Raw genomic sequence first — 115,343 nt, 5'->3', positions numbered from 1 at the left:
TATGATAAGGAAGAATATGAAAGAGCCTTAAACTGGGTGAAGGAGTATTGCCTAGAAGGTCCAGATAATAATGCGGAAGAGATGCAACGATCAAGGGAGCAAAAGAATAAAGACTGGGAAACTAGCGTGAAAATGACGTTAATTGCAAGAGATCTCATGGTTGGAAATCCGAAACTAGAGGAACTTGGTTATGGTGAAGAAGCGCTAGGGCATAACGCGATTTCCGCAGGTTTCCAAGGCCAGCGTCAATGGACGGATCATTTCCCGAATGGTGATTTTATGGAGACGATTTTAAATTCCTCATTTGATTGGAACGGAATTCGCCCGCCATACATTATGGCTACTGAAAATGATAGTTTAAATGGAGTTACGATGCTATTTGGCCATTTATTAACAAATACAGCTCAAGTTTTTGCAGATGTAAGAACGTATTGGAGCCCAGGGGCAGTAGAACGCGTGACAGGACATAAACCTGAAGGATTGGCGGCAAATGGATTTATTCATATGATTAACTCCGGTTCGGCTGCACTTGACGGGACAGGACAACAAACGAAAGATGGAAGGCCTGCTATAAAACCATTTTGGGAAATTACAGAGGAAGAAGCGCAAAAATGTTTGGCAGCTACTTCCTGGCGACCAGCTTCAACAGGATATTTCCGCGGGGGCGGGTTCTCGAGCGATTTCTTAACAAAAGGAAATATGCCTGTAACAGCAGCTCGCCTCAACCTTGTGAAAGGATTAGGACCTGTTTTACAAATTGCAGAAGGCTATACGGTTGAAATACCAGAAGAGGTTCACGACGTATTGGATGGGAGAACAGATCCAACTTGGCCAACAACTTGGTTTGTGCCAAATTTAACGGGAGAAGGTGCCTTTCAAAATGTTTACACAGTAATGAATAATTGGGGTGCTAATCACTGTGTAATAAGCTACGGCCACATTGGCAGTGATTTAATTACTCTTGCTTCCATGCTCCGAATTCCTGTGAATATGCATAACGTCAAAGAAGAGGACATCTTCAGACCGAGTGCATGGGGGATGTTCGGAACAAAAGATCCAGAAGCTGCAGATTACCGTGCCTGCCAAAACTTTGGTCCATTATATCAGTAAGTGAAAAATTCCCCCTGATCGTAGTACGTCGGGGGGTACTATAGAGCATATTTTTTCGCATTGGAATGAAAGTGTAACAATTGTAGTGTTTAAAAAAATCGTAAGTAATAGGAAACTCTTGAACATATGGATACACACTATTTTCGTATCCGAAATAATAGAACAATAAAAAAACAACGGGGGTAAAAAGATGGTTAACAGTTTATGGAATGAAACAAAGGCATCACAATTATCGCAAGGAGTAGACGAATTAGTATATCGTTCAAATTTAATTGGAACAGACCGTGCTGTATGTAATTGGGGAGGCGGAAACACATCGGTAAAGACATTTGAAAAAGATTTCCGCGGCCGCGATATAGAAGTGATGTGGGTTAAGGGAAGTGGATCCGATTTAGCAACGATGAAAGCACAAAATTTTACAGGTTTAAGAATGGAAGACATTCGCCTATTAATGGAGCGTGAAGAAATGTCAGATGAAGAAATGGTAGAGTATTTAGCTCATTGTATGATTGACAGTAAGCATCCACGTGCATCTATCGAAACATTATTACATGCTTTTTTACCTTTTAAACATGTGGATCATACACATCCAGATGCCATTATTAGTCTTTGCTGCGCACATAATGGAAGACAAATTGCGGAGGAGATTTACGGCAATCGTTTCGTTTGGGTTCCGTATGTGCGACCTGGATTTACGTTATCTAAAATGATTGCAGAAGGCGTGAAAAATAATCCAAATGCTGAACTCGTGTTAATGGAAAAACATGGGCTAGTCGTTTGGGGAGATACGGCGAAGGAAAGCTATGAAAGAACAATTGCAGTTATTAATGAGGCAGAACAATATATCAATGAACGAGTGAATGAAAATACTGTATTCGGAGGTGAAAAATACGAAACACTCTCAGTAGAAGAGCGTAGAAGCATTCTTGCAAAAGTAATGCCGATTATTCGCGGGGCAGTGAGTGATGAGAAGAAAATGTTATTATCTTATGATGATACAGATGAAGTACTTCAATTTGTAAACAGCCACGATGCACGAGAGCTTTCGCAAGTTGGAGCAGCTTGTCCGGATCATTTAGTTCATACAAAGCGCAGTCCTCTTTATATTGATTGGGATCCGCAAACAAAAAACGTAGACGGATTAATAGAGAGTATTAAATCTGGTGTTACAAACTTTAAAGATGAGTATAAAGCTTACTTTGAACGTAACAAATACGAAGGAGACAAAATGTTTGAATCTGCACCTCGCGTTATTTTAATTCCTGGTATCGGTATGGTGAATACCGGTAAAAATGTGGCAATGTCAAAAGTAAGTGGTGCGCTGTATCATAGGGCAATTTCGGTAATGAAAGGTGCTACAACGCTCGGACGTTTCGTTTCTTTAAATGAAAATGAATCTTACAATGTGGAGTACTGGCCGCTAGAGCTGTATAAATTATCGTTAGCACCGGCTGAAGCGGAATTTTCTCGCAAAGTTGTGTTTATTACAGGTGGTGCTGGCGGAATTGGAAGTGAAACGGGACGCTGCCTCGTTTCAGAAGGTGCGCATGTCGTGCTTGCTGACTTGAATTTTGAAGGGGCAGAAAAAGTTGCGGCTGAAATTAACGAGAAGTACGGCGAAGGTCGTGCTACTGCTGTGAAAATGGATGTAACAAAAGAAGAAGAAGTAAAGGCGGCATTTGAGCAGGCAGCTCTTACTTACGGAGGCGTTGATAGTATCGTGAATAATGCAGGACTTGCGACGTCTAGTCCATTTGATGAAACGACACTTCAAGAATGGAATTTAAATATGAACGTACTTGGAACAGGATACTTTTTAGTGGCACGTGAAGCGTTCAAGCAAATGAAACAGCAAGGAATTGGCGGGAATATGGTATTTGTCGGCTCGAAAAATTCTGTGTATGCCGGAAAAAATGCTTCGGCATACAGTTCTGTAAAAGCACTCGAAACGCATTTAGCGAGATGTATTGCAGCTGAAGGCGGTGAGTATGGCATACGTGTAAATTCAGTTCTTCCCGATGCGGTGTTGCAAGGGTCAGCTATTTGGGGTTCAAAGTGGCGCGAAGAACGTGCCGCAGCATATGGTATCGAACCTGATCAATTAGAGGAACATTACCGTAAACGTACAACATTATTAGTTAATATTTATTCGAGGGATATTGCTGAATCGATTGCTTTCTTTGCCTCCTCAAAGGCAGATAAAACAACGGGATGTATGATTACAGTTGATGGTGGTGTAACAGCAGCATTTACTAGATAACTATTACGTTTGTGAAAAGGTATTTCAAAAGAAGTATAAGAGGAAAATGTTTTTTGCCTCTTATACTTCCATATAAAAGAATAGCGAATTTCAAGGAGAGAATAAAAGAAGTCAATGTGCAGAAGGGGACATTTTACATTCGCTTTTCAAAAGGGGATGGAAATTTGAAACTGAGAAACGTATTAACAGGGGGATTGCTTTTTAGTACTTTATTATTTTCTTTAGGAAGCACTGGAGAGTTTAGTAAAGCAAAAGCAACAGCACCTATTACGATTGAAAATCCAAAACCAGAGGGAAAGAAACTATCACTTTGGTACAATGAGCCAGCAAAAGATTGGGAAAAACAAGCATTGCCAATCAGTAATGGCTATATGGGTGGAATGGTCTTTGGTGGAGTCCAACAAGAACGTATTCAGTTTAATGAAAAAACGCTTTGGACTGGCGGACCAAGCAGTACAAGTGAGTATACGTACGGGAATCGTGATGGGGCAGCGAGTCACTTAGGTAGCATTAGAGAAAAGTTATCAAAAGGTGATAAATCAGGAGCAGAAAGGGAATCTACGCAATTTCTCACAGGTCTCCAAAAAGGCTTTGGTTCCTATCAAAATTTCGGGGACATATACTTAGATTTTAATATGCCAGATGGGTCTTCATTTTCCAATTATCGCAGGGAATTAAATTTAAATGAGGGAATTTCTACGGTGTCCTATAACTATAAAGGTGTTCAATATAATAGGGAATATTTTGCAAGTTACCCTGATCGCGTTATGGTCATGCGTTTAACTGCTAGTGAATCGAAACAGCTTTCATTAGATGTTAGACCAACGAGTGCACAGGGAGGGCAAGTAACGTCCAAAGATAACAAAATCACGATAAAAGGACAAATAGCGAATAATGGAATGAAATATGAATCGGAATTTAAAGTACTGAATGAAGGTGGTACATTAACAGCAGAGAATGGGAAAATTAAAGTAGCAAATGCAGATAGTTTAACAATTATTATGACTGCAGCTACTGATTATGAAAATAAGTACCCGAGTTATAAGGGGGAAGATCCACATCAAAAGGTTGAAAAAATTATGTCCGCTATTTCTAACAAGAGTTATGAGGTTTTAAAATATACACATATAAAAGACTATTACTCTTTATTTAATCGTGTTTCTTTAAATTTAGGAGGAGAAAAACCATCCGTTCCAACAAATGAATTACTAGCATCTTACAGTAAAGAAAACAGTAAGTATTTAGAAGAACTATTCTTCCAATATGGAAGATATTTGCTTATTTCTTCTTCAAGACCAGGAACGCTTCCTGCAAATTTACAAGGAGTATGGAATAATTCGAACACACCACCGTGGGAAAGTGATTATCATTTTAATATTAATCTCCAAATGAATTATTGGCCTGCAGAAGTGACAAATCTGTCTGAAACAGCTGAGCCATTAATGGATTATGTTGATTCATTGAGAGAACCGGGAAGGGTTTCAGCAGAAAAACATTTTGGTGTTACAGGCGGCGGGTGGACCGTTAACACGATGAATAATCCATTTGGATTTACTGCGCCTGGATGGGGATTAGGCTGGGGATGGGCACCTAGTGCGAATGCCTTTATTGGTCAAAACCTTTGGGAGCATTACAAGTTTACGGATGATAAACAATACTTACAAGAAAAGATTTATCCGATACTGAAAGAAGCGGCAGAGTTTCATAGTAAGTTTTTAGTAGAAGATCAAAATAAGAAGTTAGTTGTTTCTCCGTGCTGGTCTCCAGAGCTTGGTGGCATTTCTAATGGATGTGCCTTTGACCAACAGTTAGTATATGAATTGTTCTCAAATGTCATCGAAGCTAGTAATCTTTTACAGATTGATAAAGGATTTCGAGACGAGTTAAAGGCGAAAAGGGATAAATTATTCCCGCCAATTCAAATTGGTAGATATGGTCAGGTGCAAGAGTGGAAGGATGATATAGATGACCCTGGCGAAACGCATAGGCATATATCCCAGTTAGTTGCGCTATATCCAGGAAGTATGATTAATCACAATACACCAGAATGGCTAGAGGCAGCTAAAGTTACTTTAAACCATCGTGGTGACGAGGGAACAGGCTGGAGTAAAGCGAATAAAATTAACCTATGGGCACGTTTGTTAGATGGTGACCATGCGTATAAAATTCTGCAAGGGCAACTTACTGGAAGTACGCTCAGCAACTTATTTGATACGCATCCGCCGTTTCAAATTGATGGGAATTTTGGCGCAACATCAGGAATTGCTGAAATGTTAATTCAAAGCCATACCGACTCCATTCAACTATTGCCTGCACTTCCGAAAGCTTGGAAAGACGGTTCTTATAAAGGATTAAGAGCACGCGGTGCATTTACGATTGATGCGGATTGGAAAAATGGCACGCCTACAGTTATTCAGGTGACTTCTGATCACGGAAACGATGTAAAGTTAAAAAGTCCAATGTTCAATACGCCGTTTACTGTGACAAAAGTTGGGACGAATACACCGGTGCCATTTACGAAGGATGGCGATACGATTTCATTTAAAACGGAAGCAGGTAAAAAGTATAAAATTGAGTCTATGCTTAGTTTCGATCTAGAATCTCCGAACGGTGTAACAGCAGGAAATACAGTTAAGGTAAAGGCAAACTTATCAAACTTTGGTACGTTGAAATCTTCAGCTGGAGAAGTGGTTGTAAAGGCTCCAGAGAGCTGGAATGTGAAGCCAATTAAAGTAGCTTTTGAAGGCGTTGAACCAGGGCAATCGAAAACAATTGAGGCAGATTTACCTGTCCCTATTGATGTAGTTGCTAATAAGTATTCCATTGAAGCGGAGGTAACTACAGATAGCGGGGCGATTCGTAAATCCAATCAAATAGAAGTAACGCCAGCAGTAAAGCTAATTTCGGCAAATGTTGACCCACATCCAATTAGTAGTGAAGGTGGTTCGACTACATTAAAGGTAAAGGTCCAAAATGAAATAAAGGAAAAAGTGACACCTGGAAAAATTGAATTGCAATTACCAGAAGGCTGGAATGCACATCCATTAGCGACAGACTTTCAATTATCGGCAGGAGGAGAGGAGACATATTCATTTGTTATAACTCCGCCATCCGAGTTTAAAGGAGTAAAAGAAGTTGGAGTTTCTGTAAAATTGGGGAATGCGGTGGTAACATCAACGAAAGTGCAAGTTGCTTCCGGCGGCATCTATCTTAGTGACATTTCATGGGTAAAAGCAACTGCTGGATGGGCAACGGTTCAAAAAGATAAAAGCACTGATAAAAACCCACTTTCATTACTTGGAACGACAGGACCGATTACGTACAAAAAAGGAATCGGAACGCATTCGAAGTCAGAAATTACGTACGACATATCAAATGCAACTTACAAACGATTTCATTCATACGTAGGAATCGACCAGGAGCCTGGTGGTAAAGGCGGTTCGGTCGTATTTAAAGTGCTGCTTGATGGGGCAGAAGTATTTAATAGCGGTACAATGTACTATAATACGCCAGCAAAATTTGTTGATGTTGATCTTACTGGCAAGAAAGAATTAAAATTAGTCGTTGATGATGCAGGTAACGGTAATGGAAATGATCATGCGGACTGGGCGGATGCTTGGTTGAGTTTTAAATAAGGATGATGTAATAATAGTTACTCTTTTTCGTCATACCGATTATATGTTCCCAACTATACCCTCACATGTTTATTTGGGATTTGATGATCTCGTAGGAAAAAGAGTAGTCTGAGCTTCAATGTATGAAACAATTTTTATAAATAAAGGAAAGAGTCAATCTTCTATTGCATAGGAGATTGACTCTTTTTATACATAGACTACATTGATTTACAAAAAACACTAAATTAAATAGAGAATATTCTGATGGAATGATAAAGTTAGAATAGATTGGTTTAGGAAAGGTGGTTTAACTTATGATTTCTGAATTAAGCAAGAATGATTTTTATAAATGTAGTAGTTTAATAAATGAACAAGGTCAGTTAGAAGTCAAAGCTGTAATTACGGGAGTGAATCCTGGTCGAATATTTGTAGATAACGAGACTTCTCCTAATTCGGGACTCATTTGGTTAGGTAATAATGATGGCTTCTTCTTTATTGGAGATGCTGAAAATGAAGAGTTTAATAAAGAAATGAATCGTTTTATTAATCATGTAATAGTACCTGAGGCGAGGAAAGCAGGACTAGATTGCTTTGAAGGAATCGGGAATCATTCGAAGTGGAATAAAACAATCGAAAGAATATTTCAGCACCGTAACTTAAAGAGTTGGAATCAAAGAGTGTATATGCTAAGAAAAGAGGATTATGAAAATCATCATGAGCCTAAATTTGAACAGGGATATACTGTGCTAAAAATGAGTAAAGCTCTCTATGAAAATAATAATAACACATTTAAGAACATTGATTTTTTACAATCAAAAATTTTAGAGTTTTGGTCTTCACCAGATTGTTTTTTCAATGAAGGAATCGGTTATTGCATTGTGTATGGTGATCTAATTGTGAGTGTTTGTTTTTCAGGATTTGTATTTGAAAATATACACTGTATAGATATTGAAACAATAGAAGAGCACCAGGGGAGAAAATTAGCTCAAACGATAGCTCATAGTTTTGTGAAAGATTGTTTGGAGAATGACATTACTCCATATTGGGACTGTATGGAATTGAACAAGTCTTCTATCGCAGTTGTGGAAAATGTAGGGTTTACAAATGTGTTTAATTACGTAGGATATTATTTTCCTTTTGAGTAAATTAAGTGTATTTTATAAACCTATCATCGAGGATTTTTACATGTAAGGAGAATAGGATGAAACACATAATAAAAGACGTATTAATAAATTATTTTAAAGAAATTCATACATTAGCAGTGGAAGAAGAATTAAATAAGAACAGTTGGCATACAGATTTACACTATAAAATCATCGTAAATGGAAAGCGATATTCCGCAAGATTTATAAATAGCAAGCGAACAATCAATCCAGCTTTTGGAGCGTTATCAAACGAACAACTGATAGAGCAAGTACGGTTTACGTATTATGTACGCGAACATGGAATTCCTTTTATGCAGATAAATAAGAATAGGGCAGGAGAGCCATTTACACTTGTCGCTTGGAATGAGGAACAATACCGATTTGTCTTGTCTAATTGGATTGAGGGAGAACATATTACACATTGTACAGAAGCTATCGCAAAAGCCTTTGGAAAGGAATCAAGAAAGATTCATGACATATCTTGCGCATTTCAAAGCTCGATTTTTCAAAAGAAATCACATTTGGATGGGTATGCCCAGTTTATTCATATGTTAGAAAGTAAGGCAAGCGCATGCAAAGAATTACGGGAGTATATAAAGCTAGCTACATATCATATAGAGTGTGCATATACGAGTGAATTAAAGTTTATCGTACAGACAGATTTAAATCCTTTGAATGTTTTATGGGACTCAAGTGAGCAGGTAAAAGGAATTGTAGATGTCGAATCGATTGGATATGTTGATCGTATTGAAGGACTAGCCTTTTTACTAAAGTGGTATTCTCGAACAGAAGGAATACATTCGCATGAAGTATGTTCAAGTGTTGCTAGTGCATTTTTAGAAGGGTATAAGGCTCATAATATTGTTACATCAAATGATTACAGCCCTTTCCGAACGGGAAAGCCCATCGCCTTTAGGCATGGGATGAAAGTGAGGTTGGATACGGAGTACCACTAAAAATCGCTAAGTTTGTGGTACTTTAAGTATCCAAAATATTGGTATCTTTTGTGGTGTAGTTTAAAAGTACAACTGATACAATGTGAATATGATACATGATTATAGAAGAACCAAAACAACTGTGTCATTAATTAACTACCATTTTGTGTTTTGCCCGCGATACAGAAGAAAGATTTTTCTTAACACAAAAGTAGAAGAACGTTTCAAAGAGTTGGTTCAAGAAATATGCGGAGAAATGGATGTTGCTATTGTCGCAATGGAATGCGGCAAAGACCATGTTTACTTGCTCTTAAATATACTACCAACACTTAGTCCTGCTGACACAATCGCAAAAATTAAAGGAGTGACATCGAAGCGTTTGAGAGGAGAGTTTCCTCATCTTCAACACTTGCCAAGTCTATGGACACGTTCCTATTTTGTTTCTACTGCTGGAAATGTATCGACTGAGACAATTAAACAGTATGTTGAAAATCAAAAGACGAGGGGGTGAAAATTGTGTCACAAACAATCACGGTCAAAGTTAAATTACTTCCAACAAAAGCACAAATTCAGTTATTGGAACAAAGTAGCTACGAGTATATCAAAGTCATTAATACACTTGTATCTGAAATGGTTGAAGCGAAGAAGAGCACTAAGAAAAGTACAAAAGATGTTGAAGCGAATCTTCCAAGCGCAGTGAAGAACCAAGCAATTAAAGACGCTAAAAGTGTGTTTTCTACAAAGGTGAAAAAAAGTAAATACAAAGTTATTCCGATTCTAAAGAGACCTGTTTGTGTATGGAACAATCAAAACTATTCGTTTGACTTCACGCACATTTCAGTTCCACTCATGGTAAATGGAAAATCAACTCGCTTAAAGATTCGTACTTTATTAACTGATAAATATAATCGCAATTTTAATTTGTTAACACACAAGTTAGGTACACTTCGTATCACGAAGAAATCTAATAAGTGGATTGCTCAAATATCTGTCACGATTCCTACAAATGAAAAAACAGGAACGAAGATTTTAGGGGTAGATTTAGGTCTTAAAGTCCCTGCGGTAGCCATCACAGACGATGATAAAGTTCGTTTCTTCGGCAATGGTAGACAAAACAAATATATGAAACGTAAGTTTCGTAGTGTTCGTAAGAAGTTAGGTGAAAATAAGAAATTAAATGCCATTCGACAACTTGATGATAAAGAACAAAGATGGATGCAAGACCAAGACCACAAAGTAAGTCGTGAAATCATTGACTTTGCAACCGATAATAACATTTCTGTTATTCGTTTAGAACAACTAACGAATATTAGACAGACGGCAAGAACAAGCCGTAAAAACGAGAAAAATCTACACACTTGGTCATTCTATCGTTTAGCACAATTCATTGAATACAAAGCGAATTTAGTTGGTATGAAGGTAGAATATGTGAACCCTGCTTATACAAGTCAAACATGTCCGAAATGTTCTGAAAAGAACAAAGCACCAGACAGAAAATACAAGTGCCGATGTGGATTTGAGAAACATCGTGATATTGTTGGGGCGATGAATATTCGCTACGCAACTGTGATTGATGGTAACAGTCAATCAGCCTAAGATGCTATACGCACTGTCTTAGGAGGGGCAATGAGATGCCCTCATCTTGAAGTCTGTTCAAAACAGAAATGGACTGCGAACGTTTAGTCATTCAAGAATCCCACCCGTCAATCCGTAAGGATTAGGGCTTGCGACTTTAGTCGTGGGAGTCTCAAAAAAGACTTTCTTCGTTATTATGGTTATCCGGTAGTTTAAATTGGAATTTTGTGAAGAAAACAATAAGTGTAATAAGTGATAAGAGGAAATTAGAAGAACATTTGGAAGTTTATAGAGTGAGGGGAAAAAGGTTGTCTTCATTAATAAGTAGAGAAGAAAGAGCCAACTCGTTTGAGTAGGCTCTTTAACGATAAGTAGGTTGAATATAACCTAATTTTATCCCTTTAGTGACAGCTTCTAAAGAAGATGAAACATTTAATTTATCAAATACGTGCTGAATATGATTGGAAATTGTACGTTCGCTAGCGTATAACATAGAAGCAATTTCTTTGCGCTTATAGCCATCACACAGTAATTGTAAAATTTGTTTTTCACTATGAGTCAATTCTTCAATTGTTTCTGTAGGGGTTGGAAAATGAGATGCGCCTTTATTAATATCGTGTAGTACTTTCACCAATACTTCAGGTAAAATATTTTTATTAATAAAACCACTTACACCTAGTTTTTGAGCTTCATACTGGTAAACAGGTAAATCATAACCGGTTAATATAACAATTTTTGTATCACATTTACTATCCAATATTATTTTTGCTATTTCTAAACCATCTTCACTACTTATATTGCTTAAATTAATATCTAATAAAATAATATCTGGTTTAAACTGGTTGATAATTGTAACGACATTTTCAACATTTTGTAATGAACGGAATTCATCTATTTCAGGATAATCTTCTAAGGCTATTTCCAAGCTTTTAGCAAACAAAGCATGATCATCTATTAATAAAATGTTTATAGGAATCGCCTCCTTTCATAGGAATGATAATAGTAATGCATAAACCAGAAGGGTTACTATTTGAAATGGTCATTTTACCATTTAATAAAAATAGCTGTTCTTTAATCGAATTCAATCCTTTATGACCATTCAAAATATCTGCTTCGGTAGTTGTTAAACCTTTGCCATTATCTTTCACAACAAGTTTTATTTCCCCATCTTCTTGTACTAAATGTAAATGTAACTTTGAACAATTTGAATGTTTGAATGCATTCGTTACTAGTTCTTTTAATATTCGATATACGACAAGGTGATAGGGTTCTACTAAAAACAAGTCGTCGTTACACGTAAAGGATATATTAACATGTTTCGTTTCATATTTTTTTTGAATCATTTTAAGTAAATTACGATAATTTTCTTTTAATGTAAGTGTTTTTAATAGAGTTGGATGATACTCCTGCATTTCAATGCGTATTGTATGACTTAAGTTATCCAGTGTCGCTACGATTATGTCATGAATTTCTTTTTTACTAGATTTGTTCATCATATTTTTAACAGCTAATATGTCTTGTAGTATTTCATCATGTAAATAATTAGAAAATCTACTTTTTAATTGTTCTTCTTTTACGATTTGTACTAAGTTATGAACATACGAACTGTCTGGCAAAGTTTTTAATTTTTTTGTATTCAAATTGGAGATAGTGTTTTTTGTGTCTTGAAATAATAATGTGAAATAAAGCTGAATGAACCAAATAATTGTATGTATAAAAATGAAATAAGTAATCATATTAAATTGAAATAGTACTCCAAGTGAACTCATAAAAATAAAAATGCATAAAAACATAAAAGCAATTGCACCTTTTTTTAAGGGGAAATATTGTTTCATAGATATATGATTTTTAAAGGCTATTGCATGAATACTAAATAGGGGGAACAGAATTATTATGTACCATCCTAAATTATTTACATATTCGGGACTTCTCCCAAATAACATAACATATACGATAAAGGGGAAGATAAGAATTGTAGTAGATGTAAGTAAATGCTTTTTTTCAGTTTTAAAAACAAATTTAATTCGTTTGTTATGTTTCAGGAATAGAAAAATAATCCAACTAACACTGATAAGCCATTGAAATGAAAATAGAACAGAAAATATTCTATCGTTTATTAAATATGCACCTAATGTTAGTAAATATGTAACTCGTAAAATCCAATCTTTTTCTTTTTTATAACTATAAATAGAATCTTGGAAAAAGAATAGGAGTATAAATTGCACGATTTTATATAGAATGAATACACTTAGTAGTGTACTGAATGTACGAAAAATCTGGTTGTCATTCAGTGTAAGTAAAAACTGCCAAGAAGTAAAAAGTAGTAAACTAGAAAATTGTGATAATAGAGTATTGTTTTTTAAGTTGATAAAACTAAGATATGATCCATAAATGGCCATGATCGTTATAAGCAGTAAAGGGAGTAATTTTGCTGTTCCTATAATATTGTCTATTGAAAATTCATTGCATAGAAAAATAATCATACAAAGTTGGTTAATTAAAATTAAAATTTGTTTTTGCTCATAGTACTTTTTCATAAAATCACTTACCTTTGTTAGATTGCATACAGATAAAGCTGATGTTTTTTTATTTATCATCAGCTTTATTTATAGTTTTTTACTTTTTATTGTTAAATATAATTTTATAACATGCTCTTTTTGTTAACAAATAATAAACGATATATACAACAGTAAAAATAAATATTGCAAAAAGAATCGGTAATATAAACGCACTACTTTTTCCTAATAGATCATCCATTAAAGCAGTCTTATAAGCCATTAATGCAAAGATACTATGTGCTAATCCTATTATGTAAGGAATGCTAAACAAGGTAAAAATTTCTTTACTTATTATTCTTTTTATCTTCTTTTTGTTATAGCCCATTCTATTTAAAATAATAAATTCATTTTTATTTGCCATCATACTTGAAAGGTTATGGAAATAGAGAATACTGCCTGTTGCAATAAAGAAGATGATAGTAACAAAACTAATGAGCAAGAATGTTGAGCTATTTTGCTGAATAATATAATCATTTTTCTGGTAACTACTTGTAAAATAACTATTATTTTTAAATAGTGGAGCTAAGTTTTCATAAACTGCTTTATTATTCCTCATATCTAATCCATTAAAACTCACTATCGTTTTTTCAGGTAATTCTAAAGCTTTTATTTCTTTATAAAGTTGATCCGAGATAATAAGTGTTGCGACACTATTTGCAAATCCAATTGAATTAAGTAATGTAGTGTCTTTTACTTTAATATCTATATTAGTTGTAGGCGTTAAATTTAAAGTATATATTTTCCCTTTATCTAGATTTTCTTTTTCAGGTCGATATTTTACTAGGATGCTTTCATTTTTAGCTAGATGATTAAATTCTACATTTTTATCTTGAATATGTATTAACTTTCTGTAATCTGACTCAGAGATAAGGTCAAATCCGTGTTCCTTTTTTATACTATATTCTTTCGGTAAATTATCAGAATTAGATTTCCCGTTAATAATGGTTGTTTCTGTATATCTTGTATTTTCTTTACCGACAGTATTTTGTACAGTTTGTAGTGCTTTATTGGCTACGTCCTTATCGTCTAAAGGAAACTCGATAGCTGAAGGTACGATCCGTTCTGTAGCGGCAACAGGATAGTAAAGAGTCAGTAGAGTAGAACTGAATATAGCTAAAGTTCCTGCGGTTAATAAGGTTAATAAAATGAAAGTTTTTGCTTTTGAACGAATTTTAAATATAAAGTTTGGGATGACGATAATATTGGATTCTTTATAAAACCATATTTTATTTTTCTTTAGCTTTTGAATCGCATATGGTAAAAATGAATGAATAAAGAAGATCGTCCCTAATATTACACTGAACATCGTTAAGAGAGCGATTGGAGAAAAGCCAATTGTTTTCCACAAAGATTTCGTGCCCCTTGTAATATCGATTGCTAAGAAATAGCCAATTAAAATGAAAAATAATCCTAGTAGTGAAAAAACTGTATTGATTTTTATCTTTTTATCTTCTTTTTGTTCCATACGTACTAAAGTTAGTAAGGAACTTTTTCGAAGAATAATCCAATTTGATAAAGATAAAACAAAAAGAACAGCAAAGATAAAAGCAAAGGTGAATAGTACTGCATCAAGGTTAATAAATGGTACTTTAGAAGTATCGATTTGTAATTTTAATATTTTGATTATAGCTCCTACAATTCCTTTATGAGCAATAGCACCAAAAATAATTCCTACAAATAGGGCAGCAAAGCAAATCATAATATTTTCAAAAGTTAACAGTTTTAGCATCGTTGATTTTCTATATCCTAAAAGGGAGTAAATGCCGAGTTCGTTCATTCTTTTTTTCATAAAAAATGTATTAGAGTATGACATATAGAATAGTACAAATGCCATAACAAAGATCGCCACCGTTTTTGACATCGTTTCTACTCTACCATCAGACGAAATCTTTTCCATGACAATGTCGTTCATGGAAAAAGAGATAAAGGAGAAAAATACCATCAGTACAAAAGCTACTGAAATAAAATAGAATGAATAGAAGGAGAAGTTATTTTTTAAATTCTTTTTTGCGATTGTAAATAATCCCACAGTTCAATCTTCCTTTCATATTTCTAGTTATATCGATTTTCATCAATTTTAGAGATTTCTTTTAATATTTCTTCGAAAAATTCTTTTCTATTTTGTTTATTTTTCTTTAAGTCTTTTATAATGTTTCCGTCTTTGAATATTAAAATTCTACTAGAAAAACTGGCTGCATAGGCATCATGAGTTACCATTAAAATGGTAGTTTGAAGTTCCTCATTTACCTCTTTTAATTTTTGAAGTAGTTCTGTTGCAGAATTTGAATCTAACGCGCCTGTAGGTTCATCTGCAAATAAAATACTAGGCTGCTTTGCAAGGGCTCTTGCAGCTGCAACCCTTTGTTTTTGTCCACCCGATAATTGACTAGGATACTTGCTTAATTGCTCAAATATCCCAAAACGCTTTGCTAAATTTTCTATTGTGGATTCAATTTCCTTTGGAGATTTTTTTAACAGAGTAAGTGGAACAGCAATATTTTCCTTTACGGTTAAACTATTAAGTAAAAAATACTCTTGAAAAATAAACCCTAAGTAATCCTTCCTAAAATCAGCAGATTTATTATTGTTAAGAGTTTGGATATTAATCCCGTTTATAAAAACATCGCCATCTGTAGGTGTGTCGATAGTGGATAAAATATTTAATAAAGTTGTTTTTCCGGATCCAGAGGCCCCCATAATGCCCACAAACTCACCCGCTAGAATATCAAAAGAAACTTTATTAAGTCCTGGTAATTGATTCTTGTTATAAATTTTTGTCACATTCCTTGCAGATACTAATGCATTCATTTTATTTACTCCTTTTCATCTATTTATATATGAAGTGTATCTTTTGATATAAAAAGAAGCATGAGTAAAAAGCGCAATCTTGTGCTCATATGCTGTTACTTTGTATTACGAAATTGTGTAAATGATAAAAAATATAGATACATCATGATAGGGAGTATGAATAAAAGAAACATCATCTTCCAAAATCCCATTACCTATAAAATGAGGGAAGTTCAACATAATGGACATAAACGGTGCTTATACATGTAAAGTAAGAGGTCATGAAAATGAATAAAGACTGCTAATTTTCGTGCGCTTTGATTATGTAGAAATAGGGGGAAGTGACATGAAAGGTAATACTCCTAAGAAAATTTTATTTATTCAATCAGGAATTCCTTTTTATTATCCAATGATCGAAGCAGCAATTTTGAATAGTTTACAAAAGATAAACAGCGATACAAGTATGGTGAGTCCAGAAAAAGCTATAAAAACCGCATTGAAAGTGAAACCAGATTTTATTTTGGTATTAAGCGGTTTAAGTGAAGAATTTAATCATATTATGCCATTCTTAAAAAAGGCAGGGTTTACTACTGGACTTTGGCTGACAGATGATCCTTATTATACGGATGTAACACAACATCTTGTGCCGTATTATGATTACATATTTACGCAAGATTTAAATTGTATCAAATTTTATAGAGGGTTAGGATGTAAGAATGTGTTTCATCTTCCGTTAGCAGCAAATCAAGATGTGTTTAAACCTTCTCAGAAAGAAGATACATATAAGTATGATCTTAGTTTTATAGGAACCGCATTTGAAAATAGAATTCACTTTGTTGATTCTATTTCAGAGTATTTAGCAGAAAAAAATATAAAAATTGTAGGTTTCGGTTGGGAGAATTTAAAGAGTTATGAAAGGTTAAAGGATAAAATACAAATCTTGCCACTTGCAAAGTATGAAGATGCTTTACATTTTTACGTATCTACTAAAATCAATATAAATTTGCATCGTTCACTAATTGATCAGGAATTGAATTGTAACTCTGCAAATATTCAAGCGTATTCCGTAAATAATAGGACGTTTGAAATTAATGCCGTAGGTTCTTTTCAATTAACTGATATACGTCCAGATGTAGCAAAACATTACATACCAGGTGTTGAAATAGAAACTTTTAATAGTGCATCGGAGTTTATACAAAAAGCAGAGTATTATTTGGAACATGTACAAGAAAGAAAACGTATAGCAAAAAATGGACTGGATAGAACTTTGAAACATCACACATATGATAAACGAATCATACAATTATTAAACTATATTAATTTGAGGGGCGTGAAGGTGTAATCTAGTCATTAACTTACATGAAATAGCATCGATTATACTTGAAGATAAGCATTTAATGCACTGGGATAGACCAGAAGAGATTGCTGAGGACGTTTTAAATTGGTTCATATAAAAAGGTCCGTTGTTCGCATTTGAGCAACGGATTTTCTTTTGAAAAACTGAATCTAAGAGAGATAAGCAAGAGCATTACAGTTCTATCACCAATTCATTTTTTGGTATAATAGATGCGTGGCAGAAAACAGATAGAAAGATACTGCTAGGAATTTATACTTAAATGTTGGGAGATTGAACAGAGTTATGGGGACAGAAAAAGAAATTAGTTCCGCTAAATTAATATGGAAGATGACGCGCCCGCATACGTTAACGGCGACATTTTCTCCTGTAATTTTAGGAACAGTGGCATCACTTTATGTTGCCGAAATTGATTGGCTTTTATTTATTGCGATGATGGTTGCATGTTTAGCATTGCAAATCGCGACGAACTTATTTAATGAGTACTATGATTTCAAACGTGGATTAGATACCGCTGATTCTGTTGGCATCGGTGGCGGAATTGTCCGTCACGGATTGAAACCAAAAAATGTGTTGACAGTTGCGCTTTTATTGTATGTAGTAGCAGCAATTATTGGAGTTTATATTTGTATGAATAGTAGCTGGTGGTTAGTCGTCATTGGTTTAATTGGGATGGCGGTTGGTTATTTATATACAGGTGGTCCATTACCAATTGCGTACACTCCATTTGGAGAATTAGTTTCTGGATTGTTAATGGGGACATGCTTTGTACTTATTGCTTTCTTTATTCAAACGAATACGATAACGACTGAAAGTGTATTAATTTCCATTCCAATTGGAATTTTAGTCGGTGCAATCAACATGTCAAATAACATCCGAGATATTGAAGAAGATATTAAAGGTGGAAGAAAGACATTAGTAATCCTCCTTGGGAGAGAAAAAGCAATAGTAACACTAGCTGTAGCCTTTTTCGTTGCTTATTTCTGGATTGCGGTAATTGTATTGATGGGTTATATAAGTCCTTGGGCATTAGTGATGTTCCTAGGTTTGAGAAAACCAATCTCTGCCATTCAAAGCTTCCAAAAAGGGGCAAAGGATCCCGGATATATGCGCATCGCCATGAAATCAACAGCGATGACAAATACGATTTTCGGCTTTTTATTATCAGCAGGATTATTAATAAGTTACTTGTTTTAAATAAAAACCCCCAGTTTCTCAATTTTAATTTAGAGAGATTGGGGGTTTTATTTTGACTTTGCTTCATGTTAAAAACAGTTTCATTTGAAATGAAAATACCAATACATTGCAACTTCATCATTTGTCATATCCAAACCTTTATAAATAAGAAAATCAAATCCACCAATTACAAATCCACATTTTTCATAAAATTTACATGCTGCGACATTATTATTTTGCGTTTCAAGCATAATACCTGGCATATTGCCTTCTTTTGCCCACTGCTTTGCTTGATCAACTAATCTTTTACCAACTCCGAGTGTACGATATTTTTTATCCACTGTTATATCTTCTATGTAAGCATAGTGATTCCAATTCTTTTTCAATACTATGAATCCGATGATTTGGTTATGTAACAGTGCTATGTAAATTACTTGATTCGGTTTATTTATATACTCATTGTACGCCAGTTCTTCATTATCACATTGATTTTGTAAATAACTTTTTTCATAACTTGGAACGTCTTCTACTGTATATTCTATGCGTCTATTTACTTTGGAAAGAGAAAGAATTAACCGAGCATTTACTATAAAACTATCATCAATCTCCGGGAAATTGCCTACATCATTTTTTTCTAACTTTCTAATTAAAAGGTTCATCGGAGTACCTCCCAATAATATTATTTCTTCTGATTTTTTATTTGATTCAAATGAATTGCGATTACAAAATTATAATAGAATTTCAATGGTAAGGCTATCTCTGTATTTTATCTTTATACTAGCATGCTAGTATGAAAATATTGTTTGAAATGAAGCGGATTATTTTCAATTAAACTTCCAGAAAAATCAACGTCTATAGTATCAACAGGTTACTAAAAAATGAGATGATTTCATTAAAGAGTATTTTAGTGAAAGAAGGATTAAAGAAATGATCCTAGTTTTTTCTAAAAGAGTGATTCCATTAAATCAATTCAGAGCATGTTCTGATTTATCTTTCTTCAGAGCATGCTTTTTGGGCTCGTTTCCATAAGTGTATTAGTACCAATTTAACAACTCATCAGTTACAAGTTACTTTTTGGATACCACATTTTAGAATAACTAACTTATAGAAAAAATTGAATAATTTTCATGTGTAAGGAGATTTTAAGAAGGATATAGAGGGGATATTTTCCTGTTGTTTTCTAGCCAAATGATTACTGACCCAAAAACCATGTGGTGGAAAGGTTTCTAAAGCTTTTCTGTCAAGAAATCACTAACACTAAAGTTCAAGTATAAAAACATAAACCATTCGATAAATGGGGTAGTATGATGAAAAAACTTAGTAGAAATCGTTTGAGAAAAGATATTCAGGAACTTGAGAGTGCAAGTATGCAGATCCAACATGATCAAGAGTGTGAACTCAAGCAGAGTGTATGTGCGAATGAAGAAGTTTTGAGACAAGTTTTTGAGAATTGTTCCGATATTGTATTTCGTCCACTTCTCATAAATAGTCAAACTGAAATTCTTTTTATTTATATAGATGGATTAGTTGACACTAAGATTGTGGAACAAGTTGTTTTCAAACCAATGATGTTTGAAGGTTTGCCTAGTGGAGTAAAGAGTGAGGATTCGGTAGGAGAAATTATACAAAAACAGCTTATTGCGGTTTCTCAAGTAAAGACGATTTCAAAAGTTCATGAGGTTATAGAAGCGATATTGAAAGCGAATATCGTCATTTTAACAGAAGGAGAGAGTCAAGCTCTAGTCGCTGATTTAAAAGGGTTTGAAAAACGAGGTATTGAAGAACCGGCTGCCGAGATTTCTGTTCGTGGCCCTCGGGACGGATTTACCGAAACGTTAAGGGTGAATACGAGCCTAATTCGCCGAAGGATTCGGAGTCAAAGACTAAAAATGGAACCTTATTCGATTGGGGAATTATCACAGACAGATGTGGTAATGGCCTATATTGAGGGCATTGCACCCGATTCGGTTTTGGATGAAGTTCGCCAAAGGGTAAAGCGAATTCAAATTGATGGGGTGTTGGAGTCAGCTTTTATTGAAGAGTTTATCGAGGATCAACCCTTTTCTCCCTTTCCGCAAATTCAAAATACCGAGCGACCAGACGCGGTTTGTGCAAGTTTATTAGAAGGGAAAGTCGCCATTTTAGTCGATAATACACCTTTCGTTTTAATCGTTCCTATGACATTTTGGACGGGTTTGCAAGCAGCGGAGGATTATTATGAGCGCTCCATCTATACGACTTTTGTTCGATGGATACGTTTAATATTAATTAATATTTCATTATTTCTTCCGTCTCTCTATGTTGCTATTACAACTTTTCATCCGAAATTAATTCCGACAAATTTGCTTATTAGTATTGCAGCTGCGCGAGAAGGTATTCCTTTTCCTGCTGTTATAGAAGCACTAATGATGGAATTTTTATTTGAAGGTTTGAGGGAAGCGGGCGTTCGGTTACCAAAACCCGTTGGATCAGCAGTTAGTATTGTGGGGGCACTTGTTATCGGGCAAGCTGCTGTGCAAGCAGGTATTATTTCCGCACCTTTAGTTATTGTTGTGGCGACAACCGGTATTGCGTCATTTGCGTTCCCGCGCTACAACTTAGGAACAGCTTACCGGATGTTACGCTTTCCTATGCTGTTATTGGCAGGAATGCTTGGGCTATACGGTATAGCAATAAGTACCCTTGCGATTTTGATTCATTTAACTAATATTCGTTCTTTTGGTATTCCGTATTTAAGTCCAGTTGCGCCTCAGACTCCGCGTGATTTAAAGGATGTTTTTCTCCGAACGCCTCGTTGGAATATGACACACCGCCCAATAATGGTATCTGGTGAAGAGAAAGTTCGTTTTCCAGATGGACAAAAGCCAGATGAGAAACGGGGAGGGGAAACAGAATGAGTCTGCACAAGGCGCTCTCTATGATACTGGTCGTTTCATTATGCTTCTTGACGGGATGTTGGGATCGTACGGAGCTAAATGATCTGGCAATTGAATTAGGGTGGGGACTTGATCAAGCGAAGAATAATAAGGTTGAAATTAGTGCGCAGTTTATTATCCCATCAAAAATGGGAATGGGACAGAGCGGAAGAAGTAATACAGGAAAATCGGTTTTTATAGAATCAGGAATTGGAAAGGATACACATGAAGCTGTACAAATGATGCAAACAAAAATGTCGAGAGAAATCTTTCGAGGGCACCAGCGTGTAATATTGATTGGAGAAAAAATGGCTAAAAATGGCCTCGCTTCAGTTTTAGATGCATATAGCCGCGATCCTGATATTCGATTACGAGCAGATGCGTTTGTAATAAAGGGGCATACTGCAAAAGAGTTTTTGAAAGCATCCATCCCCTTAGAATCTATCCCGGCACTTGGGGCACTGAAAGAGCATATGCAAATAGAGGCGTTAGGAGATATGTCTTTATTACATTTTCTTATTGCTAGTACGAGTGATGGAATCACTCCGATTTTACCCGTTATTAAACTAAATGTGTCTCATAAAAAAGGAAAAACTGAGGTCAAAGGGTTTCAAATTGTAGGCGGTGCTATATTTAACAACGATTTCAAATTGATAGGGTATTTAAACATGCAGGAATGGTTAACTACTCTTTGGATAGTGAATCGTTTAAGTAAACAGACGGTTACAGCAAGCGCCTCTAAAGGAAATGGTAGTGCAAGTTTATATATGACAAAAATCAATAGAAAAATTATACCTACTATACAAGGGAACACAATTAAGTGTGATATTGTTTTTTCTGGTGAAGGAACAATTCAGGAAAATAATACGAATTTAGATCTTACGCAGCCAAAAAATATCACTCTTTTAGAACATGTATTGGAAAAACAATCTGAAAAGCAAGCTCTCCAAACTATTAAAAAGGTTCAAAAACAATACGGAACCGATATCTTTGGATTTGGGGAAGCCATTCATCGAAAATATCCATCCGAATGGAAAGGGCTAAAAAAGAATTGGAGTAAACAATTTCGAAAAGTGCAAGTTTCTGTTCATACAAAGCTTACTATTCGGCGAGTAGGACTGACTGGACCACCGTTGCAGTTAAAGAAAAATGAAATGAAAAAATAAGGAGGAATATAGAGTGTGAGAAATTCAATGAAAATCTCTGGCAGGCAAATCTTTTGGATGATGTTCACATTTGAAGTGGGACAATCACTCCTTCTAGTTATTCCAGCGACGATTCGCACTGCCAAACAAGATGCGTGGATTTCGATCTTGATTGCAGGGGGGATAGGGGTTGTTCTTACTTTTTTGGCAACTACACTTGGTTCGCTCTATCCGAAACAAACGCTAATTGAATTTAGTCAAACCATTCTTGGTAAATGGCTAGGAAAGCTGCTGCTGATTCCTTACTTCTTTGGATGGTACATGATAATTTGGATAACCGTCCGTGAATTTGGTGAGTTCATTATTATCGCTTTGTTTCATAATACACCTTTGTGGGTTATTGTCTTGACTGCGATGTTATTGCTCATTTTTATTATTTACCAAGGCGGGGTGGAGGGGATTGGACGTTTAAGTGAAATTATAGGGCCAATTGTACTTTTAATGATAACGTTTGTAATCATTTTGAATATTGGCAATATGAATTGGGATTATATGCGGCCTATTTATCATGATTCTGGATGGCTTCCCATACTTAAAGGCTCCTATACTCCTGTAGCTGCATTTTTCGGGGAGGCTGTCATGATGATGATGTTCGTTTTCTTTATGGACAAACCAGAACAAGCGTCATCGCGGGCAATGTGGGGAGTAGGACTGGCCGTTTTCATGGTAACGATCGGAACATTAGCGGTCATTTTAACATTCGGTCCGAATCTATCTTCAAGTTTTTTGTATCCGGTTTACGATTTGAGTCGGTACATATCCGTCATGGAGTTCATTCAAAATGTAGATATTTTGATAGTGATTATTTGGTTTTTTAGTATTTTTGTTAAACTGGCGTTATACATGTTTATCGCTTGTTATGGAACAGCACAAATATTTCATTTAAAGGATTGGCGAAAAGTAGCTTTGGTTCTTGCTCCTATTTCGTTCATCATAGCTGTATCAGTTAAAAATATCCAAACATTTACTCATTATTACTACCTATTTTTTGTGATTCCAGTTGCATTTCCGGTTTACATGTTTGGAATTCCCTTTCTGTTATTGGTGGTTGGGAAAATTCGAAGGAAATATGCATAAACCTAATCTGGTAATGTGTTCGAATGAAGGTATGTATAGCTTTTTGACTAAAATAAAAAGAGAACGAGCCTACTCACCAGCGTAGGCTTTTTTATTTGTATATTACGTTATAATAGATATCTTATTTTCTCCGGAATGTCCTTTTTAGAAATGTATGCAACAGAGTCCTTATAGTAAGAGTAGCTTATTTGGGATAATCAAAAAAACGTATATTGCAATATAAAAACTTAGTTTAATCCTAAAGGATACCCTACAACGATTCCTACAAATTGTTCTCAATAATTGAAAATAAAATCAATCCAGATTATTATATTGTTATTGTAAATTTATTTTATTGAAGGAGGATACATAAATGAAAAACTCAAAAGGCTCTATTGAGTCAGAGATAAGTAAAGCAATTACGCACTGGGAAAAGGACTACCTAGGACGCGGGTCTATATCCGTTAAGACAGATATATTACGAGATATGATTATCGTAAATTTACAAGGTATTTTAACACCGGCTGAGTATACTGTTTGCGAAACGAAAGACGGTATGCTAACGATAAAGAAAAATCGTTCGGAGCTAGTTGAATCTGGAATTGACGATTTGAAAGAGATTATACTAGAATTAACTGGAGAAGAAGTAAAAAGTTTTCATACGGATATAAGTTCTCGTACTGGTGAACGAGTAATGATTTTTAAATTGTTTCATAATCTTGAGGAAAAGTTTTAAAATAAAAAACAACTTAGGGTTAGTGGAAGATACACTAAAAATGCAGTGAGGTAATTAAGAAATCTACAAGTTGTGTACTTTATTTTATCTTATTAACAAGGTAATGATTAGAAAACAAGAAAACTTGAAATTATTTATGTATAATGAATTTTGATTCGCAAAACGGATAAATAAATTGACAAACTGCTTAATATGGTTTATCTTATAATTGTTTTAAAAATTAATAGATGCTTATTTTAACTGTTTGCTATAATTAAGGCTTTAGCATTTTTTTAATATGTAATATTGACTAAATGAAAAAGTTTCTTAATGAAAAGATAGCGCATAACATAAATTGATATATTGATTGCATAATCTAGGAGATCAGAGATATACTGTTATTTTTCATAGGAGTAATACATATATTACTATCCTCTATAAAATGGGAGCTCTTCAAAAAACTTTATTGAAGTTAGTTGAAGGGAAACCGACAATCTCCATAATTCAATGATGATATAAAATCATTGAATTATGGAAGTTGTCGGTTTTTTTTATGGGAAAAACGATGTACGAAAAAGAGTGAATAAAAATTGAAATTAAAAAAACTATCGTAATGAAAAGGAATTTTTATAGGTTATTTTCGTTTGGAAGGGAGTATTTTACATGTTAATTTCGCTAAGTTCATCAACACTGTTAACATTATTTTTTATCGCGCTTAGTGCTTCTTGGCTAAGTGGATTATTGTTTTTACATGCAAGGATGCCTTTACGTTTTGTTCATATCCATATTGGTATCGCTGCTTTGCCTTCATTAGTTTCTTTACTTGCACTTGTTAATCACAATGGAGATAGAGTTGTGGGGCCTTGGCATTTAGATACTTTAGCTTGGTTCATGGCTTTCTTCGTTCTTGCAATTGGTTTAATCATTCAGCGTTTCTCTGTACGTTACTTAATGGGAGATCGCTCCTATCGAAAATACTTTGCACTTTTTACATTTACTACAGGGGTATCTTCAGTTGCATGGTTAAGTGATGATCTTCGCTTCATGATTATGTGTTGGGGAGCAACACTTATAGGATTGGTTTTACTCATCGGGCTAAATAAAGGGTGGAAGGTAGTTAGTGAAGCAACAAAAATCTCAGGCTATTTATTTACAATAAGTTGGATTGCCTTGCTAGCAGCTATCATCTGGCTGTTTCAAATAACTGGACAGTGGCAGTTAACATCAGTTGTAACGAATGAAAATGTAGCTCAATTTGGAACATTGGAGAAAACAGGAATTAACTTATTGATTATAGTAGCTGTGATGATTCCAGCAGCACAATGGCCTTTTCAAAGATGGTTAATTGAATCAGCTGTTGCTCCAACTCCTGTTTCTGCTATTATGCATGCGGGTTTAGTAAATGCTGGCGGTATCATGTTAACTAGATTTTCGCCACTTTTTCATGATGATATTGCACAAATCATTTTACTCATTTTCTCTAGTATTTCTGTCTTAATAGGTACAGGAATTAGTTTAGTCCAAGTTGATTATAAACGTCAGCTAGTAGGTTCAACGATTGCACAAATGGGATTTATGCTGATTCAATGCGCATTAGGGGCCTATTTAGCAGCTGTTATACATTTAATGTTACATGGTTTATTTAAAGCCACACTGTTTTTACAAGCTGGTTCTTCCGTACAACGTTTTGAGGGAGTGAAGCAATCTAATGAAAAGATGTCCAATTTATGGATGATAGTCGGACGTGTTTTCGGATTATTTATAGCAATTGCTTTCTGGTTTATGACTTCTGGAGAGGGGTATCAATTCGTTAGTGCGTTCATCTTAGGTTGGTCATTATACGTTTCATGGAAACAGCTTGTTGTTTTTGGAGAGGGAAGAATGGGAAGAATTGCTGGCTTAATCGTTTTGAGTGGATTTTCTCTCATTTACTTTACCGTTCATAACTCTCTTTATAAATGGTTGCATACTGACATGTATCAAAATGTTCAACCTTCAGCTCCAGCCGTTATTTTTGTTATAAGTCTCTTATTATTTGGTAGTGTTATTAGTACTCTCGTTACTCGTAATCAATCTTCTACAATATTTGCTGTAATGTATCTTTGGTTCGTTCGAGTAGGTGAAGCGAGACAAAAGTCAGTAGAAAGTCATCCAAGCTATCTGAAACATGATGTATCAAAGGGAGGTAATTCGTGATGAGCATACAGTCAATCGTAACGAAAGAAACTTTAAAAAAGAAAGATACAAACATTGAAATACAAGAAAAGAATATGAATGATTTAGTTGAATCTGCTAGCCGAGTGATTGCACCACTTTGGCCTATCTCAACCTTTGCAGCTCATCACCCTTGGATGGGACTTGAAAAACAATCATTTGAACAAGTTGCAGATTGGTTAAAAGAAGCTCGTAATGTAGATATATATCCTAGTGCCTCCATGATTCATTCGGCAAAGATGAAAGGGGAGATTGAGGAATCATTTTTACAAATAGGCTTGTCTCGTTGGCTTGATTCACAATCTTTTCATATTCCTCGAGAGACAGCAGAGCGTTTTTGCCAAGCAGCTTTAAAGTTAGAGAGATTACCTTCTAGTTTATTATCATCGCCAGAATTAAATAAATTAGCAGAAGAAATAAGTTATATAAATACAGGGAGTATGGAAGACTCTTCTATGCAACCAATCAGTTCACTTATAGAGAATCAAAAGGGTGACAACCTATCAGATGTTCTTAATTACCATATTATTAAATGGTGTAAATTATATCTTGATGACTCCGGATCAAGTTGGACGATGCCAAACCGAGAGAAAGGTTTGTATCGTGCGTGGCAACACCTTATTACATTTGATCCAGCGCTCAGTAAAACTGAACGTAAAGTTTTAAAAGATTGGCCACAGGATGCCCAGGGAGCTTTAACAAAAGCATTATCTGAATTAGGAATTTCTGAATCTAATAGGCAAGCTTACCTTGAAGGGCACTTACTTTCTTTGCCTGGATGGGCAGGAATGATACGATGGCGCTCGCAACAATCAATTAAGGAACAGGCACTTGTTATAGAATATTTAGCAGTTCGAATTTCTATGGAGCTAGCCATTGTAAAACCGTATTTACCTTTGAAAAATCAAAAGGTTGAGAAAAAAGTTTCGATCGTCCCACTGATAGCTTCTTGGATCTATTGGGGGGATATTTCAACCCGGGAATGGTCACAAATGTCTGCAACTGAACAAAGTGAATTATTAGCATTCGCTTATCGCTTTGATGAAAATACTCGCAAGAAACTTTGGCTGGAAGCTTGGGAACAGACGCATGCAGAGCAATTAAGGGAGAAGATCGCTTCTAAACAACGTGCAACGAATGATAAAAAGCGTGTATTAGCTCAATTAGCATTTTGTATTGATGTACGTTCAGAACCGTTTCGTCGCCACCTTGAAAAATTAGGTCCGTTTGAAACGTTTGGAATAGCTGGTTTCTTTGGGTTACCAATTGCGACTACTGAACTAGGCAGTAATAACAGCCATCCTTCTTTGCCAGTTATATTAAAACCGAAACATCAAATAAAAGAACTCGCGGATGAAAATGAATATAAATCTTATGAGCAACGTAAGAAGATAGACAGCTCAGTAAGTTATACGTTTAAGACGATGAAAAAAAATGTACTGACAAGTATGCTATTACCTGAGGTAAGTGGCCCTTTACTTGGTTTACAAATGATAACAAGGAGTTTTGTGCCAAGAAGAGTAGGTGGCTTCATTCGTAACCTTCGTAAAAATATGTTACAAAAACCTAATACAACATTCTCACTTAATCATGTCCATGATACAAAATGTGAGATACCTATCGGTTTTACGAAAGAAGAAAAAGTGAACTATGTGCGTCAAGCTTTAAAAATGGTGGGACTGACAGAAAAATTTGCTCCTTTAGTTGTAATGTGTGGACACAGTAGTCAAAGTACGAACAATCCTTATGCCGCAGCGCTTGAGTGTGGTGCTTGTGGCGGAGCAGCGGGAGGGTTTAATGCAAAAGTTTTCGCTACTTTATGTAACCTTCCAGAAGTAAGAGAGGCGTTGTCTGCTGAAGGCATTAAAATTCCTGAGGACACCATTTTTGCAGCAGCTGAACATAAAACAACCGTGGATGAATTGGAATGGATTTACGTCCCAAAACTTTCGGAAGCTGCGCAAGAAGCATTTGATTGTATTGAGTTGATTATGCCAAATGTGAGCCAAGAGGCAAATAGAGAGCGTTTAACGCAATTACCTAATTTTAAAACGAAAATAAAAAATCCGAGTAAAGAGGCACATCGATTTGCAGAAGATTGGAGTGAAATACGTCCGGAATGGGGATTAGCTCGTAATGCATCTTTTATTATCGGGCAGCGTGAATTGACTCAGGATTGTGACTTAGAAGGTAGGGCTTTCCTTCATAATTATGATTGGAAACAGGATGAAAATGGCGATATATTAGCTAGCATCATAGCGGGACCAGGAACAGTAGCGCAGTGGATAAATCTACAATATTACGCTTCAACTGTAGCTCCTCATTATTATGGTAGTGGAAACAAAACAACACAAACCGTTACGGCAGGTCTCGGTGTTATGCAAGGAAATGCAAGTGATTTGTTATCAGGCTTACCTTGGCAATCCGTTATGCAGTCAGATAGTGAAACGTATCACTCACCACTTCGTTTACTCATTGTAATTCAAGCGCCTACTAAATATATAGAACGTTTGCTAAATAATGATTTCACATTTCGAGAAAAAGTTCAAAATGGATGGGTCAGACTTGCAAGTGTTGATTCAGAGGGGCGCTGGAAAAACTGGTAGCAATCATGTAATGCATATCAACTATTGTTACTAGCTTAAAAGTTTCATAAATACAATCATGAAGAAGGAGTGCTATATATGAGTTCAAAGCATAAAAAGGTTTTATTGTTAACAGAGATGGAACAAGGAATAGAGCCTATTATCCAACAAGTAACTAACATTCAACGAGAAAATATGTTGACTATACACAGCTGTGATTCTGTAATTGTACATCCTTTTGGAGATATAATGAGGTCTATTATTATTGCTATTTATGAAGAAAATGTGGAAGAAATTTTTGTTGTCGGAATAGAGGATAAAAAAACAGATGTAGTTAATTTACAAATTCAACGTGATTCCATAAAAAATAACAAGGAACTAGATTATCTCTTTGAAAATTGCATGCCTGAATTTTCAAGTGGTAGCCTTGAGGAATGGCTAAGTGGAAAAGAAAATGTTAGTGAAAATATTGAGAAGAGTATAGATATGATTCGTCATCATCCGTTAGTGCCTTCTAATGTTAAAGTTCATGGCTTCATGATTGATAAAACAGGTGAAAAAGAAACGGTTGTTAAAGTTTCAGCTAATAAAGTAGTTGAACAAGTTAACTAATTTATGAAAGACAAATTAATTCTTATGTATAAATCGCTGTTGTATAATAAATTTTATTATGTTTTAAGAATCAGAAGAGGTAGCCATGCAAAATAAAATCATCGTTATGTTTCAAAAAGATTTTCGTTTATATGATAACCCAGCTCTATTTGAAGCTGCTCAGTCTGGTGAGGTTCTTCCGCTATATGTATATGATGAAACTTTTTCAATAGGAAGTGCGTCAAAGTGGTGGCTACACCATACTATAATAGATGTAAAGAGGCAACTTGAGGCATTGGGATCTACTTTAATAATCCGCAAAGGAAATATACTGGAAGAAATACTTTCTCTCATAAAACAGTTAGGTATAACGGCTGTATATTGGAATATTTGTTATGATCCGGAAAGATTACAATTTAATCAAAAAGTGAAAATGATGTTAGAAGATAAAGGTATTACCTGTAAGGAATTTAATTCGCATTTATTATTAGAACCGTGGATTATTAAAAAGAAAGATAACACTGAATATAAGGTTTTTACGCCTTTTTATAATGCATTTCAAAAGCAGGTAATATCTAAACCTATTAGTAAAGTGCAGAGTATAAAATGGGGAAGTTCTTTACCAGCAAGTTTATCTGTTTCAGAATTACACTTGTTGCCGACTATACCGTGGACATCTCATATGGAATCAATATGGGAGCCTACAGAAGAAGGGGCATACAAAACATTCAAGAAATTTTTCTCTAGCAAATTAGTCTCTTATAGTGAAGGAAGGGATTTTCCAAATCAAAATGCTCATTCGATGTTGGCACCGTATCTTTCATTTGGTCAAATATCAGTAAAGGTAATGTATCATTACTTAATAAATAAAAGTAACGAAAAACAATGTAGTCTTTTTGAACAACAAGTGAATAGCTTTATACGTCAATTCATTTGGCGAGAGTTTTCTTATTATTTGCTATATCATTATCCATTTACAGTATATAAACCTCTTAATAAGAACTTTGAACATTTTCCGTGGAATAATGAAGAGGAGTTATTAAGAGTATGGCAGAAGGGCGAAACTGGTTATCCGTTTATTGATGCAGGAATGCGGGAACTATGGCAAACAGGTTTTATGCATAACCGAGCGAGAATGGCTGTGGCTTCTTTTCTTGTAAAGCATTTGTTAATTCCGTGGCAAGAAGGGGCCAAATGGTTTATGGATACACTATTAGATGCTGATATTGCAAATAATACAATGGGGTGGCAATGGGTTGCTGGAAGTGGGGCAGATGCATCACCGTACTTTCGTATTTTTAACCCGATCACACAAGGTGAAAAGTTTGATAAAGATGGGGAGTATATAAGAAAATGGGTACCAGAATTAAGAGATATGCCTAATAAATATATACATAAACCGTGGGAAGCACCTGAGCATATTTTACAAAAAGCCAATATAAAGCTAGGAGATACATACCCTTTGCCAGTTGTTGATCATAAGGCAGCACGAGAGAGAGCCCTTTGTGCATATAAAAGTATGAAAGAATTTATATAAAATACACGAGTCAATATGAATTTGATATGTACAGGTTATAATGTCTATTTACGTATTAAAGTTGTATTCATTGAAAGAGCATACGAATCATATAGAGTTTCTAAAACCTTCTATTAAAAAGGAGAATGTTTATGAAAAAATCTAGTATTATAGTATTTTTACTAACATATGGTTTGTTTTATGTTTCTAGTGTTTTATTTCCTATTGATCGTACTTGGTATGATGCGTTAGAAAAGCCGTCTTGGACACCTCCTGGTATGACAATCGGAATGATATGGGCTGTATTATTTGGACTTATTGCATTATCAGTTACAATTATTTACAACAACTATGGATTCAAGCCAAAAACATTTTGGTTTTTATTCCTTTTAAATTATATATTCAATCAAGCGTTCAGCTATTTTCAATTTAGCCAAAAGAATTTGTTTTTAGCAACAGTAGATTGTTTACTAGTCGCTATTACTACGTTACTTCTCATTATGTTTTCTTCCAATTTATCTAAAGTATCGGCATGGTTGCTAATCCCGTATTTTTTATGGACTACATTTGCTACATATTTATCTTGGACCATTTATAGTATGAATTAAAGACGTAAATAAAAACTTGAGCATAATAAAAATGCTCGAGTTTTTATGTGTATGAATGGTAATCTGAAATATAGAATATATACATCTTAGGGAGGTCATCTTTGTGAAGAAATGGATAAAAATTATTCTGTACTCTTTACTAGGTATTTTACTTATAGGAAGTATTAGTTTTTTTGTTTGGTCTCAGTTTAGTTACAAACCGACGAAAGAGGCTTTGTCGTTAGTAGATGATAAAAAAGATGAAGATTATATAGCTTTTGGAGAGAAAGATGCGAAAATAGGTGTTATTTTTTATCAAGGAGCGAAAGTAGAAGCCGAGGCTTATAGTTATTTAGGAGAAGCTCTTGCGAAAGATGGACATTTTGTAGTAATGCCTAAATTACCATTAAACTTAGCGATACTTGGAATCAATGAGGTAGATAGTGTAATTGAAAAGTATCCGGAAGTTCAAAAATGGTATGTTGCGGGGCATTCAATGGGCGGAGCTATGATTTCTAAGTATGCCTTTCAGCATGAAGAAAAGGTAGACGGAATCATTTTCTTAGGTTCTTATCCTGCAGATGATTTTTCTACGAAATCGATTCCGATGTTATCAATTTATGGGGAAGTAGATGCGTTAGCAACTGTAGAAAAAATAGAGAACAATAAAAAGTTCATGTCAAAAAATACAACTATGCACATGATAAAAGGGGGCAATCATGCTCATTTTGGCATGTATGGCGAGCAAAAAGGTGATAATGCGAGTTTAATTACGCCAAAAGCACAACGAGATGAAACAGTGAAAGTAATGGAAGAATGGCTATTGAAACAATGATAACGAATTTAATAAATCTACCGAAAGAATTCTCTAAACGATAGGTGGGAGAGATAATAAAGAGCCAACTCGTACGAATTGGCTCTTTTATTTATTTGCCATCTCCAATTGTCCCCTTATTTTCTCCGGAATATCCTTTTCAGCGATAAGATCATAAGAATACACATACTTTCCTTTTACATGAATTTTCAAGTAAGTTTTTCTTATAAAATCATTAGGGGTGTTCGTTCCCACTTTATATTCTTTCTCATTGCTTAATTCATCGACACCTTTTAGTGAGTAAATAGCCCGGCCTTTATAATGATAATCTGGAATGCCATACCCCTGCGCAACCGCATATACATTTTTTTCTTCAGCAATCGGATTAAATCTGTCTAAATCCCCGCGTAATATGAAAGGTAGTAAGTATATAGGAAGACCTATTCCTATTATGCAAATTACAAATTTCTTCATGATCGTTTCTCCTCTTGTTAAATTACTTATTTTAAGTATAGGAAAAAATTCTTATGAATTTAGAAGTGAATTTCTTAAGTTTTTCTTAAATAGGTGTTTAAAGGAGGGATAACAGTGTATGGTTATTCTTTCATGCAAATCGTATTATTTTTTATCCCGCGAAAATGTTTTTTTCATTAGATAATTACTTTACCAAGAATCGGGATGTTTGCGGATACATTTATTTTTGGGATACATAATTATATTTAGAGAATACCCAGTTACAGTATTTGAACTTTTAATAAGAAGGGATGCGAAGGAATGAACTCACAGAGACAAGGCTATGCAGGCTGGTGGCAAGGCGGACACGGTGGTTGGCCGGGTGGACACGGTGGTTGGCAAGGTGGACACGGTGGTTGGCAAGGCGGGCATGGTGGTTGGCAAGGCGGGCACGGTGGTTGGCAAGGTGGACACGGTGGTTGGCAAGGTGGACACGGTGGTTGGCCGGGCGGACACGGTGGTTGGCAAGGCGGACACGGTGGTTGGCAAGGTGGACATGGTGGTTGGCAAGGCGGACATGGTGGTTGGCCGGGCGGACACGGTGGTTGGCAAGGCGGACATGGTGGCTGGCAAGGTGGACATGGATATTAAAAAGATACTATAAAATCATTTTTTTATGCAAAGTTTGTATATTTAGTATGATTGTATATTTTCATTTGTATAGTAAGGATGTAATGAAAACAGCAAAAAAATCCTGTGAAGTAAGGATTCTATACGTAAAATGAAAGCAGTGGAAATGTGAAAAGAACAAAAGACACCGCTTTTTATTATTCAAGGAGAACGAGACTATCAAGTTCAATCGAAAATCGAAATCCCTCTTTGGAAAGAACAACTAAAAGAACGAGGTAACGTTGATTATCGACTATATCCAAAGTTAAATCATTTCTTTACAGAGGATGATGGGGAAATAAGTAAACCAGATGAATATTATGTCATGCTAATATCCCCGAGTATGTTATAAATGATATTGCTGCTTGGGTGCAAGGAAGATTGCAATTAAATTAGCAACCATATGTTTTAATAAAGACTTTCTTTCTGCGATTAAAATAGAAACATTACTATTAGGTTATATTTTTTAAAAACACTCTTTGAAAAGGAGTGTTTTTTATTTTTCTAAATAGAATTTTTCTATAAAATAAGGGGCTTGCCTTCCAAACAAATCGTTATTTGTAACACTGCTATCAAAGGAAAGTGCTCGTGACATCTCGTTAATATTGAAAAACATTAATAACCTATTGTGTGAAGTTTTTTGAAAATTTAGGTTTAACATCTTTAAAATAGGTGTATTACATATTACATAACAACTAAATAAGAAAATAAAAAATCTAAAGGAGGAAAAATACGATGCATAAGAATGAAAGAAAACCGGTGGTTCATGAATATGATAATGAACAGGAAGTAGTTATGAAAGTAAAAGAGCTAGAATTGCAAGGGATTCACCAAGATGACATTTACGTCTTAACACATGAAAAACATCTAACAAAAAAGATTGCGGATGATACAAATATAAATACGATTGGAGTAAAAGAACAAGGATTGGGCACAAGTATTATCAACTTTTTCTCCAAAAAAGGGGACGAACTCCGGAATCAAATGGAGGAAATGGGGTTGTCGAAGGAGGAAGCTAACTTATATGAAGAAAAACTAGATCAAGGGAGAATTTTACTCCTAGTAACAGATGAAACACTAACGGCGAGTGATAGGCAACCGCAAAACTATCATTCTCTCTAATAGATTGCAATAGGTAAGGTAATTATTTTAGCTTGTAGCATGGAAGAAAATAAAAGTGGAGAAGGGTGAGAAAAAATGAAACATACAATATTTAAATACGCTATGATTGGGATTACGACTGGAGTTATAGTCTCCTTATTAAAAAAGGAAAATCGGAAAGCGATACAAACAAAAGGAAAAAGCGTAAAAGAAAAATTGCAAGAAGGAAACATAAAGGAAACATTGGAGAAGGTAACCGAAACAAGTAAACAATTCTCTGTAACTGCAGCTAATGTTGCAAAACAAACATTACCACAACTGCTTACAGCCACACCAGTTGTCATTTCTACCATTAAAGACTTAACAGAAAACGAAACGAACAAAAAGAAAACAGATGAAAAGGATAACGAAATAAATCAAAACAGTAAGGACATAGACGGAGAAAAAACGAAAAATGAAAAGAAATATATGAAAGAAGAGAGTGCTTAGATTTAATTCTAAAAAGAGAAAGTGAGGAAGAAAGTATGAAATCTCTGTATGCAATTGATGTAGGAATTGGTTTTACTAAGCGGGCATATCGACAGGATGTAGATTCTGAGGTGACGATTAAGAGTGAAGCTTCCACACTAGCCCCTGTACCTAATCATGATGAAAGTGAAGATTTAACAAAGGTAAGTTTTATAGATTTAGACTTTGCATACTACATGGGAAATGAAGCGCATCAATCTGACGCTTCATTGCTTCCTCCATTTGACGAAGAAATAGAAAATTATTATGAAAGCGAACGGTTTAAACAACAAATATTTGGTTGCATTGCAAAGGATTATAAAGAAAATGTCGTGTTACCTTTAGTTGTTACCGGGCTTCCTGTCACTTATTTTGGTAGTCAGCATGAGCAATTACAACGTGCACTAAAAAAAGAAACTTCTGTGCAAATTGATGGGAAATTTATTACTATTACGGTGGAAAATGCTTTAATTCTTCAGCAACCGGTCGCTTTACATGCCTATTTCTTAAAAGAGGGAATCATTCAGGAACAAGATCGTATCTTAATTATTGATGGTGGATTTCGTACATTAGAAATGACAGATATGAAACAGAATGTCATTTTAAATCATTATGAGACGGAACTAGGATGTAGCAAGCCTTTGAAAAATATTAAGAATATCGTGCAGAATCATGCGGGTGAAAGTAATCAATTGCATATTAACGATATGCCAAACATATTAGAAAAAGGATATGGAGGTCGAGAAGAAGATCCTCAGACAAGTCAGGTTCATACTTTGATTCAAAAAGAGTTGGATGCACACTTCCAAGACGTTATGCGTGTATTACAAGAACAATTTAAGTTAGACCAGTATGACACTATTATTTGGACAGGAGGAATAGTAGATCTCCACAAAAAACGAATTGAAAAAATACAAGGTGAAATTTCTTCTTTCCGTATGGTAGACGCTTCGAAAGAGGCTGCACTTCATGGATACTACATGATTGGAAGTCAAGTATTTGACGACATCACCAATCAATCTGTATATGAATCTAAATTATAATAACGACCGAAATGGAGTTCGTTGAATAGACGTGCCAAATTATGTAGCTTCTTTTCCATATATAAAAAATGCTTTATAAGAAAAGATAAAAAGTGCTTGTATAGAGGAAATGTTTAAATTTGAGAATAAAAATAGCTAATATATAGGGGGTCTTCCTTTTAATAGAATAAGACCTCCTATGCCATTTGTTTTGTAATTTAGTTGATCTAAAAACTTTTCCTCCAAGACATGAATACCTACATACAAATTTCATATTACGGATATGATTCGATCAAACATAAAACTGTTCAGAAAGGAAGAATAATATGGAATGCATAAAAATGCCGAAATGGAGTTGGTATCATGTGAAAACTAGTGAGCTTGAAAAACTTTCTTCTATAATTCCTCGTGATGTAACATCTTATTTCTCTCAATTTATAAAGAAAATAAGTTCTCCTTGTGAAAATGGATTATATGTTTATACGTTATCATCAAGTCAAACTTGTGTATATGGTTCGTTTTTATTTGATCAAGATAAAAAGGACGCCAAAATTCAAAAATTTCTTCATTATTTCGTAGCTCATGGAATACTCATAACGGTCCAGGAAAAAGAGGAAGAGGATTTCCAAAAATTAATATATAATTCCTCTTTTAGTGTGAAAAATTGTAATAGTTCCGCTGAAGGATTATGTGCTATCTTATCAATCTTTATATCTCACTACTTGCGAAAGGTTGACTATTTCGAAAACAATTTTAGGAATGTATTATGGGATTTTTATCATCATAATAACATAGCAGTTTTAGAAAGAATTTATCATATTCGTCATGAACTATTTATGAACACACATGTGTTTCGCTTAATACAAGAAGTGTTACAAGGCCTGAAAGAAGCTTGGTTAGAAAACTTAACAAACACTCTTTGTTATAAGCAAACAAACGTAAAATTAGAGCGTGGATTACAACTTGTTAAAGAGTACCAAGAAGAATTGGACACGATGATTCATTTACAAGAAGTTGTTTCTTCACATCGTGGGAATGAGATTATGAAAGCTCTTACTGTATTAACTGCTGTAAGTACGCCTTTGACGGCCTTAGGAGCATTGTGGGGGATGAATTTTAAATATATGCCTGAACTAGAATGGAAATATAGCTATTTAATTGCTCTCTTATTTATTATTTTCACAACAGGTGGTATGTATTTGTATATGAGAGTGAAAGGATGGACAGGTGACTTATTACGAGTAAAGAAAAAGAAATCCTTTTTTAAATCTAATTAATCTTGTTTATAAAATATATGATAGATATACGGTTAGTAATATTTATTAATTGGGGTAGTATCATTTCGATTTTACAATAGAGATATCGCTGCTTTTAGCAAAACAGACTTCAGAGGCGATTTAGCCAAGATTAATATACCTACCCTTGTTATTCATGGTGATTCAGATGCAACTGTACCATTTGAATATAGTGGGAAATTAACACATGAAGAACTCCTATTATTCTTAAAGGACTGATTAAAACTATATCATTGTTAATTGATACATGATAAATAATTTGCAATTCCATCATATTTTTTCTAATAAATGGAAATACCTAAAGGTGAATAATTTTGAGGAGGTTTTCAATTATGGAAGAAAACCAGGACATGAATTCTCTAGATGAACAAGACGTGAAACGTGAGACATTGACAACACGACAGGGGCACCCTGTGAAGGATAATCAAAATATCCGAACAATTGGGAATCGTGGTCCAGCAACACTTGAAAATTATCATTTCATCGAAAAAATTTCTCATTTTGATCGAGAAGAGGTTCCAGAACGTGTAGTACATGCGCGAGGAGCTGGAGCATTTGGGTATTTTGAAACGTATGGAAAAGTTGGAGATGAGCCGGTAGAAAAATATACTCGTGCGAAAGTGTTTTCGGGGGCTGGCAAAAAAACACCGTTAATGGTTCGTTTTTCTACAGTAGCTGGAGCTAAGGACTCACCAGAAACAGCAAGGGATCCACGAGGCTTTGCAGTGAAAATGTATACGGAAGATGGTAACTGGGATTTAGTAGGGAATAATTTAAAAATTTTCTTTATTCGTGATGCGATGAAGTTCCCAGATATGATTCATGCGTTTAAGGTTGATCCGGTTTCGAATGTGGCGAATCCTCAGAGAATGTTTGATTTTGTTTCTCGTACCCCGGAGGCAACGCATATGATTACATTTTTATTTTCTCCATGGGGTATTCCAGCAACATATCGCCATATGCAGGGATCTGGTGTAAACACTTATAAATGGGTAAATGAAAAAGGCGAAGCGGTATTGGTGAAATATCACTGGGAGCCGAAGCAGGGAATTCGAAATTTAACACAAGAAGATGCAAACAGTATTCAAGCAATGAATGTTAGTCATGCAACACAAGATTTATATGAAGCAATTGAGCGCAAAGATTATCCAGAGTGGGAGCTATTTGTACAAATTATGGAGGATGATTATCATCCAGAACTCGATTTTGATCCTCTTGATGATACGAAGCTTTGGCCAGAGGAGCAGTTCCCCTGGTTACCAGTAGGACGTATGGTTCTTGATCGTAATCCAGTTGATTACCATTCAGACATTGAACAAGCTGCTTTTGGTACAGGAGTACTTGTTGATGGCATGGACTTCTCAGACGATAAAATGCTACAAGGTCGTACTTTCTCTTATTCAGATACGCAACGTTACCGCGTTGGTGCAAACTATCTACAATTACCTGTTAATGCACCTAAAGCACCTGTTCGTACAAATCAACATCGTGGTCAAATGGATATGCGTAATCCGAAAGAGTCTGGAGAAAATCCGCATATTAACTATGAGCCATCTATGCTGGGTGGTTATAAAGATGCAAAACAAGAAAAGCACCATCCACACCAACCAACTTACAATGCGGCTGCTATGAGTGCACCAATCGATCGTCCTAATAATTATGGTCAAGCAGGTCACACGTATCGTAGTTTTGAGGAGTGGGAACGAAATGAGTTGGTTAAAAATCTATCTGAAGCACTTGCAGTATGTGACAAAAGAATTCAGAATGCGATGATTGAACACTTCACACAAGCTGATGAAGATTATGGCCGTCGTGTTAAAGAAGGTATTGAAAAGAAAATGAAAGAAGCTAAAACGGAAAACAAACTTCCAGGCCGCGAAGTAAGTAAATCAAAATATGGCCAAGGTTCATTAGCTGCAAACGAAGCAACAAAAGATGCAGTAAAGAAAAGCCATGAATCAGATCCTTATTAATTAGACGTAAGCACAATAGGCTTATACTTAGAGGTGCCGTTAAAACGGTTAGGCAGCCTTTCATACGATTACTAAGTAGTTTTGTTTAAAAATATGAGGGGTATTAAATATCATAAGATAGTTGAGAAACAAGTGAAAAATAAAGCTTTATAAAAGATGCTCTTGGATAAATCCAGGAGCATCTTTTTGAATGCGGCGTAGTGCACCACTGTAACCAATTTAAAGAATCGAAATCTTCTATAACGAAATTTTTGCTCATTTTTAAATGTTGATATTGAAATGTTAGGTTGATAAATCTCTATTAGTTTCGAGTTGAATATTTTTCTTAACGGCTAAAATTTATGGATTAGAGTTTTTTTGTCTCTTAGGTGGATTGCTATATTACTATCAAGATAATATTTTGAATAATCCTCAAAATAAAGAAATGTTTTTGTCAGAAAACGATAAAATCTTATTAATTTTTATAATTAGTAGAATTTTTATAGAAATAATCCTCTTAATATATTAAAATAACATCGTGTTATGTAAGATTTTAATTATTAGGGGAGAGAAATTTTATGTTGAAAAAAATCATTCCAGTTGCTTTAGCATTAAGTACAGTTACTTTTACTAGTGTATTCGCTGTGCCTTCAGCCCAAGCAAGTACAGAACCAAACCGCTACATAGATGTGCAAATGCTCGGGATTAACGATTTTCATGGGCAACTAGACACAGTAAAAAAAATTAACAATAAAGATGCAGGGGGAATCGAGTACTTAGGGGCTTATTTACGCGATCGTGAAAAACAAAATCCGAATACATTAAAAGTACATGCTGGCGATGTTGTTGGAGCAAGTACTCCTGTTTCAGCATTATTACAAGACGAACCTACCATTGAATTTCTAAATGATTTGAAATTCGATGTTGGAACAATAGGAAATCATGAATTTGATGAAGGTGTTGAAGAAATGAACCGCCTTATTTATGGTGGATACCATGAGAAAACAGGGAAATTTAAAGGAGCAAAATTCCCATATGTTGCCGCAAATTTCTATAATAAATCCACCGGTCGTTTATTTTTACCACCATTCACTATAAAAAAGGTACAAGGAGTTCCTGTTGGATTTATCGGAGTCGTAACAACGGATGTGCCTAATCTTGTTATGCCTACTATGCTAAAAAATGTAGAAATTACAGATGAAGTTGAAGCTATTAACAAATCCGTAAAGCAATTAAAAAAACTAGGTGTTAAATCTATCGTTGTTCTTGCACATAACGGGGGGACAACAGATGGGAACGGCGTAACAAATGGTGATATCGTCCGATTAGCAAATGAGACTGATCCAGAAGTCGATGTTATTTTTGGTGGGCATAGCCACACTTATGTAAATGGAACTGTTAATAATAAACTTGTCGTACAAGCAAATTCTTACGGTATGGCTTTTGCTGATGTTGATGTAAAGATTGATCGTAAAACACAAGATATTGTTGAGAAAAAAGCAGAAATTGTTACAACTTACCATGAAGGCATGGAGCCTGATAAAAAAATAAAGAAGAAGATGGAGAAATATCAAGCAAAAATCGCACCTCTTGTTAATGAAGTTGTAGGTAAGTCTATTGCTCCGCTAGATCGCAAACTAAATACGGCTGGTGAATCTACTCTTGGAAATTTAGTTGCTGATGCCCAGCGTGCAACAATGCAATCTCAAATTGCACTTATGAATCCTGGTGGTATTCGTAATGACTTAGATGCTGGTGATATTACATGGGGAGAGATATATGGTATTCAACCATTCGGAAATCAATTAATAAAAGTAAATTTAACGGGTCAAGATATTCGTGATATTTTAAATCAACAATGGCAAAAAGATATAACAAGAATGCTTCAAATTTCAGGGATCCAATACACTTGGGATGCAAACAAACCTAATGGAGAAAAAGTAACAAATATGCGCCTAACTAATGGAGAAGAAATTATTTCTTCTAAAACTTACAGCGTCGTTGCAAACGCATTTCTAGCTTCAGGTGGAGATGGATTTGTATCCTTTAAAAACGGTAAAGATGCTGAAACAGGACCAACTGATTTTGAAGCATTAGTAGATTACATAAAAAAATCAAAAGAACCAATTCAGTCTATTATTGATGGAAGAATTCAAAAAATAAATTAGGTTTTTATTAATCACAAAAACGAATAGATTACCTGTACTTTTTAGTGTACAGGTAATCTATTTTTTGTGGGTTTGAAATAACGTCTTACTGTGACCAATTAATAGTGACGGTAAATTTGGCCCCTATGGAACATTAAAATCAGATGATCCAAACAGTTAAAACTACATCTTTGTCCAAGATAAAAAAGGTCAATTTATCCCGCTTTAACGGGCAGTAAGACCCCCACCTCAAAATTCAGTGGAAGCAAAGAAGTTAGGTGGGGGATGAACAAAACCCCCACTGATTAAAGTTTCACTTTATATAAATTATGTTTTGACAATAAGGGGTTAATTGGTTTGTTTTAGTAGTCTTATACTTATGAGTTATTTGAAATTCTAGCGGTTTTGTATACATAGTTTATCCTGCCTTAATTGATAGTGAATAGATATGACGGATATTTTAACCAAAATTTTCATGAAAATACCTTTAAAAAGAACGTTAGTTCGTATATAATAAGAACAAACGTTCTTTTGTTAGGGGTGATAACCTTGTATGATTATTCTCTTTTACCGAATCGTATTATTTTATGTGTAGATCTTCGTAGCTTTTATGCAAGCGTATCATGTATTAAAAAAGGACTTGATCCACGATATACAAAATTGGCCGTCGTAGGAGATGTAAACCGGAGTGGATCAATCGTATTAGCAGCAACCCCGCCATTAAAAGCGTTAGGAATTAAGAAGATGGCACGGTTGTACGAAATACCGAAGCGGTCAGATATTATTATTGTGAATCCAATTATGCATACGTATATGAAATGTTCAACTTACATAACAGGATTAGCTTTAAAGTATGTTGCGCCGGAAGATTTTCATCAATATAGTATCGATGAGTTTTTCATGGATATGACTGCAAGTATTCATTTGTTTGCGAGTAATCCGCGCGAGTTTGCATTAAAGTTTAAGAGAGAAATATATGAACGTACGCGAATTGAAAGTACGATTGGTATTGGTCCGAATTTATTATTGAGTAAAGTAGCGATGGATGTGGAAGCGAAAAAGAATAAGGATGGAATAGCGCATTGGACATATGACGATATACCCGAGAAGTTATGGCGTATTAGACCGCTCAGTAAATTTTGGGGTATATCGTATAAAACGGAAATAAAATTAAATCGAAAAGGTATACATACGATTGGGGATTTAGCACAGTACCCATTGAAGTATTTAAAGCAATCCTTTGGTGTAATAGGAGAAGAATTACATTTACATAGTAATGGGATTGATTTTAGCAGAATAGCAGAGAAATATGTTCCAGCGACAACATCTATAGCAAAAAGCCAAATATTATTTCGTGATTATTCCATAGAAGAATTCATCGTTATTTTATTAGAGCATGTAGAAGAAGTTTGTTATAGGTTGAGACGAGAAAAGAAATACGCGCAAACGATTCATTTTTCAGTCGGATATAGTAAGGAATACGGAGGAGGAATAAAAAAAGCACATACGTTAAACAGAGCAACAAATTTAACGATGGATATTTATAATGTTTGTACTTATTTTTTATACGAGAGACATGCAGGAGAACCGATTCGATCAATAAGTGTTTCGCTAACTAATTTAATACATGAAGGAGAAGAACAAATTTCACTTTTTGATAACATTATACAAAGGGAAAAAGAAATGCGATTAACGAAGGTTATGGACGAAATTCGAACACGATTTGGTAAGAACAGTATTTTACGTGGGATTTCCTACACGAGCGTCGCAACAGCAAGATATAGAAATACATTATTAGGAGGACACAAATCGTGAGGAATGCAAATATACCAAAAGGAAGAGGGATGGTAAAGTGGCAACCGTTTGCCAGTATGCCAGAGCAGTTCACCTGTATTAAAGAAATGATACAGGAGCAAACAACAGTTCCGCGTCCAATCTTAACGCAAGATGAAAAAGAAAGGATTGAAAATAAGCTGTTAATTTCATATTTAGGTGAGGAAGAAGTTTTACTTACATATTATAAAAATGGCTACCTATATAAAAATTACATAACAGTAGCTGAAATAAATCCATTAAATAAGACGATTATTTGTACCGACGCTTTTCATAATCAAAGAATGTTTAAGTTTGGTGATGTAATGGAAGTGAATTAGAGTATCTTTCTATGCAGTAGGGTATTTTTAGCAGTCTACTGCATAGAAAAATCAAAGATCCAGCCACATATCAATTTTCAAGGTTTTAAAATGACTTTTATACAATCATCTTCACGATTATTGAAAATTTGATAACCGTAGCTCGCTTCTTCAAGGGGGATTTTGTGCGTAATAATCTCTTTTGGATCAAATTCTTTATTTGTTATTTTTTCAAATAGTTCCGGCATAAAATGAATGACAGGTGCTTGTCCCATTTTAAGGTTAATATTTCTAACCCAAAATGCCCCGAGTGGAAATGCATTATAATTGCCACCATAAACGCCGGTCATTTGAACTGTTCCATATTTTCTTACGGCTTTCGTAGCGATTTGAATAGGGCCGAGAGTTCCGCCTTGTAATTTTAATTTTTGTTCCAGAAATTCTAGGGGCGATTTTTTTCCATCCATCCCCACGCAATCAATGACTACATCGGCACCCCCATGTGTAATTTCCTTTAAATGTTCTCCCATATCTGGGAATTTTGTAAACTCAAATACCTCAACATTGTTAATCTTTTTTGCATAATTCATCCGATAATCTAAGTAATCCACTGCAATTACACGTTTAGCACCTTGCATCCAAGCAAATTTTTGTGTCATTAATCCAACAGGTCCACAACCAAGGACGATAACAGTATCACCTCGCTTAACGCCTGCGTTTATTACACTCCAATAGGCTGTTGGTAAAACATCTGATAAAAATAGTAGGGATTCATCTTCAAGTTCGCATGATTCCGGTATAACAAATGGAGTGAAATTTCCAAAAGGAACTTTTAAATATTCTGCTTGTCCACCTGGATGGTTACCAAATTTCTCTGTGTAACCAAAGTACCCGCCAGAATCGTAATGAGGGTTCGAGTTATCACATTGACTTTCCATTTCATGTTGGCAATAGAAACAATGTCCACAAGCAACGTTAAAGGGGATCACAACACGATCTCCTTTTTTTACTTTCGTAACATCTGGACCAACTTCTTCAACAATTCCCATTGGTTCATGACCAATAATGTACCCTGGAGGTAAAGGCATGTTGCCTTGATATAAATGTAAATCAGAACCGCAAATAGCGGTTGAAGTAATTTTTACAATAATATCATCTTTTTTCTCTAATTTTGCATCATCCACTTGTTTAACCTGTACTTGGTTTGGCCCTTGATAGGTTACGGCTTTCATCTCATATCTCCTTAGGAATCATTTTTTATAATTTATATGTATCTCTTGGCAAAACAGAAATCTTTAGTAAAGAGGAATCAATACATAGTGTTGTTATGACAGTATGTTATAGCAACTCTTCTTTCTTATGTCTTCTGCCCTATTTTAAGAAGAAACTCAATATTTATTCATAATCCAATTCCCACAAAAAGGATAACTATTATTTCATAATTCGTAGCATATTAAAAACATCGGAGGTGAAACGATATGACAAACAATAGCAGTGGAAGTCGTAATGAATTGTTAGTTCGAGGTGCTGAACAAGCTCTTGATCAAATGAAATATGAAATTGCACAAGAGTTTGGTGTACAACTTGGTGCAGATACAACAGCTCGTTCAAACGGATCTGTTGGTGGTGAAATTACAAAACGTTTAGTAGCAATGGCTGAACAACAACTTGGTGGTAGAGCTAACCGCTAAGGAAATTCGTATAAAATATAGCGAATATGTAAATCAATTTCTTTTGTATATGTATAAAAAACAAACCCTTATAGTAAATGAATTCTCACTCAAAGATTATTGATAATCTTCTTTCATAATCTTTGGGTATTTTATTTGTAAACTACTTTCCTAAACAATAAACACGCAGTGTTGGAAAGGTGTTTTCCATGCATAGTAGAAAAGCTTTTGCAGGAAAAAGCATACTTAAAAATTTGATTTCAATATTGAAATCAATATTTATTATGATATTTTCGAAAGGGAGGAATTTAAAAATGGGTATATTAAGTGGAAATCCTCAAAATGAGCCGTTACATTACGGAGAAGTATTCGACATTTGGAGTTATCTTCTTGCTGCACAGGGTGCGATTGCAAGTCATCAAGTGTTTATGAATCATACAGGTGATGAAGATTTGAAGAAGTTTTTAGAAGGCTTAATTGAAAATGATATGAATTCGGAAATAGAAGAATTAAAGGCGCTTTTAAAAGTTAATGGGGTTGCTTTACCGCCTGCTCCTCCAGAACGACCAGTTGCATCTATCGAAGACATTCCTCCTGGAGCACGTATTAATGATGCAGAAATTGCTGCTGCTGTTTCTACAGGATTAGCAGCTGGACTTGTCACATGTAGTCAAGTAATGGGAAAATGCCTTCGAGAAGATGTAGGTATGTTATTTGGACAATTTCATATGAAAAAAGCGCAGGCAGGTGTAACGTTGCTACGTTTAAGTAAGAAAAAAGGGTGGGTAGTTCCACCTCCGTTACATGTAAGAAATTCAGATCAAGCTTAATAAACAAAAATAAAAAAGTGGCGTTGGCCACTTTTTTATTTTTTAGATGTATCCTCAAGTTTGGATTTATTTATTGTGGAAGAATCTATATATTCATCTGACATTTCCATAGCATATTTATCATGATGAATATGATTGTGATTTCTTAATTCATTGTCGTTACGCAATACTAGCCTCTTCATATAAATGTGGAAGAAAATTTCTGTTCCACCAATAATTAAAGCTGCTATAAATGAAGAAAGTCCAATATTACGAGTAGCATCTAAATCAGTAAATAAGGATGTTAGTAACCAAATGCCAAAGAAGCTTAAGCCTAAATCTGCTATTGTAGCAATCATATTTCCGTACTTAGGTAAAATGAAGAGATCTCCGATTAAATAGGCAGCTCCTGTAAGGAAAAGAGAAATTAGTAATACTCTAGGAATTGAAATGCCTGTAAAGATACTAAGTATGATTAGTAATACTGCAGTTATCGCTGTATATTTAATTAATAAAGCAACAATATGTTTCATCATTTTCCTCCATTGTTTAAACGTATATGGAATAAAATATTTCATTAAAAATGGGTTATGCTTTTATATAGCGTAACCCGTTTTGATCATCCTTAAATGGTAAGAAGTACAAGCCGGGTAAGAAGCAGGCTTATACTATGGATAGTATTTGCGGAATATCGAGCTTTATTCACAAAGGGGCGTTCCACTCTTATAATCGAGATGTTGCCTAAGTACAGTATTTTTTTACTAAACTTAATAATTTTTTCCGTTTTAATTCTTTAATATAAAAGCCAAAGTTTCTTGTGCTTAATGTATCTTTTTATCTACATATTTTCCGTAATCAGGTACAGCAATTTTATCAAATTCTTGAACGAGTGTTTTAAGGCTTGTTGATAGCAATTCACCTGACATTGGTATTCCGTGTCCAGTAACAGTGACTAGAGGCTTTAATTTTTCTAATTTAATAATGGATTCTTTAGCAGCGTTCCAGTCTGTTGTTAAATAACGAGGCGGACCGCTTATTTCCTGTTCTTGAGTAATTACCTTATATAGATTTTCCTGTTTCACTGTAACAAAAGCGTCCCCTGCAATTAATGTTCGGTCTTTTTCTCGGAATAATGAAATATGACCTGGAGTGTGTCCTGGTGTATGCACCCATCTAAACTCTGGCATATGAGGAACAGTTCCATCTGCAGGTAGTACTTTTACGTTATTTCCTAAATCAATCGGTTCATTAGGGAACAGAGGTGACATTTTCGCTACCATACCACCTTCAACTGTTGGATCTGGTTCAGGATAGCTTTGTAGTCCAGTCAGGAAAGGTATTTCCAATTGATGGGCATAGACTGGAACATCCCAATACTTGATAAGTTCAATTATTCCCCCAACATGATCAAAATGCCCATGAGTTAAAATAATTGCTTTTGGGCGACTATTTGTACCAAATCGCTTCTCAGTGACAGAGATAATTTCATTTGCACATTTAGGCATTCCAGCATCAACTAAAACAAAATCATTGCTCTTGGGATGTCCAACAAAACAGATGTTGACGATTTGAATCGTGTAACAAAATAAATCAGGCAATACTTCAATGCCATGACCACTTTCAATTGAAGTTGCCGGAATAAACTTGTAATCACTTCCATAATTCATTTCATTGTCCAATTTTTCTCCCCCTTAACTTATTCCAATATGACATTATAGTTCCCTAATTTTGAAAATCCATTTTGGAGCATTTGAGAAAAGAATGAGTGGGGGATTACAAAAAACAATAACTTAGTCTTAGAATTAAGGGAGAGATATGTCAATTTATATAAAATGTAAACAAAGAATATTGATTTTAAAGTCGTAGTTTATATTATTTTTTTGAGTTTAAGTGTATATCTTTTAAGAGGACATACCAAGTTCTTTTATTTTGATAATTACTTGAAACTTGAACGGGAAAAACATGATCAAGCGCCCATTCTAATTTGTTTATTTCATTTTCAAGTCCTGTTGGATAGAGTAAAAGGATCTTAAAATTATTTTTAACAATATTTGATAAAACGGTTTGTAATTCAAGCGCTTCAGTCAAGCTTCCGCCCCATCTAACAAATAAAATGGATTGTGAATTATGCATTCTTTCGTAAAGGTTATCAATTCTTTGATCTAATTTTTGTTTAAAATCATGGTATGTGATGAACCAATCTTCATTCGGAATAACAGGGAAATCATGATAAGATGTTACGTTATATTTTGTATCTTTTATAATATGAGAAAAAACAGGTTGTATCACGCCATCATTAAACACAATATTTTGCTCCGGCATTGATTGCATGTTTTTTAAATCCATAAAGTCTACGAAATTATTTTTCAATAATGTGTTGATAGAAGAAAGATTCGGTGATACAAACCAATCTAGAGGACCTGAATATTTCCGCAGCTTATATTTTTTTAGATGAATAGCAGTATAACAATTTTCCCCTAAACTAATAACATCATCATACATTCCTTGAAGCTTTTTCATTTCCAATACAATCATCCCTTTTTAGAAAAATTAGAAGGTATATATAAATTCTAAAAAGCGTTATTATGACACAAAATATGCTTTTGAAAAATAGGAGAACGAGTTAATTATAAATAATATATGTATGTATAAAACCTCCTGTGAAAAGGCTCACAGGAGGTTAAACTAAGGCGTATTTCGAGTTATGTACCATTTGTTGAGGTAAGAATTGTGAGTGATAATTCATGGCGTTCCTATAATAAAGGGGGAAAACAGAAATACATTGAAGTTAGTTGTGAACAAATTGTCATTTAAAATTGAGAGGAAATAAGAAGCCCTAGTTGCTTCATTATGCAACTAGGGCATTATTTAATCTCTTCCTAACTTAATTATATCATGTAAATCAAATTCGAAATAGACTGTTTCTTCTCATTTACTCCTGCTACAATCAAGAACACATGCATAGTAAGGAGAGATGTTATATGAGTTCTTTCGTTCTCGATTTTCAGGAAATAGAAAAGGGGCAGCTTTCACTCGTCGGCGGAAAAGGGTTGAATTTAGGGGAGTTATCTAACATTCAAGGTATACAGGTGCCAGAAGGATTTTGTGTGACAACGGTAGGATATGAAAAAGCTATCGAGCAAAATGAAGAGCTTCAAACTTTGTTGCAGCAGCTGACCAAGTTGAAACTTGAAGACCGAGCTCAAATTGGTGAAATGAGTAAGGAAATTATAGAAGTCATTATGGCAGTACAAATCCCTACTGATGTAGTGGAAGCAGTAACTCAGTATCTCTCACGTTTTGGAAATGAACACGCGTATGCCGTGCGTTCTAGTGCTACGGCTGAAGATTTACCGTATGCCTCGTTTGCAGGTCAACAAGATACGTATTTAAATATTATCGGAAAAGAAGCGATTTTACAGCATGTAAGAAAGTGCTGGGCGTCTTTATTTACAGAACGAGCAGTCATGTACCGTATGCAAAATGGTTTTGAACATAATCAAGTTTCTATATGTGTTGTCGTTCAAAAAATGGTTTTCCCGCAGGCTTCGGGAATTTTATTTACGGCTGATCCGGTTACTTCTAACCGAAAGGTGCTATCAATTGATGCCAGTTTTGGACTTGGTGAGGCGTTAGTATCAGGACTGGTCTCTGCTGATAATTATAAAGTAAAAGAGGGGAAAATCGTCGATAAGGTGATTTCAACTAAAAAATTAGCTATTTATGCTGTAAAAGAGGGCGGAACAGAGACGAAACAGATTGATCCGGCTCAGCAAAAGATTCAAACATTGTCTGAACGACAAATATTACAACTAGAACAGATCGGAAGACAGATAGAAGCTTATTTTGGCTGTCCGCAAGATATTGAATGGTGTTTAGCCCGTAATACATTTTATATTGTTCAAAGCAGGCCGATAACGACTTTATATCCAATTCCGGAAGAAAATGATGGGGGAAATCATGTATATATATCAGTTGGTCACCAACAAATGATGACCGATGCGATGAAACCATTAGGGTTATCTTTTTTCCTGTTAACGACAAGTGCCCCAATGCGCAAAGCGGGAGGACGGCTGTTTGTTGATGCTACGCAACAATTAGCTTCACCTGCTAGCAGAGATTACTTAATAAATACGTTAGGAAAATCAGATCCGCTCATAAGAGATGCATTAACGACTGTAGTCGAGCGAGATAATTTTATTACATTGTTACCGGATGAAGAAACGGAAAAGAGTGCTAGTAAAAGTAAGCCACCAGTAAGTTCGCGACCAGAAATCGAAAATGATCCAGCAATCGTTACGGAATTAATAAAGAATAGTGAAGCATCACTTGAAGAGTTAAAAGAAACTATGCAACTGAAATCAGGAGTGGACGTACTTGATTTTATTTTGGAAGATATTCAGCAATTAAAGAAAGTATTGTTTAATCCGCAAAGTATAGCAGTTATTATGGCAGGTATGAATGCTTCAACATGGATCAATGAAAAAATGGAGCAATGGCTGGGCGAAAAGAATGCAGCGGACACCCTTTCTCAATCGGTGCAAAATAATATTACGTCGGAAATGGGTTTAGCATTAATGGAAGTTGCTGATGTGATTCGGCCGTACGAAGAAGTTATTGCGTATTTACAACATGTAGAAAATGATAGCTTTTTAGATGAACTCGTTCAGTTTAAAGGCGGAGAAAAAGCTCGAGAGGCAATAGATGCTTTTCTAAATAAATACGGAATGAGATGTAGCGGAGAAATCGACATTACGAAAACGCGCTGGAGTGAGAAGCCAACAACCATTATCCCGATGATTTTAAATAATATAAGAGATTTTGATTATGGTGCAAGTAAACGGAAATTTGAAGAAGGACTGCAAGAAGCTTTGAAAAAAGAAGAAGAGTTAGTAGATCGATTGCAGCAATTGCCGGATGGAAAACAAAAAGTAGAAGAAACGAAGCGAATGATTCGCAATATCCGTAATTTTATCGGCTATCGTGAATATCCGAAATACGGTATGATTAATCGTTATTTCATATATAAGCAGGCGTTACTAAAAGAAGCTGAGCAACTTGTGCAGAGCGGTGTCATTCATGAAGTTGATGATATATACTATTTAACTTTTGAAGAGCTTCACGAAGTTGTTCGCACGAAGAAACTAAATTATGAGCTTATTCATAAACAAAAAAATGATTATAAATTATATGAAAAACTAACGCCTCCTCGTATAATGACGTCTGATGGAGAAATCATTACAGGTAAATATAAACGAGAAAACCTCCCAGCTGACGCGATTGCAGGTCTGCCTGTTTCTTCTGGAGTAGTTGAGGGGAGAGCTCGCGTTATTTTAAACATGGAAGAAGCGAATTTAGAAGAGGGAGATATATTAGTTACAGCTTTTACTGACCCTGGCTGGACGCCATTATTTGTATCTATAAAAGGACTAGTCACTGAAGTCGGCGGACTTATGACTCACGGGGCGGTTATTGCACGGGAATATGGATTACCGGCAGTCGTTGGAGTAGAGAACGCTACGAAATTAATAAAAGATGGGCAACGAATACGAGTACATGGAACAGAAGGGTATATTGAAGTGTTGTAATGAAGTAAAAGATCATCCGCTATAAATAGTGGATGATCTTTTTATTTTGCAATAACTCACTTCTTTAAGCCAGCTGCATAAAAAGGTCCATGAACTGCGATTGTTGATAAAATACGAGCAATTTCCTCTGGTGTTTCTTTTTGGCCACTATTTAACCATTGCTGAATGACACCAATATGAGCAGATGCCATATAAGAAGCTAAATATTGGCTTGGAACAAGTAAATTTTCCTTATTAATGAGAGCACCATTCGTATCTTCAAATAATGTTTTCCACATAAAGTCTTTCAACTTTGTTTGAAAAGATAAATCTCCTTTTGGGCTTAATACAGCTTTCATAAAATCACTATTTTCATTTAGAAATTCAAGAATAGAAGTGATAAGTAGAAACGGCATTGTTGGAGAAGGATTCGATCCGAGATCCGCAATCACTTCTGGGAATCTCTTTTTTGCAATGCTAGAAAACTCATACATAATGTCTTCTTGGCATTTTGTCATTAAATCAAATTTATCTTGATAGTGCGTATAGAAAGTACCGCGATTAATGTTTGCTTTCGTTGTAATATCTTTCACTGTAATGGCGTCAAAACCTTTGTCCTCAATTAATTCCACCAATGCATTTCGTATGGCAGTTTTCGTACGAACAACACGTAAATCTAAATTACTATCGCGCAAAGCATGTCCCTCCTTAATTTTACTGAACACATTTAGAAAATGTGTCTTATAACCGACACATTCACGATTTTTGATTATTGTATAAGATTCAACTTGAACATATAATTCAAAATATAAATAAACAACACGTTGTTGGTTATTATAAATCAAATGTAAGGAGGAGAAAAGAAAATGTTTAAAAATAAACTTTTATTATTATCACCAGTTATTGCCCTACTTGTTGTTTTTATTTTTTCATTAACGTTATTTCCAACCGTTCAACCTCAGCCGAAAAACTTGCCAATCGCAATTGTAAATGAGGATCAAGGAGTAGAAATTCCGGATCAACCGAAGATGAATATGGGGCAAACAATTGTTGATAATATGAAAAAGACATCAAAATCAGAAGAAGAACCTGCGGTGAAGTGGATAGAAGTGAACAATAAAGAAGCAGTTCAAAAAGGCTTAAATAATCAAGAGTATTACGCAGCATTAGTCATTCCGAAAGACTTTAGCGCAAAACAATCATCATTACGAACAACACAGCCATCTTCGCCAGAGGTAGAAATATTTATAAATCAAGGAATGAATACAGCAGCATCAACTATGGCAGGGCAAATGTTAAATGGTGTAGTTGATAATATGAACAATACTGTTCGCGCGCAACTATTAGAAGGATATAAAGAAAAAGGAGTTACGTTAACAGCAGATCAAGTTTCAAATGTAGTCACACCGATTGCAAAGAAAGTAACGAATGTAAATGAAATTGGCAAAAACAGTGCGAACGGTAACTCGCCAATTTCTTTATTCCAACCGTTATGGATTGCAAGTTTAGCGAGCGCAGCAATTATCTTTATTGCGATAAGTAAAATGCCAGTAGGTACAAGAAAAGAAAACTTCATATTAAAACTAAAACAAATCATAACAGGGGCTGTCGCAGCATTTGTCATTGGGTTCGGTCTTACATGGATTGCGGATGGAATGGTAGGACTAAATATTTCAAATTTCACTGATACGGCACTGTTTTTAACTATTACGTCCTTTAGTTTCTTCTTAATGATATCGGCGGTACTTTCAATAGTCGGACTAAAGGGAATCAGTATATTTGCTCTCTTACTATTCTTTGGTGCACCGTTATTATCATTAGCGCCTGAAATGTTGTCTCCATTTTACCAAGACTGGGTGTATACATGGTTGCCGATGCGATTTATGATTGAAGGACTTAGAGAAATATTCTTCTTCGGAAAAGGGTTAAGCTGGAGTACACCTGTTATTGTGCTTATTTGGATTGGTGCGGTAAGTATCGTTATTATTTTAGCGACTGCTTTAAAACGTAGTGTAGTAAGGGGACATAAAACGGAATTACAGGCATAAAAGATAAAAACGTTTCACTATGAGTGAAGCGTTTTTTTGTGATGGATACAAGTTATCAAATAGATAAATTTAAAAGTGCAGTAATTAATTTTGGTATATAATGTATAAAATGAAAATTAATAAAGAGCGAAGTAAGCATAGGAAAGGGGAACGGAAATATGGAGAAATATACAATTCGAATCGCTAATGAAGAGGAAAGCGATAACATTATTACTCTATTAAAAGAAGTAGCACAATGGCTACAACATAAAGAAGTGGACCAGTGGCAGTACCTTTTAGGAGGAGAAGCTACGGCTGAAATATTAGAAGGTATAAGAGAGAAATATACATATGTGGTTACGAAAGAAGATGAAATTATCGGTACAGTTACAGTATCTCCTAAACAAAATGAATGGGATGAATATATTTTTGGTAAAGAGGAAGTTTCTAATTCATTATATATTCATAGATTTGCGGTGAATCGGAAGTATAAGGGGAACGGAATCGGAGAATGGATGTTACGGTGGATAGAAGAGAATGTACAACATGACAAAGAGTTGTTAAAACTAGATTGTGTAGGGCATAATCGCATATTGAATGATTTTTATAAGAAAAATGGTTTTGAATATGTTGGCAGTACAGATGGGCTTAGTAAGTTTCAAAAGAAAAGGAGAATGTGAATGCATCCAATTAACGTAAGTTTAGTTGAAAAGTTAATACAGGAACAGTTTCCTGAATGGGCACATTTAGAAGTGAAACCTGTAAAGCTTAGCGGGCATGATAACAGAACATTTCACCTAGGTGATAAGATGAGTGTAAGATTACCAAGTGATGCGGCATATGCACCGCAAGTAGAGAAAGAAAACAAGTGGTTACCTATATTAAGTAAGGAGCTTTCTTTACCGATTTCTACACCAATTGCCAAAGGAAATCCATCTGAAGTGTATCCATGGCCGTGGTCTATTAATAAGTGGATAGAGGGAGAAACAGTTACGAAACAAAATGTTCGTGACCTAAATGAATTTGCGGTGGACTTAGGTTCATTTTTAGTGGAATTGCAAGCCATTGATGCGAGTAACGGTCCAATAGCTGGAGCACATAATTTTTACCGAGGTGGGCTTATATCTGTATATGATGAAGAGGCGAGAGGTGCTATCGAAAATAATAAGGACGTTTTTGATGAAACAGTATTAAAGCATCTTTGGGCTTTAGCACTTCAGTCAACGTGGGAGCGTAAGCCAGTTTGGGTTCATGGAGATATTGCACCAGGGAACTTACTCGTTAAGGACGGAAAGTTTTGTGCCGTCATTGATTTTGGTATTTTAGGAGTAGGGGATCCGGCCTGTGATGCAGCGATGTCATGGACGTTTTTTGATAAAAGTAGTAGAAAGATATTTAAAGAAGTACTGCAAATAGACGAAGAAACGTGGAATAGAGCGAGAGGATGGGCGCTTTGGAAGGCGTTAATTATATATGATGCGAATAAGATTAGTAATAAGATAGTGGCAGAAGAATCATATCGTGTGATTCAAGTGATTGTGGATGATTATAAGGGATAGTAGAAAAGGCCTATTTCAAAATAGGCTTTTTCACATGATTAAATATTAGAAATGGAAAGAAGGAATACAACGTTATTATACAGAATATTTAGATAAATAGGAGGTGTCGAATTTTGAGTGAAATTGAATTAAAAAGGAATGTAATTAAGACTGGGAGTGAGAAGGGCATCATTCTTCGGTTTATACTCGCTAGTTTAGTAGGAGTGTTTATGTTTTTCGTGCCGGTTACGATAAACGGTGCATCGTCTATTATGATTGATCATATCGTGTCGTGGATTAGAGCTTCGGTTCCGGGCCTAGTACCTTATTACGCACTACTCGTTATGATAATGGGTGCGATTTATCCGTTTTATACGAAAAAGTGGAATGTATCTATCGTAGATATTTGTTTTTCTATTTTAAAAGTAGTTGGCGTCGTTTTCGGTGTATTATATTGTTTGAAAGTAGGGCCAGCTTGGTTCTTTGCACCAGATGTGGGGCCGTTTTTGTATGAAAAACTAGTAATATCGGTAAGTTTACTCGTTCCGATTGGTTCGGCGTTTTTAGCGTTACTAGTCGGATATGGATTGCTTGAATTTATCGGTACATTTTGCCGTCCGATTATGAGACCATTATGGAAAACACCTGGAAGATCAGCAATTGATGCGGTTGCGTCCTTTGTGGGGAGTTATTCATTGGCTTTATTAATTACAAATCGCGTGTATAAAGAAGGGAAATATACGACAAAAGAAGCAGCCATTATCGCTACAGGCTTTTCTACAGTATCCGCAACATTTATGATTATCATCGCAAAAACATTAGACATTATGCATTTATGGAATGTTTATTTTTGGACTACTCTCGTTGTAACATTCATCGTGACCGCTATCACCGTAAGAATCCCACCACTTAGTAGAAAGCCAGATACATACATAACGGAAGAAGGGTTCCCAGAGCCTGTTTATAAGGAGAAAATGCTAGAACGGGCTTGGGAAGATGCATTAGAAGTATCAAAAACTGCACCGAGCGTTATGAAAAATATCGCAGTGAACTTAAAAGATGGTTTTATCATGACGATGGGAATTTTACCATCTATTATGTCTGTAGGGTTAATTGGTATTGTCTTAGCGAAGTTCACACCAATATTTGATTGGGTCAGCTATATTTTTTATCCTTTTACATGGGCTTTACAATTGCCAGAAGCAGACTTAGCTGCTAAAGCGGCATCCGTCGGTATTGCGGAAATGTTTTTACCATCATTATTAGTAGTTAGTGCACCACTTGTGACAAAGTTTGTCATTGCGGTTGTTTCGGTATCATCTATATTGTTTTTCTCAGCATCCATCCCATGTATTTTATCGACAGATATTCCGTTAAAAGTATCAGAACTTATTATTCTGTACGTACAAAGAACGATATTAACGTTGCTTATCATTACGCCGATTGCTTATTTGTTACTTTAAAAAGGGGAAAAGTATAAAAAAGAATCCTTTTATAAAAGGATTCTTTTGTTTAGTGTTTTTATCAAGTAAATACTTTAAAATGTACACTGTTTTGATGTTTTATTTGTTTTTCGAATATGACGTAATACTTCTTAAGAAAATTCCTAATCCTGCAAAAAAGAATCCTAAGCATAATAAGCTGCCTGGCGTTCCCCAAGTAATTTGATCTAGCATTTTTATATCCTCCCATTTACCCATATGAATTAACTGTAAAACTTTCACTTTATTATTATATAGTATTTTTTTGGTGTAATCCAGAATTATCCATACTACCAAATTGAAAAAATAATCTTTTTGTAGAAATAATAGCGTTTTTGGTGTGCAAATCTTTCAATAATGCACACTAGACCTTTAGAAAAAGAAAAACCTTACATGAAATGAAACCAATATAAATGTAGCTTGATATAATGGGATGGACACGGTATTTGTTACAGGCTTTTACGGATTATTATGTAAGAAGGTATTAAAACTTGAATTTTAAGTGCATTTAAAAGTTAGTGTTAATGTTTTAATATCTATATAATTAAATATTTATTTCTGTGATATAGTAAGAAAAAGGGGGCTTACAAATGGAAATCATTCACGAAAGAGCAAAGCTACGGTTAATGGACGGTAATGATGTCGAAACTTTGTTTTCGATTGTAGAAGGAAATCGGGAAATTTGGGCGTATTTAATCTCTAAAATGGATAGTGTGCAAGATATGCAGCAATATGTTCAAAAAGCGATACAAGGTTATGGAAAAGGTACGCAAATACCTTTCGTTGTAGTGGATCAACAGACGAATAAGATTGTAGGAAGTACACGTCTATATAATATTTCGGTAGAAGATAAAACAGTCGAGTTAGGACAAACGTGGTATCATCCAAGTGTCCAGCGTACGAGTATCAATACAGAGTGTAAGTATATGCTTCTCCAGTATGCTTTTGAAAAACTTCATATGCTCAGGGTACAAATTAAGACGGATGCAAGAAATGAAAAAGCACAACGAGCAATTGAAAGGTTAGGCGCAGTAAAAGAGGGTGTGCTTAGAAATGAAAGAAAATTGCCGAATGGTTATGTGAGAGATGCAGTTGTGTACAGTATTATCTCGAGTGAATGGGCTGACGTGAAAGAACAATTGTTAGAAAAATTAGAGTTGTATAAAGAAAAGCTATAATTCGTGTTTTGAAAGGTATATTGTTTGTAATACATGAAAAATATACCTTTTTTCTTACAAAATGCTACTTTATTTTAATTCCTTTTGTTTCATCGTTCCCTTCTGAGAAAAAATTCGTTACAATGTAGTTGTATGGTAATAAACTTATGAATTTAAAACATGTAATGAAAACCGCAAATGAAAATGAATTGATAATCCTCAATTTTAAATGAAAACCCTTTTATACATAAATAACAAGTAAAGTTCCTTCTTTTAAATAAACTCAAACAAAACGATTTGATATAAATGTTTTTTTATAGAAGTATGGATGATGTACGGAGGCAATTACAAATGAAAGAAAATAAGAAGAGTAAGAAAAGGCGAATCTTTCAAGTATTTTTACTAATGATTTGTTCTGCTATTTTATATGTAAGTTATGCAGCTTACGATATTTGGAGTTATCGTTTTAAAGCAAATGATGACGTAAAAACGGATGCTGGTATTGTACTAGGAGCAGCTTCATGGAACGGAAAACCATCTCCTGTATTTAAAGAAAGAATTAATCATGCGATTTCTTTATATAAGAACGGAAATATTAAAAAGATTATTTTTACAGGTGGTACAAAGTTCGAGGCCGAACTTGAGGAAGCTCGTACTGCAAGAGTATATGCAATGAAACAAGGTGTAAAAGACGAAGATATTTTAATTGAAACAAAATCCCTTTTCACTGAAGAAAACTTAAAGAATGCGAAGGAAGTTGGAGTAGAGAACGGCATACGCACATACACGATTGTAAGTGATCCACTTCATATGAAACGCGCAATGAGAATCGCAAAACATATTAATATTGAAGCGTATGCTTCACCAACGCCGACATCAGCATATAAAACGTTAGATACAGAAATACCATTCTTCTTTAAAGAATTATTCTCGTATATTGGATATGTAACCTCGTTGCCATTAAAGGCATTGAAGGGAGACTAATAAGAAAAGAACCTATCTTTAAATAGGAACTTTTCTTATTAGTCAAAAACATTGTATTTTTATCGGAATAGTGAAACAATAGAGAGGTAGCTTCATATAATCATAATGACAAAATGAACGGTTTATGAATCGAACATAAAGGAGATTATAGTATGGCACTCTCATTTGTTGAAACAGAAAAACAATCTTTCATTATTGAACAAATAAATAAATTGATTCCGAAGTTCATGGAAAGGGAGCATCAACTAAGTGAATTAGGATCATTTCCGTATGAAAATATAAATGATTTGAAACATATCGGATATACGAAATTAACGTTACCGAAGGAATTTGGTGGTAGTGCGATTTCTTTATATGACTTCGTTCTATTTCAAGAGAAAATTGCGGAAGGCTGCGGGGCTACTGCATTATCGATTGGCTGGCATCTTGGCATTGTGAAAGAACTAGCGGAAAATCGCTCTTGGAATGATGAGATGTTTAAATGGTTTTGCGAAGAAGTGCGAAATGGGGCGCTCTTTAATAGGGCAGCAACAGAACCGAAAACAGGGAGCCCGACGCGTGGCGGTAAACCAGAAACAATAGCGGTTCAACAAGGCGAGAAGTGGGTTATAAATGGAAGGAAAACTTTTACAACGATGGCGCCAGTACTTGATTATTTTATTATTTCAGCAAGTATGGAGGGCAAAGAAGAAGTTGGTGAGTTTGTCATTCCAAGAAATACAATCGGTGTATCCATTGAAGAAACGTGGGATAGCGTTGCAATGCGAGGGACTGCTAGCCACGACCTTGTCTTACAAAATGTAGAGATAGAAAGTCGCTTTTTTACGGATGTAAAAGGCGGGAAAGTGAAACAAAAGGGTATTGGCTGGTTGCTACATATACCAGCATGCTATTTAGGAATTGCACAATCAGCAAGAAATTATGCAGTTCAGTTTGCGGGATCATACAAACCAAATAGTTTAAACCATTCTATTAGTTTATTACCGAATGTTAGAAGATTAGTTGGAGAATTAGAACTCGAGCTTATGCAAGCTCGCGTCTTTTTATATCAAATTGCGAAAAAATACGATGAGGCAGAAGATAAACTGTCACTGCAAGCAGAATTAGCGGCAGTGAAATACGCCGTAACAAATGCGGCGATATCGATAGTGGATAAATCAATGCGCATCGTAGGAGCAAAAAGTTTATCAGAAAAAAATCCGCTTCATCGTTACTATTTAAACGTTAGAGCAGGACTACACAATCCGCCGATGGATGATGCAACACTATCTATGTTGGCGGATGCTGCGTTTCGGTCGTAGTTTTTTTAGCTTGAACTTTATTATTTAAGTGCAATATAGTTGTTTTGAAAGCACGTGTTTGATTAGTAATCGAACACGTGCTTTTTATTCGTTGGATATACTAGTTTAAAAAGCACGCGTTTTAATATAAATGCTTATCATGATTTTGTAAGTGTTCCTTGTTGGAAAAACATTTGCCATCTTCCCTCTATTAGTTTCCAAATGGAGCTTCGCAAAGTATTCTGCATTCTAGTTTCATCTCTTACAAGATATGTCGCCAATACAGTATCCTTCGATAAAGGGTATATTTCAAAATTAGAAAGAGTCATTTCTCTCACACTAAGTCCGTCTCCACCAACAGAATCCTTCTTATACCAAACGTTTCCCGAACTTCCAAACTCAAAAAAGTCGTCTGCAAGTAATTTGTCCAGTTCTGCTGGATTTGTACGAGTTTTAGGTTCTGATAGTTTTTCTTCCAGTTCACATAAATGCTTTTTTAATTCAGAGTGCTTTTTCACGTGATCATCCCCATATATTAATTATCGTACAACAACTAAAAACTGCTCTTTTTAACTAACGAAAAGAATTTTGACTAGTTAGATAATTGGTTGCGTATTATTATAATGCCAGTTTGGAAGCTTTGTAAACATTTGTTATATTTAATCCCAAATTAAAGGTCTTTCCAAATCTACCATGCGTAAATATTGTAAAAATTGACCTGCATGGACCGCATCATGATAGGCAATTCGTAATAGCATATCGCCTAAATATCGTTGATAGCCAACATCGCTTCGATCAATAAGTCTTGCATCTAGCTCTGCTATGCTTATTGATTGAACATATTCTATGAAATCGGCAAAACATGATTGTGCTAATTCAATTTCTTTTTTAACACAAGTAATTGGCTCGTCATCATACGGGATATGTATGTCGTTTATTGAGCCGTTGTTTTTTAAAATCATATGATAGTAAAAAGTTGAGGTCCATACGTGACGAATCATTTCACCAAAGGACATAGCCTCGTGATCAGGCTTCCAATTAAGAAAATTATCGGGAAGAGAATTCCATAATTTTTCTGAGCGCCTTCTCGTTTCTTTCAAATTTAATATACTAAGATCAATTGCATTCATAATACATTCTCCTTTACTGTTAAATTTAAAATAATTGTATCAATTTAATAGTTAGGGTATCATCGAAATATGAATGTATATCCGAATATCTCATATATAGCTAAACTTATTGCTGAACCTACAAGAGCAATTATCTTAGAGTGTTTAATGAATAATCAGGCACTACCTGCTAGCGAATTAGCTTATATGGCAAAGGTGTCACATCCAACAATTAGTTCTCATCTTTCTAAATTAGTAGAGGGGAATCTACTTAAAGTTGAACAACATGGTAGACATCGTTACTATCGACTTGCTAATCAAGAGGTAGCAGAGGTTCTTGAAAAGTTAGGAACAATCGCACCAACAGTTCAAGTTCGGTCTTTAAAACAATCAGATCAACTAAAACAAATTCGTTATGCTCGAACTTGTTACGATCATCTTGCAGGTAGACTCGGTGTAGAGATAACCGAAAAATTATTAGATAAGGAATTTATCATTTTAGAGAAAGGAGAATACATTGTAACGGAACAAGGTAAGCGATGGTTTCTGAATTTTGGAATAAATATTGAAACGGCAAATATAAAGAGAAGAATATTTGCAAAACCTTGTCTTGATTGGAGTGAACGACGCTACCATATTTCTGGTTGGTTAGGATCTGCAATAGCAAAACTATTTTTTGAACAGGAATGGATTACAAAAACGGATAAGAATCGGGCTGTCCATCTTACAAGAAAAGGTATGAAGTTCTTGAAAGACGAATTAGGCATTGACATGGAAAATAAAGAAATGAAATAACCTGAGTCTATACAAATGTAGACTCAGGTTATTTCATTTCTTTTAAAAATCTTTAGTGATATTTGCGCACGACAAATTAACCTCACTTGCTTTACGGAAAGAGATTAGCTGAAAAAATAGTAGTTGAGACGATTCTATTAAATTAGTAATCATATTCATTGAAAATTATGCGTAAGAATATAGTAAATGAAGGGAGATATAAAATGAATAAAGTGAAACTGAAAGTATTTAATATAAAGTATGTAATGATATGTCTTTTATTCACAATTATATGTATTCTCACTTCATTCTTCATTTCTAGTAATTCAAACGTATTTAAATCTTATTATATTAATCAATTATTAGGAACGAATTCTACGAAAGGCCTTATGTATATGATAGGCAGTGAAAATCGTTATTTTGCCGAAGAATTTCATAAAGAAAAAGGACGAGCGTCTTTGGAATCTTTTTTACTTTCACTTTCTACAAATATTAATGTAAATGACCTCCGGAGCTTATTAACTCGAGAACTTCCAAATATGAATCAATTTTATTCAGAAATATTAATTGCCGGGGAAGGAACAGATTATACGAACATTCCTGAAGAATCCAGCATTCCTTTAGAGAATATTCAAGATAAAGGTACTGCTGTTAAACACCCAAAGAGTGAGAAAGAAAACAATTCAAATACACAAAATAACGGTGAAAATAAAGTTTTTATTTATCATACACATAGTTGGGAGTCGTTTATTCCTCTCATTCCAGGTGCTACTAAACCTGATGATGCCTCTAGTACAAATAATGAAGTGAATATTACGTTTGTTGGAAATTATTTAAAACAAAAGTTAGAAGAAAAAGGAATAGGCGTTTCACATGATACGACAAATATGAGGGATTTTCTACGAAATAAAAATTTAAACTGGGCCCAATCTTACAAAGGATCTCGTCAAATATTACAAGAAAAATTAGCACAAGATAAAAATATTATGTTTCCCATTGATCTTCATAGGGACGATGCACGAAAAAATATTACGAAGAAAACGATTAATGGAAAGGATTATGCACGACTCTATTTTATTTTAGGTCGAGAAAATCCTAACTATGAAAAAAATAAAAAAATAGTAACAGCAATCAATTCATATTTAGACGAGAAGTATTACGGTTTAAGCCGAGGCATTTTTATTAAAGATCGTAAAAGCGGGAATGGAGTATATAATCAAGATCTTTCTCCAAATGCATTACTTATTGAAATGGGAGGGGTAGATAATACTCCAGAAGAACTGTATGCTTCCGTAGACGCATTAGTAGAAGCATTTAGCCATTATTATAATGAAGTAACTAAGAAAAATAACTAAAATAAAAAAGGAGTGACACCTAGTCGGAAGTGCTAGGAGGTTACTCCTTTTTTGTAGAAAATAAAATTACCAATAGATGTTAGTAGTTAAAAAATCTTTCTTTTCATTCTTCTTTTTATCGTTTTATAGGAGAATGCTATGCTTCTTATTTCACCTACTGTATAATAAGAAAAAAGCACGAAAAGAGGTTATCTCATGCTAGAGGTTATTGCAACATGTTTAGAAGACGTGAAACGAATTGAACGAGCTGGCGGGAAGCGAATTGAATTAATTTCATCTTATACAGAAGGCGGTTTAACGCCGAGTTATGCATTTATAAAAAAAGCGGTAGAAGCAGTACATATACCAATTCACGTTATGATTCGTCCGCATGCGAAGTCTTTTACATATACGGAAGAAGAAATTGAAATGATGAAAGAAGATATTGTAGTTGCTCAGAATTTAGGAGTAGCTGGTGTTGTATTAGGTGTATTAAATGAAAGAAATGAAGTGGATGAAGAGAAACTAGCGAATTTATTATCTGTGGTAGATGGGATAAATGTCACATATCACCGTGCAATAGACGACACGGAAAATCCAGTAGAAGCGATGAGAACGTTAAAGAAGTTTCATAAAGTGACTCACGTCTTAACTTCAGGTGGACAAGGGAATATAGTTGATAATATTCCGGTGCTTACAGATATGCAAAAGGTAAGCGATGGTCAAATTCAGCTTGTAGTTGGAGCTGGTGTAACGAAAGAAAATATAAAGCAATTGCTAAATGAAACTGGAATTTCGCAAGCTCATGTCGGTACAGCGGTAAGAGAAGGGAAATCATGTTTTGCTGAAATTGATCCTAATTTCGTACAAGAATTAGTTCAAATCATACAATAAACAATTAAGAAAGAGGAGAAACGATGAAGGAAAATACGAAGAAAGAATTATTCTCATGGGCGAAAACGATAGGATTTACCCTTGTATTAATCGCAATTATTCGCGGTGTTTTATTTACACCGTCATTAGTACAAGGCGAATCGATGATGCCCACTTTAGAAAATAACGAACGAGTTCTCGTGAACAAGATTGGTTACAGTATAAGTGGATTAGAACGTTTTGATATTATCGTCTTTCATGGAAAAGAAGGATACGATTTAGTAAAACGAGTAATTGGTTTACCAGGTGATACAGTTGAGTATAAAAATGATGTTTTATATGTAAACGGAAAAGCGATGGAAGAACCATATTTAAAAGAGTTTAAAGAAAAAGCAGCAGGCCGTGTATTAACTCCAGACTTTACGTTAGAACAAATCACAGGAAAAACGAAAGTGCCAGAAGGCCAAGTATTTGTTTTAGGGGATAATCGTGAAGTTTCTAAAGACGGTCGTATGTTTGGGTTTATTTCAGAAGATGAAATTGTCGGAAAAGGACAAGCTGTTTTCTGGCCGTTGAAACAAGTAAGAGCGTTATAAAGAAAAAGTATGGGAGAAATATTCTTCCATACTTTTTTTATGCCTATTTATTTAAACGTTTGGTTCTGCTATAACTTGAGGTTTTGAAAGAGAACCATCATTATTTCTAAATTTTATTTTGTATTGACCTTACATAAAGGTTAAGTAGCTGAAAAATATATTGATAGAATTGAAAGAATATTTTATAATTTTAAATTATATGTTTGTTTCGAAAAACGGAATTTAAGTTCCGAAATTCGGAATAAGAGGGAGATAGAATGAGTATAAATAAAACGGCAGTTAAGACAATGGACATTTTAGAGTTGTTTTATGAGCATGAAGAGCTAAGTTTAACAGAGATGGTTCAGCTAACAAGTATGCCGAAAACATCTGTTTATCGTTTAATTGGCTCGTTAGAAGAAATGGAGTTTTTACAAAAAAACGAAAAGGGGAAATATCATCTAGGAGTTGTTTTTTTACGGTTCGGTCAACTTGTTTCACAAAGACTATCCGTAAGAAATATTGCGATTCCATATATGAAAGAGCTTAGAGATAGTTTAGGGCAGGCAGTTAATTTAATTATTCAAGATGGTAACGACGCGATTTATGTGGAAAAGATGGAAGGCGTTCAGCCTGTACGTGTGTATACGGCGGTTGGAAGAAGAGCGCCACTTTATGCTGGTGCATGTCCGAGAATTTTACTATCGTATTTTTCTGAGGAAAAGAAACGGAAATACATAGAGGAAACGAATTTAAAACAGTTTGCAGATGGAACAATCGTAGATAAGAAACAGTTGCTAGAAGTGTTACAAATGGCGAAAAAGGAAGGACACACCATTAGCTATTCTGAGTTAGAAAATCATACAGCGGCTATAGCAGCGCCCATTTTCGCAAATGATGGAACGGTTGTAGCAGGCATTAGTATTTCAGGATTAGCAATTGAGTACAGCGAAAGTAACATTCCATATTTTATCGCGAAGGTGAAAGAGACAGCGAATCGCATTTCGAAAGAACTCGGCTTTTTGGCATAGAAAGAGGGAGTAGGATGAAATTTTCTGCGTTAGGGGATCAAGCAATTATTGTTACATTTGGTGAAGAAATCGGGATGGATGTATACGAAAAAGTACAACGACTATTTCAAGCGTTGCAGCAACATCCGTTTGTAGGGATGGTTGAATGTGTTCCGTCATTTACTTCATTAGCCGTTTACTACAATTTGTATGAAGTATGGAAGGGAAATGATAGAAAGATAAGACCGTATGATTACGTATGCCAATACATAGCTAGAATGTTAGATACGTATAAGGAAGAGCTGAAACGAGATGTGAAACATATTTCTATACCCGTTTGTTACGGGGGAGAATATGGACCTGATTTAGAAGAGGTGGCACATTATCACGGTTTACAAGTAGAAGATGTCATTCGCATACATAGTGAAACAACGTATTTTGTATATATGTTAGGCTTTACACCAGGGTTCCCATATTTAGGAGGACTATCAAAAGAACTAGAAACACCTAGAAAAGAAATACCGCGGTTACAAATCTCTCCTGGTTCGGTAGGGATTGGCGGAAATCAAACAGGTATTTATCCGCTTGAAACACCGGGTGGATGGAATATTATTGGCCGAACACCAATCTCCTTATTTAATCCGGAAGAAGAAACACCAACCTTTATTCAAAGCGGCATGTATTTACGATTTATCCCAATAACGAAGGAAGAGTACGTATCACTTGAGGGGGCTAAAGAATGGATGTAGAGGTTTTGCATGCGGGAATGTTTACAACAGTCCAAGATTTAGGACGATCTCATTATCAACAATACGGTGTGCCAGTTGGCGGGGCGATGGATCAAAGTGCACTTCGGATGATCAATATGTTAGTTGGTAATGAAGAGAATGAAGCGGCACTCGAAATGACGATTATGGGACCGAAATTGTTAATAAAGAAAACGGCGTTACTCGCAATTGGCGGTGCGGATATGGAACCGTTACTGAATGGGGAGCGTATACCATTATGGCGTCCCATTTTAGCGGAAGAAGGTAGTATGCTTTGCTTTGGAAAAGTGAAAAGTGGTTGCAGAACGTATGTGACTTTTGCAGGTGGTATCCATATTGATCGTACGATGGGAAGCAAAAGTACTTACATACGTGCTGCGATTGGAGGTATAGAAGGAAGAATGTTGAAAAAGGGTGACTACTTCCAAATTGGTGTACAACCAGAAATGGCGAATCGTTTCGTTCAAGACTTACAAAAAGATGAGAGAATAAAAACGAAATGGGCAATTAGCAACAGCGTACTACCAAAGTATAAGAAACATCCTAAGCTTCGTGTCATAGTTGACTTTGAATATAATCAATTTACAGAAGAAAGTAGAAAGGCATTTTTTACGAAAGAGTATAAGGTATCTAATTATGCTGACCGTATGGGCTATAGGGTTGAGGGAGAAGTATTAAATAGGATGGAAGAAAAAGAGATTTTATCGAGTCCTGTTACATTTGGAACCATTCAAGTTCCTAATGGTGGACAGCCGATTATATTAATGGCAGATAGGCAAACGACAGGTGGCTATCCGAGAATGGGAAATATCATTTCAGTAGATTTACCTCTTCTTGCCCAGCTAAAGCCGGGGGACTATGTTTCTTTTGAGAAAATTTCGCTTGAAGAAGCGGAACAATTGTACATAGAACAAGAAGTAAATATGAATCTATTAAAGAAATTCATTGCTTTACGAAGCTGAAATTAGGAGGGAAACAGTGTGACTACAATTGATTTAAATTGTGATTTAGGAGAAAGTTTTGGCGCTTATAAAATGGGGAATGATGATGAAATTCTCCCGTTCGTTTCCTCAATAAACGTTGCTTGCGGTTTTCATGCAGGTGATCCGTCCGTTATGCGCCAAACAGTTGAAAAGGCAATGCAACATAACGTTGCGATAGGGGCACACCCCGGATTTCCAGATTTAATTGGATTTGGTAGAAGGAATATGAACGTTCCAGCAAGTGAAGTATACGATTATGTTCTATATCAAATTGGTGCATTAGACGGTTTTGTAAAAGCAGCTGGCGGGAAGATGCATCATGTGAAACCCCACGGTGCTCTATATAATATGGCGGCAACTAATCCGGAAATTGCAGATGCAATTGCAAAGGCAATATATCATATAAATCCAAGTCTATTACTTTACGGATTAGCAAATAGCGAGGCGTTTATACAGGCTGCAGAAAAATACAATATAACTCTCGTACAAGAAGCTTTCGCAGATCGTACGTATAAGCAAGATGGAACATTAACGAGTCGTACGGAAGAAAATGCGCTTATAAAAAATGAAGAAGAAGCGATAAAGCAAGTGCTTCAAATGGTGAAAGAAGGCTATGTAAATTCGGTGAACGGCCAGAAAGTAGCCGTTCAGGCGCAGACGATTTGTTTACACGGTGATGGAGAAAAAGCAGTACAATTTGCGAAAAGAATATACAGAACATTCGAACATAATGGTATTTCTATTTGTGCACCGAAATAAAAAAATGTGGGGAAGTGTTGGAATTGGTGAAATTAATCGGGATATTACTAGTTGCAGTGGGCTTTTTATTTAGATTAAATACACTTTTAGTCGTTATGGTTGCAGGTATTGTTACTGGTATGGTTTCAGGATTAAGCTTTTATGATGTCATTAGCATGTTCGGTAAATTTTTCATAGAAAATAGATATATGTCTATGCCTATCATACTAACTTTACCGGTAATCGGAATTTTAGAGCGTTACGGTTTGAAAGAAAGAGCAGAAGCACTTATAACGAAATCAAAAGGTGCAACAACTGGAAGAGTATTAATGTCATATTTTACGATAAGAGAATCATCAGCAGCACTAGGGCTTAATATTGGTGGTCATGCACAAACAGTAAGACCACTCGTTGCACCGATGGCAGAAGGGGCTGCGCAAGGTAAATACGGTAAGCTCCCTGAAAAATTAAGAGAAAAGATTAAAGCAAATGCAGCAGCTGCGGAAAATACAGCTTGGTTTTTCGGAGAAGACATTTTTATCGCAACGGGTGCTATTTTATTAATGAAAGGATTCTTTGATTCAGTAGGTATGCATGTCGGAGTATGGGATATGGCGCTTTGGGGTATTCCAACTGCAATATCTGCACTTATCGTAAGCTGGATTAGATTTAAAAGGTTTGATAAATATATAGCAAAAACGATGACATCAAAAGAAAAAGAAGAGAAGGAGGCGATATAAAATGAACATCATCACAATGGATACAATCTACTATGTATTAGGTATAATCGTTGCCTTTATCGCCGTTCGTATCGCATTCGATCGTGAACATCCAAATCGATTTGGTTCTAGTCTATTTTGGGCGTTATTTGCAGTTACATTTTTATTCGGAAATGTAATCCCTTCGTTTTACGTTGGCTGTATTGTACTCGCTATGGTTGTGTTAGCTTCACTAAATAAAGTAACAAAATCAGAGGAGAAAGAAGTTCCAGTACAAGAACGTGTGAAACATGCGGAGAAATTAAAAAATAAAATCTTTATGCCTGCACTATTAATTCCTATTTTTACAATTATCGGTACGTTAACGTTAGGGAAAATCAAATGGGGAAATGTCTCCCTTGTTGATCCAGATAAAGTAACGCTAGTAGCATTAGCATTAGGTGCATTACTTGCGTTCGTTGCTGCGATGCGTATTACAAAATCAAAAATAACAACGCCTGTGCAAGAAGGAAGTAGACTATTACAAGCTGTCGGCTGGGCTGTTATTTTACCACAAATGTTAGCGGCACTTGGCGGTATTTTCGCAAAATCTGGCGTTGGACAAGTCGTTTCAGATTTAGTTGGACAAGTATTACCGACAGAGTATCCGTTCGTTGCTGTTATGGCGTACTGTTTAGGAATGATGCTTTTCACAGTCGTAATGGGAAATGCTTTCGCAGCGTTTGCCGTTATTACTGGCGGAATTGGTTTACCTTTAATCGTTCAAATGCACGGCGGAAACCCAGCGATTATGGCAGCGCTTGGTATGTTTGCGGGATATTGCGGAACGCTACTTACGCCAATGGCAGCAAACTTTAATATCGTTCCGGCAATGCTTTTAGAACTAAAAGATAAAAATGCCGTTATTAAAGCGCAAGTACCAATCGCTCTTTCAATCTTCATCATAAATATGTTTATCATGTACGGCCTAGTATATCGTTTCTAATTAGGAGGAGAAAACTATGAAAATAGTATTATTAACAGGATTTGATCCGTTCGGCGGAGAAAGTATCAATCCAGCTTGGGAAGTTGCAAAAAGTTTGCATGAAAAAACAATCGGAGAATACAAGATTATTAGTAAACAAGTACCCACTGTATTTCATAAATCAATCAGTGTATTAAAAGAGTATATAGAAGAACTAGCACCGGAATTTATTATATGCATTGGACAAGCTGGGGGTAGACCAGATATTACGATAGAGCGTGTCGCAATTAATATTGATGATGCAAGAATTGCTGACAATGAAGGGAACCAACCGGTAGATGTACCGGTTGTAGAAGAAGGACCAGCTGCTTATTGGTCTACACTTCCGATGAAAGCAATTGTAAAAAAACTTCAAGAAGAAGGTATACCGGCTTCCGTTTCACAAACAGCAGGTACGTTCGTTTGTAATCATTTATTCTATGGTCTCATGCATGAACTAGAAAAACATGATACAAAAATGAAAGGCGGATTTATTCATATTCCGTTTTTACCAGAGCAAGCGAGTAATTATCCAGGGCAACCGAGTATGTCACTTTCTACTATTCGTAAAGGGATAGAGTTGGCAGTTGAGGTAACGACGACCGTTGAGGTGGATATTGTAGAGGTTGGTGGCACGACGCATTAAGTAGAATGAATTGTACGACACCTCCTGTAAACAGCTGGTATAATATAGTATAGGAAAATACATAGAGGTGATTGTTGTGCAACAATTTGAAGAAGTACGTTCAATTTTAGAAAAAGCGAAGAAAATGACAGTATTAACAGGCGCTGGTGCAAGTACGGAAAGTGGTATCCCAGATTTTCGTTCAGCAAATGGATTGTATGCTGATGCGAATGTGGAGATGTACTTATCAAGAGGGTACTATAACCGAAGTCCGAAAGAATTTTGGAAGCATTATAAAGAAATATTTCAAATTAATACGTTTCATCAATATAAGCCAAATCGTGGCCATCGCTTTTTAGCTGAATTAGAAGAAAAAGGAAAAGATATTACGGTTTTAACGCAAAATATTGACGGTTTACATCAATTAGGTGGTAGTAAACATGTCATTGATTTACACGGCACACTGCAAACTGCACATTGTCCGAAGTGTAAAACGGGATATGATTTGCAGTATATGATTGATCATGAAGTGCCGCGCTGTCAGAAGTGTAATTTCATTTTAAATCCAGACGTTGTTTTATACGGAGATACGTTGCCGCAATATCAAAATGCGGTCAAACGTTTATATGAAACAGATGTGCTTATCGTTATGGGGACGTCACTCAAAGTACAACCTGTTGCTTCATTCCCGCAAATCGCAAAGAGGGAAGTAGGAGCAACAACGATTTTAGTAAATGAAGAGTTAACAGGACAGGAATATAACTTTGATTATGTTTTTCAAAATAAGATTGGTGAATTTGTTGACGGATTGTCTTCAAGGAAATAAGTTATCGAAAAAACTGAGGTATCCGCCTCAGTTTTTTATTTGAGTAATCGTTATACTAAGCAGCGTGAAAACATGTCGATAATGTAGTAACAACATCTCTATAATTAATAAAAAAGTGTTTCGTAGGTAAAATAGCAGAGTAAGAAGTAGTATTATTTTTAACGAATACACAATCGTCATAAAGTAAGCTAATATGTAGCTGTTGTAAAGGTTTTATTTGGTGTTGTTTTATATATAAAACTAAGTCTTCGTAAAGTTGTCTACTAAAATCACTTACAGACCATTCTAATGAAAGCTGACCTGCTATGCTAGTCCACCATACTTTAAAACTACATATTAATTCTTTGAATAATTCTTTATTACATAAATGATTATCAAAAAGATTCTCATAAAAGATATGGTTTTCATCATAAAAAATTTGCGAATCATACTTGTCATTAGCCATTTGTTTGCGAAGTGAATGCCATAATTCTTTGAAATTTGCTTCAAAGTTAGTAGAAAAATTGAATTGTCTTGCTATGTAAGGAAATTTTAAATTTTCCTTTTTCTCTTTTTGGTTGAGATAAATATTTTGAATATAAATCATAAAGTTTAAACAATGGGGCGCATTAGTATGTATTGTAAATGAATCTGTCATTTTCGTTCTCTCCTTAAGTAATGTCTTTTATGAATTTATTTCTTTAGTATACAAATAAATGTAAACTAATGGTATAAAAATAAATTTGTACCATTTTTCTTTTAGAATAATATTCATGTTATTGTGCATTAAGGGAATGGTAATAAATAGGATGTAAAATAAAAAAACTGAAAATTAAATCTTTTATTTCTTTTATAATTAATATAAAATTCTATATATATCATATAAATAAATTTGATACATAATGGTTCCATGTAGAAATGTTAATAGAATGAAGCGAGGGAGCGAAATGAGACAGAAAAAGGAGCAGAAGAAACAATCGAAAAAGAAAAAGACTCATATTCCTTTTCGGTTAAATGTACTATTTTTTATCGTCTTTCTTTTATTTTCAGCTATTATAATTCAATTAGGTAAAGTACAAATCATTGATGGAGAAACGTATAGAAATGAAGTGAACAAAAAGGAAGATGTAACGGTAAGTACACCTGTTCCTAGAGGGAAAATGTTTGATCGACAAGGTCAGGTGATTGTAAATAATAAACCACTACGAACCGTTACATATACGAAAATGAAAGGAGTAGATTCGAAAGAAGTTTTACAAGTAGCAAGACAGTTAGCCCAGTTAATTGAAATGTCGCCAGAGGATATAGACAAGTTAACAGAAACAGATAAAAAGGATTTTTGGATGCAGTTAAATGAAAAGCGGGCAGCAGAAAAAGTAACGAAAGAAGATGAGAGTAAATTTAGGAAGCAGGAGATAGAAGGAAAAGAATTAGATAAAAAAGTGGAAGAGTTACGTAGGGAAAGAATTACACAAGAAGAATTAAGCGAACTTTCAAAAGAAGACCTAGAAGTACTAGCTATTAAAAGCAAAATGAATGCGGGATATAAAATGACGCCGCAAATCGTTAAAAAAGATGTAAGTCAAAATGAATATGCAGTCGTAAGTGAAAGATTGGCAAGCTTGCCCGGAGTAGATACGACAGTAGACTGGGAACGTGAATACCCAAATGATAAAATACTTCGTTCTATTCTTGGTAGCGTTTCTACTGAAAATGAAGGATTGCCAAGGGAACAATTAGATTATTATTTAGTGCGTGATTATAACCGAAATGACCGCATTGGTAAGAGTTACATCGAAAAGCAATATGAAGACGCATTACATGGAACGAAAGAGCAATCTAGAAGCATTACAGATAAAGCAGGAAATATAATCCGGACAGAAAAAGTGACCGAAGGAAAAAGTGGAAATAATTTAATGTTAACAGTAGATATGGAGTTACAGAAAAAAGTAGAGGAAAGTCTTGAAAAGAATTTACGAGCATTTCATTCTGCAGAGCCGATGATGGATCGTGCATTCGTTGTAATGATGAATCCGAAAAACGGTCAAATTTTATCGATGGCAGGAAAGAAAATTGTAAATAAAGATGGCGGGATGCAAATAGAGGACTATGCTTTAGGGACGATGACAAGTTCTTATGAGTTAGGGTCAACTGTGAAAGGGGCTACATTATTAGCCGGCTATCAAACTGACACAATTAAGCCGTATACACATTTCTTTGATGCACCTATGTATTTTAAAGGAAGCTCTAAGCCGAAGAAATCGTGGAAAGACTTTGGTGATATTGATGATTTAAGAGCTTTACAAGTTTCATCAAACGTATATATGTTTAATACAGCATTAAAGATGGCAGGTATAAATTATGTGCCAAACAATCCATTAGATATTAAACAAGAGACATTTAATAAAATGCGCTACTATTTTAGACAATTTGGTTTAGGTGTACCGACTGGTATTGACTTGCCGAATGAATCGATTGGTCAAATGGGTAGAACGGATAACGTACCTGGTTTTTTACTTGATTATGCGATTGGACAGTACGATACATATACGCCGCTTCAACTTGCTCAATATATTTCAACCATTGCAAACGGTGGTTACAGAATGAAACCGCAAATTGTGCAAGAAGTGAGAGAACAACCACATAGACCAGAGGATGTTGGAAAAGTTATTCGATCTATTGAACCAGTTATTTTAAATCGAGTGGATATGAACACTTCATACATTAATCATGTAAAAGAAGGATTTAGAAGGGTTTTTCAAGAGAATGACGGAACAGGTACTGCAACGTTTAAAGGATTACCGTATAAACCAGCTGGAAAAACAGGGACAGCTGAAACTGTGTATGGTGGAGAAAGTGAAATTGGAAGAGATGAAAACAATAATCGAAAAAAATGTTATAATTTAACTCTTGCCGGTTATGCGCCGTATGATGCTGATCCGGAAGTAGCTTTTTCAGTTGTTGTACCATGGGTAAATGATGACAAATCAGGAATTAATTCCGCGATTGGTAAAGAGATTTTGGATGCGTATTTTGAATTGAAAGCGAAAAGAGCAGGTGGAAATCCAGTCCCAGTAGAGCAGCCGAACAAGGCCCAGTAAAAATAATATCACTGCATTGAGACATATGGTGCAGTGATATATTTTTTGATTTAAAAAGCGTTTGAATAAGGTGGGAATGGATATGAAACAGGAGATTAAAAGAGGTTGGGGGAAATACATACTCTTCGTGTTTGTTTTGGTAATAGCCTATCATTCTTTTACTTTATGTAAAGTGGAAGGGAAATCAATGCAACCGACTTTATATGAAGAAGACTACGTATTTGTAAATAAAGCAGCCGTACACTTTTCTGATTTAGAGCATGGAGAAATTGTCATTATAAAGGAAGAGGATGAGTCAAAATATTATGTAAAACGAGTAATAGGGCTTCCTGGTGACGTAATTAACATAACGAATGGATCTGTATATGTGAATGATAAAAAACAAGAAGAACCGTATACAAATAAAGATTTATTCAATAATACGCAAGTGTTTTATAACTTTCAAAAGACAAAAATCCCACCAAATAAATTATTTGTAATGGGAGATAATCGTGAACTTAGTAGAGATAGTCGAAACGGTTTAGGATATATTGAAGAAGATAATATAATAGGCAAAGTGGAATTTGTATATTATCCTTTTTCAAAAATGAAGATCATAGAATAAGTGGGGGTTTCTCTATCCCCACTTATTAACGTTTCACTTTATCTTCTTTAAAAAACCTTTTGGGTTAAACGATATGAAAAACTTATGCTTAGATTCATCGATTATGAAATTGTTGTTTGTAGCTAAAAACTCTTCAACAGCTTCCATTGGGCCAGGTCCCCAATCAGGAGAAACAGGATTTCCATTAATAGATGTATCTTCTACTATAATATAACTGCCTTTAGTAACGATAGATTTATAAAGCAACAATTCTTTTGCTACATGCTCTTTACTATGATCTGAATCTAAAATAACTAAAATCACATCATCAGGTTTGCGCATACTTAATATTGTTTGCACAGCGGTTACTGAAACAGAAGAAGCTGTTAAATACGTAATACGATCATGGGATGGACGATTTGGTTGTGGAAATATATCAATAGTAAGAACATGACCTTTTCCAATTAAATCTAAAATGGAAGCTAAATACAGTGCGCTACCACCATAACAAGTGCCACATTCAATAATTAAATCGGGTTTTAATTCGTAAATCATTTCTTGATACAAAAAAAGATCAGAAGGAAGTTTGAGAATGGGGACTCCAAGCCAATGTGTATCATATAACCAGACTCGACTATCGTAAAATTGTTTTAAAAATTCGCTGCTTATGTTATCGATTTTGAACACTCCTTTCTGGAAACGAAAGTTGTACAATATATTATGTGAGATATGATTGTAAGGAGAATGTTTTTGAATAAAAATGAGCAAAATACCTCATTAAAAAAAACAGTTGTTTGTATAATAAGTATTTTTTTATGCAGCAAGTCTAATCAAAATGCTGTTTAAATTTTTAGATGAGGGGAAAAAGAAAGGAAAGAAACGTATGTATAAGTACACAATTTGTTTCATTAGAAAAGGAAATAAAATACTCTTATTGAATAGAAATAAAAAGCCAAATATGGGAATGTGGAATGGTGTTGGTGGAAAAATTGAAGATAATGAAACGCCATATGAAGGAATAATTAGAGAAACGCTTGAAGAAACAGGCATAGATCTTCCAAGTGTAACGTATAAAGGGAATGTCGTTTTTAAAAGTAAGGACGAGTCTCAGGGGCTTGAAGGAATGTATGTATTCCTTGCTGACCTGCCAGATGGAGTACATATGGACACGCCAGTAAGTACGACGGAAGGATTATTAGAATGGAAAGAAATTGATTGGATATTAAATAAGGATAATAGAGGTGTAGTTAGCAATTTACCAAAATACTTACCAATAGTATTAACAGAAGAAAATAAGTTAGAGCATATATTCACGTACGATAACGGGAATATTATTCATTACACAACTTCATTTTTGACAGATGATAATGCGAACACACGATATGTAAAAAAAAAACTCTTTCATACTCAAGTTAATAAAATATTTCAAAGAGCAATTAGCATTTGTATGTTGATTGCTTTCATTATATATGCGAGGTGATGATATGTTTCAGAATGGCCATAATCGCTATATGTACGATGTTCCTTTTGGTAGCTTGTTCTAAAAGTGATAAAGAACTTAAAAACATTCAACAAGCGGACTATTTAGTATCCTATTCAAATGCAATGAAAGATGGTGGTTACATATATGCATATGATAAGAAAGGAAATACGATTAGTAAAATGGAAGTAGATGGTCAAAGTATGATGAGCAATGCAAAAGATGAAAAGGGATACTACTTTTCATCAAATAGAAATAACAATCATTATGCAATTGATAAGACTGGTAAGGTGCAAGAAATCAGTAGACCGAAACAATTACAAGATGTAAACGCAGGGGCATATTTCATCCATGCAGAACAAGGTTATAAATTTTATGATGTGAACATTGGGCTGGTAGACGAAAAGAAAGGATATACAAGTGAACTCGTATATTGGAAAGAGAATGATAAAAGGCAAGAAAGTGTAGAACTAAAGGGAACGATTCAAGGTGCGCATATTATTGAGAATCATATATACGCATTTTCACAAACGCTAGACAAAGTATATATTTCAGAAATAGATTTGGTCACAAATAAAAAAACAAACGAATTTGAAATTCCTAATGAAAATGTGTATTTTGCACCAACTCCTCAAAAAGTAATTTTTCAAAAGTATAAAGATAAACTAATACTCGCATTAAGTGATAATGTAAATCAAAAGCTGCCTTCCAAATTAATGATGATAAACCCGAAAACTAAAGTAGTAGAAAAAGAAACGGTATTAAATGACAAGCAATTCATACCTGTTTTAGTGCAGGTGTATGATAATAAGGTGTACGTTTTAAATCATGATGAAAAAATAAAAGAGTTAGATGAGAATTTGAATATCATACGTACATATTCACTGCAGAGTGATACAAAAATCGCTAGAGAGGACAAAGGGATTTCGGATATACAAGTACATGGTAATAAGTTATACATCTTATACAAAGATATGAATCCAAAGAGTAAAACGAAACAATTGGTAGCTGAGATTGAAGGATATGATTTGTTAACAGGAGGAAGTATTGAAAAGACTACTTTACAATTAGAGAGGAAATGGGATGATATTACCTTTCTTGTATTAAAAGAGTAAAAAAATGATTTGAAGGGAGTGACTCAAATTATGACATTCAAAAACGAGGAAGAACTAAATAAAGCTTTCGAGGCGGCCAAAGCGAGTCTAGAAATAGAAGGCATGACTGTTACAAAGGAAATGGAAAAAATTATAAAAGAAAAGGTATCCGGAAAGATAACGCACGAGCAACTTATTACATTAGCTGATGTGATTGCAAGACGTGGACGTACTTAACAATCTAGAAACCACCACAAAATTTTTAAAAATAAACGGGGAAAAAGAGATGGTAGATCCATCTCTTTTTCATATGCTCCATGATTAACTGCGAATCGCCTTAATCAGAAAACGATGTTGCGTCACATCAAAATATCCTTTTTGTAAGATGACTTTATGTATACGATATAATTCCTCATAATACCTTTCGACAGTAAAATTAGGGATTTGCCACGGAATTGCTTTTAAATAATAGACAATAGCACCAATGTCGTAAAAGCGTTGGAAAGGAAACTCTTCTTTTGCTTCTAAAATAGTAAATCCATTTTCCTTTAACTCACTACATGCTGTTTCAAGAGACCAACTTGCAAATTCGTTATTTAGCGGTGCGTTAAACTGCTCATTTAGTTCCGCACAATCGAGACCACCAACTTGTTGTGTAAGAAATATTCCATTAGGAGAAAGTATTCTATTTACCTCAGAAGCAGAATAGGATTCATGTTGATTCATAATGAAATCAAATTGTTCATCTTGAAATGGTAAAGCAGTATCATCAATTACTGCCACAACTGTAACCCCTAAAGGTTCTAATTTCTTCCGAGCAATTGGCAAGTTTGGTGCATAACCCTCAGTCGCATAAATAGTTGGTGGGAACGATTGTAACATAGATAAAAACTCTCCGCCGCCAGTACCCATATCGAGCATTGCTTTAGCACGTTGCATAAGCTGATAAGCAGTGCTACCGTACGACCATGATAAAGGCTCGCTCTTCATTCGGCCCGTTTCTGAAATAAAAGAAAAATCCCAACCGCTAAAATGTGTATTTGCACTTTCTAATAAAGTTAAAAATAATAGATTACGTTTCATAATTATGTCCTCCTATTTTTCAATGAATGATATGATGAAAAAAGAAAAAGGAGGACCTCTTATGAAAGAGAAGCGGTTTTACGTTTCGTGCTCGAATAGATTCATATAAATTCGCTCCTTGTGAGAATGGTTATTTATATATTCGGGATAAGTAAGTGAAAGTCCTTTGAATTTGTGAGGGAAGGTTATGCTCTTCAATAATTGGGCCATTAAATGAAATAGTGCAATACGTATTGATTACATGAATTTTAACGTTTTTGAATTTTCTTGAATTATCCTCTTGAACCTCTAGTTACTTTAGGTTTTATAATGAATTTATATTTTTAATAGGGGGATTTACATGAATACGGATAAAAAGTTTTCTATTGGAGAATTCTCGAAAAAAACGGGCATACCAATTCCTACTTTGCATTACTATGATGAAATTGGATTGTTACAACCAGAAAAGAATCCTTCTTCAGGGCACCGCATTTATAAATATCAAGATATTATAACCTTACAAAAAATTATAAGTTTAAAATTTCTAGGCTATAGTCTAGATAAAGTCGCTAATTTGTTACATGAATCAAGCTTTAGCGTTGATCTGAATGAAAGCTTGTCTCTCCATTTGCAAGTGTTAGAAAGAGAACAAGAACAAATTGAGCAATCAATGCAAGTAATTAAAAGAGTAATGAAGTTAGTCGAAGAGGAAGAAGAGGTAGATAGTACTGTATTATTTAGTCTTATTTACGGTATGAATACTGAACATACACACAAAGAATGGACGGAACGCCATAAGTTAACGGATATCGTGGAAGAAATATCAAAGAAATCAGAAGAAGATAAAATTGCTTTGGATAAAACGTTTATTCACTTGTCTAAAAAGGTTAAGCAATTATATGGTAAACCAGTCGAGGATTCGAAAGTACAAGAGATGATTAAGGAATATATTGAAGAGTCTTTTTCATTTCTTAATGAGGATCTGATACAAAAGTTAGCTAATACTAGTGTGGAAGAACTGGATATGCAAGAACTTGAAAATATGATACCTTCGCCTTTCGCAGAAGATGAACAAAAATGGCTTAATGAAGCGATGGAATATTATATGAAGCAAGTAGAAATGGAATAGGGATAGATTTTATGAGCAATGGTAGGTGGTTTAGCTTTATCGAAATAATGCTATAGACCTTTCATTGAAGAAGTGGAATGTTGGAAAAATACGTTTGTTATTGCTGTATTTAAAAGAAAGAAATGCGTATGCTTTATTTTTGAAGCATACGCGTTTTTGTTTAAAATACTCAAAAACAAAAATCTTTTGGTAAAGTACCATTTTTAATCACCGTTCGTAACCCATGTTTTATAATCCAAGGATTAACTGGATGCTGTTTATCACGTAATTGCTGCAACCATTGAAAAACGAATTCTTTATCTTCTTTCGTAATATCGTTAATATGATTGGCTACAGATTTTTGAACATATTTAGAAGGGTCATTCATTAAAGGCTCAAGAAGCTGTAAATTGTACTGAAAGTCACCTTTCAGAGCTCCTATTTTTTTAGCCCAAGGAAGTCTAGGTCTCGTACCTTCAGAAACTAATCTTCTAATGTGACTGTTTTCATCATGAATCCACTTTTGTAATATGTTTAGTGTGTCTTCATGGTATGTTTGAAGAAAAGGCCGAATGGCATATTCAGCAGTATTCCTTTTCGTTATTTCATACATGGCGTTGAATGAGGTTTCAAAATCGTTAAGCCCATATTTTTCAACGTATTTTGCAATAGGCATGTACATATATCCGTTTGTAAATGTGCCTACTTCTGTTGTATTTTCTGGTCCTAATGTTTTCAGTAATATATGTATTGCTTCATTAAAATCTTTTTGTAAAGCATTGTGTAATTCATCTGCCATTACTTCAATACGCTGCTTTAACTCTAAATTTTCAACTTTACATGTTACGGAAGACACAAAGTTTCTTTTAGAGAAAGTAGGATCGTGTTTACAAATAGAATCAGCCATTTTTTCTGCCAATTCTTCGTTAAATAAAAATTTTAATGGAACATATTTACTCATTTTTTCACCTCGGTGGTCAGTTAAAAGCATTTTTATTTTTTAATCGACAATCCATAAACTAAAGTCTCACTCGGAGTCGTAATACTAAAACCTGTCGTTTTATAATCAAGCTTCACCGTATCACCAGTGTAGTCTTTCGTAAATGAATCCATTTGTACGATAAGGTCTGCATCTTCATATACAACATCATCTGCAACATATGTATCCCAAATTAAATCGACATCAACGAAAATACTACAAGAGTTTGTCATTGTCCCTCTAATGCGAATGATTTTTTTATCTTCACGTTCTAATCTATGTATAGCTGCTATTGCTTCATCAGTAATGCGAATGTTCATTGTATCCCAACCTTTATTTATATTTCCTTTATTATTGCAAAAACAGAAGAAATAGGGAAGCAAAGAGGTTTGCAATAAAAAACGAGCAAACAAATTTGTTTGCTCGTCTCCCTTTATTTCAGTTCACATTTATCAAGTGGAATGACTTTTGTTTTTTTCGTAAATTTGTATCCTAACCAAAGTACTAAGAAGAGTGGTAAACCGATGTAAGAAACGAGTACGCCGTTCCAATCGATTGATTCACCCATAAATGCGCCGTAGTTTTGACCTAAAATTACGATGACGCAAAGTGCAAATGCGAAGATTGGTCCGAATGGGAACCATTTTGCTCTATAAGGTAAGTCATTTAAATCTTTTCCTTGTGCGATATATGCTTTACGGAAACGGTAATGACTAATTGCGATTCCAACCCATGCGATAAAGCCAGACATTCCTGATGCATTTAATAACCAAATGTATACAACACCGTCACCGAATAAAGAAGCAATGAAAGCGATACTACCGACAATCGATGTTACGATTAATGCGTTAACAGGTACGCCGCGGCTATCTAATTTACCAAGAAACTTCGGTGCTTTCCCTTGGCGAGCTAAATCCCAAAGCATACGAGTTGATGCATACATACCAGAGTTACCAGCAGATAGTACTGCCGTTAAAATAACAGCGTTCATAACAGAAGCAGCGAAGGCAACGCCCGCTTTTTCAAAAATAAGTGTAAATGGACTTACTGTTACATCACTTGCGGCAAGACTTTCAGTTGTATAAGGAATTAATAAACCGATAACGAGAATCGCAAGGATATAGAATAAAAGGATACGCCAAAAGATCGAACGAATTGCTTTTGGAATATTACGCTCTGGATCAGATGTTTCACCAGCAGCTACACCTAATAATTCAGTACCTTGGAATGAGAAACCAGCTGCCATAAATACACCGATAATTGCCATGATGCCGCCATTAAATGGTGCATCTGCAACAGTGAAGTTTTTAAATCCAACCGTTTCGCCGCCCATAATTCCGAAAATCATCATAAACCCTACAATTAAAAAGATAATAATTGTAGCTACTTTAATAAGTGCGAACCAATATTCAGATTCACCAAACCCTTTAACAGATAAGTAGTTTAAAAGGAAAATAATAGCTAAACATAATCCGCTCCAAATAAGAGAAGGGGTATCAGGAAACCAAAATTTCATAATTAATGTTACTGCAGCTAGTTCAGCAGCAATCGTAATGGCCCAGTTATACCAATAGTTCCATCCAAGTGCAAAGCCAAGTGATGGATCAACAAATTTTGTTGCGTACGTGCTAAAAGATCCAGTAACAGGCATGTAAGCTGCGAGTTCAGCTAAGCTTGTCATTAAAAAGTAAACCATAATTCCAATTGCGGCGTATGCAATTAATGCACCGCCAGGTCCAGCTGAATGGATGACACCACCGCTGGCAAGAAATAGTCCGGTACCAATTGTACCGCCGAGAGAAATCATCGTAAGGTGCCTTGATTTTAGACCGCGTCTTAATTCACCTTTTCCTTTTGTAGCTTCTGTTTTAGAGGTAGCTTGATTCGTTGCGCTATTCATGTTCAACACTCCTTTTCTTGTAAGATAGGAAGGAGCGGGGGAGAAAAATACAAAAAACCGCCAAAGGAATTTGGCGGAACGTTTCACAAATAACCACCCCATCATACCCTTCCGTTAAGATAGCACCCCACGTTTACACGGTAATTTTGTAAACGTGACAGTTCTGTTCCTTTCGGAGACAGCCCCAGCTCATATTTCCAGAGAAGAAATATAAACTTCGGCAACTTTTCCTTTCAAACGGAGTCGGTGACTTTCTCTGTGTCTCGTCCGTTTTACTCTTAAAAGTCGCAACCTCTACCTCATCGGATTGATGAGGATTTGATATATTGCTAAGATTTTTAATATATGGCAATTGTAATGAGTTTCTGAATATATTGCAAGATATTTTGTAGGAAAAAATCAAAAAATATCGGTTATTGTATAGGAAACGCTTGCAAAACTCCACCCGAACCTACTATTATGTAACAATAAGCAAAGAAAAAATTGTTATACAAATGTTTCGCAAAAAATATTGAAAAACCCTTCAAAAATTAAAAGAAAATTCAGAAAATATAATTCGACATTCATAATCAGGTCATATTTTTTGATATAATTAGAGTAACGTGTAAGTAAAAAAGGGGAAATCAAAATGAAATTAGAAACAGAAAGGCTCTATATAGTGCCGTGTACAGAAGAGAGTATTCACGTTGCTAACGAGCAAGGATATAATAGTGGCCCACATATTGTAGGGCATGTAGAAAATGTAAAACAGGATAAGGATTTATTACCTTGGGGCGCGTGGTATGTCATTCGAAAAGAAGATGACATCGTTCTAGGTGATATAGGTTTTAAAGGGAAACCAAATGAGGAACATACAGTAGAAGTTGGTTACGGATTTATTGAGAAATACTGGAATAAAGGGTATGCGACAGAAGCTGTACAAGAACTAATAGATTGGGCTTTTCAGACAGGAGAGGTAGAAACGATTATTGCAGAGACGCTCCTTGATAATTATGGTTCGATTCGTGTGTTAGAGAAGTTACATATGAAAAGAGTAGATTCGACAGAAACAATGATGAATTGGAAAATAGAAAAAAACCGCTCGAAGTAAGTTGAGCGGTTTTTTAGTAATTAAGGTAGCATCTGTTTTTGATCATTCGGATATTGGGCTGTTGATGTGTTAGAACGATTGGAATGATTGCGAACAGCAATGAAAATAGAAATAATAACGACAAGACCAATTACCACGTAAGAAAGTGAAATAATAGTTGGATCCACTTTAAAAGTAGTAAGTAGTGTACGTATATTCGTAAAGATAATAAGACCACCAACTAATACGCCAAGTAAATGAGATGGTACGATGCGTACTAGCCATGCAGCAATTGGAGCTGCGACAATACCACCAAGCATTAACGCAAATACCCAAACCCAGCTTACTTGTTCCCAGCCAAGTGAGATGAAGAAGCCAATTGTTGCAGCGAGTGAAACAGGAAATTCACTCGTATCTACAGATCCAATAACTTTTCTCGCTTCATTTCCTCTTGCTAGAAGAACAGGTGTCGTAATCGGTCCCCAGCCACCGCCACCAGTTGAATCAACGAATCCAGCGAATAAGCCAAGTGGCACAAGTTGTTTAGCTGACATACGTTTATTTGAAGTAACAATCTGTTTTTGAATAATGAATCGCAATAAAATATAAACTCCTAAAGTAAATAAAAATAAGGAAATGTACGGTTTAATGACATCGCCAGGTAAATTACTTAAAAAACATGCGCCAACAAATGCACCAATTGCTCCTGGTAATGTAAGCCTGGAAACGGTGTATTTATCAACGTTCCCAAATTTGAGGTGAGATGCACCAGAAGCGGCGGTTGTAACAACTTCAGCTAAATGAACAGATGCGGAAGCTACAGCCGGTGCGATACCAAACATTAGTAAAAGTGAGGTAGACGTTACCCCGTACGCCATTCCAAGCGCTCCATCGATCAATTGAGCGAAAAATCCAATAATAGCAAAGACAATTAATTTCTGCATAAAAAATCCCCCTGTAATAGTAAATGAAAAAGGCACTTTTCCCGTGTGAGAAAAGTGCCTTTGGTTTTTCCAATCAGCAATATTGAAATTTGTTTCATTATAATACATATTAATCGTATAAATCAACTAGGTTTTAAAGTTTTTTGAATTGAATGAAAGAAAAATAAAATATACAATAAAAGGATGGAGAGAAAGGGGAGAAAGACATGTTACGATTTGATCATCTCGTTCACGCAGTTCATGGCACACCGGAGGAAGCGTCAAAACAAATGCAGGAACTTGGATTTCATACGGCACTAGGCGGAGAGCATACTACTTGGGGTACTTGGAATAGTTTAAGTTATTTTGATTTATCATACATAGAATTTTTAGCAGTTCAACATGAAGAAAAAGCGAAAGAAGCAGAAAATCCGTTAGTACAAGAAACGGTAGTGAAATTACAAGATGGTGAAGGGATGCTGCAAATCGCAATTCGAACAGATACCATTGAAGAATTAGCAGATAAGTTTAGTAAATACGGTTTACAAACAATAGGACCATTTGAAGGGAAACGTATGAGAAAAGATGGCCGCCTTTTAGAATGGAAAATGTTATTTGTAAAGCAAGAAGAGAATGGGCCGAAATTACCTTTCTTTATACAGTGGAATGAAACAGATGAAGAAAGAAGAAAAGATTTACGTAACATTGGAACAATCACGGAACATAAAAACAAAGTACAACAAATTGAAACAATCCATTACGCAGTAAAAAATGTTCGAGAAACAGCATGGAAATGGAAAGCAGTCATGGAGCTAACTGCAACTCCAGTCATGAAAAATGAAGAATGGAATGCGGAGTGTCAAAGTGTATCGTTTGGTGACATTCAAGTACAGTTTTGTGAACCGATTGGAGAAGGTCTAGTACAAGAATACATAAAGAATTATGGTGAATATCCATTTGCAGTAGAATTTAAAGGGGAAAATAAACGAGAGTATGAAGTGTTAGGTAGTTTGTACATATATTGATAGAGGTGAACGCTTTGGAAGAAATACTTAGAGAGATAGAGAGAAAACTAGAATGGCCTCGTATTGTAAAGTGTACAGCTATTTCAAAAGGTTTTTCACATGAAGAGAAATATAAAATAAAATTAGAAAATAGAGTAACATATTTTGTAAAAGTATGTGATGCTGTTTATTTTGAACGTAAACAAGAAGAATATACGTATATGAAACAATTAGAGTTATTACATATTCCAACGCCGAAGTTAATTCATTTCATAAAACTTGAGGAATTAAATAAATGTGTTCAAGTATTTGAATGGGTCCAAGGTGTAAATGGTGAAGAGGGCTTAAGTAAGCTATCGGCGGAAGAACAGTATCATGCAGGAAGAAAAGCAGGAGAAGTATTAAAGAGGATTCACTCGATAGAAAAAGAAAGTGCAAGTAATAAATGGAAAACATCTAGATGGAATAAATACGAAAGATACATAGAGGCATTAGCAAATTACGAAGTGAATTTTCTAGATTTGAAGCCAGTATTAACCTTTGTAGACAATCATAAAGACTTATTAAAAAATCGTCCAATCACATTTTTACACGATGACTTCCATCCAGCAAATAGTATGATTCATAATAAGGAATTTATCGTTATCGATTTTGGTGGATATGATTTTGGCGATCCTATACACGATTTTTATAACGTAGCGATTTTTACTACAAGAATAAGCAAACCATTTGCGGTTGGACAAGTCCATGGTTATTGCGGAGGGGAACCATCACTTCATTTTTGGAAACTGTACTCATTATATGCAGCAATGACATTCCCAGCTGATATCGTATGGACAAACCGAAGCACGCCGCATTTAGTAGATAATATGAAGGAAATATTGAACCAAATTTTAGAAGATCATAATCAATTTTCATCCTATATTCCAAAATGGTATCAATCAAGTGAATTTAATAAATAACGGAGGAATTTATATGGAAAAAATAGCAGTAATTTCAGATATACATGGTAATATTCCAGCTTTAGAATCTGTACTACAAGACATTAAATTGAGAGGAATCAAACGCATAATTTGTCTTGGAGATTTAGTAGGGAAAGGTCCTCATTCTAGCGAAGTAATTGAAATCATTCGTAAAGAATGTGAAGTAGTCGTAATGGGAAACTGGGATGATTTTATTACAAAGCCGACTGAATTTGAAGCATTAAAATGGCATCAAAAACAACTATCGGAAGAACAAAATGACTATTTAAGAAGCTTGCCATTTTCAATCGAGTTTTATATGAGTGGAAAACTCATTCGAATGTTTCACGCTTCACCGAGAAGTTTATATGAAAGAATACAACCACACGCTTCAAGAGAAGAGCGTATTAGTATGTTCGAAAACAGTGAGCTCACGGAGAATATAGAAGGAGAAAGAAAACCAGATGTCGTTTGCTACGGTGACGTTCACCAAGCATTCGTTCAAAATTTCAGAGGGAAAACGTTATGTAATGCTGGTAGTGTAGGAAATCCGCTTGAAATTACACAAGCTTCTTATTTAATATTCGAAGGGATTTACAATGAAAAAGAAGCAGCGAGCTTTTCCATACAACTCGTACGTGTACCGTACGATATTGAATTAGCTATCAGGCTGGCAGAAGAGCTCGATATGCCAGAAATTGAAGAATACAAACAAGAGTTACGGACTGCTGTATATCGAGGGTTTAAGGGGAAGTAAGCTAATCAAAATATATCAACGATTTTTCAAATATATCTATCGTAACTTAAAATATATCAACGATTTTTTCGATTTATCGACGATTCGACATAGGATATCGACTTACCGACAAATAGTGACATATAAAGTTAATTATAATTTTGTTATGTAAACTAAATGAAGGGGGAAATATCATGAACCGAAAACAACAAATTAAAGAAATTGTAGATCATATTTTAAAATTAAACTTAACTCACCCAACAAGAGTTGGAGTAAGCGGTATTACAGCATCAGGAAAAACAACATTTGCAAACGAAGTAGCGGAAGAAATAAAAAAACGAGGGTTACCAGTAACGCGCGCTAGCATTGACGATTTTCATAACCCAAAAGTGATTCGTTATACACAAGGTAAAGAATCTGCAAGAGGGTATTATGAAGACGCACACGATTATACAGCTTTCAAAGAAAGACTATTAAAACCTTTAGGACCTAATGGGAATTTACAGTATGAAACGATCTCTCATAATTTAAAAACGGATATTCCTGTACATAATGAGCCGTTAATGGCTCAAACCAATATGGTACTCATAGTAGATGGAACATTTCTATTAAAAAAAGACGTTGAGCATTTATTTGATTACAAAATTTTTGTAGATACAGATTTTGAGATTGCGAGAAAACGTGGTGCTAAGCGGGAAACTGAAGCTTTTGGAAGTTATGAAGAAGCAGAGAAGATGTTTTTGAGCAGGTATCATGCGGCCTGTAAGATGTATATGGATGAGCATAATCCGAAAGAGTGTGCGGATGTTGTATTTCGGAATAGTGATTTAGCAAATCCAGAACTTATATTTCAAGAGCGAATGTAATACACAATCAAAAGTATATGTATAGCCTTTTATTAATAGTTATAATTCTCGTATAATTATATTAGCTTTAGAAAGTGAAAAACGGGGGATAAGGCAATAAGAAACGCAAAAAGGGGAGAAAAATAGAATGAATGAAGTACTAGAATTAAAAGAAGAACTACTACAAATTAAAAATAATAATTATGCTGTACCAGAAGACGTAGATGCATATCCATATGCGCAGTGGATGCTAGATTATATCGGATCACCTGATGCTGAATTACGTGATGATTTAATTTATAGTACGCTTCACACATGGATTACAAATGATGTATTTAGACAAAAAGAATTACGGGGATTAATGCTACAAGCAATTAGTCCTGATTATTTATTTTATAAAATTGGTGAAAAGGGAACAGACTCTGTTTTTAAACGTGCATTCTCTGTATTAATTCCACCACTTATTTTATCTGTTCATGAAAGAGAACCGTTGCTATCTGAAGAACAACTGTACAGTGTAGCAGAACAAGTGCTGGAATATGTATATTTAGAAGAAGATGTAAGAGGTTATGTAGAAGGAAAAGGATGGGCACACTCTACTGCACATGCAGCGGATGCGCTCGATGCGTTAGCACGTACAATACAAAATCGTGAGTTTTCATATGCGATTCTTGCAGCTGTTCGTCAGAAAGTTCGCCTAAATGACTATGTTTACATACACTTTGAGGATGAGAGATTAGTAACGCCAATTATGTCGTTACGTAATCAAAATCTTTTAACAGAAGAAGAGTGGAGCAACTGGTTACATAGTATAGCAATTGTTGAAGACATTCCGCATCCTCAGTATGATATTTTAGTACAAAATATTAGAGCTTTCTTAAGAAGTTTATATTTTAGAGTTTTAGAGACAGAGGGTAGCACAGCCTTTACAGATGATATTTTGGAAACTTTGAAGGATTTGCGTAGGTATTAAAAATCCATTTTGCTAAAAGGAAATTACATAAAACCAGCACCTCCCAACCATACTAATAAAATGTGTTGGAGGTGAGTTTAATGGACAAAAAAGATTTTGAAAAAGTGTATAATGATTATTTATATCAAGGAGAAGAACAAGCTCAATTAGAAGTAGACCATGAAGTTAATACAGGAGCAGAACAAATTGTTGCCGTTCGTAAAAATGATGATGGGGATTTAATAGCGTTTAAAACAAGTAGCGGGAGAGAGTTAGATTATATGACTGCTCTTAGTGAAGCAAAATCAGGGAAGTTAGCTCATGTGGACGTATTTCATAAGTATGGCAGAGATATTATACGTAGCGAACCTGATGGAATAAAAGAAAATAACTTAGATAATTTACCTTCATTTTAAACGGGTAAGTCTTAAGAAGAGAATGTTCATTTGGATATTCTCTTCTTTTCTTTCTTTACAAATAGACGGTTCATTTCTACAGTGCAATCATACTTTTAAAGAGCACTCTAAATTTTTCTTTATCTTCTGCTGTAAATGGTTTTGGTCCCTTTGTACGCTTACCGCTTTTTCGAACCATTGCACTTAAATATCGTGTTTGTAACAATTGTTCAATGTTATCATTCGTATACTTATAGCCTTTATGGTGTAGTACGATACAGCCTTTTGCTAAAGCAAGCGAAGCAAGACCGTAATCTTGTGTTATGATTAAATCTTCTTTTTGGGCTAACTGCATAATTCGGTAATCCGCAGCATCTGCTCCAGAATCAACATAAATTGTTTCTACGCCTTTTGGCTGCTCTGCATTAGAATAATGAGAAAAGCTTGTAACGAGGGTAACAGGAATTTCTGCCTTTGTAGCTTCAAAAATAATTACATCTTTTACAGGACAAGCATCTGCATCAACATAGATTTTCATTGGTATCACTCCTATAACTAGGTTCGTGTTGATGATAATGGTAGATTTAGGTTTTGTCAAACGAGGATTTTGTATTTTAACTTACAAAAATTGTATGTATTTAAAAATATATGTTAATATACAATTGGTGTAATAATAATAATTTTCAGAAATGGGGAATGGAATGATTTATAAAGCAGATAACAATGTAAGGCAAAAGTTAGTTGAGATGTTTGATGATTTCGATAGCACGATTGTACTTTCCTATCTCCAAGGGCATATGGGAAATGCGTGGGTAGACAATCTCGAAAATCCAACTGTTGCTCAAATAACTGTAGGAATTTTTGTGTTTTATGCCGGGAATCCAAACGCAGAAGAGGCGGAAGAATTATTATATAATCTACCTGATTTTACTCTTGCCATTGTTGATTCGGATGAATGGAAAAAACGGATAGAGACTGTTCACAAAGGATCAATTGAGAAGTTTCAAAGGTTTAGATTTAATAAAAACCCCGGCGATTTAGATAAAGAATACATACGGGATATATTGTCTACATTACCTCAAAATTACGAAATGAAAAAAATTGATAAAGATATAGCAAAGTCATCTTCATTTCATGCACTCTCAGAAGATTTTACTAGTCAGTTTGATTCAATCGATGATTTTATTGATAGGGGCGTAGGGTACGCCATTTTAAATAAAGGACAAGTTGTTTCTGCTGCAACATCATTCAGTATATTTAATGATGGTATCGAGATTGAAATTGCGAGTCATCCTGAACATAGAAGAAAAGGTTTAGCTATGATTGTAGCATCTGCAATTATATTAGATTGTTTAGATAGAGGAAAATATCCTAGTTGGGATGGAGCAAATTCTGAATCTGTTGAACTAGCAAAAAAGCTAGGCTATACTTTGAAAGAATCTTATGATACATATTTTATTGAAATAAAAAAATGAACCAATACAAGTACATAAACTAAAGTGTTTTTTAGTTTATGTACTTAGTTAAAAATGAATTAAATTATATTGATGATATGCAAGGATACTACTTATTTTCCACAAACCAAAATAGCCTCCCGCAAACGAGAAATACCTTCCTCAATTTGATCAATATTCACTTTTCCATAAGATAAACGTATATAACCATCTTTCGCACCGAAAATACTACCGGGCATAAAAGCAATTTCTTGTTTTAAGCTTTGCATAATGAGTTGTTTTTCGTTGATCGGTTCTTTTAATTTTCCCCATATATAAATACCACCAGTCGGGTTTGAAAAAGAGATTTTATCATGAAGTTTCTCGTTTAGGGCTCGAACGATAACGTCTCTTTTTTCTGCTAGCTGTTTTCGTAACGGTACGATATGCGACTGAAATGGCACAGTTTCGAAAAACTGCTGCATAAGCCACTGCGGGAAAATGCTCATACCTAATTCCATTTGGTGCCTTGCGTCGGATAACCTTTCTACTACCGATTGCGGAGCGACGAGCCAGCCGACTCGTAAACCTGGTGCAATCATTTTTGATAAGGAATGTACATAGATGACAGTTCCATTTTCATCTATTGATTTCAAAGTAGGGCAAGGTTGTTTCTTTTCAAGCGTAAGTAAACTAGACGGATCATCTTCCACAATCGCAATACGTAAGTCTGCACAAAGGGATAGTAGTTTTTTTCTACGATTTGGATGCAGCATTGTGCCCGTAGGATTTTGGAAGTTTGGATTTAAAAAAATCATTTTAATACGATGCTTTCGATATAGCTCTTGCACATCATCTGGATTAATACCGTGTTCATCAACAGGTAATGGGAAAATACGAATACCCGCTGATTGGAATAAAGGTAAGGAATAACAGTGTGAAGGACTTTCGAAAGCAACAGCATCACCCGGATTTAATAAACATTGTACGATAAGGTGAAGTGCTTGCTGTGCACCAGATGTAATCATTATGGATTGCTCAGTCGCTTCAACTTTTAAATGTTCTTTCATATATTTTACTACCGCTTGTCTAAGCGGGAGATAGCCTTGCGGATGATCGTAACTTAATGAATGTGTTAACGGTTGTTCCCGTAAAATCGTTTGTAGTTGATCGTGAGGATAAAGATTACAACCGAGTTCTCCGTTTGCAAAATCAATAATGTTTTCATTTTGTTGTACTTCTGCCCGAATATGGCGAAGTAACGGCAAGTTTGGTAAGAACGTACCGCCTTCCACGAAATTTCTCCAGTTCGGCGTTAATGTTGGAGAAACACCCCACATATGTGTACTCACGCGTGTTCCTTTACCAGTCGTACTTTCTACAATTCCCATAGCACGTAGTTCATTATAAGCAGTCGTTACTGTACTACGGTTTACATTTAACTGTGTAGCTAATTTCCGTTCGGAAGGGAGGAAGCTACCTGGAGGAAGTTCTCCATATGTAATACGTTTTTCAATAAAGTCAACAACTTGCTGATAAATAGGGATTTTACTGTCACTATCTAGTTTCCATTCCATAAAAAAACGCCTCCGTATCTCTTATATACATCCAGTATAGCAAATTGGCTGGGTAAAAAAACAGCCAATTGGACGGTGTTATATCCAGCCAATTTTACTATGCTAAATATGGAAGGGGAGATTCGGATGAAACGATGGCAAATGGAATGGCTCCTAGTATCAGTAGCGTTAGTATGGGGAGCAAATTATACAATTGGAAAGTATGGCGTGGCATTTATGTCATCCATTCAATTTAATAGTTTACGATTTTTAGTAGCATCACCGGTATTATTACTTATTACATTTTTAATGGAACGCTCATTACGCATTGAAAGAAAAGATTGGCTACGATTAGTAGCAGTCGGTATCGTTGGTACGACAATGTATCAAACGATGTTTATGCTATCTGTGAAATATACTTCAGCAACGAACGCCTCATTATTAATTGCGATGTCACCTATATTTACAGGGATATTAGCAGTATTACACAAACAAGAACGTTTTTCGATGAAAGTACAAATTGGTTCAATAGTAGCGTTTATTGGTGCAGCATTCGTTTTATTAACAGGACATACAGGAGGAGCTACTTACGAGTATGCGTGGCTTGGAAATGTAATTGGATTAGTCGCAGCAATTGCTTGGGGATGGTATCCAATATTAGCACAACCTCTTATTACAAAATACTCCGCAATGAGAGTCACATCTTGGTCTACTTTAATTGGAATTGTACCTCTCGTTATATATTGTTTATTCAACGTAAACACATTAACGTGGCCAGTAGATATGCCAAGCTGGGGTTCACTAGCATATTCAATCGTCTTTGCGACCATCTTCGGACTAGCAATGTGGTATGTCGGTATTAGTAAAATCGGCTCAACGAAAGTAATGGTTTATATGTATCTTGTGCCATTATTTGCAGTGATCTTTGCAGCCGTAACAATCGGAGAACAAATCAATATGATGCAACTAGTTGGCGGACTTATAATCTTTATCGGCTTATATGTTGTAAAAAAAGGCGGAATCAAAAAGCCAGCTCTCAATTTGAAAAAAGTAAGTTAACAGTAAAAAGGATCTCTTTCATATAGAAGGAGAACCTTTTTTATTTCGTATTAAAAGCGCTTGTTCAACCGCCCATTTTTGATGATCGTGAATGAGAAGCTCTACAGCATGTAAAGGGGACATCCACCTTAGAACATGATCCTCCTCGCAGCTTTCAGTTTGTTTCTGCACCATGTTCGCAATATAAAAGAACCCATCGTTTAAATAATAAGTATCTTCTTTTTCCGCATAAAAATATCGCATTGCATTACCGATATATTGATCAATTCCAATTGCACAACCTAGTTCCTCTAGTAGTTCACGATGTAAGCATTCATCTTTTGTTTCGGTACCTTCCATACCACCGCCGGGTAAAAAATAACGGTCTCCTTTTTGGATAACAGCAATCTTTGAAGAGGTTGAGTTAAAAATAATTGCATAACAACTAGGTCGTAATACATATTGCTCAGTAGGCTTTTTATAGCCAAAAGTAAGTTTAGATATCATAAAACACGTCACCTCTCTATAAAATACATAAAAGGAATAATAAGGTAAGGTTAGAATTATATAAGTCAATCTTAATAGATTGGAGTGATAACAAAATGATAAATCGAAAGTGTACTCGCTGTAAAGAAATTACAGGTACATTGCACGGTGGTAAAAAAATTAAGGAAGAATTTCTATGTGAGGACTGTTTGCAAAAAGGAATTGCGAGTGGGGAAATCGAATTATCACAAGTGGAAGAAAAACAAACTTCATATCTTTCTATAAAAATATTAAAAATAATGAGTGTGATTTATTTAATAGGATCAATTTTAATGGCTTTTTCAACTGGTCCATTTATATATAATCTTGGGTTTGATGAAATATCTATTTCGGGATCGGAATTAGGTTTAATAAGTATTGTTATGTTAGGTTCTATATTTCAGTCAGTTCTTGTATTTTGCGGGATATGGGTATTTATCCTTTTAGTAGAAACAGTCATTAAAATTTATGAAAAAATGAAGTGAGTGAGAGGGAGAAACGTATGCGAGTAAGAAACATCCAAGGGGAAGATTATGTAAAGATTCATTCTGTTTTAAATGATTGGTGGGGCGGGAGAGACATGGCTGCTATGTTGCCAAAATTGTTTTTCGTTCACTTTCAAGAAACGAGTTTTATCATTGAAGAAGATGGCGAAACGTTAGGTTTCTTATGCGGATTCTTTTCGCAAACGCATAAAGAGGAAGCGTACGTTCATTTTATCGGGGTAAATCCGAAGTATAGAAGAAGAGGAATTGCATCGACATTGTATTCGTATTTCTTTGATGTCGCACGTGCAAATAATCGTAAAGTTGTAAAAGCAATTACGTCACCAGTTAATAAAAAATCGATACAGTTTCATCAAGAAATCGGTTTTCGAATTGAGGCTGGGGATGATGAGGTAGAGGGTGTATCGGTACATACAAATTATGATGGGAACGGCGGGAGTAGAGTTTTATTTTTGAAACATGTGTAAAAGTAGGCTAGCACAAAGTTAGCCTTTTTGTTGTGAGGAGATAACAAGTATGGAGAATAAACAAAGTAGAAATGAGTATGTAAGACGCATACATAAGGTTCAAGATTATATAGAATCCAACATCGATAGTTCACTATCTATTGAAGAGCTAGCCGATGTAGCAGGATTTTCAAAGTATCATTTTCATAGAATTTTTAAAGGGATAGTAGATGAACCATTATCTCGGTATGTAAACCGATTGAAACTGGAAAGGGCAACAAACCTTCTTACATACCGTTCGGATATGACGATTACTGACATCGCTTACCATTTTGGTTTCACAGATTCAGCAGTTTTCTCCCGTACATTTAAAAATTATTACGGAGTAAGTCCGTCTCAATATCGAAACCATAATAGCAAGAATTGCAAAGACGTAAGAAGAACTTCTCAATACAATGAATGTAAGAAGGTTCGAGGGAATGTTGAAATTGTAACAGTGGATGATATAAACGTCGCATACATAAGACATACAGGTACATATGAAGAGTTAACTATAGCTTTTCCAAAAATGATAGAGAAACTATTTCATTACGCAGTTGAGCAAAACTATCATGTATTTGAGGATACGAAAGTATTAACCATTTACCACGATAATCATGAATTTACAGAGGACTATCAGTTAAGGACTAGTTTATGTATAACAATTCCGGATGAATCCGCAGTAGAAACGAGCAACATTGGAATAATGGTAATACCTTCTGGAAAGTATGCGGTAAGTCATTTTGAAATACAACAAGATGAATATAAAAGAGCATGGGATTTTTTATACGGTGAATGGCTACCAAATAGCGGATATAAACCGAGAGATGCGTATCCTTTTGAAATGTATAAAAATGACCCAAGGCAGCACCCAGAAAATAAACATATAGTTGATATATATGTACCTATCGAACCTTTTTAATTATAGGTTAAAGGGGAAGGAATAATGAAAACTGCTGAAAAGTTAGATCAGATGATACAAGAAGAATATAAAAACATGAATGGTATGTTAGTAGTGCAGAAAGGTAATGTTATTTTTGAAAACTATTATAACGGGCATGGTCCAGATGATGCATTTCATGTAGCGTCAGTCACAAAAACGATAATCTCGGTCCTAATTGGGATATGTATAGATAAAGGCTATATAAAAAGCGTTGATCAAAAAGTAATAGAGTTTTTTCCTGAATATAAACGTAAGGAATCTGAAATAACAGTGCGACACTTACTTACAATGACAGCTCCATATCCTTTTGTAGACTGGCAGGAACCGTTAGAAGAATTATGTACACAACCAGACTGGGTACAGTATACACTTCATAGAATGGGGAACGGCGGAGAGATTGGAACTTTTAAATATTCATCTGCAGGAGCGCATGTACTATCAGCAATTATCACGAGTGCAACAGGAAAAAGTGTGCGTGAATTTGCGAATGAACAGCTATTTCAGCCACTCGACATGAGAGAAATTCCAAACTACAATATGAAAGCGTTTGGATTTGATGACTTATTCGGAAAAGATGTAAAAGGATGGGTTCATGATCCAAATGGTATTTCGACAGGCGGCTGGGGACTAACGTTAACAGTTAAAGATATGGCTAAGTTTGGACAGATGTATTTGAATGAAGGTATTCATAATGGAAAACAAATTCTATCAAAATCCTGGATAAAAGAATCGACAACAATGAACCAAAATCAATATGGTTACTTATGGTGGTTACGAGAAGAAGATGGAATCTTTTCATACTGTGCAATGGGTGATGGTGGGAATATGATTTGTTGTATTCCAGAGAAGGAATTGGTAGTGGTGATTGCGTCTGAAATTATACCGAATGCAGGGGATAGATGGGAATTGATTGTGAAATATATTCTTCCTTACATACAAAACAATTAAATTTAAGATATAAGGCGGTATGAGATTTCATACCGCCTTTATATATGGCATTTTACATGAAAGGGAGATGGGAAAATAACTTAATGTCATTAAGTTAACCGAAAAATAAATATAGTGTAAAAAATGTTAAGGTTTTGATTTATTTATTTTAATCTTTATTTTTCTATGTATAATGAATCCGCATACTAAAAACATTTTAAAGAAAGGGGCGAATTAAAAGTTAATGTGCATTTCTTGATGGCTTAAGGAAATAGAATAATATTTTAAGTTTTTTTGATAAGTACAGCGTTTATATGGAATTTGTCAAAAAGGGTATTTACCTTTTTGACGTTTGGAGGGTATATGAATCTAATATTAAAAGAAATAGCAGTGAACAGAAAAATATTCATTATGTTATTTATCGGATTTACTTTAACAATTCTGCCCATACTTATAGCGATGTCGATTCGAGATTATTACGATGAAAAATTTTATGAGTACAAAAATGGTTATTTTAAATATTACTATACTGTTCAGCTTACTAGCTTTGGGGAATTGGATTTCAAAGCAATTCAAGAGGTAACAGGAACTAGTTTTAAGAACTCAAGTGTTATTACAAATAATATGAGAATGGGAATCCCCGGCATAGGTGAAGTAACGATGGTTGGTCTTATAAATAAAAATTGGTCTCCGCCTTTAATAAAAGGTTCTCGTATGGAAGATGGGGAAGAAAATAGTGTAATTGCTGGAAAGAGAATTTATAAAGAATCTGAAACAATAAAACTGTTTAGTAGAGAGTATAGAGTTAAAGGCGTGAGCGCTGCGAATACTGGATACGCATATAATTCCAATGTTTTTGTCGGCTTAAGTGACATGCCTGATGAGATAAAACGACGTATGCAAAATGAAAATACATTTGAAATGATAGTAAGGTCTAACGAAAATCCTAAACAAGAAATAGATACATTTATTCGGTATATTAAGCAAAATAGAATTGATACGAATGTGAAAGTGATAAATGAAAAGGAGAATTATGAGAACGAAAAAAGCTCGAATAAAGCTATGAGAGCACAACTTACTCTTCCGTACAATCTACTTTTTATTGCTGTAATGAACTGTATAATTGCGAGTTATTTTTGGATTTACACGAAGAAGAAGAGTATTTCCTTAAGGAAAACGTTGGGAGCAAGCAATTTGAATTTATTTGTATTCATATTTAGCCAATTATTCATATGCGCAATCGTTGCAGCTATTTGTGCGATATGTATGCAATGGATTTTAAGTACAATGAATAAAAGCATAGTGCATGTAATGGGTTTTACTATTCATATAGATGTTTTTAAAGTTGTGATGAGTGTAGTAATTTCCTTGTTTATTTCGTTCATCACCGCTGTAATACCATTTTTCAAAATACTTAAAATTGAACCTGCTAAAGGGTTAAAGGAGTAAATAAGATGAGACTAAAAAGTGCTCTTATGGCCCTGAAAAATAGATTGCTCATTTCTATTTTTCTCTTAATACAATTCACGTTTGGATTAGCAGCAATAACCCTTTCCATTAATATGCTTTGTAATTTTCACTATCTTGAAAACAGTTCCAACTCGTTGCTAGATTTAGAAAGTACATATTTCATCACTTATGATGGGATGACTACTGATAGGTTGAAGGCAGATCAATTTAATAAAGGACAAGTCGAAGAAATTTATAAAAAAATGCAGCAAAATAAAGATGTGATTTCGTATGGTACATACGAAGAGAGCATAATCGAACTAGAATCCAGCAATCGACCGCTCCAAGAAAGTATGTTAGAAGAATTGAAAAACAAAACTTTTCGCGATAAAAATCCTACTATTCGTATAATTACAATAGATGAAGATTATTATAAATTACTGAATATACCCATAAAAACTGGAGCAGGCTTTTCGTATCGAGACTTCCACAAAAATAGTGAAGAGAAAACGAATGTTTTGGTAGGTCCTTACTTTAAGAAATATTTTCAAATAGGGGATACAATCAATAATCAATATATGATTATTGGATTTTTACCGGAAAATAAATTTATTATAGATGGTAACGGAGTGAGTATATACCAGAAATTAGACAAGGCTATGTTATCACCCATGCCAATTGATAGGTATGAAAACTATGAAATAATGTTTTCAAGATTACATCAAAGTACAATTATGAATTTAAAAAGAGACGCAGATATAAACAAACTACAAGAAATGATTCAACTGAAGGGAAGCGACGTTACGTTATACTTAAAAAATTTAGGAGAAGAAATAAATGAAGCCGTTACTAGTAGTATGGATACGGAAAATATCGATCTTATAGTAGGAAGTCTATTTATTTTATTTATAATAGCGGGAATGGTCGTAACGACAATTGTTTCCATCATAATGAGAAAGAGGGAATTTGGTATTAAGATGGTCCTTGGAGAAAGTAAGTTTGGGATGCTCATTCAAATTGTATTAGAAAACATATGTATTGCGATAGTTGGTATGTTTTTATCGATAGTTTACTTTTTATGGAGATACGAGAATCATCTACAAGTTTCGAAGGACTTTGATACGGCGTCCGTACGCGAAATAAATTTAAATATGCCTATTTTATTATTTGTATTCCTATTCTTACTAGTGATCATCATTATTTCAAATCTCATTGTCTTCTTATTTATTAGAAAGCTCGAACCGAAAACATTAATAGGAGGAATGGAATAATGAGTTTGATTGTGCTAAAAGATATTAAAAAGGTGTATAGTAACAAGAACCATAATACGTTCGCGTTAAACGGTATAAGCTTAACGATATATAAGGGCGAAATTATAGCGGTAATGGGGCGATCAGGCTCAGGGAAGAGTACATTACTAAATGTTATCGGGTTAATTGATATGCCAAATGCGGGTGAATATACGTTAAATGGAAAATCATTAACTGAAATTAGAGCAAATAAAGTTCATAAAACAAGAAATGAAATGATCGGATTTATTTTTCAATATTTTGCATTGTTAAAAGAACATACTGTACTGGATAATGTAGTGCTACCACTCACATATAGAAAGCTAAAGCAACGGGAAAGAGAAAATAAGGCGAAGTTCTATTTAGATAAAGTAGGATTAAAAGAACATATGTATAAAACACCCGACGAGCTATCAGGTGGACAACAGCAGCGCGTCGCAATTGCAAGAGCGTTAGTAGGTGAACCAGAATTAATTTTGGCGGATGAACCGACTGGAAATTTAGATAGAAAAACAGGAGAAGAAATTATGAATCTACTGTTACAACTGAATGAAGAAGGACGAACAATTATTATTGTAACGCATGATATGGAAGTAGCGAATAAGTGTAATAGAATTATTGAGTTAGTTGATGGGGAAGTTGTGCGGAGTTAGTAATTTAACAATTATATCTAATTTAAGAATCCGTATTGATTAATTTTTCAAGACGGATTCTTTTTATTTGTAGGATTAAAATAAAAAATCCCCCGTAACTTTTTATGATAGAAAATCGTTTAACAAAAGAAAGGATTTTTAATGATGAATGGGGGAGAACCATGAAAATTCTAATACTAGGTGGTACACGATTTTTAGGCAGAGCATTTGTAGAAGAGGCTTTGAACAGAGGGCATGAAGTTACATTATTTAACCGCGGAACAAACAAAGAACTCTTTCCTGAAGTGGAGCAGTTAATCGGTGACAGAAATGGTGGTGTATCAAGCTTAGAAAATCGAAAATGGGATGTTGTCGTGGATACGTGTGGGTTTTCTCCACATCACATTAGAAATGTTGGAGAAGTGCTTACAGATAATATTGAACACTATATATTCATCTCAAGCCTTTCCGTATATAAAGATTGGATTCCACATCATATAAAAGAAGACTATATATTACAACCTGAACCGACGGAAGAGCAAATAAAGGCTGTAGAGAATGGTGAAGTATCTCCTTATGAGTATTACGGTGCGCTGAAAGTATTATGTGAAAAAGAAGCAGAGGAGTATTGGCCTCGGCGTGTTTTACACGTAAGAGCAGGACTTCTTTCAGGAATGTTCGATTATACAGATCGACTTCCATACTGGATTCAGCGTGTAGCAAAAGGAGGTAAGGTGTTAGTTCCAGGAAGAAAAGACCGTCCAGTGCAGATAGTTGATATAAAAGACGTCGCAAATTGGGGACTAAACATGGCAGAAAACAAAAATGCAGGTATATTCAATGTAACAGGTCCAAATTATGATTTGACGATGGAAGAACTATTAAATACGTGTAAAAAGGTTACGCATAGTGATGCTGAATTCGTTTGGGTAGACGAATCGTTTATGAGTGAACATAATGTGCAGCCGTGGACAGAAATGCCTTTATGGATTCCGGAAACTTTTCCATTAGATGGTGAGACGAAGCCGTGGAAAGGCGGGTTTTCTATTAGTGTCGAGAATGCTGTGAAAGAAGGGCTTACTTTTAGAAGAATAGAAGAGACAGTTACAGACGTGTATGAGTGGATGAAGAGCACAGACGAATGGGAATTAAAAGCAGGTATTTCAGGCGAAAGGGAGAAGGAATTGTTAGAAAGATGGTATTAATAAATTTAGCGGAAAAATAACAATTTAAACCTAGTATTAAGAAAAAACGCCTTGTTACTAAAGAAACAAGGTGTTTTTCGTATGTGAATTTATAATTCAATTGGTTCTTCCTCGTACATTTCCCGCAGCTTAGAAAACATATTTTTCAGTCCTTCTTCGTCATCCTCATCCTAGTCTAACTTGATATCAACTTCCTCAAATTTTTCTTCTATTTCAAACTCTTTCTTTTTCACACTATCAGTTGTGCCAATTTTTCTGTAAACACAACGAAGTCTTTATCGTGTATTAGCTAGTAGCAAGACCGCCGCCTCAAAATCCGGCTAATACAAGGAAGGCCTGTATAAATAAGTTGTATTAATTACATTATTAGATTGTGTTTGTAACTATATTTTGGAAAATTTCTGTTGATTTGAAATGTACGATAGTATATATTGTATATAAAGTATATATACAATATTTTTAAAAAGAGGTATTTGCATGCAAATCACTATTACGAACACTTCAAAGGAACCTATTTATGAACAAATTAGTGCCCAAATAAAAAAGCTTATTTTACTAGGTGATTTAAAACAAGGAGATGCTCTTCCTTCAATGCGTCAGTTAGCAAAAGATTTACGAGTAAGTATTATTACAACGAAAAGAGCATATGAAGAACTGGAAAAAGACGGTTTTATTAATTCAATTGTCGGAAGAGGGTCCTTTGTAGCAGAACAAAACATTGAAACTATGAAAGAAGAAAAATTAAAAACAGTTGAAGAAAAGTTATGTGAAGCGATTCAAAATGCTAAGCAAATGGATGTTTCTTTAAATGAGCTAAAAGAAATGCTTACAATTTTATACGAGGAGGAAAACTCTTGGAAAACGTAATAGAACTTCAAAATGTCAGTAAATCTTTTAAAGGGTTTCAAATAAACAATTTTTCGATGGAAGTAAAAAAAGGATTTGTTACGGGTTTTATTGGAGGAAATGGATCAGGTAAATCTACAACAATTAAAATGATTATGAATCTAATAAACCCGGATAGTGGAAACGTCTCCTTATTTGGCATGAACTATTCGACTGATGCGAAACGAATTAAAGAAAGAATTGGCTTCGTTTATGACGATAATGTGTTTTATGATGAACTCACATTAAAGGAAATTACTAAAATTATTGCACCTGCTTATAAAAAATGGGATTTTAACCAATTTACATATTATAAAGAGCTGTTCGAATTACCATTAAACAAAAAAATGAAAACATTCTCCAAAGGAATGAAAATGAAAGCCTCTCTCGCAATTGCCCTTTCACATCATGCTGAACTAATTATTATGGATGAACCTACATCTGGACTTGATCCTGTATTCAGAAGAGAATTATTGGATGTTCTACAAAATATTATGCAGGATGGAGAGAAAACTATCTTTTTCTCATCACATATTACAACGGATTTAGACCGCATTGCCGATTATATTACATTTATTCAAAATGGGAAGCATATTTTCACAAAAGATATTTATGCCATTGCAGAGGATTATGTTTTAGTCAAAGGACCACTAGATTTGTTAAAGTTTGATACTGAGCGTGAATTTATTTCTGTACGTAAGGCAAATACAGGTTTCGAGGGATTGATTGAAAATGCACATTCTATCGAAAATTTATTTGATAAGGATGTGGTGATTGAAAAACCGAGTTTAGAGGATATTATGTATTTCATGAAAAAGGGGGATTCAAGATGCTTAATTTAATTAAAAAGGATTTGATTTTACAAAAAACTTTCTTGCCTGCTTATCTCTTATTTCTAGTTACCTATTTGTGGGCCGGCATGGATGTAGCATATGTCATAATCATTTGTAGTGCCGTTTTTGTAATTAACACATATCAATCTGATGATAAAGATAATGCTAATATTTTAGTAAACTCATTACCGTATACTAGGAAGGAAATTATAAGTTCAAAATACGTTGGAACTTTACTTTTTACAATAGTAATCATCCCATTTTGTTTAGTTGGAAAATATTTCATTTTAGACAGCATGGAATTTCAACTTTCCATAGAAAGTTACATACTAGGCTTCTTGGCAGTCATGCTGATAACAGCATTTTACATCCCATTTTTTGTTGCATTTAAAGTGAAAACACTTGTACCAGTTTTTATATTTTTATCTATTGGAGTTATATATTTAATGAAAAATACTCCATATTTGTTAAATAAATATGCTAATGGCGTACTGACCTTTTTAAAAGAGATTTCAGATTTGAAATTATTTCTTTTATTTGCTGTCATAGCAGTGGGGTGCTATGGGGTTTCATGGATATTATCTATTCGTATCTATCAGAACAAGGCTCTTTAATAGCAAGTTCTAAAAGGAGGATGGTTTAAATGAAATTAAAAAAAGAGCGTCCTAGTCGAATACGAAATTGGCTGAAAACTATTGGAGCATTTTTCGTTATGCAACTAATTTTTATCATCCTTGACATGAATTCGTGGATACCGAACTTCAAGGAAGGAGGAGTTGGGGATCGTCTCGTTAATTCAGAGTTCTTTACGGAATGGTTCGCTCCTTATAAAACAAAGCAATTTAATGTACTAACGGCAGTTATGGCTATTTTATTATTCCTAAATGTAGTAACAAGTGCAATAAAAGACGCTTTTTCTAGAAAAAGAATTAATTAGCACATAAGTTGACCTTGCGTCTTTTTAATAATGTCTTAACTATATTTAAAAACAACAGGAAAAAGATAAAAACTCCACTTATTGATGTTTCACTTTATCTTTTACAATGATTTCTTGAAAATTATTTGATTCTTCAATTTTGTATATTGATAGAGATAGATGCATTCGTCCCCCATACTGCTTCCAAAGTGTGCGCAGTAATTGTGACATATGTATTTATACTTGTGATGACAAATGATGTGTATAATTTTTGGAAAGTTCGAAAAATTATTGAACGAACTAGAAAAATTTAGTAATCTTATTTGTACGATACATACATAATAGTTTTATAGCGATTTTTAAATGAAGTATAGGGGACAATCGTTGTGGATCTTACGTTCAAAGTTGAGAAAACATGTTTTAACTACCGCGGCGGAGCAATTTGTAAACATGATAATAAAATACTTATTCTGCAAGGTGACAGTGAAGATTTTTGGTACGTACCAGGCGGTAGAGTGAAAATGCTAGAAAATAGAGAAGATGCATTAAAACGAGAGCTTGCGGAAGAGATAGGTGTTCCTATTAAAAGGAAAAGATTAATATGGTCAGTAGAAAATTTCTTTACACTTTCTGAGCGAAGGTTTCATGAGATTAGTTTTTATTATGAAGTAGAGCTACATGAATTACCTGCAAATGGAGCGGATCAATATATTTTGGAAGAAGAGGGTAGAACGTATTTGTTTAGATGGGTGCCAGTAGAAGAACTGCATACATATAACTTACAGCCTGCATTTATAAAAGAGAAAGTAAAGGATGTATCAGTTCACACAGAACATATCGTACTACAAAAGTAAATGTATTCGGAGGGAGAAACGATGAAGGGGACTAAAAAAGAGGTACATATAAATGACAAAGTAATTCGTTACACACATATCGAAAAAGGTTCTAGTAAGGTTTGCTTTATGTTCTCAGGTTCAGGATATAATTACGATAAGCCGTTATTTTATTACGCGACGATGCTTATGCTTGAACATAAAATTGATGTTGTACATATTCATTACTCTTACGATGAACAGGTAATGAATAAACCAATAGAAGAACTAACGAAAGTAATGATGGATGATATTAATCCCGTAATAAATGAAGTGTTGAAAAATGAACAATACAGCAAATCGATGTTTTTAGGGAAGTCACTCGGAACAATTCCGATTGCGAATGATTTAATGAAGAGAGAAGAATTCACGCAGTCAAAAATGATAGTGCTTACACCTTTACTAACTTTTGAATCTATTTTTGATTCTATTTTACATAGTAGTCACGAAGGGCTTTTAGTTATTGGGGATAAAGATCATCAATATAATGCAGATCAAGTTAAGCAGTTATATAAAACGAATTTAACGATTGATGTTATCAAAAATGCAAATCATTCTGTAAATGTTGGGGAATTTGAAACAGAGAATTCAATTGAAGCGATAGCGAAAATAATAGAAAAGCTTAAAGAAATTGTTAGGGAAAACTAACTTATCAATACATGCAAAAAGAGGTGCGAATTGCACCTCTTTTATTTTAATAAGCCTTCAACACATGAAGCAAATAATCTTTCCGGTTCAGCGGATTATAATCAACACGTTTTCGAGTAGGGAAGGGAGGTTTCAGTTTTGTGAAACCAGCTGGCTTCGTTGTAAATATGCCTTCTCCTTCAGTGAATGAATGAAGCATTCGCTGAAAATTCTCTGTTTTCGCAACAGGTAACGATCCTGTTAAATGGTATGAGTCATTATTGAATATCGGCTCGCTAAAAGTTGCTGGAATAGCAGCGAGCTTATACATTGCGGTACTAATTGCCTGCTCCGGTACAGTTAATTCAAACGCATTAACTGGTTCATATACATATGTTTCAGCTTTCTTTAAAGCATCCATTAAAACGAGTGGCGTTACGTTTCTAAAGTCACTCGCTGTTGTAACAGGACTAGCATAACCTGTATGCGTTAACGTGACAGAAATATCCGTAACTTCCCAACCGTATAAACCTTGTTTTAACGTTTGAAATACAGTATCTTCAATCGCTTTATGAAATGCTAAAGGTAGTGAGCCAAGTTCAACGCCTAATGTATATGTTATGCCAGAATTAAGTTCACCACGTTCGACTTTGAATCCAACTGTTGCGTAAAATGGATTCGTTTTTTCGCCCATTACTTCAACGGAAATCCCAATGCCAATTGGCTTCTCAATACATACAACTCGCGTATTTGAAAAAGTAACCTGCAAATTATATTTCTCAAAAAGAGTCGTTTCAATTACTTCTTTTTGTACTTGACCGAAAAGGCGAATGTATAGTTCATTATGAACATCATCTTTCCACACTTGAATGAGTGGATCTTCTTCACATAGTTCCATAAGAGCAGTGTATAAATCATGAATTCGTTCTTTAGGTACTGCATCGATGGCAGCTTCCATTTGTGGTTCGGCAAAGTGAATATCTTTTATATAATCAGTCCGTGCACCGATAATATCACCAATTTTAATATCACTTAGTCCCCACACTTTGCAAAATTCACCATTAGGAACGGTAGAAGTTTGAACGGCATCTCCATTATGAAATATGCACATTTTTTTAATCTTTTCCTTATGTGGTAGAGACTCATTTCGCTGAATATCCACATATTTTCTAATGTGTAAACTACCTGAAAAAAGTCTTACATAAGCAATCTTTTCTCCAGAAGGTTCACGTTCAATTTTAAAAACAACACCGGACAGTTCTTCATCTGGAGACGAATTATTAGCTGGAAGTAACGCTGGAATATTTTCAAGTAGTTCAGTTACTCCTGTACCCGTCAGTGCTGAACCGAAGAAGATCGGATACAGATTTGCTTGTTGTATTTGTTTTTCAAGTTCTTCTCTTAATAATGTGTCCGTTACGATTTCGTTATTTACATATGACTCAAGTAATGATTCATTATAAGGTGCTAATCGTTCTATACAATCGTCATATGATTTATATTCAATAATACGAGCTTCCTTTGTTCCTTCGTTTTGGACAGAATAGAAGGGGAATGCTTCATTTGAAAGAATCGTTTTTATATGCTTTACAACTTTTTCAGTATTTGCACCACTACGATCAATTTTATTAACAAATAAAATAGTCGGTATGTTGAGTTTCTGTAATGTCCGCATTAAAATCTTCGTTTGTGCTTGCACACCCTCAACGGCAGAAATAACTAAAATCGCACCGTCCAAAACGCGAAATGATCGCTCCACTTCAGCGATAAAATCAGCGTGTCCAGGTGTATCAATGACATTTACTTTTATATCATCAATAAAGAAAGACACGACAGATGCTTTAATCGTAATGCCGCGTTGTCTTTCTAATTCCATTGAGTCAGTTTGCGTGCTTCCACTATCAACTCGGCCAACTTCTTTAATCACATTCGTTTCATAAAGAATACGCTCAGTCAAACTCGTCTTGCCAGCGTCTACGTGCGCGACAATCCCTATATTTATTGTTGTCATATATAAATATCCTCATTTCATTTTCCATTTTCATTTCCTCATTTCTATTTGTGTATTGCCGCATTACAATCACTCTCCAGTCATTTAAAGTATTACTATTATAATGTAATTTACATTTTTTGTAACGCGACAAAGCGCCTTAATTTGGAAAAAATAAAAATGAAAACAAAAAGCTTGCATTCTAAATCGATATAGATTATATTAATTGACATATCAACTATTGATACATCAAACGTTTTTGTTTTGATTGTAAAGGAGGGGTAATTTGACAAGTTCATGCTCAAAAGAAGCGATTATTTTATATAAATTACACTTTCTAAATAAAGAAGTAAGTTCGAAATTTGAAGGGTGTACGGGTATGAGCCAGTCTCGATTAGAGCTTATACTTCAGTTATTTGAAGTAGGTGAAATTAGTCAAAAAGCACTTCAGCAAGAAGTGAACATTGATAACGCTGCGATAACGAGGCATTTAAAACAGCTAGAAGCAAACGGAATGATTGTAAGACGTAAAAATCCAGACGATAACAGAATTACGTTAGTTTCTCTTACTGAAGAGGGACGAAATAAAATTCAGGCGTTTCAAGAGGAAAAAGAACGTTTTGCAGCATCGGCATTTAAAGGATTAAGTGAAGAAGAACGCGATAATCTTTTAAATATGTTAATTCACATTCAAGAAAACATAAAAGAACTTTAAAAAAGGGAGAATACAACTATGACTAACTCAGTAAAAACAAATAATTTTAACGAAATTTTAACAGGACGTCGTTCAATTCGTAAATACGACTCATCAGTGAAAATTAGCAAAGAAGAAATGACAGAAATTCTTACAGAAGCAACACTTGCACCATCTTCAGTAAACATGCAGCCATGGAGATTCGTAGTGATTGAAAGTGACGAAGCGAAAGCAACACTTGCACCACTTGCGAAATTCAATCAATCTCAAGTAGAAACATCTTCAGCAATGATCGCTTTATTTGGTGATTTAAACAACTTTGATAACGCAGAAGAAATTTACGGAACAGCAGTAGAGCGTGGTTTCATGCCAGCAGAAGTAAAAGAAGACCAAATGAAAAAACTTTCAGCTTACTTCTCAATGGTTACACCAGAAGTAATGAAAGATACTGTACTTATTGACGGTGGTCTTGTAGCAATGCAATTTATGCTAGCAGCTCGTGCTCACGGCTATGATACTTGTCCAATTGGTGGTTTTGAAAAAGACCAAATTGCTGAAGCGTTCGGATTAGATAAAGAACGTTACGTACCAGTTATGTTAATTTCAATCGGAAAAGCAGCTGACAGTGGTTACCAATCAGTACGTCTTCCAATTGAAAAAGTTGCAGAGTGGAAATAATTTTATAAAAGAACTTCAATAAGTGAAAGATGAGAGGGGAAACACCATGATTATTATTCACGCAATATTTCAAGTAGATCCAGCGAAACAACAATCATTTTTAGAAGAAATTCAACCACTCATTCATAGTTCAAGAGAAGAAAGTGGAAATGTGTCTTATGATCTTTATAAAGATACAGAAAAAGAAAATGTGTATACGATGGTAGAAGTATGGAAAGATGAAGTAGCAGTTGCGAGTCATAATACGAGTGAACACTTCACATCTTTCGTTAGCAAAGCAAAACAGTTGTTAACTGCTCCTCTTGATATAAAAGCTTATAATGGAGAGTTAGTAAAATAATGAGAAAGATGACTTTAGCTTATAGTGCTAAGGTCATCTTTTTTATTTTGACAGGAATATATTTACTTTTATCGTAATGTGTTATAATTTGGAAAATAATAATTCTTAATTTTCAGAACAAAAGAAAATGGGGGGATAAATAGATGAACACATTAAAGAAAATCACTAATAATATTTCGAAAGTTATTATAGGAAAAGATGAATCCATAGAACTTGCAGCCATTGCTCTAATAGCAAAAGGACATATTTTATTAGAAGATGTACCGGGGACAGGAAAAACAACACTAGCGAAAAGTTTGGCTAAAAGCGTGGACGCAAAATTTCAAAGAATACAATTTACAGCGGATACTTTGCCCGGAGATGTTATTGGTCTTGAATATTTTAATGTGAAGGAATCGGATTTTAAAACGAGGTTAGGTCCTATTTTTGCAAATATAGTATTAGTGGATGAAATTAATCGTGCTGTACCGAGAACACAATCTTCGTTACTCGAAGTTATGGAAGAGCGTACTGTTACAATTGCGAAACAGACGCATTCATTACCAGAACCTTTTTTAGTAATTGCAACGCAAAATCCTCTTGAATCTGCGGGTACATTTCCTTTACCTGATGCTCAATTAGACCGATTTTTACTTACGATTCGCCAAGGTTATCCTACGAGAGAAGCTGAAAAGGAAATGATGAATCGGTTTCAAACGAATGATCCGTTAGAAACATTACACTCTATTATTTCAAGTGAAGAAATTATTATGATGCAAAAACGTGCAAGAGAAGTGTTAGTAGGAAATGATGTGCAAGATTATCTTCTTGAAATTATTGAGGCAACGCGTAAGCATGAGCTAATTGAAATTGGTGTAAGTCCGCGGGGGACGTTGGCATTTATGAGAGCGATTCAAGCAAGGGCTATATTAAATGAAAGAGATTACTGTACGCCAGATGATATTAAGACGCTTGCTGCATCCGTTTGTGCTCATCGTTTAACGTTAACGATTGAAGGGGAGATGAAAACGACGAAAGAACAAATCATGAGAGAAATTCTTCATACGATTAATGTACCAGTGGAGAATATACGATGAATCAACAGCTTGTGTATACACCATTAGCGGAGCCTTTCGTAATGGGAGTTATGTCAGTTGTAGCTGTTATTTTATGCGTATTTTCAAGCAATCTACTGTTTTTATCTCTCGTATTTTTGTATGTAATTTTAATAGGTGCTATGCATGTATACATACGTAAAGTATCTCGTGTTGAATGGGAATATAGCCAAGGGAATTCAAACGTTTTTATAGGTGAAACGAATATGTGCAAAATGAAAATTTCAAATAAGTCGATATTTCCTATTTTCAATATCGTATTTCGATTTAAATGTGAAAACAAGCTAACTTGGAATCATGATGAAATAAACAAAAATACGAATACAGGTTCAAATTATTATATGAATTTTAATTTAAAAGGAGGAGAGTCAGCTTCATTTCATTTACAAGCTGTAGCGTTAAAAAGAGGAATTGCGAAATGGGAAGAAGTTGAAATTGTTATTACGGATCCTTTTGGATTTATAACGAATCATATAACATATAAACAAGTCGATACGCCGTCCTATTTAGTTTTACCAGCTGTTCCAAAAATGCAAGTCCCTGAATTACAAGAATGGTCACGAGGATTTCGAAAAGCGATGTCTTCACCCTTATATGATGAAACGAAAGTAATGGGAGTGAAGTCTTATGAAAATGAAGATTTTCGTTCCATCCACTGGAGTGCAACAGCGAAAACAGGGACGATAACTGCGAAAAAGTATGAGCGAACGCAATCAGATAAATACGCGATTTATCTCAACTTGCAAAATAAAAGTGGCGTTTCATTGCGAAATGATATAGAAGAATTAATTGAATTAACAGCAGGCATATGTAAACAACTTCTTATGCAAAACTGTTCATTTGAATTATGGATTAATAGTGTAAAGGATAACGGTTTGCTACATGTAAAGAATGGTGATAATCGGAAACATTTGCAAAATGTATTAAAAATACTTGCCTCAATATCGGATCAAGATACGCCTGTATCTTCTTCTTATTTTTACACAGCAGGCTTTCGTCGTAAGGAACTGGATGCGGTTCCTTTAATTATTGGTACTTCACCAAAGAAATACAGTAGAACGAATAAATGGATTGTAATGAAAGAATAAGAAGGGGCTTATGTCATGGCGAATAAAAAGCGACATATGAAAGTGAAGTTATGGGGTGTAAGAACTTTAATCATACTTTTCTTTGCGATTAGTGCGATAACGTTATCACAAGGTGTTGTGTATGTACAAGACATAGTAAAAGGGCTTTTTTCTAGTAAGACGGAGATAATATCAGAAAGAAATTATGATTTTACTAGTGTAGACGCACAGTTTGATGAATCTGAAAGAATTATAGATGAAGAAACAGGAGTTGTAGATACAAGAACGAAAATAGATAGGGAAATTCCACTTTTTGTACGAAAAAATTCATGGACTGATGTGTTTTCTGTTCTTTCAAATTCATGGATTAGTGTCATTTTTTATGTAATTATTGCAGTGGTCATTTTATATGCTGTTTATAAATTAATGAGGAAAAAGGTAACGAAATCAGAAATAGAACAGGATAAACAATCGATAACAAAAGAAAATACGGATAGAACCGAAAAGAACAAGAAAGTGATGCATCAGTTTGAACAGCCATTACCTAAAGATACGATAAGAAAAACGTTAGTTGAATGGGAAAGAACATTACCATTTCATGAACAGAGAAGATCCTATGAAACGATGCAACAGTGGTTAAAAAGAATTAGTAGAACGAGAAATATTACTTCGTTATATGAGTCTGTTCGTTATGGTGAAAAGACGTATACGGAGTTAGATGTGGAAAAAATAATGAAGTGGGTAGAGGGAGATGGGAAGGTGGATATGTAAATATCCACCTTTACTTTTTTGTAGAGAAATTTGATTATCATGAATCATTTTCATATATAAAACTGCCTTCAAATAAGAAAAAGAAATTAACTGTAAATTAACTTTATTTACTTATACTTCATTACATGTTAACCTATACTTAATTTTTATAAATTATAATTAATTTTTAAGTTTTTTAAGGGTGTGAAAATGTAATGAAATCAGTATTAAAAAGCATACTTATTTCCTTTGTTTTTTCTGCAGTAGGTATGTGTTGGTTGCTGTTCTTATTATTCAAAGGGGACGGAGACTGGTTATTGTCTTGGATAGGCGTATTCATGGCATATTTATCTTTATTCACTTTAATAGATTTATATTGTAAACATACATACGATAAAAAAATAAATACATGGCTTATAAAAACAGCGGTGACTAGTTTTAGTTTTGCGGTATTAGGAATCTCATTTTGTATTATACACGAGCTATTAACACCATGGAGTCTCAGTTTAATGGTGTGGTATTGGTTGGTAATGTTAGTGTTATTTTTAACGACCATACTATCATTAGTCAGTCTCGTATTTGTTAATCGTAAAAATCATAATTTCACCGGTGGATATAGAATACTCATACTTCTAAATGTATTACTTACATTAGGACCAGTATTATGGCCACTATTACTTTCTATTATTGGAAATGGAATGAATGCTAGTGCGGGCTGGTAAAAAGGAATTTAGATTAGTTGTGTAAAGAATAGGATGACAAGTTGATATAGAATTTTAAATGTTTATGAGAACATGTTTACATAAAAAATGAAAACATGTTCTCTTTTTATTTGCATGCATAACTCTTCCTCAGTTAACTTTATTTAAATTTAAACGTAAGTATTTCGTAAGGAATGGATAAGAAAAAAGACAGTTTTATCATATAGGATGAAAGTATAGCTTGAATCAATACGATATGAATAGGGGAGAGAAATCCTTATGAAAAAACGTAATTCAATGAAGTTAGCGAGTTTGACAGTTTTATTAGCGGGTACTACTCTATTTACACCTGGTTTTACTGTGAAAGCAGAGTCTACTCAAAGTATTTCTAATTCGTCAAAAGTACATGATCAAAAGAATCGGAATGGCTGGAAACAAGTATTACAGGAAACAATCCAAATTGGAGCACCAGGGGTATTAGCTAAGACGTCTAATAAAGGGAAAATTAGTAGTTATACTGCTGGCGTAGCAGATTTAAGCACAAAGAAACCGGTGAAATCAGATTATCGCTTTCGAATTGGTAGTGTGACGAAAACTTTTACCGCCACGACGGTTCTTCAATTAGTTGGAGAAAATCGCGTACAACTTGACGATTCAATTGAGAAGTGGTTACCGGGTCTCGTTCAAGGAAATGGGTATGATGGCAATCAAATTACGATACGCCAACTTTTGAATCATACAAGTGGTATCGCTGAATACTTAAAGTCAAAAGATGCTGACATAATGAATTCGAAAAAAACGTATACAGCTGAAGAAATAGTGAAAATAGGTCTTTCTCTACCTCCAGATTTCTCGCCGGGCAAAGACTGGTTGTATTCAAACACAGGATATGTAATATTGGGAATGCTAATTGAAAAAATAACTGGTAATAGTTATGCGGAAGAAATTGAAAAGCGAATTATTGAACCTCTGGACTTGCCAAATACGTTTTTACCAGGAAATTCACCCGTCATTCCAGGAAAGAATCATGCTCGTGGATATGTGAAAATGGACGAAACAGGCGAGTTGAAAGACATTACGTATTATAATCCGAGTTTAGCTAATGCAGCTGGAGATATGATTTCTAATGCGGATGATTTAAACAAGTTCTTTTCATCTTTACTCGGTGGTAAGTTACTGAAGGAACACGAGTTAAAAGAAATGCTTACTACAGTTCCTATAGAAGGAAAAGGGGTTGGTGATGGATATGGCCTTGGAATCTATGAGACGAAACTTCCAAATGGTGTCTCAGTTTGGGGGCACGGAGGATCAATTCCTGGGTTTATGACTTTTGCTGGTGGAGTAATTGGAGGCAAGCATACATTTGCTGTCAATGCTAATTCTTTAGGTCCGGTTGAAATCCTTACACAGTTTAATAAAATGATGCAAGTTGAATTTAATAAATAATAGATGAAAAGAGTTCTACTATAGAGGTATATAAGGACTTGTATGTGATTTAATTGTTATTAAAATATACTCTTAAAAAATCCCGAATCATGAGCAATTTACTTCCCATGATGCGGGTTTTTTATGTGCTGTTACAAGAAAAGTAATGATGTATTTAAATTTTTTCATTTTACTATAAATCTATTATATTTATTTGATATTTCTTATTTATAGTGACTTTTACATTTTTAAAATATTGCAACATACAAAGGTAAGTAGTTCTAGATTTTGGGGTTAATAATAAGTGAATTCTGATTTTTGTTGAAAAATATTTAAATGTATTTCCGTAATTTACATAATAAGGTACTTTTATCGTATGAATTAATAACAAATAGAATTAAGTATACAAAAATAGATAATTATGATTTGTGTAAGAATGATTGACTATTATGAAAATAATGATTAATATAAG

111 protein-coding genes, 5 pseudogenes and 1 riboswitch (1 of these 117 only partly in view) are annotated in these 115,343 nt (G+C 34.8%); of the genes and pseudogenes, 90 read left to right on the top strand and 26 right to left on the bottom strand.

What is annotated here, in order from left to right; genetic code table 11:
• The 8 genes and pseudogenes from ACTFR9_RS08035 to ACTFR9_RS08000 form a co-directional block, all read left to right on the top strand.
• Nucleotides 1–1,110 carry the 3' portion of an L-fucose isomerase gene (locus ACTFR9_RS08035; protein ID WP_000859469.1) on the top strand. The gene continues 681 nt to the left of window position 1, outside the view, so 1,110 of the gene's 1,791 nt are visible here — the last part of the coding sequence; its start codon lies beyond the left edge, outside the window; it ends in the stop codon at nucleotides 1,108–1,110.
• 190 nt (nucleotides 1,111–1,300) lie between these two features.
• Nucleotides 1,301–3,370, top strand: a complete 2,070-nt coding sequence (locus tag ACTFR9_RS08030) for a bifunctional rhamnulose-1-phosphate aldolase/short-chain dehydrogenase (protein WP_000248237.1) — start codon at nucleotides 1,301–1,303, stop codon at nucleotides 3,368–3,370.
• A 164-nt stretch (nucleotides 3,371–3,534) separates the two neighbouring features.
• Nucleotides 3,535–7,005, top strand: coding sequence for a glycosyl hydrolase family 95 catalytic domain-containing protein (locus ACTFR9_RS08025; RefSeq protein WP_440048962.1), 3,471 nt, complete (start codon nucleotides 3,535–3,537; stop codon nucleotides 7,003–7,005).
• A 293-nt stretch (nucleotides 7,006–7,298) separates the two neighbouring features.
• Complete coding sequence (locus tag ACTFR9_RS08020) at nucleotides 7,299–8,129, top strand: GNAT family N-acetyltransferase (protein WP_000622594.1); 831 nt, start codon at nucleotides 7,299–7,301, stop codon at nucleotides 8,127–8,129.
• A gap of 56 nt (nucleotides 8,130–8,185) precedes the next feature.
• Nucleotides 8,186–9,010 (top strand): annotated as a pseudogene (locus ACTFR9_RS08015) (phosphotransferase); the annotation flags it as partial.
• 163 nt (nucleotides 9,011–9,173) lie between these two features.
• Nucleotides 9,174–9,575, top strand: coding sequence for an IS200/IS605 family transposase (gene tnpA / locus ACTFR9_RS08010; RefSeq protein WP_050541424.1), 402 nt, complete (start codon nucleotides 9,174–9,176; stop codon nucleotides 9,573–9,575).
• A 5-nt stretch (nucleotides 9,576–9,580) separates the two neighbouring features.
• Nucleotides 9,581–10,660, top strand: coding sequence for an RNA-guided endonuclease TnpB family protein (locus ACTFR9_RS08005; protein WP_000084134.1), 1,080 nt, complete (start codon nucleotides 9,581–9,583; stop codon nucleotides 10,658–10,660).
• A gap of 155 nt (nucleotides 10,661–10,815) precedes the next feature.
• Nucleotides 10,816–10,995 (top strand): annotated as a pseudogene (locus ACTFR9_RS08000) (aminoglycoside phosphotransferase family protein); the annotation flags it as partial.
• A gap of 5 nt (nucleotides 10,996–11,000) precedes the next feature.
• Here ACTFR9_RS08000 and ACTFR9_RS07995 read toward each other — a convergent pair.
• The 4 genes from ACTFR9_RS07995 to ACTFR9_RS07980 form a co-directional block, all read right to left on the bottom strand.
• Nucleotides 11,001–11,609 carry a response regulator transcription factor gene (locus tag ACTFR9_RS07995; protein ID WP_139120474.1) on the bottom strand — a complete coding sequence of 203 codons (609 nt, stop codon included), beginning with the start codon at nucleotides 11,607–11,609 and terminating at the stop codon, nucleotides 11,001–11,003.
• Nucleotides 11,587–13,176, bottom strand: coding sequence for an ATP-binding protein (locus ACTFR9_RS07990; RefSeq protein ID WP_000761135.1), 1,590 nt, complete (start codon nucleotides 13,174–13,176; stop codon nucleotides 11,587–11,589). The genes ACTFR9_RS07995 and ACTFR9_RS07990 overlap by 23 nt, the downstream gene beginning before the upstream one ends.
• A gap of 79 nt (nucleotides 13,177–13,255) precedes the next feature.
• Nucleotides 13,256–15,226: an FtsX-like permease family protein gene (locus tag ACTFR9_RS07985; protein WP_000522533.1), complete on the bottom strand. Its 1,971-nt coding sequence runs from the start codon at nucleotides 15,224–15,226 to the stop codon at nucleotides 13,256–13,258.
• Between the two features lie 23 nt (nucleotides 15,227–15,249).
• Entirely contained in the window at nucleotides 15,250–16,005 is a 756-nt protein-coding gene (locus ACTFR9_RS07980) for an ABC transporter ATP-binding protein (protein WP_000993163.1), read from the bottom strand.
• A gap of 325 nt (nucleotides 16,006–16,330) precedes the next feature.
• On the opposite strand from ACTFR9_RS07980, the gene ACTFR9_RS07975 reads away from it, so the two are divergent.
• Both ACTFR9_RS07975 and menA read left to right on the top strand, forming a co-directional pair.
• Nucleotides 16,331–17,326, top strand: coding sequence for a CgeB family protein (locus ACTFR9_RS07975; RefSeq protein WP_000678142.1), 996 nt, complete (start codon nucleotides 16,331–16,333; stop codon nucleotides 17,324–17,326).
• A 297-nt stretch (nucleotides 17,327–17,623) separates the two neighbouring features.
• A complete protein-coding gene (gene menA / locus ACTFR9_RS07970; protein WP_000536360.1) occupies nucleotides 17,624–18,535 on the top strand; it encodes a 1,4-dihydroxy-2-naphthoate polyprenyltransferase in 912 nt (303 codons plus the stop codon).
• An 80-nt stretch (nucleotides 18,536–18,615) separates the two neighbouring features.
• Here the strand turns inward: menA and satA are convergent, their stop codons facing one another.
• Nucleotides 18,616–19,173 carry a streptothricin N-acetyltransferase SatA gene (gene satA / locus ACTFR9_RS07965; RefSeq protein WP_001050473.1) on the bottom strand — a complete coding sequence of 186 codons (558 nt, stop codon included), beginning with the start codon at nucleotides 19,171–19,173 and terminating at the stop codon, nucleotides 18,616–18,618.
• Between the two features lie 645 nt (nucleotides 19,174–19,818).
• On the opposite strand from satA, the gene ACTFR9_RS07960 reads away from it, so the two are divergent.
• From ACTFR9_RS07960 to ACTFR9_RS07915, 10 genes are all read left to right on the top strand, one after another.
• Nucleotides 19,819–21,411 (top strand): spore germination protein, encoded by a 1,593-nt coding sequence (locus ACTFR9_RS07960; protein WP_001997781.1) that lies wholly within the window; start codon nucleotides 19,819–19,821, stop codon nucleotides 21,409–21,411.
• Nucleotides 21,408–22,595 carry a Ger(x)C family spore germination protein gene (locus ACTFR9_RS07955; protein WP_000052124.1) on the top strand — a complete coding sequence of 396 codons (1,188 nt, stop codon included), beginning with the start codon at nucleotides 21,408–21,410 and terminating at the stop codon, nucleotides 22,593–22,595. The genes ACTFR9_RS07960 and ACTFR9_RS07955 overlap by 4 nt, the downstream gene beginning before the upstream one ends.
• 27 nt (nucleotides 22,596–22,622) lie before the next feature.
• Nucleotides 22,623–23,711 (top strand): GerAB/ArcD/ProY family transporter, encoded by a 1,089-nt coding sequence (locus tag ACTFR9_RS07950; RefSeq protein ID WP_001997784.1) that lies wholly within the window; start codon nucleotides 22,623–22,625, stop codon nucleotides 23,709–23,711.
• 352 nt (nucleotides 23,712–24,063) lie between these two features.
• A complete protein-coding gene (locus ACTFR9_RS07945) occupies nucleotides 24,064–24,426 on the top strand; it encodes a DUF2294 domain-containing protein (protein WP_000798157.1) in 363 nt (120 codons plus the stop codon).
• A gap of 642 nt (nucleotides 24,427–25,068) precedes the next feature.
• Nucleotides 25,069–26,601 carry an NADH dehydrogenase subunit 5 gene (locus ACTFR9_RS07940; protein WP_000908895.1) on the top strand — a complete coding sequence of 511 codons (1,533 nt, stop codon included), beginning with the start codon at nucleotides 25,069–25,071 and terminating at the stop codon, nucleotides 26,599–26,601.
• Nucleotides 26,601–29,225 carry a DUF2309 domain-containing protein gene (locus tag ACTFR9_RS07935; RefSeq protein ID WP_000027418.1) on the top strand — a complete coding sequence of 875 codons (2,625 nt, stop codon included), beginning with the start codon at nucleotides 26,601–26,603 and terminating at the stop codon, nucleotides 29,223–29,225. The genes ACTFR9_RS07940 and ACTFR9_RS07935 overlap by 1 nt, the downstream gene beginning before the upstream one ends.
• Nucleotides 29,226–29,303: 78 nt before the next feature.
• On the top strand, nucleotides 29,304–29,816 hold the full coding sequence (locus tag ACTFR9_RS07930) for a hypothetical protein (RefSeq protein WP_000095514.1): 513 nt from the start codon (nucleotides 29,304–29,306) through the stop codon (nucleotides 29,814–29,816).
• Nucleotides 29,817–29,901: 85 nt separating this feature from the next.
• Nucleotides 29,902–31,332: a cryptochrome/photolyase family protein gene (locus ACTFR9_RS07925; protein ID WP_001179942.1), complete on the top strand. Its 1,431-nt coding sequence runs from the start codon at nucleotides 29,902–29,904 to the stop codon at nucleotides 31,330–31,332.
• A 131-nt stretch (nucleotides 31,333–31,463) separates the two neighbouring features.
• Nucleotides 31,464–31,919, top strand: coding sequence for a TspO/MBR family protein (locus ACTFR9_RS07920; RefSeq protein WP_000749750.1), 456 nt, complete (start codon nucleotides 31,464–31,466; stop codon nucleotides 31,917–31,919).
• 103 nt (nucleotides 31,920–32,022) lie between these two features.
• A complete protein-coding gene (locus tag ACTFR9_RS07915) occupies nucleotides 32,023–32,733 on the top strand; it encodes an alpha/beta hydrolase (RefSeq protein WP_000758802.1) in 711 nt (236 codons plus the stop codon).
• 87 nt (nucleotides 32,734–32,820) lie between these two features.
• On the opposite strand, the gene ACTFR9_RS07910 is transcribed toward ACTFR9_RS07915, so the two are convergent.
• Nucleotides 32,821–33,186: a YxeA family protein gene (locus tag ACTFR9_RS07910; RefSeq protein ID WP_000714884.1), complete on the bottom strand. Its 366-nt coding sequence runs from the start codon at nucleotides 33,184–33,186 to the stop codon at nucleotides 32,821–32,823.
• Nucleotides 33,187–33,486: 300 nt separating this feature from the next.
• Between ACTFR9_RS07910 and ACTFR9_RS07905 the strand changes: the two genes are divergently transcribed.
• Nucleotides 33,487–33,816, top strand: a complete 330-nt coding sequence (locus tag ACTFR9_RS07905; RefSeq protein ID WP_001088220.1) for a hypothetical protein — start codon at nucleotides 33,487–33,489, stop codon at nucleotides 33,814–33,816.
• A 115-nt stretch (nucleotides 33,817–33,931) separates the two neighbouring features.
• Nucleotides 33,932–34,230, top strand: a pseudogene (locus ACTFR9_RS07900) (alpha/beta hydrolase); the annotation flags it as partial.
• Nucleotides 34,231–34,330: 100 nt separating this feature from the next.
• On the opposite strand, the gene ACTFR9_RS07895 reads toward ACTFR9_RS07900, so the two are convergent.
• A complete protein-coding gene (locus ACTFR9_RS07895; RefSeq protein ID WP_073535848.1) occupies nucleotides 34,331–34,450 on the bottom strand; it encodes an acyl dehydratase in 120 nt (39 codons plus the stop codon).
• 119 nt (nucleotides 34,451–34,569) lie between these two features.
• Between ACTFR9_RS07895 and ACTFR9_RS07890 the strand changes: the two genes are divergently transcribed.
• The 9 genes and pseudogenes from ACTFR9_RS07890 (at nucleotide 34,570) to ACTFR9_RS07850 (ending at nucleotide 44,011) form a co-directional block, all read left to right on the top strand.
• Entirely contained in the window at nucleotides 34,570–34,956 is a 387-nt protein-coding gene (locus ACTFR9_RS07890) for a general stress protein (protein WP_000549423.1), read from the top strand.
• 75 nt (nucleotides 34,957–35,031) lie between these two features.
• Entirely contained in the window at nucleotides 35,032–35,424 is a 393-nt protein-coding gene (locus ACTFR9_RS07885; protein WP_000683204.1) for a hypothetical protein, read from the top strand.
• A 35-nt stretch (nucleotides 35,425–35,459) separates the two neighbouring features.
• Nucleotides 35,460–36,485 (top strand): ParM/StbA family protein, encoded by a 1,026-nt coding sequence (locus tag ACTFR9_RS07880; RefSeq protein ID WP_000839467.1) that lies wholly within the window; start codon nucleotides 35,460–35,462, stop codon nucleotides 36,483–36,485.
• Between the two features lie 305 nt (nucleotides 36,486–36,790).
• Nucleotides 36,791–37,741, top strand: coding sequence for a magnesium transporter CorA family protein (locus tag ACTFR9_RS07875; protein WP_229136678.1), 951 nt, complete (start codon nucleotides 36,791–36,793; stop codon nucleotides 37,739–37,741).
• 63 nt (nucleotides 37,742–37,804) lie between these two features.
• Nucleotides 37,805–37,978, top strand: a pseudogene (locus ACTFR9_RS07870) (alpha/beta fold hydrolase); the annotation flags it as partial.
• Between the two features lie 113 nt (nucleotides 37,979–38,091).
• Nucleotides 38,092–39,732, top strand: coding sequence for a catalase (locus tag ACTFR9_RS07865; RefSeq protein ID WP_000392241.1), 1,641 nt, complete (start codon nucleotides 38,092–38,094; stop codon nucleotides 39,730–39,732).
• Nucleotides 39,733–40,289: 557 nt separating this feature from the next.
• The gene (locus ACTFR9_RS07860; RefSeq protein WP_061184489.1) at nucleotides 40,290–41,879 is read left to right on the top strand and encodes a bifunctional metallophosphatase/5'-nucleotidase; all 1,590 of its coding nucleotides are present in this window, start codon (nucleotides 40,290–40,292) and stop codon (nucleotides 41,877–41,879) included.
• 528 nt (nucleotides 41,880–42,407) lie between these two features.
• Nucleotides 42,408–43,673 carry a Y-family DNA polymerase gene (locus ACTFR9_RS07855; RefSeq protein WP_000272631.1) on the top strand — a complete coding sequence of 422 codons (1,266 nt, stop codon included), beginning with the start codon at nucleotides 42,408–42,410 and terminating at the stop codon, nucleotides 43,671–43,673.
• Nucleotides 43,670–44,011, top strand: coding sequence for a YolD-like family protein (locus tag ACTFR9_RS07850; protein ID WP_001243172.1), 342 nt, complete (start codon nucleotides 43,670–43,672; stop codon nucleotides 44,009–44,011). Before ACTFR9_RS07855 ends, ACTFR9_RS07850 begins: the two co-directional genes overlap by 4 nt.
• 77 nt (nucleotides 44,012–44,088) lie before the next feature.
• Here ACTFR9_RS07850 and ACTFR9_RS07845 read toward each other — a convergent pair whose 3' ends face one another.
• Nucleotides 44,089–45,222 (bottom strand): zinc-dependent alcohol dehydrogenase, encoded by a 1,134-nt coding sequence (locus ACTFR9_RS07845; protein ID WP_000649071.1) that lies wholly within the window; start codon nucleotides 45,220–45,222, stop codon nucleotides 44,089–44,091.
• 246 nt (nucleotides 45,223–45,468) lie between these two features.
• Between ACTFR9_RS07845 and sasP the strand changes: the two genes are divergently transcribed.
• Both sasP and ACTFR9_RS07835 read left to right on the top strand, forming a co-directional pair.
• A complete protein-coding gene (sasP, locus tag ACTFR9_RS07840) occupies nucleotides 45,469–45,681 on the top strand; it encodes a small acid-soluble spore protein, SasP family (protein WP_000184021.1) in 213 nt (70 codons plus the stop codon).
• A gap of 293 nt (nucleotides 45,682–45,974) precedes the next feature.
• A complete protein-coding gene (locus ACTFR9_RS07835) occupies nucleotides 45,975–46,490 on the top strand; it encodes a DUF3231 family protein (RefSeq protein ID WP_000512120.1) in 516 nt (171 codons plus the stop codon).
• Between the two features lie 35 nt (nucleotides 46,491–46,525).
• Here the strand turns inward: ACTFR9_RS07835 and ACTFR9_RS07830 are convergent, their stop codons facing one another.
• The 3 genes from ACTFR9_RS07830 to ACTFR9_RS07820 form a co-directional block, all read right to left on the bottom strand.
• Nucleotides 46,526–47,002, bottom strand: coding sequence for a YndM family protein (locus ACTFR9_RS07830; protein WP_000680662.1), 477 nt, complete (start codon nucleotides 47,000–47,002; stop codon nucleotides 46,526–46,528).
• Between the two features lie 288 nt (nucleotides 47,003–47,290).
• Nucleotides 47,291–48,148: an MBL fold metallo-hydrolase gene (locus ACTFR9_RS07825; RefSeq protein WP_000368270.1), complete on the bottom strand. Its 858-nt coding sequence runs from the start codon at nucleotides 48,146–48,148 to the stop codon at nucleotides 47,291–47,293.
• 193 nt (nucleotides 48,149–48,341) lie between these two features.
• Entirely contained in the window at nucleotides 48,342–49,004 is a 663-nt protein-coding gene (locus ACTFR9_RS07820; protein ID WP_001997746.1) for a DUF1796 family putative cysteine peptidase, read from the bottom strand.
• A 446-nt stretch (nucleotides 49,005–49,450) separates the two neighbouring features.
• On the opposite strand from ACTFR9_RS07820, the gene ppsA reads away from it, so the two are divergent.
• On the top strand, nucleotides 49,451–52,057 hold the full coding sequence (gene ppsA, locus ACTFR9_RS07815) for a phosphoenolpyruvate synthase (RefSeq protein ID WP_000094166.1): 2,607 nt from the start codon (nucleotides 49,451–49,453) through the stop codon (nucleotides 52,055–52,057).
• A 56-nt stretch (nucleotides 52,058–52,113) separates the two neighbouring features.
• Here ppsA and ACTFR9_RS07810 read toward each other — a convergent pair whose 3' ends face one another.
• A complete protein-coding gene (locus ACTFR9_RS07810; protein ID WP_001205689.1) occupies nucleotides 52,114–52,731 on the bottom strand; it encodes a TetR/AcrR family transcriptional regulator in 618 nt (205 codons plus the stop codon).
• Nucleotides 52,732–52,902: 171 nt separating this feature from the next.
• On the opposite strand from ACTFR9_RS07810, the gene ACTFR9_RS07805 reads away from it, so the two are divergent.
• From ACTFR9_RS07805 to ACTFR9_RS07775, 7 genes are all read left to right on the top strand, one after another.
• Entirely contained in the window at nucleotides 52,903–54,084 is a 1,182-nt protein-coding gene (locus ACTFR9_RS07805; protein WP_000475861.1) for a YhgE/Pip domain-containing protein, read from the top strand.
• A 158-nt stretch (nucleotides 54,085–54,242) separates the two neighbouring features.
• Complete coding sequence (locus tag ACTFR9_RS07800) at nucleotides 54,243–54,743, top strand: GNAT family N-acetyltransferase (protein ID WP_000417620.1); 501 nt, start codon at nucleotides 54,243–54,245, stop codon at nucleotides 54,741–54,743.
• On the top strand, nucleotides 54,744–55,622 hold the full coding sequence (locus ACTFR9_RS07795; protein ID WP_000553377.1) for an aminoglycoside phosphotransferase family protein: 879 nt from the start codon (nucleotides 54,744–54,746) through the stop codon (nucleotides 55,620–55,622).
• 113 nt (nucleotides 55,623–55,735) lie between these two features.
• A complete protein-coding gene (locus ACTFR9_RS07790) occupies nucleotides 55,736–57,064 on the top strand; it encodes a YjiH family protein (RefSeq protein WP_001289385.1) in 1,329 nt (442 codons plus the stop codon).
• A gap of 608 nt (nucleotides 57,065–57,672) precedes the next feature.
• A complete protein-coding gene (locus ACTFR9_RS07785; RefSeq protein WP_000402573.1) occupies nucleotides 57,673–58,260 on the top strand; it encodes a GNAT family N-acetyltransferase in 588 nt (195 codons plus the stop codon).
• A gap of 330 nt (nucleotides 58,261–58,590) precedes the next feature.
• Nucleotides 58,591–59,223 (top strand): YdcF family protein, encoded by a 633-nt coding sequence (locus ACTFR9_RS07780; RefSeq protein WP_000662214.1) that lies wholly within the window; start codon nucleotides 58,591–58,593, stop codon nucleotides 59,221–59,223.
• A 152-nt stretch (nucleotides 59,224–59,375) separates the two neighbouring features.
• Nucleotides 59,376–60,524: an acyl-CoA dehydrogenase family protein gene (locus ACTFR9_RS07775; protein WP_001218397.1), complete on the top strand. Its 1,149-nt coding sequence runs from the start codon at nucleotides 59,376–59,378 to the stop codon at nucleotides 60,522–60,524.
• 137 nt (nucleotides 60,525–60,661) lie between these two features.
• On the opposite strand, the gene ACTFR9_RS07770 is transcribed toward ACTFR9_RS07775, so the two are convergent.
• Both ACTFR9_RS07770 and ACTFR9_RS07765 read right to left on the bottom strand, forming a co-directional pair.
• Entirely contained in the window at nucleotides 60,662–61,021 is a 360-nt protein-coding gene (locus tag ACTFR9_RS07770) for a nuclear transport factor 2 family protein (protein WP_000716632.1), read from the bottom strand.
• A 141-nt stretch (nucleotides 61,022–61,162) separates the two neighbouring features.
• Nucleotides 61,163–61,633, bottom strand: coding sequence for a DinB family protein (locus ACTFR9_RS07765; RefSeq protein WP_000991268.1), 471 nt, complete (start codon nucleotides 61,631–61,633; stop codon nucleotides 61,163–61,165).
• A gap of 69 nt (nucleotides 61,634–61,702) precedes the next feature.
• On the opposite strand from ACTFR9_RS07765, the gene ACTFR9_RS07760 reads away from it, so the two are divergent.
• The 12 genes from ACTFR9_RS07760 (at nucleotide 61,703) to ACTFR9_RS07705 (ending at nucleotide 71,839) form a co-directional block, all read left to right on the top strand.
• On the top strand, nucleotides 61,703–62,407 hold the full coding sequence (locus tag ACTFR9_RS07760) for an ArsR/SmtB family transcription factor (RefSeq protein ID WP_001103828.1): 705 nt from the start codon (nucleotides 61,703–61,705) through the stop codon (nucleotides 62,405–62,407).
• A 203-nt stretch (nucleotides 62,408–62,610) separates the two neighbouring features.
• Nucleotides 62,611–63,741 (top strand): stage II sporulation protein P, encoded by a 1,131-nt coding sequence (gene spoIIP / locus ACTFR9_RS07755; RefSeq protein ID WP_001045277.1) that lies wholly within the window; start codon nucleotides 62,611–62,613, stop codon nucleotides 63,739–63,741.
• Between the two features lie 195 nt (nucleotides 63,742–63,936).
• Nucleotides 63,937–64,614, top strand: coding sequence for a copper homeostasis protein CutC (locus ACTFR9_RS07750; RefSeq protein WP_000895083.1), 678 nt, complete (start codon nucleotides 63,937–63,939; stop codon nucleotides 64,612–64,614).
• Between the two features lie 23 nt (nucleotides 64,615–64,637).
• Complete coding sequence (gene lepB / locus ACTFR9_RS07745; protein ID WP_000662493.1) at nucleotides 64,638–65,189, top strand: signal peptidase I; 552 nt, start codon at nucleotides 64,638–64,640, stop codon at nucleotides 65,187–65,189.
• A 257-nt stretch (nucleotides 65,190–65,446) separates the two neighbouring features.
• Nucleotides 65,447–66,199, top strand: a complete 753-nt coding sequence (locus ACTFR9_RS07740; RefSeq protein WP_000026379.1) for an IclR family transcriptional regulator — start codon at nucleotides 65,447–65,449, stop codon at nucleotides 66,197–66,199.
• Nucleotides 66,200–66,213: 14 nt separating this feature from the next.
• Nucleotides 66,214–66,927, top strand: coding sequence for a 5-oxoprolinase subunit PxpB (gene pxpB / locus ACTFR9_RS07735; RefSeq protein WP_000672252.1), 714 nt, complete (start codon nucleotides 66,214–66,216; stop codon nucleotides 66,925–66,927).
• Entirely contained in the window at nucleotides 66,918–67,907 is a 990-nt protein-coding gene (locus ACTFR9_RS07730) for a biotin-dependent carboxyltransferase family protein (protein ID WP_000382215.1), read from the top strand. The genes pxpB and ACTFR9_RS07730 overlap by 10 nt, the downstream gene beginning before the upstream one ends.
• Nucleotides 67,908–67,925: 18 nt before the next feature.
• The gene (gene pxpA / locus ACTFR9_RS07725) at nucleotides 67,926–68,687 is read left to right on the top strand and encodes a 5-oxoprolinase subunit PxpA (protein WP_000207334.1); all 762 of its coding nucleotides are present in this window, start codon (nucleotides 67,926–67,928) and stop codon (nucleotides 68,685–68,687) included.
• Between the two features lie 23 nt (nucleotides 68,688–68,710).
• The gene (locus ACTFR9_RS07720) at nucleotides 68,711–69,406 is read left to right on the top strand and encodes a DUF969 domain-containing protein (protein ID WP_000239801.1); all 696 of its coding nucleotides are present in this window, start codon (nucleotides 68,711–68,713) and stop codon (nucleotides 69,404–69,406) included.
• 1 nt (nucleotide 69,407) lies between these two features.
• Complete coding sequence (locus tag ACTFR9_RS07715) at nucleotides 69,408–70,370, top strand: DUF979 domain-containing protein (RefSeq protein WP_001021658.1); 963 nt, start codon at nucleotides 69,408–69,410, stop codon at nucleotides 70,368–70,370.
• A gap of 16 nt (nucleotides 70,371–70,386) precedes the next feature.
• Entirely contained in the window at nucleotides 70,387–71,034 is a 648-nt protein-coding gene (gene pcp, locus ACTFR9_RS07710; protein ID WP_000706748.1) for a pyroglutamyl-peptidase I, read from the top strand.
• 76 nt (nucleotides 71,035–71,110) lie between these two features.
• Nucleotides 71,111–71,839: an NAD-dependent protein deacylase gene (locus ACTFR9_RS07705; protein ID WP_001183813.1), complete on the top strand. Its 729-nt coding sequence runs from the start codon at nucleotides 71,111–71,113 to the stop codon at nucleotides 71,837–71,839.
• 55 nt (nucleotides 71,840–71,894) lie between these two features.
• Here ACTFR9_RS07705 and ACTFR9_RS07700 read toward each other — a convergent pair whose 3' ends face one another.
• Nucleotides 71,895–72,476 (bottom strand): hypothetical protein, encoded by a 582-nt coding sequence (locus ACTFR9_RS07700; protein WP_000132272.1) that lies wholly within the window; start codon nucleotides 72,474–72,476, stop codon nucleotides 71,895–71,897.
• A gap of 289 nt (nucleotides 72,477–72,765) precedes the next feature.
• On the opposite strand from ACTFR9_RS07700, the gene ACTFR9_RS07695 reads away from it, so the two are divergent.
• Both ACTFR9_RS07695 and lepB (ACTFR9_RS07690) read left to right on the top strand, forming a co-directional pair.
• Nucleotides 72,766–74,919 (top strand): peptidoglycan D,D-transpeptidase FtsI family protein, encoded by a 2,154-nt coding sequence (locus ACTFR9_RS07695; RefSeq protein WP_001249210.1) that lies wholly within the window; start codon nucleotides 72,766–72,768, stop codon nucleotides 74,917–74,919.
• An 82-nt stretch (nucleotides 74,920–75,001) separates the two neighbouring features.
• Entirely contained in the window at nucleotides 75,002–75,523 is a 522-nt protein-coding gene (gene lepB / locus ACTFR9_RS07690; RefSeq protein ID WP_000806877.1) for a signal peptidase I, read from the top strand.
• A gap of 33 nt (nucleotides 75,524–75,556) precedes the next feature.
• On the opposite strand, the gene ACTFR9_RS07685 is transcribed toward lepB (ACTFR9_RS07690), so the two are convergent.
• Nucleotides 75,557–76,189, bottom strand: a complete 633-nt coding sequence (locus tag ACTFR9_RS07685) for a cephalosporin hydroxylase family protein (RefSeq protein ID WP_003161750.1) — start codon at nucleotides 76,187–76,189, stop codon at nucleotides 75,557–75,559.
• Nucleotides 76,190–76,385: 196 nt separating this feature from the next.
• Between ACTFR9_RS07685 and ACTFR9_RS07680 the strand changes: the two genes are divergently transcribed.
• Genes ACTFR9_RS07680 through ACTFR9_RS07670 form a run of 3 tightly spaced genes read left to right on the top strand, consistent with a single transcriptional unit; the run spans nucleotide 76,386 to nucleotide 78,313 of the window.
• On the top strand, nucleotides 76,386–76,982 hold the full coding sequence (locus ACTFR9_RS07680; RefSeq protein ID WP_370648074.1) for an NUDIX hydrolase: 597 nt from the start codon (nucleotides 76,386–76,388) through the stop codon (nucleotides 76,980–76,982).
• Nucleotides 76,983–77,020: 38 nt separating this feature from the next.
• Nucleotides 77,021–78,097, top strand: a complete 1,077-nt coding sequence (locus ACTFR9_RS07675; protein WP_001997760.1) for a hypothetical protein — start codon at nucleotides 77,021–77,023, stop codon at nucleotides 78,095–78,097.
• A 30-nt stretch (nucleotides 78,098–78,127) separates the two neighbouring features.
• A complete protein-coding gene (locus ACTFR9_RS07670) occupies nucleotides 78,128–78,313 on the top strand; it encodes an antitoxin VbhA family protein (protein ID WP_000143190.1) in 186 nt (61 codons plus the stop codon).
• A gap of 84 nt (nucleotides 78,314–78,397) precedes the next feature.
• Here ACTFR9_RS07670 and ACTFR9_RS07665 read toward each other — a convergent pair whose 3' ends face one another.
• Nucleotides 78,398–79,159 carry a class I SAM-dependent methyltransferase gene (locus ACTFR9_RS07665; protein ID WP_000828025.1) on the bottom strand — a complete coding sequence of 254 codons (762 nt, stop codon included), beginning with the start codon at nucleotides 79,157–79,159 and terminating at the stop codon, nucleotides 78,398–78,400.
• Nucleotides 79,160–79,499: 340 nt separating this feature from the next.
• Between ACTFR9_RS07665 and ACTFR9_RS07660 the strand changes: the two genes are divergently transcribed.
• Nucleotides 79,500–80,267 (top strand): MerR family transcriptional regulator, encoded by a 768-nt coding sequence (locus tag ACTFR9_RS07660; protein ID WP_001090706.1) that lies wholly within the window; start codon nucleotides 79,500–79,502, stop codon nucleotides 80,265–80,267.
• 169 nt (nucleotides 80,268–80,436) lie between these two features.
• Here the strand turns inward: ACTFR9_RS07660 and ACTFR9_RS07655 are convergent, their stop codons facing one another.
• The 3 genes from ACTFR9_RS07655 to ACTFR9_RS07645 form a co-directional block, all read right to left on the bottom strand.
• On the bottom strand, nucleotides 80,437–81,207 hold the full coding sequence (locus ACTFR9_RS07655) for a DNA alkylation repair protein (protein WP_000049974.1): 771 nt from the start codon (nucleotides 81,205–81,207) through the stop codon (nucleotides 80,437–80,439).
• A gap of 32 nt (nucleotides 81,208–81,239) precedes the next feature.
• The gene (locus tag ACTFR9_RS07650; protein WP_001026161.1) at nucleotides 81,240–81,545 is read right to left on the bottom strand and encodes an iron-sulfur cluster biosynthesis family protein; all 306 of its coding nucleotides are present in this window, start codon (nucleotides 81,543–81,545) and stop codon (nucleotides 81,240–81,242) included.
• A 113-nt stretch (nucleotides 81,546–81,658) separates the two neighbouring features.
• Nucleotides 81,659–83,125: an amino acid permease gene (locus ACTFR9_RS07645; RefSeq protein WP_001083374.1), complete on the bottom strand. Its 1,467-nt coding sequence runs from the start codon at nucleotides 83,123–83,125 to the stop codon at nucleotides 81,659–81,661.
• A gap of 112 nt (nucleotides 83,126–83,237) precedes the next feature.
• A riboswitch (Lysine riboswitch) is annotated at nucleotides 83,238–83,430 on the bottom strand.
• Between the two features lie 323 nt (nucleotides 83,431–83,753).
• Between ACTFR9_RS07645 and ACTFR9_RS07640 the strand changes: the two genes are divergently transcribed.
• Nucleotides 83,754–84,215, top strand: coding sequence for a GNAT family N-acetyltransferase (locus ACTFR9_RS07640; RefSeq protein ID WP_000764614.1), 462 nt, complete (start codon nucleotides 83,754–83,756; stop codon nucleotides 84,213–84,215).
• A 20-nt stretch (nucleotides 84,216–84,235) separates the two neighbouring features.
• Here the strand turns inward: ACTFR9_RS07640 and ACTFR9_RS07635 are convergent, their stop codons facing one another.
• Nucleotides 84,236–85,138 carry a sulfite exporter TauE/SafE family protein gene (locus tag ACTFR9_RS07635; protein WP_001170753.1) on the bottom strand — a complete coding sequence of 301 codons (903 nt, stop codon included), beginning with the start codon at nucleotides 85,136–85,138 and terminating at the stop codon, nucleotides 84,236–84,238.
• Between the two features lie 206 nt (nucleotides 85,139–85,344).
• On the opposite strand from ACTFR9_RS07635, the gene ACTFR9_RS07630 reads away from it, so the two are divergent.
• The 6 genes from ACTFR9_RS07630 to ACTFR9_RS07605 all read left to right on the top strand — a co-directional run bounded on the left by ACTFR9_RS07630 (nucleotide 85,345) and on the right by ACTFR9_RS07605 (nucleotide 90,032).
• On the top strand, nucleotides 85,345–86,142 hold the full coding sequence (locus ACTFR9_RS07630; protein ID WP_000943359.1) for a VOC family protein: 798 nt from the start codon (nucleotides 85,345–85,347) through the stop codon (nucleotides 86,140–86,142).
• Between the two features lie 14 nt (nucleotides 86,143–86,156).
• Entirely contained in the window at nucleotides 86,157–87,083 is a 927-nt protein-coding gene (locus ACTFR9_RS07625) for an aminoglycoside phosphotransferase family protein (protein WP_000391254.1), read from the top strand.
• A 13-nt stretch (nucleotides 87,084–87,096) separates the two neighbouring features.
• Nucleotides 87,097–87,840: a metallophosphoesterase family protein gene (locus ACTFR9_RS07620; RefSeq protein ID WP_000410979.1), complete on the top strand. Its 744-nt coding sequence runs from the start codon at nucleotides 87,097–87,099 to the stop codon at nucleotides 87,838–87,840.
• A gap of 173 nt (nucleotides 87,841–88,013) precedes the next feature.
• A complete protein-coding gene (locus tag ACTFR9_RS07615) occupies nucleotides 88,014–88,685 on the top strand; it encodes a uridine kinase (RefSeq protein ID WP_001080541.1) in 672 nt (223 codons plus the stop codon).
• Nucleotides 88,686–88,812: 127 nt separating this feature from the next.
• On the top strand, nucleotides 88,813–89,637 hold the full coding sequence (locus ACTFR9_RS07610) for a DUF2785 domain-containing protein (RefSeq protein ID WP_001006678.1): 825 nt from the start codon (nucleotides 88,813–88,815) through the stop codon (nucleotides 89,635–89,637).
• A gap of 80 nt (nucleotides 89,638–89,717) precedes the next feature.
• Nucleotides 89,718–90,032 carry a DUF3892 domain-containing protein gene (locus ACTFR9_RS07605; protein ID WP_000358185.1) on the top strand — a complete coding sequence of 105 codons (315 nt, stop codon included), beginning with the start codon at nucleotides 89,718–89,720 and terminating at the stop codon, nucleotides 90,030–90,032.
• A gap of 76 nt (nucleotides 90,033–90,108) precedes the next feature.
• On the opposite strand, the gene ACTFR9_RS07600 is transcribed toward ACTFR9_RS07605, so the two are convergent.
• Nucleotides 90,109–90,549, bottom strand: coding sequence for a YaiI/YqxD family protein (locus ACTFR9_RS07600; RefSeq protein WP_000708752.1), 441 nt, complete (start codon nucleotides 90,547–90,549; stop codon nucleotides 90,109–90,111).
• Between the two features lie 163 nt (nucleotides 90,550–90,712).
• On the opposite strand from ACTFR9_RS07600, the gene ACTFR9_RS07595 reads away from it, so the two are divergent.
• Nucleotides 90,713–91,486: a GNAT family N-acetyltransferase gene (locus ACTFR9_RS07595; RefSeq protein ID WP_000639431.1), complete on the top strand. Its 774-nt coding sequence runs from the start codon at nucleotides 90,713–90,715 to the stop codon at nucleotides 91,484–91,486.
• 92 nt (nucleotides 91,487–91,578) lie between these two features.
• Here ACTFR9_RS07595 and pdxR read toward each other — a convergent pair whose 3' ends face one another.
• Nucleotides 91,579–93,021 carry a MocR-like pyridoxine biosynthesis transcription factor PdxR gene (gene pdxR, locus ACTFR9_RS07590; RefSeq protein WP_000454927.1) on the bottom strand — a complete coding sequence of 481 codons (1,443 nt, stop codon included), beginning with the start codon at nucleotides 93,019–93,021 and terminating at the stop codon, nucleotides 91,579–91,581.
• Nucleotides 93,022–93,147: 126 nt separating this feature from the next.
• Here pdxR and ACTFR9_RS07585 point away from each other — a divergent pair, with 126 nt between their 5' ends.
• A complete protein-coding gene (locus tag ACTFR9_RS07585) occupies nucleotides 93,148–94,059 on the top strand; it encodes a DMT family transporter (RefSeq protein WP_000832949.1) in 912 nt (303 codons plus the stop codon).
• An 18-nt stretch (nucleotides 94,060–94,077) separates the two neighbouring features.
• Here the strand turns inward: ACTFR9_RS07585 and ACTFR9_RS07580 are convergent, their stop codons facing one another.
• Nucleotides 94,078–94,545 (bottom strand): NUDIX hydrolase, encoded by a 468-nt coding sequence (locus tag ACTFR9_RS07580; RefSeq protein WP_000624030.1) that lies wholly within the window; start codon nucleotides 94,543–94,545, stop codon nucleotides 94,078–94,080.
• Between the two features lie 95 nt (nucleotides 94,546–94,640).
• Between ACTFR9_RS07580 and ACTFR9_RS07575 the strand changes: the two genes are divergently transcribed.
• The 8 genes from ACTFR9_RS07575 to ACTFR9_RS07540 all read left to right on the top strand — a co-directional run bounded on the left by ACTFR9_RS07575 (nucleotide 94,641) and on the right by ACTFR9_RS07540 (nucleotide 101,999).
• Nucleotides 94,641–95,048, top strand: a complete 408-nt coding sequence (locus ACTFR9_RS07575; RefSeq protein WP_000610502.1) for a DUF3980 domain-containing protein — start codon at nucleotides 94,641–94,643, stop codon at nucleotides 95,046–95,048.
• A 17-nt stretch (nucleotides 95,049–95,065) separates the two neighbouring features.
• The gene (locus tag ACTFR9_RS07570) at nucleotides 95,066–95,536 is read left to right on the top strand and encodes a GNAT family N-acetyltransferase (protein ID WP_001266048.1); all 471 of its coding nucleotides are present in this window, start codon (nucleotides 95,066–95,068) and stop codon (nucleotides 95,534–95,536) included.
• A 49-nt stretch (nucleotides 95,537–95,585) separates the two neighbouring features.
• Nucleotides 95,586–96,476 (top strand): AraC family transcriptional regulator, encoded by an 891-nt coding sequence (locus tag ACTFR9_RS07565; RefSeq protein ID WP_000428680.1) that lies wholly within the window; start codon nucleotides 95,586–95,588, stop codon nucleotides 96,474–96,476.
• A gap of 24 nt (nucleotides 96,477–96,500) precedes the next feature.
• Entirely contained in the window at nucleotides 96,501–97,445 is a 945-nt protein-coding gene (locus ACTFR9_RS07560; RefSeq protein ID WP_000844681.1) for a serine hydrolase domain-containing protein, read from the top strand.
• Nucleotides 97,446–97,787: 342 nt separating this feature from the next.
• Nucleotides 97,788–98,873, top strand: a complete 1,086-nt coding sequence (locus ACTFR9_RS07555) for an ABC transporter permease (RefSeq protein ID WP_001048979.1) — start codon at nucleotides 97,788–97,790, stop codon at nucleotides 98,871–98,873.
• A gap of 5 nt (nucleotides 98,874–98,878) precedes the next feature.
• Nucleotides 98,879–100,144, top strand: a complete 1,266-nt coding sequence (locus ACTFR9_RS07550) for an ABC transporter permease (protein ID WP_001237488.1) — start codon at nucleotides 98,879–98,881, stop codon at nucleotides 100,142–100,144.
• Nucleotides 100,144–100,815 (top strand): ABC transporter ATP-binding protein, encoded by a 672-nt coding sequence (locus tag ACTFR9_RS07545; RefSeq protein ID WP_000053194.1) that lies wholly within the window; start codon nucleotides 100,144–100,146, stop codon nucleotides 100,813–100,815. Before ACTFR9_RS07550 ends, ACTFR9_RS07545 begins: the two co-directional genes overlap by 1 nt.
• Before the next feature lie 161 nt (nucleotides 100,816–100,976).
• Nucleotides 100,977–101,999, top strand: a complete 1,023-nt coding sequence (locus ACTFR9_RS07540; RefSeq protein WP_000697721.1) for an SDR family oxidoreductase — start codon at nucleotides 100,977–100,979, stop codon at nucleotides 101,997–101,999.
• A gap of 89 nt (nucleotides 102,000–102,088) precedes the next feature.
• On the opposite strand, the pseudogene ACTFR9_RS07535 reads toward ACTFR9_RS07540, so the two are convergent.
• A pseudogene (locus ACTFR9_RS07535) lies at nucleotides 102,089–102,205 on the bottom strand (DUF4240 domain-containing protein); the annotation flags it as partial.
• 271 nt (nucleotides 102,206–102,476) lie between these two features.
• Between ACTFR9_RS07535 and ACTFR9_RS07530 the strand changes: the two are divergent.
• The 6 genes from ACTFR9_RS07530 (at nucleotide 102,477) to ACTFR9_RS07505 (ending at nucleotide 106,153) form a co-directional block, all read left to right on the top strand.
• Entirely contained in the window at nucleotides 102,477–102,866 is a 390-nt protein-coding gene (locus ACTFR9_RS07530; RefSeq protein WP_001167463.1) for a GntR family transcriptional regulator, read from the top strand.
• Complete coding sequence (locus tag ACTFR9_RS07525) at nucleotides 102,854–103,726, top strand: ABC transporter ATP-binding protein (protein WP_000432461.1); 873 nt, start codon at nucleotides 102,854–102,856, stop codon at nucleotides 103,724–103,726. Before ACTFR9_RS07530 ends, ACTFR9_RS07525 begins: the two co-directional genes overlap by 13 nt.
• Nucleotides 103,714–104,331: an ABC-2 transporter permease gene (locus tag ACTFR9_RS07520; RefSeq protein WP_000933347.1), complete on the top strand. Its 618-nt coding sequence runs from the start codon at nucleotides 103,714–103,716 to the stop codon at nucleotides 104,329–104,331. The genes ACTFR9_RS07525 and ACTFR9_RS07520 overlap by 13 nt, the downstream gene beginning before the upstream one ends.
• 29 nt (nucleotides 104,332–104,360) lie before the next feature.
• A complete protein-coding gene (locus tag ACTFR9_RS07515) occupies nucleotides 104,361–104,654 on the top strand; it encodes a YfzA family protein (protein WP_000768433.1) in 294 nt (97 codons plus the stop codon).
• 365 nt (nucleotides 104,655–105,019) lie between these two features.
• Nucleotides 105,020–105,487 (top strand): NUDIX hydrolase, encoded by a 468-nt coding sequence (locus ACTFR9_RS07510; RefSeq protein WP_098487294.1) that lies wholly within the window; start codon nucleotides 105,020–105,022, stop codon nucleotides 105,485–105,487.
• A 21-nt stretch (nucleotides 105,488–105,508) separates the two neighbouring features.
• On the top strand, nucleotides 105,509–106,153 hold the full coding sequence (locus ACTFR9_RS07505; RefSeq protein WP_000679148.1) for an alpha/beta family hydrolase: 645 nt from the start codon (nucleotides 105,509–105,511) through the stop codon (nucleotides 106,151–106,153).
• 46 nt (nucleotides 106,154–106,199) lie between these two features.
• On the opposite strand, the gene ACTFR9_RS07500 is transcribed toward ACTFR9_RS07505, so the two are convergent.
• Nucleotides 106,200–108,143, bottom strand: coding sequence for an elongation factor G (locus ACTFR9_RS07500; RefSeq protein WP_098487293.1), 1,944 nt, complete (start codon nucleotides 108,141–108,143; stop codon nucleotides 106,200–106,202).
• Between the two features lie 265 nt (nucleotides 108,144–108,408).
• Between ACTFR9_RS07500 and ACTFR9_RS07495 the strand changes: the two genes are divergently transcribed.
• From ACTFR9_RS07495 to ACTFR9_RS07460, 8 genes are all read left to right on the top strand, one after another.
• On the top strand, nucleotides 108,409–108,837 hold the full coding sequence (locus ACTFR9_RS07495; RefSeq protein ID WP_000204165.1) for a MarR family winged helix-turn-helix transcriptional regulator: 429 nt from the start codon (nucleotides 108,409–108,411) through the stop codon (nucleotides 108,835–108,837).
• 18 nt (nucleotides 108,838–108,855) lie between these two features.
• The gene (locus ACTFR9_RS07490) at nucleotides 108,856–109,494 is read left to right on the top strand and encodes a nitroreductase family protein (RefSeq protein ID WP_000185409.1); all 639 of its coding nucleotides are present in this window, start codon (nucleotides 108,856–108,858) and stop codon (nucleotides 109,492–109,494) included.
• 46 nt (nucleotides 109,495–109,540) lie between these two features.
• Complete coding sequence (locus ACTFR9_RS07485) at nucleotides 109,541–109,834, top strand: putative quinol monooxygenase (protein ID WP_098487292.1); 294 nt, start codon at nucleotides 109,541–109,543, stop codon at nucleotides 109,832–109,834.
• A 143-nt stretch (nucleotides 109,835–109,977) separates the two neighbouring features.
• Nucleotides 109,978–110,910, top strand: coding sequence for an AAA family ATPase (locus ACTFR9_RS07480; protein ID WP_098487291.1), 933 nt, complete (start codon nucleotides 109,978–109,980; stop codon nucleotides 110,908–110,910).
• Nucleotides 110,907–112,016 carry a DUF58 domain-containing protein gene (locus ACTFR9_RS07475; protein ID WP_098487290.1) on the top strand — a complete coding sequence of 370 codons (1,110 nt, stop codon included), beginning with the start codon at nucleotides 110,907–110,909 and terminating at the stop codon, nucleotides 112,014–112,016. Before ACTFR9_RS07480 ends, ACTFR9_RS07475 begins: the two co-directional genes overlap by 4 nt.
• A 15-nt stretch (nucleotides 112,017–112,031) precedes the next feature.
• On the top strand, nucleotides 112,032–112,766 hold the full coding sequence (locus ACTFR9_RS07470; protein WP_001284544.1) for a hypothetical protein: 735 nt from the start codon (nucleotides 112,032–112,034) through the stop codon (nucleotides 112,764–112,766).
• A 194-nt stretch (nucleotides 112,767–112,960) separates the two neighbouring features.
• Nucleotides 112,961–113,467: a DUF3902 family protein gene (locus ACTFR9_RS07465; protein WP_098487289.1), complete on the top strand. Its 507-nt coding sequence runs from the start codon at nucleotides 112,961–112,963 to the stop codon at nucleotides 113,465–113,467.
• 258 nt (nucleotides 113,468–113,725) lie between these two features.
• Entirely contained in the window at nucleotides 113,726–114,892 is a 1,167-nt protein-coding gene (locus tag ACTFR9_RS07460; protein WP_000747151.1) for a serine hydrolase domain-containing protein, read from the top strand.
• Nucleotides 114,893–115,343 lie beyond the last annotated feature (451 nt).

The sequence above is a fragment of the Bacillus cereus group sp. MYBK222-1 genome (assembly GCF_051916425.1).
Taxonomy (GTDB): Bacteria; Bacillota; Bacilli; order Bacillales; family Bacillaceae_G; genus Bacillus_A; species Bacillus_A paranthracis.
The sequence above is the reverse complement of the archived record's forward strand: the minus strand, read 5'-3'. Positions and strand labels throughout refer to the sequence as shown.

Excerpts from the sequence above, each read along its gene's own strand:
- ACTFR9_RS08030 (WP_000248237.1), top strand. The coding sequence starts at position 1,301 with ATGGTTAACAGTTTATGGAATGAAACAAAGGCATCACAATTATCGCAA.
- ACTFR9_RS08020 (WP_000622594.1), top strand. The coding sequence starts at position 7,299 with ATGATTTCTGAATTAAGCAAGAATGATTTTTATAAATGTAGTAGTTTA.
- tnpA (WP_050541424.1), top strand. The coding sequence starts at position 9,174 with ATGATACATGATTATAGAAGAACCAAAACAACTGTGTCATTAATTAAC.
- ACTFR9_RS07990 (WP_000761135.1), bottom strand. The coding sequence starts at position 13,176 with ATGAAAAAGTACTATGAGCAAAAACAAATTTTAATTTTAATTAACCAA.
- ACTFR9_RS07980 (WP_000993163.1), bottom strand. The coding sequence starts at position 16,005 with ATGAATGCATTAGTATCTGCAAGGAATGTGACAAAAATTTATAACAAG.
- ACTFR9_RS07975 (WP_000678142.1), top strand. The coding sequence starts at position 16,331 with ATGAAAGGTAATACTCCTAAGAAAATTTTATTTATTCAATCAGGAATT.
- menA (WP_000536360.1), top strand. The coding sequence starts at position 17,624 with ATGGGGACAGAAAAAGAAATTAGTTCCGCTAAATTAATATGGAAGATG.
- satA (WP_001050473.1), bottom strand. The coding sequence starts at position 19,173 with ATGAACCTTTTAATTAGAAAGTTAGAAAAAAATGATGTAGGCAATTTC.
- ACTFR9_RS07960 (WP_001997781.1), top strand. The coding sequence starts at position 19,819 with ATGATGAAAAAACTTAGTAGAAATCGTTTGAGAAAAGATATTCAGGAA.
- ACTFR9_RS07955 (WP_000052124.1), top strand. The coding sequence starts at position 21,408 with ATGAGTCTGCACAAGGCGCTCTCTATGATACTGGTCGTTTCATTATGC.
- ACTFR9_RS07950 (WP_001997784.1), top strand. The coding sequence starts at position 22,623 with ATGAAAATCTCTGGCAGGCAAATCTTTTGGATGATGTTCACATTTGAA.
- ACTFR9_RS07945 (WP_000798157.1), top strand. The coding sequence starts at position 24,064 with ATGAAAAACTCAAAAGGCTCTATTGAGTCAGAGATAAGTAAAGCAATT.
- ACTFR9_RS07940 (WP_000908895.1), top strand. The coding sequence starts at position 25,069 with ATGTTAATTTCGCTAAGTTCATCAACACTGTTAACATTATTTTTTATC.
- ACTFR9_RS07935 (WP_000027418.1), top strand. The coding sequence starts at position 26,601 with ATGAGCATACAGTCAATCGTAACGAAAGAAACTTTAAAAAAGAAAGAT.
- ACTFR9_RS07930 (WP_000095514.1), top strand. The coding sequence starts at position 29,304 with ATGAGTTCAAAGCATAAAAAGGTTTTATTGTTAACAGAGATGGAACAA.
- ACTFR9_RS07925 (WP_001179942.1), top strand. The coding sequence starts at position 29,902 with ATGCAAAATAAAATCATCGTTATGTTTCAAAAAGATTTTCGTTTATAT.
- ACTFR9_RS07920 (WP_000749750.1), top strand. The coding sequence starts at position 31,464 with ATGAAAAAATCTAGTATTATAGTATTTTTACTAACATATGGTTTGTTT.
- ACTFR9_RS07910 (WP_000714884.1), bottom strand. The coding sequence starts at position 33,186 with ATGAAGAAATTTGTAATTTGCATAATAGGAATAGGTCTTCCTATATAC.
- ACTFR9_RS07905 (WP_001088220.1), top strand. The coding sequence starts at position 33,487 with ATGAACTCACAGAGACAAGGCTATGCAGGCTGGTGGCAAGGCGGACAC.
- ACTFR9_RS07895 (WP_073535848.1), bottom strand. The coding sequence starts at position 34,450 with ATGTTTTTCAATATTAACGAGATGTCACGAGCACTTTCCTTTGATAGC.
- ACTFR9_RS07890 (WP_000549423.1), top strand. The coding sequence starts at position 34,570 with ATGCATAAGAATGAAAGAAAACCGGTGGTTCATGAATATGATAATGAA.
- ACTFR9_RS07885 (WP_000683204.1), top strand. The coding sequence starts at position 35,032 with ATGAAACATACAATATTTAAATACGCTATGATTGGGATTACGACTGGA.
- ACTFR9_RS07880 (WP_000839467.1), top strand. The coding sequence starts at position 35,460 with ATGAAATCTCTGTATGCAATTGATGTAGGAATTGGTTTTACTAAGCGG.
- ACTFR9_RS07875 (WP_229136678.1), top strand. The coding sequence starts at position 36,791 with ATGGAATGCATAAAAATGCCGAAATGGAGTTGGTATCATGTGAAAACT.
- ACTFR9_RS07865 (WP_000392241.1), top strand. The coding sequence starts at position 38,092 with ATGGAAGAAAACCAGGACATGAATTCTCTAGATGAACAAGACGTGAAA.
- ACTFR9_RS07860 (WP_061184489.1), top strand. The coding sequence starts at position 40,290 with ATGTTGAAAAAAATCATTCCAGTTGCTTTAGCATTAAGTACAGTTACT.
- ACTFR9_RS07845 (WP_000649071.1), bottom strand. The coding sequence starts at position 45,222 with ATGAAAGCCGTAACCTATCAAGGGCCAAACCAAGTACAGGTTAAACAA.
- sasP (WP_000184021.1), top strand. The coding sequence starts at position 45,469 with ATGACAAACAATAGCAGTGGAAGTCGTAATGAATTGTTAGTTCGAGGT.
- ACTFR9_RS07835 (WP_000512120.1), top strand. The coding sequence starts at position 45,975 with ATGGGTATATTAAGTGGAAATCCTCAAAATGAGCCGTTACATTACGGA.
- ACTFR9_RS07830 (WP_000680662.1), bottom strand. The coding sequence starts at position 47,002 with ATGAAACATATTGTTGCTTTATTAATTAAATATACAGCGATAACTGCA.
- ACTFR9_RS07820 (WP_001997746.1), bottom strand. The coding sequence starts at position 49,004 with ATGATTGTATTGGAAATGAAAAAGCTTCAAGGAATGTATGATGATGTT.
- ppsA (WP_000094166.1), top strand. The coding sequence starts at position 49,451 with ATGAGTTCTTTCGTTCTCGATTTTCAGGAAATAGAAAAGGGGCAGCTT.
- ACTFR9_RS07805 (WP_000475861.1), top strand. The coding sequence starts at position 52,903 with ATGTTTAAAAATAAACTTTTATTATTATCACCAGTTATTGCCCTACTT.
- ACTFR9_RS07800 (WP_000417620.1), top strand. The coding sequence starts at position 54,243 with ATGGAGAAATATACAATTCGAATCGCTAATGAAGAGGAAAGCGATAAC.
- ACTFR9_RS07795 (WP_000553377.1), top strand. The coding sequence starts at position 54,744 with ATGCATCCAATTAACGTAAGTTTAGTTGAAAAGTTAATACAGGAACAG.
- ACTFR9_RS07785 (WP_000402573.1), top strand. The coding sequence starts at position 57,673 with ATGGAAATCATTCACGAAAGAGCAAAGCTACGGTTAATGGACGGTAAT.
- ACTFR9_RS07780 (WP_000662214.1), top strand. The coding sequence starts at position 58,591 with ATGAAAGAAAATAAGAAGAGTAAGAAAAGGCGAATCTTTCAAGTATTT.
- ACTFR9_RS07775 (WP_001218397.1), top strand. The coding sequence starts at position 59,376 with ATGGCACTCTCATTTGTTGAAACAGAAAAACAATCTTTCATTATTGAA.
- ACTFR9_RS07765 (WP_000991268.1), bottom strand. The coding sequence starts at position 61,633 with ATGAATGCAATTGATCTTAGTATATTAAATTTGAAAGAAACGAGAAGG.
- ACTFR9_RS07760 (WP_001103828.1), top strand. The coding sequence starts at position 61,703 with ATGAATGTATATCCGAATATCTCATATATAGCTAAACTTATTGCTGAA.
- spoIIP (WP_001045277.1), top strand. The coding sequence starts at position 62,611 with ATGAATAAAGTGAAACTGAAAGTATTTAATATAAAGTATGTAATGATA.
- ACTFR9_RS07750 (WP_000895083.1), top strand. The coding sequence starts at position 63,937 with ATGCTAGAGGTTATTGCAACATGTTTAGAAGACGTGAAACGAATTGAA.
- lepB (WP_000662493.1), top strand. The coding sequence starts at position 64,638 with ATGAAGGAAAATACGAAGAAAGAATTATTCTCATGGGCGAAAACGATA.
- ACTFR9_RS07740 (WP_000026379.1), top strand. The coding sequence starts at position 65,447 with ATGAGTATAAATAAAACGGCAGTTAAGACAATGGACATTTTAGAGTTG.
- pxpB (WP_000672252.1), top strand. The coding sequence starts at position 66,214 with ATGAAATTTTCTGCGTTAGGGGATCAAGCAATTATTGTTACATTTGGT.
- ACTFR9_RS07730 (WP_000382215.1), top strand. The coding sequence starts at position 66,918 with ATGGATGTAGAGGTTTTGCATGCGGGAATGTTTACAACAGTCCAAGAT.
- ACTFR9_RS07715 (WP_001021658.1), top strand. The coding sequence starts at position 69,408 with ATGAACATCATCACAATGGATACAATCTACTATGTATTAGGTATAATC.
- pcp (WP_000706748.1), top strand. The coding sequence starts at position 70,387 with ATGAAAATAGTATTATTAACAGGATTTGATCCGTTCGGCGGAGAAAGT.
- ACTFR9_RS07700 (WP_000132272.1), bottom strand. The coding sequence starts at position 72,476 with ATGACAGATTCATTTACAATACATACTAATGCGCCCCATTGTTTAAAC.
- ACTFR9_RS07695 (WP_001249210.1), top strand. The coding sequence starts at position 72,766 with ATGAGACAGAAAAAGGAGCAGAAGAAACAATCGAAAAAGAAAAAGACT.
- lepB (WP_000806877.1), top strand. The coding sequence starts at position 75,002 with ATGAAACAGGAGATTAAAAGAGGTTGGGGGAAATACATACTCTTCGTG.
- ACTFR9_RS07680 (WP_370648074.1), top strand. The coding sequence starts at position 76,386 with ATGTATAAGTACACAATTTGTTTCATTAGAAAAGGAAATAAAATACTC.
- ACTFR9_RS07675 (WP_001997760.1), top strand. The coding sequence starts at position 77,021 with ATGTTCCTTTTGGTAGCTTGTTCTAAAAGTGATAAAGAACTTAAAAAC.
- ACTFR9_RS07670 (WP_000143190.1), top strand. The coding sequence starts at position 78,128 with ATGACATTCAAAAACGAGGAAGAACTAAATAAAGCTTTCGAGGCGGCC.
- ACTFR9_RS07665 (WP_000828025.1), bottom strand. The coding sequence starts at position 79,159 with ATGAAACGTAATCTATTATTTTTAACTTTATTAGAAAGTGCAAATACA.
- ACTFR9_RS07660 (WP_001090706.1), top strand. The coding sequence starts at position 79,500 with ATGAATACGGATAAAAAGTTTTCTATTGGAGAATTCTCGAAAAAAACG.
- ACTFR9_RS07655 (WP_000049974.1), bottom strand. The coding sequence starts at position 81,207 with ATGAGTAAATATGTTCCATTAAAATTTTTATTTAACGAAGAATTGGCA.
- ACTFR9_RS07650 (WP_001026161.1), bottom strand. The coding sequence starts at position 81,545 with ATGAACATTCGCATTACTGATGAAGCAATAGCAGCTATACATAGATTA.
- ACTFR9_RS07645 (WP_001083374.1), bottom strand. The coding sequence starts at position 83,125 with ATGAATAGCGCAACGAATCAAGCTACCTCTAAAACAGAAGCTACAAAA.
- ACTFR9_RS07640 (WP_000764614.1), top strand. The coding sequence starts at position 83,754 with ATGAAATTAGAAACAGAAAGGCTCTATATAGTGCCGTGTACAGAAGAG.
- ACTFR9_RS07635 (WP_001170753.1), bottom strand. The coding sequence starts at position 85,138 with ATGCAGAAATTAATTGTCTTTGCTATTATTGGATTTTTCGCTCAATTG.
- ACTFR9_RS07630 (WP_000943359.1), top strand. The coding sequence starts at position 85,345 with ATGTTACGATTTGATCATCTCGTTCACGCAGTTCATGGCACACCGGAG.
- ACTFR9_RS07620 (WP_000410979.1), top strand. The coding sequence starts at position 87,097 with ATGGAAAAAATAGCAGTAATTTCAGATATACATGGTAATATTCCAGCT.
- ACTFR9_RS07615 (WP_001080541.1), top strand. The coding sequence starts at position 88,014 with ATGAACCGAAAACAACAAATTAAAGAAATTGTAGATCATATTTTAAAA.
- ACTFR9_RS07610 (WP_001006678.1), top strand. The coding sequence starts at position 88,813 with ATGAATGAAGTACTAGAATTAAAAGAAGAACTACTACAAATTAAAAAT.
- ACTFR9_RS07605 (WP_000358185.1), top strand. The coding sequence starts at position 89,718 with ATGGACAAAAAAGATTTTGAAAAAGTGTATAATGATTATTTATATCAA.
- ACTFR9_RS07600 (WP_000708752.1), bottom strand. The coding sequence starts at position 90,549 with ATGAAAATCTATGTTGATGCAGATGCTTGTCCTGTAAAAGATGTAATT.
- ACTFR9_RS07595 (WP_000639431.1), top strand. The coding sequence starts at position 90,713 with ATGATTTATAAAGCAGATAACAATGTAAGGCAAAAGTTAGTTGAGATG.
- pdxR (WP_000454927.1), bottom strand. The coding sequence starts at position 93,021 with ATGGAATGGAAACTAGATAGTGACAGTAAAATCCCTATTTATCAGCAA.
- ACTFR9_RS07585 (WP_000832949.1), top strand. The coding sequence starts at position 93,148 with ATGAAACGATGGCAAATGGAATGGCTCCTAGTATCAGTAGCGTTAGTA.
- ACTFR9_RS07580 (WP_000624030.1), bottom strand. The coding sequence starts at position 94,545 with ATGATATCTAAACTTACTTTTGGCTATAAAAAGCCTACTGAGCAATAT.
- ACTFR9_RS07575 (WP_000610502.1), top strand. The coding sequence starts at position 94,641 with ATGATAAATCGAAAGTGTACTCGCTGTAAAGAAATTACAGGTACATTG.
- ACTFR9_RS07570 (WP_001266048.1), top strand. The coding sequence starts at position 95,066 with ATGCGAGTAAGAAACATCCAAGGGGAAGATTATGTAAAGATTCATTCT.
- ACTFR9_RS07565 (WP_000428680.1), top strand. The coding sequence starts at position 95,586 with ATGGAGAATAAACAAAGTAGAAATGAGTATGTAAGACGCATACATAAG.
- ACTFR9_RS07560 (WP_000844681.1), top strand. The coding sequence starts at position 96,501 with ATGAAAACTGCTGAAAAGTTAGATCAGATGATACAAGAAGAATATAAA.
- ACTFR9_RS07555 (WP_001048979.1), top strand. The coding sequence starts at position 97,788 with ATGAATCTAATATTAAAAGAAATAGCAGTGAACAGAAAAATATTCATT.
- ACTFR9_RS07550 (WP_001237488.1), top strand. The coding sequence starts at position 98,879 with ATGAGACTAAAAAGTGCTCTTATGGCCCTGAAAAATAGATTGCTCATT.
- ACTFR9_RS07545 (WP_000053194.1), top strand. The coding sequence starts at position 100,144 with ATGAGTTTGATTGTGCTAAAAGATATTAAAAAGGTGTATAGTAACAAG.
- ACTFR9_RS07540 (WP_000697721.1), top strand. The coding sequence starts at position 100,977 with ATGAAAATTCTAATACTAGGTGGTACACGATTTTTAGGCAGAGCATTT.
- ACTFR9_RS07530 (WP_001167463.1), top strand. The coding sequence starts at position 102,477 with ATGCAAATCACTATTACGAACACTTCAAAGGAACCTATTTATGAACAA.
- ACTFR9_RS07520 (WP_000933347.1), top strand. The coding sequence starts at position 103,714 with ATGCTTAATTTAATTAAAAAGGATTTGATTTTACAAAAAACTTTCTTG.
- ACTFR9_RS07515 (WP_000768433.1), top strand. The coding sequence starts at position 104,361 with ATGAAATTAAAAAAAGAGCGTCCTAGTCGAATACGAAATTGGCTGAAA.
- ACTFR9_RS07505 (WP_000679148.1), top strand. The coding sequence starts at position 105,509 with ATGAAGGGGACTAAAAAAGAGGTACATATAAATGACAAAGTAATTCGT.
- ACTFR9_RS07500 (WP_098487293.1), bottom strand. The coding sequence starts at position 108,143 with ATGACAACAATAAATATAGGGATTGTCGCGCACGTAGACGCTGGCAAG.
- ACTFR9_RS07490 (WP_000185409.1), top strand. The coding sequence starts at position 108,856 with ATGACTAACTCAGTAAAAACAAATAATTTTAACGAAATTTTAACAGGA.
- ACTFR9_RS07485 (WP_098487292.1), top strand. The coding sequence starts at position 109,541 with ATGATTATTATTCACGCAATATTTCAAGTAGATCCAGCGAAACAACAA.
- ACTFR9_RS07480 (WP_098487291.1), top strand. The coding sequence starts at position 109,978 with ATGAACACATTAAAGAAAATCACTAATAATATTTCGAAAGTTATTATA.
- ACTFR9_RS07475 (WP_098487290.1), top strand. The coding sequence starts at position 110,907 with ATGAATCAACAGCTTGTGTATACACCATTAGCGGAGCCTTTCGTAATG.
- ACTFR9_RS07470 (WP_001284544.1), top strand. The coding sequence starts at position 112,032 with ATGGCGAATAAAAAGCGACATATGAAAGTGAAGTTATGGGGTGTAAGA.
- ACTFR9_RS07465 (WP_098487289.1), top strand. The coding sequence starts at position 112,961 with ATGAAATCAGTATTAAAAAGCATACTTATTTCCTTTGTTTTTTCTGCA.
- ACTFR9_RS07460 (WP_000747151.1), top strand. The coding sequence starts at position 113,726 with ATGAAAAAACGTAATTCAATGAAGTTAGCGAGTTTGACAGTTTTATTA.